Origin of the sequence: Pseudomonas avellanae BPIC 631 (assembly GCF_000444135.1) — a bacterium.
In the GTDB taxonomy this organism is placed as follows: Bacteria; Pseudomonadota; Gammaproteobacteria; order Pseudomonadales; family Pseudomonadaceae; genus Aquipseudomonas; species Aquipseudomonas avellanae.
In genome coordinates this window covers 1-88114 of the sequence record NZ_ATDK01000048.1, presented here as the reverse complement: position 1 = coordinate 88114, position 88114 = coordinate 1, and the positions used below count along the sequence as shown (strand labels likewise).

At 60.6% G+C, this 88114-nt stretch carries 73 protein-coding genes, 2 pseudogenes and 1 riboswitch; of the genes and pseudogenes, 34 read left to right on the top strand and 41 right to left on the bottom strand.

From position 1 onward, the window contains the following. Positions 1-116, top strand: a pseudogene (locus tag DW49_RS1000000131630) (IS5/IS1182 family transposase); the annotation flags it as partial. Here DW49_RS1000000131630 and phaC (DW49_RS0103015) read toward each other — a convergent pair. From phaC (DW49_RS0103015) to DW49_RS0102975, 9 genes and pseudogenes are all read right to left on the bottom strand, one after another. Beyond that, positions 110-1648 (bottom strand): annotated as a pseudogene (phaC, locus tag DW49_RS0103015) (class II poly(R)-hydroxyalkanoic acid synthase); the annotation flags it as partial. The pseudogenes DW49_RS1000000131630 and phaC (DW49_RS0103015) overlap by 7 nt on opposite strands. Positions 1649-1798: 150 nt before the next feature. After that, on the bottom strand, positions 1799-2656 hold the full coding sequence (phaZ, locus tag DW49_RS0103010; RefSeq protein WP_005621227.1) for a poly(3-hydroxyalkanoate) depolymerase: 858 nt from the start codon (positions 2654-2656) through the stop codon (positions 1799-1801). A gap of 53 nt (positions 2657-2709) precedes the next feature. Next, positions 2710-4395, bottom strand: a complete 1686-nt coding sequence (gene phaC / locus DW49_RS0103005; protein WP_005621225.1) for a class II poly(R)-hydroxyalkanoic acid synthase — start codon at positions 4393-4395, stop codon at positions 2710-2712. Positions 4396-4702: 307 nt separating this feature from the next. Next, a complete protein-coding gene (locus DW49_RS0103000; RefSeq protein WP_005621223.1) occupies positions 4703-5074 on the bottom strand; it encodes a gamma-butyrobetaine hydroxylase family protein in 372 nt (123 codons plus the stop codon). Positions 5075-5173: 99 nt separating this feature from the next. Next, entirely contained in the window at positions 5174-6511 is a 1338-nt protein-coding gene (gene hslU, locus DW49_RS0102995; protein WP_005621221.1) for an ATP-dependent protease ATPase subunit HslU, read from the bottom strand. Positions 6512-6576: 65 nt separating this feature from the next. Continuing rightward, positions 6577-7107, bottom strand: coding sequence for an ATP-dependent protease subunit HslV (gene hslV, locus DW49_RS0102990; RefSeq protein WP_005621219.1), 531 nt, complete (start codon positions 7105-7107; stop codon positions 6577-6579). A 206-nt stretch (positions 7108-7313) separates the two neighbouring features. Then, positions 7314-8009: an SPOR domain-containing protein gene (locus DW49_RS0102985; RefSeq protein WP_005621218.1), complete on the bottom strand. Its 696-nt coding sequence runs from the start codon at positions 8007-8009 to the stop codon at positions 7314-7316. A 1-nt stretch (position 8010) separates the two neighbouring features. Further along, the gene (argS, locus tag DW49_RS0102980; RefSeq protein WP_005621216.1) at positions 8011-9747 is read right to left on the bottom strand and encodes an arginine--tRNA ligase; all 1737 of its coding nucleotides are present in this window, start codon (positions 9745-9747) and stop codon (positions 8011-8013) included. Between the two features lie 97 nt (positions 9748-9844). Then, positions 9845-12064: a primosomal protein N' gene (locus DW49_RS0102975; RefSeq protein ID WP_005621214.1), complete on the bottom strand. Its 2220-nt coding sequence runs from the start codon at positions 12062-12064 to the stop codon at positions 9845-9847. Positions 12065-12232: 168 nt separating this feature from the next. Here DW49_RS0102975 and rpmE point away from each other — a divergent pair, with 168 nt between their 5' ends. From rpmE to DW49_RS0102960, 3 genes are all read left to right on the top strand, one after another. Then, positions 12233-12460, top strand: coding sequence for a 50S ribosomal protein L31 (gene rpmE / locus DW49_RS0102970; RefSeq protein WP_003378857.1), 228 nt, complete (start codon positions 12233-12235; stop codon positions 12458-12460). A gap of 19 nt (positions 12461-12479) precedes the next feature. Then, on the top strand, positions 12480-13274 hold the full coding sequence (locus tag DW49_RS0102965; RefSeq protein ID WP_024419926.1) for a thermonuclease family protein: 795 nt from the start codon (positions 12480-12482) through the stop codon (positions 13272-13274). Positions 13275-13442: 168 nt separating this feature from the next. Continuing rightward, positions 13443-14711 (top strand): malic enzyme-like NAD(P)-binding protein, encoded by a 1269-nt coding sequence (locus DW49_RS0102960; RefSeq protein ID WP_003378855.1) that lies wholly within the window; start codon positions 13443-13445, stop codon positions 14709-14711. Positions 14712-15053: 342 nt separating this feature from the next. Here DW49_RS0102960 and DW49_RS0102955 read toward each other — a convergent pair whose 3' ends face one another. Continuing rightward, positions 15054-17495 (bottom strand): penicillin-binding protein 1A, encoded by a 2442-nt coding sequence (locus DW49_RS0102955; protein WP_370464041.1) that lies wholly within the window; start codon positions 17493-17495, stop codon positions 15054-15056. 209 nt (positions 17496-17704) lie between these two features. On the opposite strand from DW49_RS0102955, the gene DW49_RS0102950 reads away from it, so the two are divergent. The 14 genes from DW49_RS0102950 to DW49_RS0102885 all read left to right on the top strand — a co-directional run bounded on the left by DW49_RS0102950 (position 17705) and on the right by DW49_RS0102885 (position 40086). Beyond that, entirely contained in the window at positions 17705-18769 is a 1065-nt protein-coding gene (locus DW49_RS0102950; RefSeq protein ID WP_003378852.1) for a pilus assembly protein PilM, read from the top strand. Then, the gene (locus DW49_RS0102945) at positions 18769-19395 is read left to right on the top strand and encodes a PilN domain-containing protein (protein WP_005621206.1); all 627 of its coding nucleotides are present in this window, start codon (positions 18769-18771) and stop codon (positions 19393-19395) included. The genes DW49_RS0102950 and DW49_RS0102945 overlap by 1 nt, the downstream gene beginning before the upstream one ends. Continuing rightward, on the top strand, positions 19392-20015 hold the full coding sequence (gene pilO, locus DW49_RS0102940; protein ID WP_003378850.1) for a type 4a pilus biogenesis protein PilO: 624 nt from the start codon (positions 19392-19394) through the stop codon (positions 20013-20015). The genes DW49_RS0102945 and pilO overlap by 4 nt, the downstream gene beginning before the upstream one ends. Further along, a complete protein-coding gene (gene pilP, locus DW49_RS0102935; protein ID WP_003378849.1) occupies positions 20012-20539 on the top strand; it encodes a type 4a pilus biogenesis lipoprotein PilP in 528 nt (175 codons plus the stop codon). The genes pilO and pilP overlap by 4 nt, the downstream gene beginning before the upstream one ends. A gap of 47 nt (positions 20540-20586) precedes the next feature. Next, positions 20587-22692, top strand: a complete 2106-nt coding sequence (locus DW49_RS0102930; RefSeq protein WP_005621204.1) for a type IV pilus secretin PilQ — start codon at positions 20587-20589, stop codon at positions 22690-22692. A 4-nt stretch (positions 22693-22696) separates the two neighbouring features. Then, positions 22697-23215 (top strand): shikimate kinase AroK, encoded by a 519-nt coding sequence (gene aroK, locus DW49_RS0102925; RefSeq protein WP_003378847.1) that lies wholly within the window; start codon positions 22697-22699, stop codon positions 23213-23215. Positions 23216-23333: 118 nt separating this feature from the next. Further along, complete coding sequence (gene aroB, locus DW49_RS0102920; RefSeq protein ID WP_005621200.1) at positions 23334-24437, top strand: 3-dehydroquinate synthase; 1104 nt, start codon at positions 23334-23336, stop codon at positions 24435-24437. Positions 24438-24447: 10 nt separating this feature from the next. Next, complete coding sequence (locus DW49_RS0102915; RefSeq protein WP_003378845.1) at positions 24448-26067, top strand: SPOR domain-containing protein; 1620 nt, start codon at positions 24448-24450, stop codon at positions 26065-26067. A 359-nt stretch (positions 26068-26426) separates the two neighbouring features. After that, positions 26427-30872: a glutamate synthase large subunit gene (gltB, locus tag DW49_RS0102910; RefSeq protein WP_005621197.1), complete on the top strand. Its 4446-nt coding sequence runs from the start codon at positions 26427-26429 to the stop codon at positions 30870-30872. Between the two features lie 118 nt (positions 30873-30990). Next, a complete protein-coding gene (locus tag DW49_RS0102905; RefSeq protein WP_005621194.1) occupies positions 30991-32409 on the top strand; it encodes an FAD-dependent oxidoreductase in 1419 nt (472 codons plus the stop codon). 158 nt (positions 32410-32567) lie between these two features. After that, positions 32568-34088 (top strand): amidase family protein, encoded by a 1521-nt coding sequence (locus DW49_RS0102900; RefSeq protein WP_005621193.1) that lies wholly within the window; start codon positions 32568-32570, stop codon positions 34086-34088. A gap of 148 nt (positions 34089-34236) precedes the next feature. Beyond that, the gene (locus DW49_RS0102895; protein WP_005621191.1) at positions 34237-37485 is read left to right on the top strand and encodes a dermonecrotic toxin domain-containing protein; all 3249 of its coding nucleotides are present in this window, start codon (positions 34237-34239) and stop codon (positions 37483-37485) included. A 130-nt stretch (positions 37486-37615) separates the two neighbouring features. Then, positions 37616-38680, top strand: coding sequence for a uroporphyrinogen decarboxylase (hemE, locus tag DW49_RS0102890; protein ID WP_005621189.1), 1065 nt, complete (start codon positions 37616-37618; stop codon positions 38678-38680). Positions 38681-38904: 224 nt separating this feature from the next. After that, entirely contained in the window at positions 38905-40086 is a 1182-nt protein-coding gene (locus DW49_RS0102885) for a Fic family protein (protein ID WP_024419925.1), read from the top strand. A gap of 45 nt (positions 40087-40131) precedes the next feature. Here the strand turns inward: DW49_RS0102885 and DW49_RS0102880 are convergent, their stop codons facing one another. The 4 genes from DW49_RS0102880 to DW49_RS0102865 all read right to left on the bottom strand — a co-directional run bounded on the left by DW49_RS0102880 (position 40132) and on the right by DW49_RS0102865 (position 45547). Further along, positions 40132-41607, bottom strand: a complete 1476-nt coding sequence (locus DW49_RS0102880; protein ID WP_024419924.1) for a D-aminoacylase — start codon at positions 41605-41607, stop codon at positions 40132-40134. Between the two features lie 3 nt (positions 41608-41610). After that, entirely contained in the window at positions 41611-42471 is an 861-nt protein-coding gene (locus DW49_RS0102875; protein WP_005621182.1) for a MurR/RpiR family transcriptional regulator, read from the bottom strand. Then, positions 42472-43821 carry a GntP family permease gene (locus DW49_RS0102870; protein WP_017700267.1) on the bottom strand — a complete coding sequence of 450 codons (1350 nt, stop codon included), beginning with the start codon at positions 43819-43821 and terminating at the stop codon, positions 42472-42474. Positions 43822-44290: 469 nt separating this feature from the next. After that, positions 44291-45547: an MFS transporter gene (locus tag DW49_RS0102865; protein ID WP_024421090.1), complete on the bottom strand. Its 1257-nt coding sequence runs from the start codon at positions 45545-45547 to the stop codon at positions 44291-44293. A gap of 117 nt (positions 45548-45664) precedes the next feature. Here DW49_RS0102865 and DW49_RS0102860 point away from each other — a divergent pair, with 117 nt between their 5' ends. After that, positions 45665-46555: a LysR family transcriptional regulator gene (locus DW49_RS0102860; RefSeq protein ID WP_005621175.1), complete on the top strand. Its 891-nt coding sequence runs from the start codon at positions 45665-45667 to the stop codon at positions 46553-46555. A gap of 450 nt (positions 46556-47005) precedes the next feature. Here DW49_RS0102860 and DW49_RS0102855 read toward each other — a convergent pair whose 3' ends face one another. The 20 genes from DW49_RS0102855 to DW49_RS0102760 are packed head-to-tail and all read right to left on the bottom strand — an operon-like array spanning position 47006 to position 65037. Further along, complete coding sequence (locus tag DW49_RS0102855) at positions 47006-48232, bottom strand: beta-ketoacyl-ACP synthase (protein WP_005621173.1); 1227 nt, start codon at positions 48230-48232, stop codon at positions 47006-47008. Further along, complete coding sequence (gene fabG, locus DW49_RS0102850; RefSeq protein WP_003378813.1) at positions 48232-48960, bottom strand: 3-oxoacyl-ACP reductase FabG; 729 nt, start codon at positions 48958-48960, stop codon at positions 48232-48234. The genes DW49_RS0102855 and fabG overlap by 1 nt, the downstream gene beginning before the upstream one ends. Beyond that, positions 48957-49412, bottom strand: a complete 456-nt coding sequence (locus DW49_RS0102845) for a hotdog family protein (RefSeq protein WP_003378811.1) — start codon at positions 49410-49412, stop codon at positions 48957-48959. Before DW49_RS0102845 ends, fabG begins: the two co-directional genes overlap by 4 nt. Next, complete coding sequence (locus DW49_RS0102840) at positions 49409-50605, bottom strand: beta-ketoacyl-[acyl-carrier-protein] synthase family protein (RefSeq protein ID WP_005621169.1); 1197 nt, start codon at positions 50603-50605, stop codon at positions 49409-49411. The genes DW49_RS0102845 and DW49_RS0102840 overlap by 4 nt, the downstream gene beginning before the upstream one ends. Then, complete coding sequence (locus DW49_RS0102835) at positions 50602-51084, bottom strand: hypothetical protein (RefSeq protein WP_005621167.1); 483 nt, start codon at positions 51082-51084, stop codon at positions 50602-50604. Before DW49_RS0102835 ends, DW49_RS0102840 begins: the two co-directional genes overlap by 4 nt. Then, complete coding sequence (locus tag DW49_RS0102830) at positions 51081-51815, bottom strand: class I SAM-dependent methyltransferase (protein ID WP_005621164.1); 735 nt, start codon at positions 51813-51815, stop codon at positions 51081-51083. Before DW49_RS0102830 ends, DW49_RS0102835 begins: the two co-directional genes overlap by 4 nt. Continuing rightward, positions 51812-53059 carry an NAD(P)/FAD-dependent oxidoreductase gene (locus DW49_RS0102825; RefSeq protein WP_005621162.1) on the bottom strand — a complete coding sequence of 416 codons (1248 nt, stop codon included), beginning with the start codon at positions 53057-53059 and terminating at the stop codon, positions 51812-51814. The genes DW49_RS0102830 and DW49_RS0102825 overlap by 4 nt, the downstream gene beginning before the upstream one ends. Further along, positions 53046-54230 (bottom strand): hypothetical protein, encoded by a 1185-nt coding sequence (locus DW49_RS0102820; protein ID WP_005621160.1) that lies wholly within the window; start codon positions 54228-54230, stop codon positions 53046-53048. The genes DW49_RS0102825 and DW49_RS0102820 overlap by 14 nt, the downstream gene beginning before the upstream one ends. After that, entirely contained in the window at positions 54227-56599 is a 2373-nt protein-coding gene (locus tag DW49_RS0102815) for an MMPL family transporter (protein WP_081591702.1), read from the bottom strand. The genes DW49_RS0102820 and DW49_RS0102815 overlap by 4 nt, the downstream gene beginning before the upstream one ends. Continuing rightward, positions 56574-57185 carry an outer membrane lipoprotein carrier protein LolA gene (locus tag DW49_RS0102810; RefSeq protein ID WP_005621156.1) on the bottom strand — a complete coding sequence of 204 codons (612 nt, stop codon included), beginning with the start codon at positions 57183-57185 and terminating at the stop codon, positions 56574-56576. The genes DW49_RS0102815 and DW49_RS0102810 overlap by 26 nt, the downstream gene beginning before the upstream one ends. Continuing rightward, positions 57182-57607, bottom strand: a complete 426-nt coding sequence (locus DW49_RS0102805; protein ID WP_003378801.1) for an acyl-CoA thioesterase — start codon at positions 57605-57607, stop codon at positions 57182-57184. The genes DW49_RS0102810 and DW49_RS0102805 overlap by 4 nt, the downstream gene beginning before the upstream one ends. After that, on the bottom strand, positions 57597-59144 hold the full coding sequence (locus DW49_RS0102800; RefSeq protein ID WP_024419718.1) for an HAL/PAL/TAL family ammonia-lyase: 1548 nt from the start codon (positions 59142-59144) through the stop codon (positions 57597-57599). Before DW49_RS0102800 ends, DW49_RS0102805 begins: the two co-directional genes overlap by 11 nt. Further along, positions 59125-60072 carry an LpxL/LpxP family acyltransferase gene (locus tag DW49_RS0102795; RefSeq protein ID WP_024419717.1) on the bottom strand — a complete coding sequence of 316 codons (948 nt, stop codon included), beginning with the start codon at positions 60070-60072 and terminating at the stop codon, positions 59125-59127. Before DW49_RS0102795 ends, DW49_RS0102800 begins: the two co-directional genes overlap by 20 nt. Then, positions 60069-60803: a glycosyltransferase family 2 protein gene (locus DW49_RS0102790; protein ID WP_005621149.1), complete on the bottom strand. Its 735-nt coding sequence runs from the start codon at positions 60801-60803 to the stop codon at positions 60069-60071. The genes DW49_RS0102795 and DW49_RS0102790 overlap by 4 nt, the downstream gene beginning before the upstream one ends. Further along, positions 60796-62478 carry an acyl-CoA synthetase family protein gene (locus DW49_RS0102785; RefSeq protein WP_005621147.1) on the bottom strand — a complete coding sequence of 561 codons (1683 nt, stop codon included), beginning with the start codon at positions 62476-62478 and terminating at the stop codon, positions 60796-60798. Before DW49_RS0102785 ends, DW49_RS0102790 begins: the two co-directional genes overlap by 8 nt. A gap of 10 nt (positions 62479-62488) precedes the next feature. Then, entirely contained in the window at positions 62489-63034 is a 546-nt protein-coding gene (locus tag DW49_RS0102780; RefSeq protein WP_005621145.1) for a COG4648 family protein, read from the bottom strand. Further along, the gene (locus DW49_RS0102775) at positions 63031-63285 is read right to left on the bottom strand and encodes an acyl carrier protein (RefSeq protein WP_005621143.1); all 255 of its coding nucleotides are present in this window, start codon (positions 63283-63285) and stop codon (positions 63031-63033) included. The genes DW49_RS0102780 and DW49_RS0102775 overlap by 4 nt, the downstream gene beginning before the upstream one ends. 9 nt (positions 63286-63294) lie before the next feature. After that, complete coding sequence (locus DW49_RS0102770; protein WP_002551687.1) at positions 63295-63555, bottom strand: phosphopantetheine-binding protein; 261 nt, start codon at positions 63553-63555, stop codon at positions 63295-63297. Next, the gene (locus tag DW49_RS0102765) at positions 63530-64342 is read right to left on the bottom strand and encodes a lysophospholipid acyltransferase family protein (protein ID WP_005621140.1); all 813 of its coding nucleotides are present in this window, start codon (positions 64340-64342) and stop codon (positions 63530-63532) included. Before DW49_RS0102765 ends, DW49_RS0102770 begins: the two co-directional genes overlap by 26 nt. Further along, positions 64318-65037, bottom strand: coding sequence for a beta-ketoacyl synthase chain length factor (locus tag DW49_RS0102760; RefSeq protein WP_005621138.1), 720 nt, complete (start codon positions 65035-65037; stop codon positions 64318-64320). Before DW49_RS0102760 ends, DW49_RS0102765 begins: the two co-directional genes overlap by 25 nt. 305 nt (positions 65038-65342) lie before the next feature. On the opposite strand from DW49_RS0102760, the gene DW49_RS0102755 reads away from it, so the two are divergent. Next, entirely contained in the window at positions 65343-66122 is a 780-nt protein-coding gene (locus DW49_RS0102755; RefSeq protein WP_005621136.1) for a ParA family protein, read from the top strand. 220 nt (positions 66123-66342) lie between these two features. Here DW49_RS0102755 and DW49_RS0102750 read toward each other — a convergent pair whose 3' ends face one another. Beyond that, positions 66343-66735, bottom strand: coding sequence for a PAAR domain-containing protein (locus DW49_RS0102750; protein ID WP_003378789.1), 393 nt, complete (start codon positions 66733-66735; stop codon positions 66343-66345). Positions 66736-66985: 250 nt separating this feature from the next. Here DW49_RS0102750 and mdcA point away from each other — a divergent pair, with 250 nt between their 5' ends. The 9 genes from mdcA (at position 66986) to madM (ending at position 74304) form a co-directional block, all read left to right on the top strand. Further along, on the top strand, positions 66986-68662 hold the full coding sequence (mdcA, locus tag DW49_RS0102745; RefSeq protein ID WP_005621134.1) for a malonate decarboxylase subunit alpha: 1677 nt from the start codon (positions 66986-66988) through the stop codon (positions 68660-68662). Beyond that, positions 68662-69537: a triphosphoribosyl-dephospho-CoA synthase gene (locus tag DW49_RS0102740; RefSeq protein WP_005621132.1), complete on the top strand. Its 876-nt coding sequence runs from the start codon at positions 68662-68664 to the stop codon at positions 69535-69537. Before mdcA ends, DW49_RS0102740 begins: the two co-directional genes overlap by 1 nt. 1 nt (position 69538) lies before the next feature. Next, positions 69539-69838, top strand: coding sequence for a malonate decarboxylase subunit delta (locus tag DW49_RS0102735; RefSeq protein WP_003378783.1), 300 nt, complete (start codon positions 69539-69541; stop codon positions 69836-69838). Further along, positions 69831-70682, top strand: coding sequence for a biotin-independent malonate decarboxylase subunit beta (locus DW49_RS0102730; protein ID WP_005621129.1), 852 nt, complete (start codon positions 69831-69833; stop codon positions 70680-70682). Before DW49_RS0102735 ends, DW49_RS0102730 begins: the two co-directional genes overlap by 8 nt. Further along, a complete protein-coding gene (gene mdcE, locus DW49_RS0102725; protein WP_005621127.1) occupies positions 70679-71479 on the top strand; it encodes a biotin-independent malonate decarboxylase subunit gamma in 801 nt (266 codons plus the stop codon). Before DW49_RS0102730 ends, mdcE begins: the two co-directional genes overlap by 4 nt. After that, a complete protein-coding gene (locus tag DW49_RS0102720) occupies positions 71473-72111 on the top strand; it encodes a malonate decarboxylase holo-ACP synthase (RefSeq protein ID WP_024419716.1) in 639 nt (212 codons plus the stop codon). The genes mdcE and DW49_RS0102720 overlap by 7 nt, the downstream gene beginning before the upstream one ends. After that, on the top strand, positions 72108-73043 hold the full coding sequence (gene mdcH / locus DW49_RS0102715; RefSeq protein ID WP_005621123.1) for a malonate decarboxylase subunit epsilon: 936 nt from the start codon (positions 72108-72110) through the stop codon (positions 73041-73043). The genes DW49_RS0102720 and mdcH overlap by 4 nt, the downstream gene beginning before the upstream one ends. Before the next feature lie 69 nt (positions 73044-73112). Continuing rightward, positions 73113-73538 (top strand): malonate transporter subunit MadL, encoded by a 426-nt coding sequence (gene madL / locus DW49_RS0102710; protein ID WP_005621121.1) that lies wholly within the window; start codon positions 73113-73115, stop codon positions 73536-73538. A 1-nt stretch (position 73539) separates the two neighbouring features. After that, a complete protein-coding gene (madM, locus tag DW49_RS0102705; protein WP_003378771.1) occupies positions 73540-74304 on the top strand; it encodes a malonate transporter subunit MadM in 765 nt (254 codons plus the stop codon). 10 nt (positions 74305-74314) lie between these two features. Here madM and DW49_RS0102700 read toward each other — a convergent pair whose 3' ends face one another. Beyond that, entirely contained in the window at positions 74315-75241 is a 927-nt protein-coding gene (locus DW49_RS0102700; protein ID WP_005621116.1) for a LysR family transcriptional regulator, read from the bottom strand. Positions 75242-75363: 122 nt separating this feature from the next. Between DW49_RS0102700 and trhA the strand changes: the two genes are divergently transcribed. After that, entirely contained in the window at positions 75364-75978 is a 615-nt protein-coding gene (trhA, locus tag DW49_RS0102695) for a PAQR family membrane homeostasis protein TrhA (protein ID WP_005621113.1), read from the top strand. Positions 75979-76180: 202 nt separating this feature from the next. Here the strand turns inward: trhA and DW49_RS0102690 are convergent, their stop codons facing one another. Both DW49_RS0102690 and DW49_RS0102685 read right to left on the bottom strand, forming a co-directional pair. Continuing rightward, the gene (locus DW49_RS0102690) at positions 76181-76900 is read right to left on the bottom strand and encodes a 16S rRNA (uracil(1498)-N(3))-methyltransferase (protein WP_005621110.1); all 720 of its coding nucleotides are present in this window, start codon (positions 76898-76900) and stop codon (positions 76181-76183) included. Positions 76901-77069: 169 nt separating this feature from the next. Next, the gene (locus tag DW49_RS0102685; RefSeq protein ID WP_003378763.1) at positions 77070-78476 is read right to left on the bottom strand and encodes an adenosylmethionine--8-amino-7-oxononanoate transaminase; all 1407 of its coding nucleotides are present in this window, start codon (positions 78474-78476) and stop codon (positions 77070-77072) included. 211 nt (positions 78477-78687) lie between these two features. Between DW49_RS0102685 and DW49_RS0102680 the strand changes: the two genes are divergently transcribed. The 3 genes from DW49_RS0102680 (at position 78688) to DW49_RS0102670 (ending at position 82042) form a co-directional block, all read left to right on the top strand. Continuing rightward, positions 78688-80550: a flavin monoamine oxidase family protein gene (locus DW49_RS0102680; protein WP_005621106.1), complete on the top strand. Its 1863-nt coding sequence runs from the start codon at positions 78688-78690 to the stop codon at positions 80548-80550. A gap of 337 nt (positions 80551-80887) precedes the next feature. Further along, positions 80888-81436, top strand: coding sequence for a cytochrome b (locus tag DW49_RS0102675; protein WP_003378760.1), 549 nt, complete (start codon positions 80888-80890; stop codon positions 81434-81436). Between the two features lie 27 nt (positions 81437-81463). Continuing rightward, positions 81464-82042, top strand: coding sequence for a YceI family protein (locus tag DW49_RS0102670; RefSeq protein ID WP_003378759.1), 579 nt, complete (start codon positions 81464-81466; stop codon positions 82040-82042). 546 nt (positions 82043-82588) lie between these two features. Here DW49_RS0102670 and DW49_RS0102665 read toward each other — a convergent pair. From DW49_RS0102665 to ahcY, 3 genes are all read right to left on the bottom strand, one after another. Then, positions 82589-84445: an RNA helicase RhlE2 gene (locus DW49_RS0102665; protein WP_024420933.1), complete on the bottom strand. Its 1857-nt coding sequence runs from the start codon at positions 84443-84445 to the stop codon at positions 82589-82591. 310 nt (positions 84446-84755) lie between these two features. Next, the gene (metF, locus tag DW49_RS0102660; RefSeq protein WP_005621101.1) at positions 84756-85601 is read right to left on the bottom strand and encodes a methylenetetrahydrofolate reductase [NAD(P)H]; all 846 of its coding nucleotides are present in this window, start codon (positions 85599-85601) and stop codon (positions 84756-84758) included. 207 nt (positions 85602-85808) lie between these two features. Then, positions 85809-87218 carry an adenosylhomocysteinase gene (gene ahcY, locus DW49_RS0102650; RefSeq protein ID WP_005621099.1) on the bottom strand — a complete coding sequence of 470 codons (1410 nt, stop codon included), beginning with the start codon at positions 87216-87218 and terminating at the stop codon, positions 85809-85811. Positions 87219-87241: 23 nt separating this feature from the next. Beyond that, a riboswitch (S-adenosyl-L-homocysteine riboswitch) is annotated at positions 87242-87351 on the bottom strand. A 220-nt stretch (positions 87352-87571) separates the two neighbouring features. Here ahcY and DW49_RS0102645 point away from each other — a divergent pair. Then, complete coding sequence (locus DW49_RS0102645) at positions 87572-87967, top strand: acyl-CoA thioesterase (protein ID WP_002551711.1); 396 nt, start codon at positions 87572-87574, stop codon at positions 87965-87967. The last annotated feature ends 147 nt before the right edge of the window (positions 87968-88114 follow it).

Genomic DNA, 88114 nt, shown 5'->3' with positions numbered 1-88114 from the left:
CACGAAAGCGCAATTCTCTGAAAGGGAACGCAGATCTGGACAAAGGGTTATATCGCAATCGACATCTCGTAGAAAACGCCTTCGCCCGGTTGAAGCATTTTCGGGCGGTGGCTTCGTAGTACCAGGCACGCGGATCGCTGCTCAGCCTGTCGTTCTCGACATAGTTGGCTTTGGGGTTGCCGGGCGGGTTGAGAATGCTCTGCACATGGCCGCTGTTGGCCAGCACGAAACGTCGGTCGCCGCCCAGCAGCAGGGTCGAGCGGTACACCGAGTCCCATGGCGTGATGTGATCGTTGATGCCGGCGACGCTGAAGCTGTCGACCGTGACTTTCTGCAGGTCGATTGGCGTACCGCAGACTTCCAGCCCACCGGCATGACTCAGTGGGTTGTGCTTGAAGAAGTCCAGCAGGTCACCGTGCAGTGCCGCCGGGAGGCGCGTGGTGTCGTTGTTCCAGTAAAGAATGTCGAACGGCGGCGGCGATTTGCCCAGCAGGTAATTGTTGATCCAGTACGTCCAGATCAGGTCATTGGGGCGCATCCAGGAAAATATCCGGCTCATCTGACTGCCCTCCAGCACGCCTCGCTGATAGGAGCGGCGCTTGGCGTCTTCCAGTGCCTGCTCATCGATGAACAGCGTGGCAGGGCTATCGATCTGGCTGTCCAGCAGGCTGACCATGTAGGTCGCGCTGGCAACACGGCGTGTCTGGCGTTTGACCTGCAAGTGGCCCAACAGCGCGGCGATGGTCAGACCGCCTGCGCATGCGCCCACCAGATTGACCTCACGCGCACCGCTGATCGCCCGGCAGATATTCATCGCCTGCTCGGTCGCCTCGACATAACTGGACAGCCCCCATTCGCGATGACGAATATCCGGGTTGCGCCAACTGATGATGAATGTCGACAGGCCGTTCTTGAGGGCGTATTGCACAAAGCTGTTGGCCGGGCTGAGATCGAAGATGTAGTACTTGTTGATCTGCGGCGGCACGATCAGAACCGGTCGACTGAACTGCTTTTCGCTCATCGGCCGGTACTGGATCAATTCGAACATTTCGTTACGGAACACCACCGCGCCGGGTGTGGCCGCCACGGTCCGTCCTACCTCGAAAGCGTCCTTGGTGGTCTGGCTGGGCAGGCCGTTGTTGTGCAACAGGTCATCGGCCATGTGGCTCAGGCCTTTGAGCAGGCTGGCACCGCCGGAGTTGAACAGCTCTTTGATGGCTTGCGGGTTGAGCAGGGTATTGGACGGGGCCAGCGCGTCGTTGATCAGCGTGAACAGAAAATGCGCGCGGGCCCGGTCCTCTGTGGACAGGTCGCAGTCATCAATCCACTGCCTGACTTGATGCTGGCAACTGAGATAAACCTGCAGCCCCCGGCGATAAAGCGGGTTCAGGCTCCAGGTCGGGTCGGCGAAGCGGCTGTCCTTTGGGTTGTGCGGGTGAGGGGTTTCGCCCAGCAGCACCACACGACCCAACTGGCTGCCCAGTGCCAGAGCGTGGCGGGCGCTGCGAATCGGATGCCGCCAGCCTTGCGTAGCCACATTACGCAGGGTCGAAAGCAGGTCTCGCCCGCGCACACCGGCTATGGCGCTTTGCGCGTTGATAAAGTTCGCGGGCGCGATCGCGGCAGCTTTCGCTGGTTTTTCTTGCATGAGGGCAACACTCCGTCGTCAGGCAACTCATGGGATGGCGCTGGCCTTTCTGCTGCGAAGGGCTTGCGTCGTTTTGCGCGCTCAAAAGCTCCTGTGTAGTGCGTAATGGTTGGAACTGTTCTGTTCAGCGTCGAGGGCCTGCTGGCGCTGTCAGCGCGTTCGGGCTGGTGTGGGCTGAGGGTGCATGACCGCGCGTTGTCGCTCCTGCTGCAGAAACCCCATGATGATCGGCGCGACAGCTTCGGCGCGGGTAATCAGGAACAAATGCCCGTCATCGATTATGTGTAGCTGGGCATTGGGTATTCGCCAGGCCAGCAGGCGCATATTGACCAGGGGGATCAGCGGATCGTCATCGCCTGCCAGCACCAGCGTTGGCTGGTGAATCTTGTGCAGCCAGTGAATGCTGGTCCAGCCCATGCCGGCAAACAGCTGCCAGTAGTAGCCCAGCTTGCCGGACGAGCGCACCTTGGCAGCGTGATTGGCCGCAAGGTTGTGATCGCGCCGAAACGCACCGCCGTAGATTTCCGGTGCGATGCGAATGACATGGGACGGTTGAATATAGCGGCGCGGGCTGGCCATCAACCACAGCACCCTTGGCTTGCCCGGCACCATCGCCATGCCCGCTGACGTGGCCGCCAGTACCAGTTTCTTGCAGCGCTCGGGGTAGTCATGGGCAAACTGCTGCGCCAGCGCACCGCCCCAGGAAACACCGATGGCATTGACCTGCCCGTAGTTCAGGTAATCGAGCATGCGCGCCGCGAGTTTGGCCAGCCCCGGAAAGCGATAGGGACGTTTGGGTGTCGACGACCCACCGACCCCCGGCACGTCGAAGGCGATGACTTCCAGGTCCGGGTCCAGCGCCTCGACAAACGGAAACACCAGCTCCAGGTTGGCGCCGATGCCGTTGAATATCAGCAGCGGCGTCAGGTGACTCTTGCCTGGGCGCACGGCGGTACGAATGGTGTGTCCGTTCAGGTCTATGGAGCGAAAAACAAACGGTTCCGGCATGCGCGAAGCCCTGTTGATTGAACCGCCGGGGGATTTCTCCGGACTGAGCGAGCCTAACGTTCGTGAACGTAGGTCCCGGGCGCTGCCTCGGCTGATGGATAGGCTTTGTTGCCGAGCCCGGCCGGTGCCTTTTTCAATTTGCCCGAGCGGCTGGTCTGCCATTCCTGCCAGTGTAGCCACCAGGAATCAGTGTGTTTGGTGCCGTTTTCCTGCCAGACGGCCGGGTCCGCAGGCAATTCATCGTGCGTCATGTAACGCGACTTAGGGTTGCCCGGCGGGTTGAGAATGCTCTGGATGTGGCCGCTGCTGGAGAGCACGAACTCGGTCTTGCCGCCAAACAGCCGCGCTGACTTGTAGCAGGAGGCCCACGGCGTAATGTGGTCGTTGGTGCCGGCCAGGCAGAACACATCGGCCGTGACCTGCTTGAGGTCGATCGGCGTGCCGCAGACTTCCAGCGCGTTGGGGCGGATCAGCGGGTTGTTCTTGAACATCTCGATCAGATCGCCGTGAAACGCGGCGGGCAGGCGCGTGGTGTCGTTGTTCCAGAACAGAATATCGAAGACCGGCGGCTCGTTGCCGAGCAGGTAATTGTTGACCCAGTAATTCCAGATCAGGTCATTGGGGCGCATCCAGGCGAATACCTTGGCCATGTCGCGGCCTTCCAGCACGCCTGCCTGATAGGAGTGGCGCTTTGCAGTTTCGAGCGTCTGCTCGTCGACGAACAGCGCGACTTCGTTGTCCAGCGTGGTATCCAGAACGCTGACCAGCAGGGTCATGGCGTTGACTTTCTTTTCGCCCAGCGCCGCGTAATGCCCCAGCAGCGGCAGCGCGGTACAGGTTATCCCGCCCGAGCAGGCCCCGAGCATATTGATGTCTTTGCTGCCGGTGATCGCCAGCACCACATCGACCGCTTCCTTGAGTGCTTCGATGTAGGTCGACAGGCCCCATTCGCGCTGGGCCTTGGTCGGGTTGCGCCAACTGATGATGAAGGTCTGCACGTTACTGCGCAGGCAAAACCGCGCGAGGCTTTTTTCCGGGCTCAGGTCGAAGACGTAGAATTTGTTGATCTGCGGCGGGATCACCAGCAGTGGACGCTCGTGAACCTGCTCGGTGATCGGCTTGTACTGGATCAGCTCCAGCACATCGTTGCGAAACACCACGGCACCTTCGCTGGTAGCCAGGTTCTTGCCGACCTCGAAAGCATCCATGTTGACCTGGCTCGGCATACCGCCGTTGTTCACCAGATCCTTGGCCAGGTGTGACAGACCATCGAGCAGGCTTTTGCCGCCGGTCTCGAAGAAGCGCTTAACGGCTGCCGGGTTGGCGGCGGAGTTGGTGGGCGACATGGCTTCGGTCATCAGGTTGATCACAAAGTGAGCACGGCTGATGTCTTGCGGGGTGAGGTTGCTGCCGCCGATCCACTCGTGCAGCTCTTTGCGCCAGGCCAGGTAGGTCTGCAGATAGCGGCGGTAAAGCGGGTTCTGGCTCCAGGCCGGATCAGCGAAGCGTCGGTCCTCGGGCGTCGGCTGCAAGGCGGACTTGCCGAGCATCACGTTCCTGAGTTCGACGCCCAGGTGCGCGACGTGCTTGATGCTGTGGATCGGTTGCTTGAGCGCCTGGCGCAGTACAAGGCGTGCGGTGCTCAGCAAGTCCTTGCGGCGCAGGCCTACTACCGGGTTCAGGCCTAGCGTGTGCTCAGAGGCCTGGCGCTGCAGTTCATCGTCTTTCGGGTTACTCATCTACGACGCTCCATTGTCCTGAGACGAACACTGACATTCCTTGCCTGTGAACCAGTGATACAGGCGGATAGCCAGTTCTACTGTCAATTTACGGTGTGACTTTCTTCTGGACAATCCGACGCAGGAAACTTGCCAAAGTGACTGGTTACCCGAGATTTAAAAAAATCGCAAGCAGCGTCGGTCATCGACCGCTGCGCGGAACATTGAAACAAAATTGATTAGAAAGCGCTTTCTAAAACGGCAAGCGGCAGGTCAGAGCGGCTTAGCTTGATTGTGAGGACAGGTCAGGCAGGCGGGACTGGACAGGTCAGAGCATCAGCTTGATGACTTGTTCGGAAGGGTCGCGGGATTTGCCGGCTTTTTTCAACTCCTGCAAATAGTCTTCCCACAGCGACTCCTGGCGTGTGGCCAGTTGGTACAGGTAGTCCCAGGTGAACAGTCCTGAGTCATGACCATCGTTGAAGGTCAGTTTCAGTGCGTATTGCCCCGCAGGTTCAACCTTGCTCAGACCCACGCCCAGCTTGCCGAACTGCAGGATCGGCCTGCCATGCCCCTGGACTTCAGCAGACGGCGAATGCACGCGCAGAAACTCGGCAGGAAGGTGATATTCCTCATCCGCCGCGTATTTCAGCGTCAGGGTTTTAGAGGCTTTGTGCAGCTGGATAGCGGTGGGGAGCATTAAGAGCAGCCTCAAGTTTTAAGCTACAAGCTACAAGCTACAAGCAGAAAAGCTGCAGGAGTGAACGACCTCTTACAGCTTGAAGCTTGCAGCTCATGTTTAAAGAATATAGCGCGACAGGTCTTCGTTTTCCGCCAGCTCGCCAAGGTGGCTGTTGACGTAGTCGGCATCGATTTCGATAGGCGCTGCGTCCGGGCTGATCGCCAGGTCGCCTGCGCTGAACGAAACTTCTTCCAACAGACGCTCAAGCAGAGTGTGCAGGCGTCGGGCGCCGATGTTCTCGGTCTTCTCGTTGACCTGCCAGGCAATCTCGGCCAGACGTTTGATGCCGTCGGGCTTGAATTCGATTTTCAGGCCTTCGGTCTTGAGCAGTTCGCGGTATTGCTCGGTCAGCGAGGCGTGTGGCTCGGTGAGGATGCGCTCGAAGTCCTGCGGCGACAGCGCCTTGAGCTCGACGCGGATGGGCAGACGGCCTTGCAGCTCGGGCACCAGATCACTCGGCTTGCTCAGGTGGAACGCACCCGAGGCGATGAACAGGATGTGGTCGGTCTTGACCATGCCCAGCTTGGTGTTCACCGTGCAGCCCTCGATCAGCGGTAGCAGGTCGCGCTGTACGCCCTCACGGGACACATCGACACCGCCCGAGTTACCGCGCTTGGCCACTTTGTCGATCTCGTCGATGAACACGATGCCGTGTTGCTCGACCGCTTCCAGTGCCTTGACCTTCAACTCTTCGTCGTTGACCAGACGCCCGGCTTCTTCTTCGCGTACCAGCTTGAGCGCTTCCTTGACCTTGAGCTTGCGGCTCTTGGTCTTGCCTTTGCCCATGTTGGCAAACAGGCTCTGCAACTGATTGGTCATTTCTTCCATGCCGGGCGGCGCGGAGATATCGACACCAACGGCTTCGTTGATCTCGATTTCGATTTCCTTGTCGTCCAGCTGGCCTTCACGAAGGCGCTTGCGGAACAGCTGACGGGTGTTGGAATCGCTGCTTTGCGCCGGGTCTTCGTTGAAACCGACGCGGGCAGGCGGCAGCAGGGCGTCGAGGATGCGGTCTTCGGCAGCGTCTTCGGCGCGATGGCGAACCTTGACGATTTCCTGTTCACGCAGCAGCTTGATGGCAGCATCGGCCAGATCACGGATGATCGACTCTACATCACGGCCTACATAGCCCACTTCGGTGAACTTGGTCGCTTCGACCTTGATGAACGGCGCATTGGCGAGCTTGGCCAGGCGCCGGGCGATTTCGGTCTTGCCGACACCAGTCGGGCCGATCATCAGGATGTTCTTGGGGGTCACTTCAACACGCAGTTCTTCAGGCAACTGCATGCGCCGCCAGCGGTTGCGCAGGGCAATGGCAACGGCGCGCTTGGCATCGTCCTGGCCGATGATATGGCGATTGAGTTCGTGGACGATTTCGCGGGGAGTCATGGACATGGTTACTCACGGCCCTCTGGCGCGATCAAGCCAATGGGGCCGCAGCATGTGCGGCCCGCAGGGGCTTAATCGGCGAGGTCCTGCTCCTCAATGGTGATGTTGTGGTTGGTGAACACGCAGATATCGCCAGCGATGTGCAAGGAAGTCTCGGCGATTTCGCGTGCTGAAAGATCAGTCTTGAGCATCAGGGCGCGGGCAGCGGCCTGAGCGAATGCACCGCCGGAGCCCATGGCGATCAGGCCGTCCTCGGGCTCTACCACGTCGCCGTTGCCGGTGATGATCAAGGACGCGTCCTTGTTGGCGACTGCCAGCATGGCTTCAAGACGGCTCAGCGAGCGGTCGGTACGCCAGTCCTTGGCCAGCTCGACGGCTGCGCGAACCAGATGCCCCTGGTGTTTTTCCAGTTGGGCTTCAAAACGCTCGAACAGCGTGAATGCGTCGGCGGTCGCGCCAGCAAATCCGGCGATCACTTCACCGTGGTACAGGCGGCGCACCTTCTTGGCGTTGCCTTTCATGACGGTGTTGCCCAGGGAAACCTGGCCGTCGCCGGCCATGACGACTTTACCGTGGCGGCGCACTGAAACGATGGTGGTCAAGGGAGAGTCTCCACACTGCGGGGCGAAAATGCCCTGATGCAAACTCATATGGGGGTGTGGGTGAGTATTTCAACCTTGGGGATGAAGAGCGGGGATAACTGGCAGTTGACTGCCGGAGGCATAAACCTCCGGCGGTTATAAGGGCCTCTTCGTGAGCAAGCTCACTCCCACATGTAGCGCAGAGCGCTTTGCGCGCTCTGTTTCAGCTATCGGCTCTGGCGCTGTTGCAACAACAGGTTACTAAAACCGCCGCCTGCCAGTTGTTTCTGGGCGGTGGTAAGTTGTTCGCGGTTGCTGAACGGGCCGACCAGTACGCGGTACCAGGTTTCATCCTTGACCGTGCCGGACTCCACTGTCGAGGTCTGGCCGAGCAGGATGATCTGTGCGCGGACTTTCTCGGCGTCCGCCTGCTTGCGGAACGAGCCCGCCTGCAGGAAGAACGTCGTGACGGCCGCTGGCTTGGTCGTGGCAACTGGCGGAGCCGGTGGCGGCGTCAGGCCGCTGAGGGCTGCCTGGGCGCGTGCCGTGTCGATCTTGGCGGCCTGCTCGGGCGAAACCGGGGCGGTCGGTGCCACAGGCGGTGGAGTCTTCTCCGGGACCGCTTCGTTGGGCACGATCACTTCCGATTCCGGCAGCAGCGTGTAGAAGTCGTACTTCGGTTTGACCGGCGCAGTGGGGCTCGGTGGCGTCTTGTTCGCCTCGGCGATCTTGGCGGCCTTGGCGTCCGCCTTGACCCGCTTGACGTCTTCGCCGCCCGGTTCGAGCTTCATCAGAAAGACCACGAATGCGCCCACGGTCAAGCCAATCGCCAGCCACAACCATCCTGGAATCGGCTTCTTCGCGGGTGCCTGATAACGGCTGGCGCCCCGCTTGGGTGCCGGTTTTTTCTTCGCAACTGCCAACTTACATACGCTCCAGAGTTTCCAGACCCAACAGATCCAGGCCTTGCTTGAGGGTGCGGCCGGTCAGGGCAGCCAGACGCAGACGGCTCTGCTGCTGATCGGGATTTTCCGCACCAAGGATCGGGCAGTTTTCGTAAAAGCTCGAAAACAGGCCCGCAAGGTCATACAGGTAAGCACAAAGTACGTGCGGTGTGCCTTTTTCTGCGACGTTATTCAGTGTTTCATTGAACTGCGCCAAGCGTGCAGCCAGTTCCTGCTCCTGCGGCGCCTCAAGGACGATGTGCCCCTTGCCGGCGTCGAACGGCGTGCCCAGCTTGCGGAATACGCCGGCGACACGGGTGTAGGCGTACAACAGATAAGGCGCAGTATTGCCTTCAAAGCTCAGCATCTGATCGAAGTTGAAGCTGTAATCGCTGGCGCGGTGCTTGGACAGGTCGGCGTATTTCACCGCGCTGATGCCCACGGCCTTGGCAATGCTGCGCAGCTCGGCCTCGGCGACTTCCGGGTTTTTTTCCTTGACCAGCGAGTAGGCGCGCTCTTCGGCCTCATCGAGCAGGTCGATGAGCTTGACCGTGCCGCCGTCGCGGGTCTTGAACGGACGGCCGTCGGCCCCGTTCATGGTGCCAAAACCCATGTGTTCCAGTTGCATGCCTTCGTGGACGAAACCTGCGCGGCGAGCCACTTCAAACACCTGCTGGAAGTGCAGGGCCTGGCGCTGGTCGACGAAATACAGCGCGCGGTCGGCCTTGAGCACTTTGCTGCGGTAGCGGATGGCGGCCAGGTCGGTGGTGGCGTAAAGATAACCGCCACCGGCCTTTTGCACGATCACCGGCAGCGGCGTGTCATCGGCGGTGCGGAATTCTTCGAGAAACACGCACTGCGCGCCATTGCTTTCAACCAGCAGGCCAGTGGCTTTCAGGTCGTTGACGACATTGGCCAGGTCATCGTTATAGGCACTTTCGCCCATGACATCGGCCGGGGTCAGTTTGACGTTGAGACGCTCGTAGGTTTGCTGGCAGTGCGACAGCGAAATATCCTTGAAGCGCGTCCACAGCGTCAGGCATTCGGCATCGCCGGCTTGCAGCTTGACCACCAGCCCGCGAGCCCGCTCGGCGAACTCTTCAGACTCGTCAAAGCGTTGTTTGGCGGCGCGGTAGAAGTTTTCCAGGTCCGACAGCTCGTCGCTGGTCGCCGGTTTTTCCTGCAGATAGGCCAACAGCATGCCGAACTGGGTGCCCCAGTCGCCGACATGGTTCTGGCGAATGACCGTGTCACCGAGAAACTCGAGAACGTTGGCCACGCCGTCACCAATAATGGTCGAGCGCAGGTGCCCTACGTGCATTTCCTTGGCCAGATTGGGTGCCGACAGATCGACCACCACACGCTGGGCTGTGCCAGCCTTGCGGACCGACAGTTGCGGGTCGGCCAGGGCGGCGTCGAGGCGCGCAGCCAGCGCGGCCGTGTTCTGGAAAAAATTCAGAAAGCCCGGCCCGGCAATTTCGACCTTGCTGACCTGCTCGTCGGCAGGCAGCGCGGCGATCAGCTTTTCAGCCAGGTCGCGGGGCTTCATGCCGGCAGGCTTGGCGAGCATCATCGCGATATTGCTGGCGAAGTCGCCGTGGGTCTTGTCACGGGCGTTTTCCACCTGGATCGCCGGCGTCAGCCCTTCTGGCAAGACGCCCTCGGTGACGAGACGGGTCAGGGCTTGTTGAATCAGCTGGCGAATGGTGTCTTTCATGAGGCTCTCTTCGACCGCGAGCGCGGTGGCGCTTCAATGCGCGGGTGGAAAAACTCCGCATTATCCGTTGCCGGAGCCTGCTTGCCAACGGCGTGCCTTAATAAAGATCGACCGGGTCCACATCCAGCGACCATCGGACCTGTCGCCCGCTGGGCATTTGCTCCAGTGCCAGCAGCCAGCTGCCGAGCAATTTGTGCAGCGGCGCGCGCGCGCTGGACTGCACCAGCAACTGCGCCCGATAACGCCCGGCGCGGCGCTCCATCGGTGCCGGAATAGGCCCCAGCAGCTCGATGCCGCCCAGCTGCATCTGCGCCACCAACTGCTCGGCATCGCTGCAGGCCTGATCGAGAAAGGCTTCGGCCTGCCCCGGTTTGTGTGCTTCGGCGCGCAGCAGCGCAAGGTGTGAAAACGGTGGCAGGCCCGCCGAGCGGCGTTCGCTCAGGGCTTGCTCGGCGAAGGCGAAATAGCCTTGTTCGGTGAGCTGGATCAACAGCGGATGGTCGGCCAGATGAGTCTGGATGATCACCTTGCCCGGCTCTTCGGCACGCCCGGCACGCCCGGCCACCTGCACAATCAGCTGCGCCATGCGCTCGCTGGCGCGGAAGTCACCGGAAAACAGCCCGCCGTCGGCATCCAGAATCGACACCAGCGTCACCCGGGGAAAGTGATGCCCTTTGGCGAGCATTTGCGTGCCGACCAGAATGCACGGCTGACCGCGCTGGATGGTCGCGAACAACTGGTTCATGGCGTCCTTGCGCGAGGTGCTGTCGCGGTCGACGCGCAACACGGGAAAGTCCGGGAACAGAATCGCCAGCCGCTCTTCGGCGCGTTCGGTGCCTGCGCCTACCGGGCGTAAATCCACCTTGCCGCAGGACGGACACTGGCGTGGCACACGCTCGACATAGCCGCAATGGTGGCAACGCAACTCGCCCGAGCGCTGGTGCACGGTCATGCGTGCATCGCAGCGCTGGCAGCCGGACATCCAGCCGCAGTCATGGCACAGCAGGGTCGGCGCAAAGCCGCGGCGGTTGAGAAACACCAGCACTTGCTGACCTGCTGCCAGGGTCTGGCCGATGGCCTGTTGCATCGGACCGGAAATGCCGCTGTCCAGCGGCCTGCTCTTGACGTCCAGGCGCATGAAGCGCGGCTGCTGCGCGCCACCTGCGCGCTGATTCAGGCGCAGCAGACCGTAGCGTCCGGTGTAGGCGTTGTGCAGGCTTTCCAGAGACGGCGTGGCCGAGCCGAGCACAATCGGGATGTTTTCCTGGCGGGCTCGCACCAGCGCCAGGTCGCGGGCGTGGTAGCGCAGGCCTTCCTGCTGTTTATAGGAGCCGTCGTGTTCTTCGTCGATGATGATCAGGCCGGGGTTTTTCATCGGCGTGAACAGCGCCGAGCGCGTGCCGATAATAATGTCGGCTTCGCCATCGCGGGCGGCCAGCCAGGCATCCAGCCGTTCGCGGTCGTTGACGGCCGAGTGCACCAGCGCGATGCGAGCATTGAAACGTTGTTCAAAGCGCGCCAGGGTTTGTGGCCCCAGGTTGATCTCCGGGATCAGCACCAGCGCCTGTTTGCCGGCTTCAAGGGTTTCGCGAATCAGCTGCAGATAGACTTCGGTCTTGCCGCTGCCCGTGACGCCCGCCAATAAAAACGCATGAAAGCTGTCGAAGCCGGCACGAATGGCTTCGTAAGCGGCGCGTTGCTCGGTGTTGAGGGGTAATTCCGGCTGAGCCAGCCAGTGTTCATGGCGTGCGCTGGGCGCATGACTGCGCACCTCAACGTATACCAGCTCTTTGGCCAGCAGCAGGTTAAGGCTGTCCTTGTTAAGCAGCAGTTTGCCGAGCAGTTGATGCGCCACGCCATGCGGGTGCTGGGCGAGTGTGGTAAGCGCTTCACGCTGCTTGGGCGCACGGGCGATACGCGGGTCATCGACACTGGCATTGGCGGCCACGTGCCAGAAGCGTTCCTGGCGGCTCTCGGCCAGCTCGCCCTGACGCAGCAGCACGGGCAACGCCCAGCTCAGCGTGTCACCCAGGCTGTGCTGATAATACTGCGCCGTCCACAGGCACAGCTTGAACAGCGCGGGCGGCAGCGGCGCTTCGCTGTCGAGCAGGGCGATGGCGGGCTTGAGCTTGTCGGCGGGCACTTCGCTGTGATCGACCACCTCCACCAGAATCCCGATCATTTCTCGCCGTCCGAACGGCACCCGCAGACGCATGCCCGGCTGCAAAGCGCTGCGCAGCACGCCCGCCGGGGCACGGTAGTCGAACAGGCGGCGAAGCGGCGAGGGCAGGGCAAGGCGCAGGATGGCGTCGGGCACGCGATGTTTCCCTGTGGTGGTCTGTAATAAGAAGGCGCGATCTTAGCAGACGACCGGTGAGAAGGTTCGCTTGCGTCGTTGCAATTGTCTGGTACTATCCGCAGCCTATTTCCGTGCGGTATTCAACAATAGTGTTGGGTGGCGGCACGTTAGACTGAGGAAGTACCGATGAAAGCTGATATCCATCCAGTTTACGAAGCCATTGACGCGACCTGCAGCTGCGGCAATGTCATCAAAACCCGTTCCACCCTGACCGGCCCTTTGAGCCTGGACGTGTGCAACGAATGTCACCCGTTCTACACCGGCAAGCAAAAAACGCTTGATATCGGCGGCCGTGTTGACAAGTTCAAGTCCCGTTTCGGTGCGTTCGGCGCAACCAAAGCGAAGCAGGACTGATAGCAAGACTGGTTGCCCCTTGGGCATTTCCAGACTGCTTGAAAAGGCGCCCCTTGTGGGCGTCTTTTTTATGTCCGCGATTTGGCTGTCTGGTGCCCAGGCCTTCTGCCCGGCACCCGCTTCGTTGCCGGTTGCGCACGTGCAGCGCGTGGTTGATGGCGACACGCTGCGCCTGACCGACGGCCGCAATGTGCGCATGATCGGCCTCAATACCCCTGAAACCGGCAAGAAAGGCCGGTCTGCCGAGCCATTCGCCGAAGCCGCCAAAAAGCGTTTGCAAGCACTGGTGGACAAAAGCGGCGGGCAGGTCAGCCTGCGTGTCGGTCAGCAGGGCAAGGACCATTACGGCCGCACGTTGGCCAACGTTTATGGCCGCGATGGCGACAATCTTGAAGCGCAGTTGCTCAGCGAAGGGCTGGGCTATCTGGTCGCTGTCGCGCCCAACGTGGCACTGGTCGATTGCCAGCAAAGCGCCGAGCGTGAGGCGCGTCAGGCTAAGCGTGGCGTGTGGCGCAATTCGCCGGTGCAGCCTTCCGACAAACTACGCAAAAGCGGCTTTGCCGTGGTGTCCGGCAAGGTCAGGAGCGTGCAGCGCAATCGCGGTGGTATCTGGATCGAACTGCATGGTTCGCTGGTGCTGCGCGTTGCCCCTGATCAGGCGTCCAGGTTCGATATGGCGGCGCTTGAGCGTCTAAAGGGCCGGCAAATCGAAACGCGCGGCTGGGTGGTCGATCGTTCTAGTCGGGGTGGCTTGAAGGCCGGGCAGTCGCGCTGGATGATCGCGTTGAGCCATCCAGCAATGCTGAGCCTTTAGAGGCTGGCAGTAGAAATCAGCAGGCAGGCGACCAGCGGTCAGGCATCTAAGCGTAAAGTCTAATCCGGTACCTATTGACAGCAGTGACTGGCCAGTCTTGTTAGGACTATGCATCTTGCGTATCCTCGGCGGTCCGTCTGTCCCACAGTAAAAAGCGGAATCCAATACATGTCAGATTTGAAAACTGCCGCGCTCGAATACCATGCCAATCCTCGTCCGGGGAAGCTGAGCGTCGAACTCACCAAGCCGACCGCAACCGCTCGTGACCTGGCTCTGGCCTACAGCCCTGGCGTTGCTGAACCCGTGCGTGAAATTGCCCGTGACCCCGAGCTGGCTTACAAGTACACCGGCAAAGGCAACCTGGTAGCAGTTATTTCCGATGGCACCGCGATTCTCGGCCTCGGCGATCTGGGCCCATTGGCCTCCAAGCCGGTCATGGAAGGTAAAGGGGTTCTGTTCAAGCGTTTCGCCGGTATCGACGTTTTCGATATCGAAGTCGATTCCGAAAGCCCGCAAGCGTTCATCGACACCGTCAAGCGTATCTCCATCACCTTCGGTGGCATCAACCTGGAAGACATCAAGGCACCTGAGTGCTTTGAGATCGAGAAAGCGCTGATCGAACAGTGCGACATCCCGGTTTTCCACGATGACCAGCACGGCACCGCCATCGTGACCGCAGCCGGCATGATCAACGCGCTGGAAATCGTCGGCAAAAGCCTTGAGTCCGCGAAGATCGTCTGCCTGGGCGCTGGTGCTGCTGCCATCTCGTGCATGAAGCTGCTGGTGAGCATGGGCGCGAAGATCGAAAACATCTTCATGGTTGACCGTACCGGCGTTATCCACTCCGGCCGTACCGACCTGAACCAGTACAAGGCTGTGTTCGCTCACGCCACCGAGAAGCGCTCGCTGACCGATGCACTGGATGGCGCTGATGTATTCGTAGGCTTGTCCGGTCCTAACCTGCTGAGCGCTGAAAACCTCAAGCTGATGGCCAAGGACCCGATCGTGTTCGCCTGCTCGAACCCGGACCCGGAAATCTCCCCGGAGCTGGCTCACGCCACCCGCAGCGACGTGATCATGGCTACCGGCCGTTCGGACTACCCGAACCAGGTCAACAACGTGCTGGGCTTCCCGTTCATCTTCCGTGGTGCACTGGACGTTCGCGCCAAGCGCATCAACGAAGAGATGAAAATCGCCGCAGCCAACGCCCTGCGTGAACTGGCCAAGCTGCCTGTTCCTCAGGAAGTCTGCGACGCTTACGGCGGTATCAAACTGGAATTCGGTCGTGAGTACATCATCCCGAAACCAATGGATACCCGCCTGCTGGGCCTGATCGCCGACGCGGTTGCCAAAGCTGCCATCGAAAGCGGCGTTGCGACCCTGCCGTATCCGAAGCACTACCCGCTGACCAGCGTGGACGACGTGTTCAACGGCTGATCCCGCCGCAATAAAAAACCCCTGCAGCGATGCAGGGGTTTTTTTATGCCTGGTAACGGCTCAAAGCCGACGCAGAGCGCAAGTCCGCTTTTGATTCTGGCCGAAGGCCGTGGGGGCGACCGGGGCGGCGATCCGCATTGTTCGCGAAAGGGCCGGTACATGCACTGAAGATTTATCGTCAGGAATAAAGCCTTCGCGAACAAGGAAGGCGTACATCCGCTGAAGATGTACCGCCTGAAATAAAGCCCTCGCGTACAAGGAAGGAGATCGCCTTGCCCCGAAATGGTCTGACACTCCGCGGAGGAATGCCCTTCGTGACGCTCCGCGTCACGCCTCTTCGCGTCAGAACAAGTCGATTGGCGCTGACTCGTCTGCTGGCAACGGGCTGCCGGGTGCGCTGCTGCCGCCCAGTTCGTTGACGCTTGGCGGTGTGTCTTCGCTTTTGAACAGCTCGAAGAACGCGTTTGGCGTGCTCGGTGTGGCAGCGCGGCCGCTCAGTGGGTCGACGCGCAGGCTGAGGATGCCTGACGGTTCGGCCTGCTGATGGGGCGGCTTGTCCTTGAGCGCGGCGCTCATGTAGTCCATCCAGATCGGCAGCGAGACCGTGCCGCCAAATTCATGACGGCCAAGGCTCTCAGGCTGATCGAAGCCGCTCCACACCGTCGTGACGTAATCTGCGTTATAGCCGGAGAACCATGCGTCCTTGGAATCGTTGGTCGTACCTGTCTTGCCTGCAATGTCCGGCCGGTTCATCGACAAGGCGCGACGCCCGGTGCCGCGCTTGATCACGTCCTGCAGCATGCTGTTCAGAATGTACGTGGTGCGCCCATCCACAATGCGCTCGGCAACGGCTGGCGCTTGCGGCTGAGCCGGTGAGCCCGGAGGGCCCGCGACGACGCTCGGGCTGTCATGCACGGCAAATGTCGACGTATTAGGCGCCGTATTCACGTCATTGACCGGAACGCTAGGCGGGTTGGCGACAAACAGTGTCTGGCCGTCACGGTTCTCGATGGTCTGGATCAGGTAAGGGCTGACCTTGTAACCGCCGTTTGCAAAAGTCGCCCAGCCGGTAGCGATTTCCATCGGGGTCAGTGTGGCCGTACCGAGTGCCAGCGACAGGTTGCGTGGCAGGTCCTGTTTGGCAAAACCGAAGCGGGTGATGTAGTCGATGGTGCTGTCGACGCCCAGCGCCTGAAGCAGGCGGATAGAAACCAGGTTGCGTGACTTGTACAGTGCTTCGCGCAGGCGGATCGGGCCGAGGAAGGTGTTGGTGTCATTTTTCGGACGCCATACCTTGTCCAGGTACTCGTCGACGAACACGATCGGCGCGTCGTTCACCAGGCTGGAAGCGGTGTAGCCGTTATCCAGCGCGGCGCTGTAGATGAATGGTTTGAAGCTGGAGCCCGGCTGACGCTTGGCCTGCATGGCCCGGTTGTAGTTGCTCTGCTCGAAAGCAAAGCCGCCGACCAGGGCGCGAATCGCGCCATTTTGCGGATCAAGGGAAACCAGTGCGCTCTGTGCGACGGGAATTTGACTGAATTTCAGCGAGCCGTCGGTCTGACGCAGCAGGCGAACCAGATCACCCACCTTCGCAACATCGCCAGGCTGCTTGGGATTGGCGCCCAGACTGTTGGTGTTCAGATAAGGACGCGCCCACTTCATGCTGGCCCAATCGACGGTTTCTTCCTTCTCGCCATTGCGGGTCAGAACGCGCAGACTGGTCTTGTCGATCTGGGTGACGATGGCCGGTTCCAGGCCGTTGATCGTGCGTTGTTTGGTCAGCTCCTGCGTCCGGCCAGCGCGGGTCATGCCCGGAAAGCGGCTTTCAGGCCCGCGATAGCCGTGGCGCTGATCGTAGTCGATCAAGCCCTGCTGGATAGACTTGTTTGCGTGCTCCTGCAGGTCGCTCGGCACTGTGGTTGTGACACGGAAGCCCTCTGTATAGGCCTCGCTGCCATAACGGCCGACCATTTCGGCGCGGGCCATTTCAGCGATGTACGGCGCGTTCACTTCCGGTGTCGGCACGTGATAACTGGCGTTGAGCGGCTCGTTTAGCGCTGCCTGATACGCGGTCTGGTCGATTTTGCCCAGACGGAACATGCGCCCCAGAATCCAGTCGCGACGCTCTTTGGCACGGGTTGCATTGGCGAGTGGGTTGAAACGTGACGGCGCCTTGGGCAAACCGGCAATCATGGCCATTTGCGCAAGGCTTACATCGCGAATCGATTTGCCATAGTAGACTTGCGCCGCCGCCTCAATGCCGTAGGCGCGGTTACCCAGATAAATCTTGTTCACGTAAAGCTCGAGAATCTCGTCCTTGGTGAGTTGGCGCTCGATTTGCAAGGCGAGAAGGATCTCGGTGGTTTTGCGCGAAAAGCTTCGTTCGCTGGTCAGGAAAAAGTTTTTCGCGACCTGCATGGTGATGGTACTGCCGCCTGACTGAATATGGCCGCTTTTCACCAATTGGGTGGCGGCACGCATCAGGCTGCTGGGATCAACGCCATAGTGGTTGGCGAAGTTGTCGTCTTCGGCCGATAACAGCGCGTTGATGAAGTTGGGCGGGATTTCGGCAAAGCGAATCGGGGTCCGGCGCATCTCGCCGAACTCGGCAATCAGCTTGCCGTCGCTGCTGAACACGCGCAGGGGGATTTGCAGTTGAATGCTTCGCAGCGCTTCGACGGATGGCAGGGTCGGGCTCAGGTACAGAAACGCGCCGCTCAGGCCGAGTAACAGCGAGCAGAATACCGCGACGAGGGACCACCAGAAAAACTTCAGCAGGCGTATCAAGGCTTTTGGATTTCCAGAAAAAATAATGGGTTAAGCGCAGGCATTTACAAATGAACACGCCTTGAAGCTTTCTTAAATGAAAAAAACGCTGCGCATTATAAGCATTTTTCGTCCCCGAGCGTGATTTGCGCTACTGTCAAGGCTGTCGACAGTGACGTTGACCCGAAATAACTCCGTAAGTGACGGAAACTCATAGGAATCAGGTTGTGTTCGAACTCTTTGGCAAGAAGGCCAATACCCTTCTAGGGATCGATATTAGCTCCACCTCGGTAAAACTCCTGGAATTGAGTCGTTCCGGCACTCGTTACAAGGTCGAGTCTTACGCAGTAGAGCCGTTACCGGCCAACGCTGTCGTCGAAAAGAATATTGCCGAACTCGAAGGGGTTGGTCAGGCGTTGTCTCGCGTACTGGTCAAGGCCAAGACCAACGTCAAGATTGTGGCGGTTGCCGTGGCGGGTTCCGCTGTGATCACCAAAACCATCGAGATGGACGCCGGTCTCTCCGACGACGACATGGAAAATCAGCTTAAGCTTGAAGCTGATCAGTACATCCCTTATCCGCTCGAAGAAGTTGCCATCGATTTTGAAGTGCAGGGCTACTCGGTCCGCAACCCGGAACGTGTCGAAGTCCTGTTGGCGGCCTGCCGCAAGGAAAACGTCGAGGTGCGCGAGGCTGCGCTGGCTCTCGCCGGGCTGACGGCGCGTGTCGTGGACGTCGAGGCCTACGCGCTGGAGCGTTCATTCGGGCTTCTGGCTGCGCAACTGGGCAACGGTCATGACGAACTGACCGTTGCCGTGGTGGACATCGGCGCGACCATGACCACCCTCAGCGTGCTGCACCACGGCCGAATCATCTATACCCGCGAGCAATTGTTCGGCGGCCGCCAGCTGACTGACGAAATTCAGCGCCGCTACGGGCTTTCCATGGAAGAGGCCGGGCTGGCCAAGAAGCAGGGCGGGCTGCCTGACGATTATGTCAGCGAAGTGCTGGACCCCTTCAAGGACGCGCTCGTGCAACAGGTTTCCCGATCCCTGCAGTTCTTCTTTGCGGCCGGTCAGTACAACTCCGTGGATCACATCATGCTGGCAGGCGGTACGGCTTCGATTTCAGGGCTGGAGCATTTGATTCAGCGACGTATCGGCACGCCGACCATGGTTGCCAACCCGTTTGCCGACATGGCCTTGAGCTCCAAGGTCAATGCCGGTGCGCTGGCCAGCGATGCGCCTGCCCTGATGATCGCGTGCGGTCTGGCGTTGAGGAGCTTTGACTGATGGCGCGGATCAACTTATTACCGTGGCGTGAAGAGCTTCGCGAAGCACGCAAAAAACGCTTTCTGACCGCATTGGTCGGCGTGCTGGTGGTGTCGGTCGGCATTCTCTTTCTGATCGATCGCTACGTCAGCAGCGCCATCGAACATCAGATGGCCCGCAACGCATTTCTGCAAACCCAGATCGCCCAGCTCGATATCCGCATCAAGGAGATCAGCGACCTGAAGGCGCGTCGCAAACAATTGCTTGAGCGCATGAAGATCATCCAGGACCTGCAAGGCAACCGGCCTATCACCGGGCGCGTGTTTGACCAGCTGGCGCGTACTCTGCCGGATGGCGTTTATTTCTCGCAGGTCAAAATGACCAGCAAACTGATTGCCATCAGTGGCGCTGCCGAATCGAACAACCGGGTTTCCGACCTCATGCGTAACCTTGAAGCCTCCGACTGGCTGGAAGCGCCAAGCCTCACCGAGGTCAAGGCCACGACGGCGGGTGCTGTCGATCAGGCCAACGTCTTTCAGTTGACCGTGCGCCAGACCCAGCCACCGGTTGCCGCAGTTGCTCCAGCCGGCGCTACATCGGTCGCCCCGGCCCCCGCACCCGCACCCGCTGCAGGAGCCAAGCCATGAATATGTCCGAATGGCTGGAAGGGTTGCGCAAGGTTGATCTGAGCGAGCTGGACCTGAACAACATGGGCTCCTGGCCCGCCGCGATCAAGGCGATTGCCGGTGTGCTGGTCGCGGTACTGATTTTCGCGCTGGGCTATTTCTTCTTTATTCAGGATCTGGAAACCCAACTGGAGAGCACGCAGGCCAGCGAAGTGGCGCTTAAAGAGCAGTTTTCCAACAAGGCGTTCCAGGCTGCGAACCTTGAGCCCTACAGAAAGCAGATGGAAGAAATGGAAAACACCTTCGGGGCGCTGCTGCGGCAGTTGCCGAGCGACACCGAAGTGCCAGGCCTGCTTGAAGACATCACCCGCACCGGGCTTGGAAGCGGGCTTGAGTTCGAGGAAATCAAGCTGTTGCCCGAAGCGGTCCAGCAGTTCTATATCGAGCTGCCGATACAGATCACAGTGGTGGGTGGCTATCACGACCTGGCGACCTTTGTCAGCGGCGTTGCCAGCCTGCCGCGTATCGTCACGCTGCATGATTTCGAGATCAAGCCGGTCGATCCGAAGGTGCCGACCAAGTTGCGCATGAGCATTCTGGCCAAGACCTACCGCTACAACGATGAAGGGCTGAAGAAATGAGGGCGGCGCGATTGTTGTGCGTCAGTGTGGTTCTGGCAGGGCTGGCCGGTTGCGGCAATGACAATGATTTTGCCGACCTGAGCGAGTTCATGGATCAGGCCAGGGCGCGCCCGAGCGGTACGATCGAGCCCTTGCCGAAGTTTCGCCCGTATGAGGCTTTCACCTATAACGCAGCAGCCCTGCGCAGCCCGTTTCAGCCGCCGATCAAGATTGACCTGCTCAATCGTCAGAAAGGCACGCGGCTGGTGGCACCGGATGAGCATCGGGTCAGACAGTTTCTCGAAGGGTTCAATATCGAGGCCTTCGAGATGGTCGGTACGATCGGCAACGAGTCAGGGACGTTTGCCCTGTTGCGCGGGGCCGGAGGTGTTCATCGCGTCAAAGTGGGCGATTACCTGGGGCGCAACAATGGCCGGGTAGTGTCAATCGGCGATGCGCAGGTTGATGTCATTGAAATAGTTCCTGATGGAGAGGGGGCCTGGCTGGAAAGGCCGCGCAGTATTTCCCTCAAAGAACGCTCATGAAGTGGGCAAGGCCAAGTATGCACAGTAGCGCTCAACGGAAATTGATCATGACCCGGATTCTCTCGATTATCGGCGTGTCGTTATGCATAGCGATGCTGTCGCCGGTTCTCCAGGCTGCCAACCTCAAGACCCTGGATGTCGCCGCCCTGCCAGGCGATCGCATCGAGCTCAAGCTCGCCTTTGACGCACCGGTGCCCGCGCCGCGCGGCTACACCACCGAGCAGCCGGCGCGCATCGCTCTGGACCTGCCGGGCGTGACCAGCCAGTTGGAGACCAAAAGCCGTGAGCTGGGCACCGGCAATGCACGCAGCGTAGTGGTGGTGCAGGCTCAGGATCGCACGCGAGTGATCATCAACCTGACGACGCTTGCGCCTTACAGCTCCCGCGTCGACGGCAACAATCTGTTCGTGGTCATTGGCCAGGGTGCCGCCGCAGCGCAGGCTTCCCAGCCAACCACTGCGATGGGCGCGCAACGGGTAGCGGTGCCGCCGCCTGTCCCGGCGTCTGCCAAGCCCTTTATACCGGCGGGCGTCAAAGCCATCCGCAATGTCGATTTTCAGCGCGGTGAGCTGGGTGAAGGCAATGTGGTCATCGACCTGAGTAACCCGAGCATCGCGCCTGATATTCAGGAGCAGGGCGGCAAGATCCGTGTCGACTTCGCCAAGACCCAGTTGCCCGAGCCTCTGCGTGTGCGGCTGGACGTCAAGGATTTCGCGACCCCTGTGCAGTTCGTCAGTGCGTCGGCCACGGGCGACAAGGCCAGTATTCTGATCGAGCCGTCGGGTGCCTTCGATTACTCTGCGTTCCAGACCGAAAACAAGCTGACCATCAGCGTACGTCCGTTGACCAACGAAGATCTGGACCGCCGCGCCGCCGACAAGCCGGTGTACACCGGTGAAAAGCTCTCGCTTAACTTCCAGGACATCGACGTGCGTTCGGTGCTGCAACTGATCGCCGACTTCACCAACCTCAATCTGGTGGCCAGCGACACGGTTCAGGGCGGCATCACCCTGCGCCTGCAGAACGTGCCGTGGGATCAGGCGCTGGACCTGGTGCTGAAAACCAAAGGCCTGGACAAGCGCAAGGTCGGCAGTGTTCTGCTGGTTGCGCCAGCGGATGAAATTGCCGCCCGCGAACGCCAGGAGCTGGAATCGCTCAAGCAGATCGCCGAACTGGCACCGCTGCGCCGCGAACTGCTGCAGGTCAATTACGCCAAGGCCGCCGACATCGCCAAGCTGTTCCAGTCGGTGACCAGTGCCGAGTCCAAGGCTGAAGAGCGTGGCTCGATCACCGTGGACGACCGCACCAACAACATCATTGCCTACCAGACCCAGGACCGTCTCGACGAACTGCGTCGCATCGTTTCACAACTGGACATTCCGGTGCGCCAGGTGATGATCGAAGCACGCATCGTCGAGGCCAACGTCGATTACAACAAGCAGTTGGGCGTGCGCTGGGGCGGTTCGACCAACACCAGCGGCAGCGGGAAATGGACGACTTACGGGCTGGATGACAATGGCGATGAGGCCGGTAACACGAGCGGCAATCTGACTTCCAACGTTCCGTTCGTGGACCTGGGGGCCGCCGGGGCGACGTCCGGCATCGGCCTGGGCTTTGTGACCAATAACACCTTGCTGGACCTTGAGCTGAGCGCGATGGAGAAGACCGGCAACGGCGAAATCGTCTCCCAGCCCAAAGTGGTCACGTCCGACAAGGAAACCGCCAAGATCCTCAAGGGCACGGAGATTCCGTATCAGGAATCCAGCTCCAGCGGCGCCACCACCGTAAGCTTCAAGGAGGCTTCGCTGTCGCTTGAAGTCACGCCGCAGATCACGCCGGACAACCGCATCATCATGGAGGTCAAGGTCACCAAGGATGAGCCGGACTACCTGAATGCGGTGCTTGGCGTACCGCCGATCAAGAAAAACGAGGTCAACGCCAAAGTGCTGATTTCCGATGGCGAAACCATCGTGATCGGTGGTGTGTTCTCCAATACGCAAAGTAAAGTTGTCGATAAAGTGCCATTTCTTGGCGATGTACCGTATCTTGGCCGGCTTTTCAGGCGCGATGTGGTATCCGAGTCCAAATCCGAGCTGTTGGTATTTTTGACTCCGCGTATCATGAACAACCAGGCGATTTCTGTGAGTCGTTGATTTTGTGCGAAATTTAATACTTGTGGGGCCGATGGGTGCTGGCAAAAGCACTATCGGCCGTTTGCTTGCCAAAGAGTTGCGACTGCCGTTCAAGGATTCCGACAAGGAAATCGAGCTGCGCACGGGCGCCAATATCCCCTGGATCTTCGACAAGGAAGGCGAACCGGGTTTCCGTGAGCGCGAGCAGGCCATGATTGCCGAGCTGTGCGAAGCCGATGGCGTGGTTCTGGCCACTGGCGGCGGCGCAGTAATGCGCAGTGAAAACCGTCAGGCGCTGCGTGCCGGTGGGCGTGTGGTGTATCTGCATGCCTCTATCGAACAGCAGGTCGGGCGCACCGCGCGTGACCGAAATCGTCCTTTGTTGCGTACTGCCGATCCGGCCCGGGTGCTGAGCGAATTGCTGGCCATCCGCGACCCGCTGTATCGGGAAATCGCCGACGTGGTGATCGAAACCGATGAGCGGCCACCCCGAATGGTGGTTCTCGAGATACTGGCGCGCCTTGCAGAGCTTCCTCCCCGTTAAAGCGCAGGCGAAAATGCGCTATCCTCGGCGACCATAAAAACAGCGACAGTGCATGGCCTTGCGTCATGACATCCTGAAAACCGTGCAGCGGTCCAATCGGTAATCAATGTGGGGACACATGCAGACACTTAAGGTCGAGCTGGGCGAGCGCAGCTACCCGATCCATATAGGCGAAGGCCTGCTGGATCAGCCAGAGCTCCTTGCCCCGCACATTGTCGGGCGTCAGGTGGCTATCGTCTCCAACACGACGGTCGCGCCGCTGTATCTGGAGCGCCTGACACAGACGCTGGCCGGTTACAACGTCCTGCCGATTGTTCTGCCTGATGGCGAGGCGTTCAAGAACTGGGAAACCCTGCAGACCATTTTCGATGGCCTGCTCACCGCCCGTCACGACCGCCGTACCACGGTCATTGCGCTGGGTGGCGGAGTGATTGGCGACATGGCCGGTTTCGCTGCGGCGTGTTATCAGCGCGGCGTGAATTTCATTCAGATCCCGACCACGCTGTTGTCTCAGGTGGACTCCTCGGTCGGCGGCAAGACCGGCATCAACCATCCATTGGGCAAGAACATGGTCGGTGCGTTCTATCAGCCAAGCGTCGTGCTGATCGACACCACCTCGCTCAATACCCTGCCCGAGCGTGAGTTGTCCGCCGGGCTGGCCGAAGTTATCAAGTACGGTCTGATCTGCGACGAGCCGTTTCTGACCTGGCTCGAAGAACATGTCGACGCCCTGCGCGGGCTTGATCAGGCCGCGCTGACCGTGGCCATTCAGCGTTCCTGCGCCGCCAAGGCGCTGGTGGTCGGTGCCGATGAGCGTGAGTCCGGTGTGCGCGCCACATTGAACCTGGGGCACACATTCGGCCACGCCATCGAGACGCATATGGGCTATGGTGTCTGGCTGCATGGCGAAGCGGTAGCTGCCGGTACGGTCATGGCGCTGGAAATGTCCTCGCGCCTGGGCTGGATCAGCACGCAGGAACGGGATCGCGGCATTCGCCTGTTTCAGCGTGCCGGGCTGCCGGTGGTGCCGCCGCAAGAAATGACGGAAGACAATTTTCTCGAACACATGGCGATCGACAAGAAAGTCATCGACGGTCGCCTGCGTCTGGTGCTGTTGCGCCAGATAGGTGAAGCGGTTATCACGGACGATTATCCACAAGAAGTATTACAGGCCACCCTGGTTGCGGACTATCGCGCCCTGGTGGATCAGCTTAGAGGTTAACGGAAAACCCATGACTAGTTTGCATGCCGACGAGGCCTTCCTCGGCCATTATCAGTTGAGTCATGACCCCTTTGCAGCGCGGGTACCTGGCTTCAAATTCTTTCCTGCCCAGCGCAAGCCCGTGCTGGGTCAGCTTCATCATCTGGCGCGTTACAGTCAGTTGTTGCTGGCAGTCACCGGGCCACAGGGCAGCGGCAAGACCCTGCTACGCCAGGCGCTGGTGGCCAGCACCAACAAGCAGTCGGTGCAAAGCGTCGTGGTTTCTGCGCGCGGTGCCGGTGATGCGGCGGGCGTATTGCAGCAGGTCGCCCAGGCGCTGAGCGTCGCTCAGGCCGAAATGCAGGCGATCCTGTCGCAGGTCGTTCAGCTCGGGCTGACCGGTCAGGAAGTCTACTTGCTGGTCGACGATGCGGAACAACTGGGCGATTCGGCGCTCGAAGCGTTGCTGGGTCTTGCTGCGGGCACGCCGGAAGGGCGTCCGCATGTATTCCTGTTCGGAGAGCCATCGCTGCTCGATCGTCTCGATCAGATGTGTGCCGACCTGCAGGGCGATGTCGAAGGCGAACGCTTTCACGTCATCGAGCTGCAACCCTATACGCAAGAGGAAACCCGGGAGTATCTGGCTCAGCGTCTGGAGGGTGCAGGGCAGGGAATCGCATTGTTTACTGCCGACCAGATCACCGATATTCATGAACAATCCGATGGCTGGCCTGGGGCAATCAACCAGGTGGCCCGCGATTCAATGATCGAGGCGATGATCGCGAGTCGTTCCGCGGTCAAGCGTCCAAGTGTGGGGTTCAACATGCCGAAAAAACACGTATTGGCCTTGGGTGCCGTCGTCATAGTGGCCGTGGCAGCAGCAGTGCTGATCCCGGGTCGCGGTGACAAGACGGGCGCACCTGCCAATGCCCCTGCTTCCGCTCAGGCGCAACTGCCGCTGGGTGAGGGCAAGCCAACTGCTCAACAATCGAACAACGGTAGCCCGGCCATCGAATTTGCGGGCAACTCGCAACCGATGCCGCTGCCGATGAACGGTAATTCGCAGCCGGTAATGCGCGGTCCGCTGGCTGAGGCAGCCGGTTCCAGCGATGTCGACGAAGACGCCGTGCCGACGGGTTCGCCTGCCCAGCCGCCGACCGTGACCACCACCGCGCCGCCAGCAGGCGTGCCTGCCGGTCAGGCCGCCGCTCAAACGCCACGTTCGTCGATTCCTGCGCCAACGCCTGCCGCCAAACCGGCGCCAGCGCCGACTCAGGTTGCGGTCGCCAAGCCTGCTCCAGCGCCTGCACCGGCCGCCAAGCCTGCTGAAAAACCGGCAGCTGCGGCCGCCAAGCCAGCGGCCGGTGGTAACTGGTACAGCAGTCAGGCACCAGGCCACTACGTGGTGCAGATTCTCGGCACCAGCTCCGAAGCGACGGCTCAGGCCTATATCGCAGAGCAAGGTGGCGAGTACCGTTATTTCAAGAAAACCCTGCAGGGCAAGCCGCTGTACGTCATCACATACGGCAACTTTCCTGACCGTGCTGCCGCTCTGGCAGCCATCAAGGTATTGCCAGCCAAGGTTCAGGCTGGTAAACCTTGGCCTCGCACTGTCGCCAGCGTCCAACAAGAGCTCGGCGCCACCCGCTGAAGTCGCAGCGGCTCTATCCGGGCCGCTTCACCCAGCCAGCCTGACTTAACCCGCATGAGCGCCACCTTATGGGTGCGCGCCTTGCGGCGTCTGCGTTACAAGCGCTCTGCAGTCTCCCGTCGCGTCAGTCAGATTCATGAAGAAATGCTTTGACTAGCACAGCGACCCGCTTTAAAACTTTCATAATTGCGACATTGATTATCAACCAGTCGTCGTTAAATTTGTGAGCCCCTGTGTCGCTGTGTACAATGACCTCCGTTTTGCCTGTCCGAAGCTGGCGTACGTTCGGCGTGACAGGTAATTGGTTGAATTAAAAGGAAATTTGCCTCGCATAGAGGCAGCCTGGTGAGAAAGTGTCTATGAAAGCAGGTCTGTACCAACCAGATGAATTCAAGGATAACTGCGGCTTCGGCCTGATCGCTCATATGCAGGGCGAGCCCAGTCATCACCTGTTGCAGACGGCCGTTCAGGCCCTGACCTGCATGACCCACCGTGGCGGTATCAACGCCGACGGCAAGACCGGCGACGGTTGTGGTCTGTTGATTCAGAAGCCCGACGGCTTCCTGCGCGCGATGGCCAGCGAGCACTTCGGTGTCGATCTGCCCCGCCAATATGCCGTGGGCATGGTGTTCCTCAATCAGGACGACGCCAAAGCCGAAGCCGCGCGTGAAAACATGAACCGCGAGATCCTGGCCGAGGGCCTGGAGCTGGTGGGCTGGCGCCAGGTGCCGATCGATACCAGCGTGCTGGGTCAACTGGCGCTGGAGCGTCTGCCGAAAATCGAGCAGGTGTACATCGGCGGTGAGGGCCTGAGCGATCAGGAATTCGCCATCAAACTGTTCAGTGCACGTCGCCGCTCATCGGTTGCCAACGCTGCAGATTCCGATCACTACATCTGCAGCTTTTCGCACAAGACCATCATTTATAAAGGCCTGATGATGCCGGCCGACCTCACGGCCTTTTTCCCGGACCTGAGCGACGAGCGTCTGCAGACCGCAATTTGCGTGTTCCACCAGCGCTTTTCGACCAACACCCTGCCGAAATGGCCGCTGGCCCAGCCTTTCCGCTTTCTTGCCCACAATGGCGAGATCAACACCATCACCGGTAACCGTAACTGGGCACAGGCGCGTCGCACCAAGTTCACCAACGACCTGATGGATCTGGACGAACTCGGCCCGCTGGTCAACCGCGTGGGCTCCGACTCGTCGAGCATGGACAACATGCTTGAGCTGATGGTGACCGGCGGCATCGACCTGTTCCGTGGCGTGCGCATGATCATTCCGCCTGCGTGGCAAAACGTCGAGACCATGGACCCGGACCTGCGCGCCTTCTATGAATACAACTCCATGCACATGGAGCCGTGGGACGGCCCGGCCGGCATCGTGATGACCGAAGGTCGTCATGCGGTCTGCCTGCTCGACCGCAACGGCCTGCGCCCGGCGCGCTGGGTCACCACCAAGAATGGCTATATCACCCTCGCGTCGGAAATCGGCGTGTGGGACTACAAGCCCGAAGACGTCATCGCCAAGGGCCGTGTCGGTCCTGGGCAGATTTTTGCCGTGGACACCGAAACCGGCCAGATCCTCGACACCGATGCCATCGACAACCGCCTCAAGTCACGTCATCCGTACAAGCAATGGCTGCGCAAGAATGCCCTGCGCATTCAGGCCACCATGGAAGACAACGACCACGGCTCGGCTTTCTATGACAGCGAGCAGCTCAAGCAATACATGAAGATGTATCAGGTCACATTCGAAGAGCGTGATCAGGTGCTGCGCCCGCTCGGCGAGCAGGGCCAGGAAGCCGTGGGCTCGATGGGTGACGACACGCCGATGGCAGTGCTGTCGCGTCGCGTGCGTTCGCCTTACGATTACTTCCGCCAGCAGTTCGCGCAGGTTACCAACCCGCCGATCGACCCGCTGCGTGAAGCCATCGTCATGTCGCTGGAGATCTGCCTCGGTGCCGAGCGCAACATCTTCCAGGAATCGCCAGAGCACGCCTCACGCGTGATCCTCAGCTCGCCAGTCATTTCGCCGGCCAAATGGCGCTCGCTGATGAACCTGGAACGTCCGGGTTTTGAGCGCCACATCATCGACCTGAACTACGACGAAAGCCTGGGCCTTGAAGCCGCTGTGCGCAACGTCGCCGATCAGGCCGAAGAAGCGGTGCGTTCCGGGCATACCCTGATTGTGCTGAGCGACCGCCACATTGCACCGGGCAAACTGCCGGTGCACGCCTCGCTGGCCGTTGGCGCGGTTCACCACCGCCTGACCGAGCAGGGCCTGCGTTGCGACAGTAACATTCTGGTCGAGACCGCCACGGCGCGTGACCCGCATCATTTCGCTGTGCTGATCGGTTTTGGCGCTTCGGCGGTCTATCCGTTCCTGGCCTACGAAGTGCTGGGTGACCTGATCCGTACCGGCGAAGTGCTGGGCGACCTGTACGAAGTCTTCAAGAACTACCGCAAAGGCATCACCAAGGGCCTGCTCAAGATTCTGTCGAAGATGGGCATTTCGACCGTTGCGTCCTACCGGGGTGCGCAACTGTTCGAAGCCATCGGCCTGTCCGAAGAAGTCTGCAACACCAGCTTCCGTGGTGTGCCGAGCCGCTTGAAAGGCGCGCGCTTCGTCGATATCGAAGCCGAGCAGAAGGCCCTGGCCGCCGAAGCCTGGAGCCCGCGCAAGCCGATCCAGCAGGGCGGTCTGCTCAAGTTCGTCTACGGTGGCGAATACCACGCCTACAACCCGGATGTGGTCAGCACCCTGCAAGCCGCTGTACAGCAGGGTGACTACAGCAAGTTCAAGGAGTACACCGCGCTGGTGGACCAGCGTCCGGTGTCGATGATTCGTGACCTGTTGCAGGTCAAGACCCTCGACCAGCCGCTGAACATCGACGAAATCGAGCCGCTGAGCGAGATTCTCAAGCGCTTCGATTCGGCCGGTATCTCGCTGGGTGCCTTGTCACCCGAGGCTCACGAAGCGCTGGCCGAGGCAATGAACCGCCTGGGTGCGCGCTCCAACTCCGGTGAAGGCGGTGAAGACCCGGCGCGCTACGGCACCATCCGCAGCTCGAAAATCAAGCAGATCGCCACGGGCCGCTTTGGTGTAACGCCTGAGTATCTGGTCAACGCCGATGTGCTGCAAATCAAGGTTGCGCAGGGTGCCAAACCGGGTGAGGGCGGGCAACTGCCGGGCGGCAAGGTCAACGGCCTGATCGCCAAACTGCGCTATGCCGTGCCGGGTGTGACGCTGATTTCGCCGCCGCCGCACCATGACATCTATTCCATCGAAGACTTGTCGCAGCTGATTTTCGACCTCAAACAGGTCAACCCGGCAGCGCTGGTCTCGGTCAAGCTGGTGGCAGAAGCGGGCGTGGGTACCATTGCCGCAGGCGTGGCCAAGGCCTATGCCGACCTGATCACCATTTCCGGCTATGACGGCGGCACCGGCGCATCGCCACTGACCTCCATCAAATACGCTGGCGCGCCGTGGGAGCTGGGCCTGGCCGAAACGCACCAGACCCTTCGCGGCAACGACCTGCGCGGCAAGGTCCGGGTGCAGACTGACGGTGGTCTGAAAACCGGTCTCGACGTGATCAAGGCAGCCATTCTCGGTGCCGAAAGCTTCGGCTTCGGTACTGCACCAATGATCGCGCTGGGCTGCAAATACCTGCGCATCTGTCACCTGAACAACTGCGCCACCGGCGTAGCGACGCAGAACGAAAAGCTGCGCAAAGACCACTACATCGGCACCGTCGATATGGTGATCAACTTCTTCACCTACGTGGCAGAAGAAACCCGCGAGTGGCTGGCCAAACTGGGCGTTCGCACGCTGGAAGAGCTGATCGGTCGTACCGACCTGCTGGACATCCTGCCGGGCGAAACCGAAAAGCAACGGCACCTGGACCTCACGCCTTTGCTGGGCAGCGATCACATCCCGGCTGACAAGCCTCAGTTCAGCCTGGTGGACCGCAACCCGCCGTTCGACAAGGGTTTGCTGGCCGAGAAAATGGTCGAGCTGGCCAAACCCGCCATCGAATCCCTCAGCGGCGGCGAGTTTGAGCTGGACATCTGTAACTGCGACCGTTCCATCGGCGCGCGGATCTCCGGCGAAATCGCCAAACTGCACGGCAATCAGGGCATGAACAAGGCGCCGATCACGTTCCGTTTCAAAGGCACTGCCGGTCAGAGCTTCGGGGTATGGAACGCCGGTGGCCTGAACATGTACCTGGAAGGCGATGCCAACGACTACGTCGGCAAGGGCATGACCGCTGGCAAGCTGGTGATCGTGCCGCCCAAGGGCAGCCCGTTCAAGACCAACGAGAGCGCCATCATCGGCAACACCTGCCTGTATGGCGCAACCGGCGGCAAGCTGTTTGCGGCGGGCACGGCGGGCGAGCGTTTTGCGGTGCGTAACTCGGGTGCCCACACGGTTGTGGAAGGCACGGGCGACCACTGCTGCGAGTACATGACCGGTGGTTTCGTCTGCGTTCTGGGCAAGACCGGTTACAACTTCGGCTCCGGCATGACCGGCGGTTTCGCTTACGTGCTCGATCAGGACAACACCTTCGTTGACCTGGTCAACCATGAACTGGTCGAGATTCAACGCATCAGCGGCGAGTCGATGGAAGCTTATCGCACTCACCTGCAGAGCGTTCTGAACGAGTACGTGGCTGAAACCGACAGCGAATGGGGCCGTAACCTGGCGGAAAACCTGGACGATTACCTGCGTCGTTTCTGGCTGGTCAAGCCCAAGGCAGCCAACCTGAAATCGCTGCTCTCCAGCACTCGGGCGAATCCGCAATAGAGGCAGCTGCTAGCGGTGAGCTTCATGCCGCAAGTGTGCCACCCTGTGAATTGAACTGAATTGATTTCTTGCAGCTTCAAGCGTGTAGCTTGAAGCTGCTGTAAAGAGGCTCCAGAGAATGGCTGAACGTCTCAGTAACGACTTCCAGTTCATCGACGTCGGGCGTAAAGACCCGAAGAAGAAACTGCTGCGTCAACGCAAGAAAGAGTTCGTGGAAATCTACGAACCCTTCAAACCCCAGCAGTCCGCCGATCAGGCGCACCGTTGTCTGGGTTGCGGCAATCCGTATTGCGAGTGGAAGTGCCCGGTGCACAACTTCATTCCCAACTGGCTCAAGCTGGTTGCCGAGGGCAATATTCTTGCTGCGGCCGAGTTGTCCCACCAGACCAACACCCTGCCGGAAGTCTGCGGCCGCGTGTGCCCCCAGGATCGCCTGTGTGAAGGTGCCTGCACGCTGAACGACGGCTTTGGTGCGGTCACCATCGGCTCGGTCGAGAAGTACATCACCGACACCGCGTTCGCCATGGGCTGGCGTCCGGACATGTCCAGGGTCATACCGACCGGCAAGCGTGTCGCCATCATTGGCGCAGGGCCTGCGGGCCTGGGCTGTGCCGACGTGCTTGTGCGTGGCGGCGTGACCCCGGTGGTGTTCGACAAGAACCCTGAAATCGGCGGTCTGCTGACCTTCGGTATCCCCGAGTTCAAGCTGGAAAAATCCGTGCTCAGCCATCGTCGTGAAGTGTTCACCGGCATGGGGATCGAGTTCCGGCTCAACACCGAAGTCGGCAAGGACGTCACCATCGACCAGTTGCTCGAAGAGTACGATGCCGTATTCATGGGCATGGGCACCTACACCTACATGAAAGGCGGTTTTGCCGGTGAAGACCTGCCGGGCGTGCACGATGCGCTCGACTTCCTGATTGCCAACGTCAACCGCAACCTGGGCTTTGAAAAGGCGCCGGAAGACTTTGTCGACATGAAAGGCAAGCGCGTTGTCGTGCTGGGCGGCGGCGACACGGCGATGGACTGCAACCGGACTTCGATCCGTCAGGGCGCCAAATCGGTCACCTGCGCCTACCGTCGCGACGAAGAAAACATGCCGGGTTCGCGCAAGGAAGTGAAGAACGCCAAGGAAGAAGGCGTACGTTTCCTCTACAACCGCCAACCCATCGCCATAGTCGGCGAAGGCAAGGTCGAAGGCGTGAAGGTCGTCGAAACGCGTCTTGGCGAACCCGACGCCCGTGGCCGTCGCAGCCCGGAGCCGATTCCGGGTTCCGAAGAGATCATCCCGGCAGACGCCGTGGTCATCGCCTTCGGCTTCCGCCCAAGCCCGGCGCCGTGGTTCGAGCAGTTCACGATCAGCACCGACAGCCAGGGCCGCGTCGTCGCTCCGGAACAGGCGCAGTACAAGCACCAGACCAGCAACCCGAAAATCTTTGCCGGTGGCGACATGGTTCGCGGCTCCGACCTGGTGGTCACTGCGATTTTCGAAGGCCGCAATGCGGCTGAAGGGATCATGGATTACCTCGGCGTCTGATCCTTGGGAGTGCGCCTTTGCTGGGGCGCACTCCTACAACAAGCGTCTGCCCTTCACCTGCAACCTGCCTATCTGTCTGACATCCCCGCTGCCACTCCCTCCCTAGACTTGGTGAACTCGCTCACGAGGAGCGTTTTATCAAGCCAGGGAAGGACGTCATGAACAATCAGTTTGGTTTGGATCTTGCAGTCTCGATTGCGCAGTTAGCATCTGCTGATCAGGTGCACGCAAGCTTTGACGGACCCGTTTTCGGTTCGATCATCGAAAACAAAGCCGTTTATTTTGAATCCAGTGTTGAGCTTCAGCAACGCATGAGCGCAGGCAGCCTGACTTCTGTCGAGCTGGTTCAAGACCTGCTCCAGCGTATTGAAGCACTGAACAAGAATGGCCCACAGCTTAATGCTGTTATTGAGGTCAACCCCGACGCTCTGCAGATCGCCGCGCAAATGGATGCGGAGCGTTCCCGCGGCGAAAAACGTGGGCCGCTGCACGGCATTCCCGTACTGGTGAAAGATAACATCAATACGGGCGATAAGATGCAGACGACTGCGGGCGCTCTCGCGATGGTCGGGTCGCCTGCTCCGCACGATGCTTTTGTGATGCAGCGGCTTCGCGAGGCCGGCGCGATCATTATCGGCAAGACCAATCTCAGCGAATGGTCTAATTTTCGTGGGAGTAACGTCCCGAACGGTTGGAGCAGCCGAGGCGGGCAGACGCTTCATCCCTATAACCTGAGCGAGACTCCACGTGGCTCCAGTACCGGTTCGGCAGTGGGTCTTGCCGCTGGTTTTTCGCCTCTGGCATTGGGCACCGAGACTAACGGTTCGATCATTCAACCTGCGCAAACGAATGGCGTCGTAGGGCTAAGGCCTACGCTGGGTCTGCTCAGCCGCACCGGTATGATTCCGCTCACCCGTCGTCAGGACACCCCCGGTCCCATGGCGCGAACCGTCACTGATACCGCCATCATGCTGACGGCCATGAGCGGCACAGACCCTCTCGACGACGCCACCGGCCAAGCTTCCACCTACACCGTGAACTACTTCGATCACCTCAGCACGGACGCGTTAAGAGGCAAACGCCTGGGCTATCCGAGGTTGACGTGGGACGACAAGTCAATGGACGATGATCCTGATTTCCAAAAGGCAAAGACCAGTTTGCAGTCTGCCGGGGCGATAGTGGTCCCCATCGACGTTCCGGATATTGATAACAGTCCAGAGTTTGACGTGATGCTGCAGGATTTCAAGCGTGAGCTAAATGCTTACTTGAGCACGCGCCCTGGGCTTGAGGTGAGCACGCTGGATGACATCATTGCGTTCAACACCGCATCTCCTTCGGCAGAAGGCTATGACCAGAACCTATTGATTCAGTCTTCTAACACGCCTGTCGATCCGGATACCCTGTCCAAGGCAACCGATTTGCGCAATGCTAATCAGCAGCTGATAGATGGGCTTGTGCAACAACACTCGCTTGACGCACTCGTTGACTTGTCATACGTCTCCTTCAAAGGGGTTGGCGCTGTCGCGGGTTACCCGGGAATAACCGTGCCTTTCATGCGCCATGATGATGGCATGCCAGAAGGGCTGTATTTTCTTTCCACGGCCTGGGATGAAGCTAATTTGCTGAGCTATGCCTACGCACTTGAACAGGCTCTTGTGGCTGCACCTCAGGAAGATTGATGCGAGAAGTCTTCAGCGGCGTCAGTGCGGCTGAAAGTTCCGCTTGCCCTTCGCGCTCTCCGAAAAACATTACGCTATTACACGTTCCTCGGGAGATCGATCTCTGGATCGACGCTCCCGCCTTCCATGTCGCTATAAGGAAATAGCCATGATGAAAGCAGCACCCATGGGCAAGCTTGCCCGATCCAACGAACAGAAAGCGCTCGGACCTGACCGCTTCAGCCCCAGCACGGTTGCGGTGCGTGAACACCGGGCACGTGAGCGCGCAGACCGAATGATCGACCAGTTCGTCGAGCGCTTCACAGAAAAGAATTTTTTCCCTGACGATGGCGAGAGTGCCTTGTTCGCCTTGCTGGTTCAGTTGCCGGAATGGCCTGCTGAACTGATGATCAGTGTTCAAAACGAAAACGGTGAAGACCTTGCGCTGTACCTGAAAGGCAACGACCAAAGCGTTGTCGAAAACACCGTCGTGCTTATGCATGACGGTGACGATGCTTATGTCGCACCCGCCGGTGTTTCCATCTCCGATGACGAGCCCCTGTTGAATCTTGTCTTCAGCCAATTGCCTGTCAGCTCGACGCTCGGCATGGGCGGAAACTTTCCGGGCAGCAACAGTGCAGTTGGCCGAATCGTCAACCTGCGCGAACAGATAGCAGGATTGGCCAGGGAACAGCGGCCGCAGTTGTTCACGGCCTTGCTGGCTGACGAGGGGACTTCCAAAAGCCTACTGAATGTTCGTCTGCCCAATCCCTTCCTGCCACTTTGGGATCGTAGGGACATAGAAATCTCGCCGGTTCTGGGCTGGTTGGGTGCCTTGAATCCGCAGGTTCCTGTCAGCCGTCTCGAAGAGCTGCTGGGGCGGATGCCACTGACCGAAGAACAGCAAATCGACTTTTTGAAAAATGATGTTCTCCCGGATGAATTCGTTGAAGCGATGGAGATTTCGCTGGATGAATGGGCGCGCAGCACGGCGATTGATGGCCTGTCGCGCACCCGGATTTTCAATCAGTACACCGATGAACTGGCTCGCACTGGAGCTCGGGCGCTGCTGGCTGCTTCAGAGAAGAATCTGGTGATCCTTGACCCCGGCATGAGCAAGTACGAGCCTTCGGGACCTGACGATACCAGTATCGTGTTGTTGCACGATGGCTCCGGTAATTACAGTGCTCAGGATACAAGCAATGGTGAGATAACTGAGTTCAAGGACGGCACCGACAGTTTTTATCTGGCAATCAGTTCGCAATTGAAGGCTGAGGATCGTTTGTCGCTGGGCATGCAGTTCGAGCAGGATGTAGCGGGGCTTCGCAAGGCTTTGACCCAGCACGCAATCGAAGAAAACCGAGGCTGGTTCGATCCCGAAAAACCGACCGGAATTGAAAAGGGATTTTTGCCCGAGTGGTTCGCGAGCGCGTCCGATGACGACAAGTACGCGTGGAAGATCGCCGTTCAGGATTACAGTCAGGCGGTGCTCGAAGCCCAGGCTCCTGACCTGCTTGAACCCTCCAGATACGGAGAGCCTGATCAGCTTCGCAACTATGCTCGCGAGAAGCTGCAGGAGCGAATCCTGCTGGATCATGGTGTAGAGGTTAATCCTGACGAGATCAGCATCCTTACCGTAAGTATTGAAATCGATCCTGGCTTTATCCTGGATCTGGATTATGAGTTTGCAGGCCCTTCGGAGGTCGAGGCTTACTACGAAACGCAGCAACGCAGCCTCACGGACTTGTCCCTGGAAAATATCGCTGTTACCGATCTCAACTTTTTGCTGACCAGTCGCGCGTTAGATGCTCAGGGGCAATTGATCGGTTTTCTCAAGGCTGGTTATCTGTTCAGTCTGATCCGTGATCTGAACATTGGTGAAAATTACCCCAGGTTCCTGAGAAATGTATTGTCGACCTCGTCTACCGGCGCATGGCACCGCCAACGCTACGCACGCGTGATGCATACGCAGATGCGCCTCGACGGGATCGAGGCAAAGATGGCAGGCGACTTTCTGGGCGACGGAAGTCTTCCTCCCGAGCTGGCGAACCGAGGTCACAAGTGGCTGACAGCCGTCCTGGACCACCCTGTCGACGATGATGACCGTGCAACTGTCGAGGGGCATCGCATTCAGGTCAGTCAGTTGTCCATTAGCGGTGTGCCCTTGAGCGGCGTACTGGCAATTGGGGTTGCGGCACGTTCCAGCGTCGGTGCCCTGGTGATGTTTACTCCGCAGGCACCTGACGGTCAATGTTTTCGGGAAATGAGCAGCCTGACCGAGTTTCAGCAACTGCTGCTTGAACCCGAATTACTGGACTATCTGGTGGGCAGGGCAGCGCTCCCCTCTCAGGCCGACGTGCGGCGGGCATTGACCGCTGGCCGGGATGCGCTGTTCATGGAGTTGCTGCCCCGCAGCGAAAACTTTCTTGAAGCGGTGTATGACTCCGAAGTCGAACGGGTGATATCGGCTGTCGATGAGCGGACCACCAGCACTTGGGAAACCAACTGGCGAAGTGCTTGGGAGATCACCCAAACCGTGGGCGACATCATCCTCACCTTCGTGCCCTTTAAAGTGCAGCTCCCGATCGCCGCTCTTCGCAGTTTCTACGCCATCTGGCAGGGCGTCGCCAAGGCTGCCAGCGAACAAGGCACGGCTCCGTTGTATTTCGTGCAGGCGGCGCTGTTGTTGGCCGATGGGCTGACGCTTCCAAAAGGGCGGCGGGTTAAACCGTATTCTCCGGCGGCGGCTGGTCGCTCTGTTCTCAATCCGAAAACAGCCTTATCAAAAACGCCCGGCGGTTTGACGTTGCGCGGCGACGGTATTTACCGGGGCATCCATGAGAAAGCTCAGGAGGGTGTGCCGAGTCGCTTCTACGCCATACAACAGGAAAAAGCCTATGCCGTCAGGTATGACGCTGATTCCGCTGTATGGCGAGTGATTGATTCGCGGCGACCGGATGCCTATTACCAACTACCGATCCAACTGGACGGTCAAGGCGTCTGGGTGCATGCCTCGACCGGTTTGCGTGGTGGCGGCAAACATACGGTGCCGAAACTCCCACGCGAGGAGGCTCAGGTCAATAGAGCTCACACGTCCGGGTACAAGATATTCATGGATGAGTTTTTCACCAAAAGCAGGTTTACAAAGGCGCAGGGTAAAATACAGGTCGATATCGAAGGCGGCCTTGAAAGCGCAGTCAATCGTGCAGTTGCCAAGTACGTCGACGATGGTGCTGGTAGCCTGCATGCGTGGAAACACAATGGAAAATTCAATATACCCAAGGACGTACAGATGTTTACCCTGGATCTGACTACCGTTGGTAACAGTACCGGGAGAGGAGACTGGCGTCTGGTACTCCAACAGGGGAAGGGCTTGCTTAAGCCTTGGAACATCATGAATCATAAGGACCTGAAATAGACGTCATTGGGTTCCGAAGGCGCAACGTTTTGTATAACAAATCGCCTCGATAGACAAAAGGCACGGCTCTCGCCGTGCCTTTTGCGTCGCGCTCTGAGAAAATGCCGGCACTTTTATTGCGGATGCCGACATGACTGCCCTGAAGAACGACCGTTTCCTTCGCGCTTTGCTCAAGCAACCCGTAGACGTCACACCAGTATGGATGATGCGTCAGGCCGGCCGTTACCTGCCGGAATACCGTGCCAGCCGTGCCAGCGCCGGGGACTTCATGAGCTTGTGCAAGAACCCGCAGTTCGCCTGTGAAGTCACGTTGCAGCCGCTGGATCGCTATCCGCTGGATGCGGCGATCCTGTTTTCCGACATCCTGACTATTCCCGACGCGATGGGTCTGGGCCTTTACTTCGAGACTGGCGAAGGGCCGCGTTTCAAGAAAACCGTCAGCACGCTGGCCGACATCGAAGCCCTGCCGATCCCGGACGCGCAGAAAGACCTGGGTTACGTGATGGACGCAGTCAGCACCATCCGCCGCGAACTCAATGGTCGTGTTCCACTGATCGGTTTCGCCGGCAGCCCGTGGACCCTGGCCACCTACATGGTCGAAGGCGGCTCGTCCAAGGACTTCCGTAAATCCAAGGCCATGCTCTACGACAACCCGCAAGCCATGCACCTGCTGCTCGACAAGCTGGCGCAGTCGGTGACGTCGTACCTGAACGGCCAGATTCTGGCCGGTGCCCAGGCGGTGCAGATCTTCGACAGTTGGGGCGGCAGCCTGTCTTCGGCGGCCTATCAGGAGTTTTCGCTGGCCTACATGCGCAAGATCGTCAACGGCCTGATCCGCGAGCACGACGGGCGCAAGGTGCCGGTTATTGTCTTCACCAAAGGCGGCGGATTGTGGCTGGAAAGCATCGCCGACATCGGTGCCGACACCCTCGGCCTTGACTGGACCTGCGACATCGGCGAAGCGCGTCAGCGTGTCGGCAGCAAGGTTTCGCTGCAGGGCAACATGGACCCGACCGTGCTCTACGCACGCCCGGAAGCCATCCGCCAGGAAGTCGCACGCATCCTTGCCAGCTACGGCAGCGGCACCGGCCACGTCTTCAACCTCGGCCACGGCATCACCCCCGAAGTCGACCCGGCCAATGCCGGTGCCTTCATCGAAGCGGTGCATGAGTTGTCGGCGCAGTATCACCTGTAATTTCCGGTTCGCGATGCCGGTTTTGAGAGTGAAACCGGTGACAGAGGAATAGGGAAAGCTATTCCTCTTGTTCATCCTCATGCCTGGAAAGCTGGCAATTCAACGGCAGTGTCCGTTTGTAAGAAGAATGGTAAATTGTCGGCAAACAAACCGGCAAAAATAGCCGGTGAAAAATTACTTTGTCCTCGTAAATAAAGGGATAAAGCAAGAAAGGTAGCCGGCAAATGGCATTCACACCGTACATTCCCCAAGACAAAGCTCCCGATGAGTTGCAGGATCAGGTCGTTCAGATTACTCGGCTTGACGCGGCCCTCCATGCGAAGATCCCGGGGCCGCTGCGCTTGCCAATGATGAAACTGCTGCGGGTGGTGAACTCTTACTACAGCAACAAGATCGAAGGCAACTCCACGACGCCGGCCGACATTCTGCGTGCTGAGGATGCTCCTCAGGAGGTCAAGGGCGTCAAGGATCTGCAGGATATCAAACGCCACATCGAAGCCCAGCGTCGGCTCAACGACGACCCTATCGACCCGGTTGATGTATGCACGAAAAGTGCTGTCTCACGTCTGCACCGCGAGTTTTACGGTGGTATGCCCGAGGAGATGCTGGATATTGAGTTGCGCGAGAAAGGCGATACGGTGCGCATGGTCCCCGGTGAATTCAGACACTTGGGGGTTCGCGTCGGCCAGCACATCCCGCCAACCGTCGAGCAGATGCACACGTACCTCAACGACTTCGAGCGTATGTACCGCCTGGACCGAATCCATGGCCTCTCACGCTTTTTTGCAGCGGCAGCGTCGCACCACCGGCTGATGTGGATTCACCCGTTCATGGATGGCAACGGCCGTACTGGCCGCCTTTTCACGGACCAGTACCTCAAGGCCGCAGGCTTTGGGGGGTATGGCCTGTGGTCCATGAGCCGTGGATTTGCCCGCAACGTCAGTGCCTACTACGAGATGCTTGGCGCCGCCGACCACCCCCGCAAGGGCGAGCTGGATGGCCGTGGTGAGCTTTCGGATAGCGGCCTGCTGCGCTGGACCCGTTTCTTCGCGGAGACGGCCCTGGATCAGTTGCAATACTTCAGTGCTCAGCTCGAACCAGAAAGACTCAGCGAGCGTATAGACATATATTTCGAGATGCGCAGCCGTCGGGCGCTTTCGGACAGCGAAGGCCAGACTCTGCCTGAGCTTCGAATCGAGGCCCGGGATGTCTACAAGACATTACTCTATCAGGGCGACCAGCAGCGCGCCGATATTCAGGCTCGCCTGGGTGTCGGCGAGCGTACTACGCGCAGTTTGCTGAGCCAGATGGCTAAAGAAGGCTTGATCACTCTGGACGGCCGCAAGCCGGTATCCCTGAACCTCTCCCGGCACTCGATCGAGTTCCTGTTTCCCTACCTCTGGTAATTCTGAAGGCCCTTGGGTGTCATCTGTTCTTGTCAGCGCCGACGACTATGTCGGCGTTTTTGTATCCGCAAAACCCTCCACCAGTGAGCCGCTGCGTGGCAGAAATCTGCCCTGACGCTGGCCTTGCGGTTTGCCGTCGGCGTAGCTCAACTGGCCGTTTACCCACACGCCGTCAATGCCTTCTGCTGCTCGCTGGGGGTCTTTGAAGTCGGCTACGTCGCGCACGGTATGCGGGTTGAACAACACCAGATCCGCCCAATAGCCCCCGCGGATCAAACCGCGTTCGTGCAGGGCAAAGCGTGCTGCCGAAAGCCCGGTCATTTTGTGCACGGCGGTGTGCAACGCAAACAGTCCTTTGTCGCGGCTGAAATGGCCGAGCACCCTGGGGAACGCTCCCCACAAGCGCGGGTGGGGGAACGGGTCTTCCGGGAGACCATCGGAACCGATCATCGACAGCGGGTGGGACATGATGCGTTCGACATCGCCTTCATCCATGCCGTAATACACCGCGCCCGCAGGCTGCAACTTGCGGGCGGTGTCCTGCAATGACAGCCCCCAGCCAGCGGCAATGTCCTGCAGGTCCCGGCCGCCCTGATCCGGGTGCGGCGTTGACCAGGTGATGGTAATGCGGAACGCGTCGGTAACCTGTTTAAGATCCAGCGTCGAGGAACTGGCTGCATAGGGATAACAGTCGCAGCCGACCGGATGATCCTGCGCGGCTTTCTCCAGTGCAGCCAGCAGTTGCGGGCTGCGGCCCCAGTTACCTGCGCCAGCGCATTTCAGGTGGGAAATGATCACTGGCGAGCGCGCATGGCGGCCGATGTCGAATGCCTCCGCCATCGCCTCCAGCACCGGCTCGAACTCGCTGCGCAAGTGGGTGGTGTAGACCGCACCGAACGCCGTCAGCTCTTCGGCCAGTTGTTTGACTTCGCCGGTGGCGGCCGAGAAGGCCGAGGCGTAGGCAAGGCCGGTCGATAAACCCAGCGCGCCGGCTTCGAGGCTGTCGCGCAATTGCTCGCGCATGGCGGCAATTTCCGCCGGGCTGGCGCTGCGAAACAAGTCGTCCATGTGGTTGCTGCGCAAGGCAGTATGGCCAATCAAAGCGGCCACGTTCACGGCGGGCCGTGCGTTATCTACGGCTGCGCGATAGTCGGCGAAGCGTGGATAGACAAACGCCGCTGCGTCGCCCAGCAGGTTCATGGGGTCTGGCGGATTGCCGCGTAGCGACACCGGTGATGCGCTGATCCCGCAATTGCCGACGATCACCGTCGTCACGCCCTGGCTGATCTTGGGCAGCATGTCGGGTTTGCGAATGACCACCGTGTCGTCGTGGGTGTGAACGTCGATAAACCCAGGGGCCAGCACGCGCCCGGCTGCGTTGACCTCTTCCCGCGCACGGGCCTCGGTCAGGCTGCCGATGCGCTGAATACGCCCGTCGCCGATAGCTACATCGGTACGCACTCCAGGCGTATTGCTGCCATCGATCACCAGTGCGTCGCGAATGATCAAGTCGTAAAGCATGGTTCAGTCTCCCAGTGGCAGGCCGTCTTCGCCGCCACGGTATTCATCCAGCGCAAGCTTGATCCGGCGCAGCCGCTCCTGATTGTCTTCAGGGCTCTGCAATGCCAGTTCAGTGGCCAGCACATCAATGGTCAGCAACATGCCGTAACGCGCTGCCGTGGGTTTATAGATGAAATTGGTTTCAGCAATTTGCAGCGGCAGCACCACCTCGGCCAGTTGCGCCAGCGGTGAGTCAGGCAAGGTGATGGCCAGCACGCGAGCGCCATAGCTGCGTGCCAAGGCCACCGCGTCGAGCAGTTCTGGCGTACGCCCGCTGAGCGAGCAGACAATCAGGCTGTGTTGCGGGCCGAGCGTGGCGGCAATCATGCGCATCATCACCGGGTCGCGGCAGGCGGCCACCGGATAGCCGAGGCGCACCAGGCGGGTTTGCAGTTCCTCGCTGCACAGGCTGGAGCAACCGCCCATGCCGAACGTATGGATCATGCTCGCATCGGCGACACACGCCACGGCTGCGGTGAAGCGCGAGGCATCAAAACCTGCAAGGTGCTGACGCAGCGTGGCTTCGATGTCACCGACAATCCGGGTGAAAAAAGCCGATTGCTCCGGAGCCTGTTCCGGGTGCAGAAAACGACTGCCCACCGCGCTTGCCTGGGCGAGTTGCAGACGCAAGTCGCGCAGGTCACGGCAGCCGATGTTGCGGGCGAAGCGCGACAGTGTGGCACTGCTGACCTCGGCGCGACTGGCCAGCTCGTCCAGGCTGGCACTTGCCGCAAAGGCAATATCGCTGAGCAGCAGCTTGGCGATCCGGCCTTCGCCCGCGCTGAATGAAGCCTGGCGGGCACGTATCTGGTACAGAATGTCCACTCAGAGCACCTGTGCCAAGCCAAGCGTCAGTGCAAAGGCGACGATGGAAATCAGCGTCTCCAGTACTGTCCAGGTCTTGAATGTTTGCGCTACGGTCATGTTGAAGTATTCCTTGATAAGCCAGAAACCACCGTCGTTGACGTGGGAAAAGATCACCGAGCCTGCGCCCGTCGCCAGCACCAGTAACTCTGGATGCGGATAACCCAAACCCATCGCCACAGGCGCAACGATTCCCGATGCGGTGGTCATCGCCACTGTCGCCGAGCCTGTTGCCACACGCATCAGGGCTGCGAACAGCCAGCCCATCAGCAAGGGCGACAGATGAAAGTCCTGCGCCAGGCCGACGATCTGGTTGGTGACGCCGCTGTCGACCAGAATACGGTTCAAACCGCCCCCCGCACCGACCAGCAAAGTGATACTTGCGGTAGGTGCCAGGCACTCATTGGTGAATTTCAGGATCGAGTCGCGATTGAATCCCTGAGCGATGCCCAGCGTCCAGAAGCTCAGCAGGGTCGCCAGCAGCAGAGCGATCACCGAGTTGCCGATGAACAACAGAAAGCCATTGAACGCGCTGCCCGGTGTGCTGATCAGGTTGGCCCAACCGCCCAGTAACATGAGCACCACCGGCAACAGAATGGTCGCCATGGTCAGGCCGAAGCTGGGCAGCTTTGCGCGGGGTTCACGGTCGAGAAACTGCTTCGCCAGCGGGTTTTCAGCTGGTAAATGGATGCGCGGCACGATGAATTTGGCATACACCGGCCCGGCGATGATGGCCGTGGGTATGCCGATCAGAATGGCGTAAAACAGGGTTTGCCCTACCGACGCCTGATAAGCCTGAACGGCCAGCATCGCCGCAGGGTGTGGCGGCACCAGTGCGTGTACCACCGACAGACCGGCCACCATCGGCAGGCCGACCATCAGAATCGACACCCCGACACGGCGCGCTACGGTAAAGGCAATCGGCACCAGCAGCACAAAACCCACTTCAAAAAATAGCGGCAAGCCCACCAGAAACGCAATGCAGACCATGGCCCAGTGCGCATTACGCTCACCAAAGCGGTCAATCAAAGTGCGCGCCACCTGCTCTGCACCACCGGACTCGGCCATCATCTTGCCAAGCATGGTGCCCAGCGCCACAACCAGCGCGATATGCCCCAGTGTTTTGCCAACCCCGGCCTCATAAGAGGCAACCACGCCACTGGCCGGCATCCCGGCAACCAGCGCCAAGCCGACCGAAACAAGCGTAATGACAATAAACGGATTGAGGCGATAGCGCGCGATCAGCACGATCAAGGCAATGATTGCGACAGCGGCGTAGACCAACAACGAAATACCGGGTGACGGCGACATAGCGACGGTTCCTTGCAGAGACGATAGGCGAGGGCGCAACACCAAAGGCTGAAGTCGTTAGCCAGGAGGCGACCCGGGAGTACTCGGCAGGGATGACGCAAGGAGATATTGCAGGGAGGTTTCAGGGCGATCACAGGCATTCATTGTTTTTATCTCTGTTTTCGCGATGAAAATAAATTACACGAAAATAGGAAATAAACAAATATATGAAAATAATTTCGATTTATGGCGTGTACGCTGAGTCGGGAAGGCGCGTGTCACGTCTTCCCGAGCGAGTTTTTTCGGATGGCTGGTGTCAGGACGCTAGCAACTGCTCCGCATAGCGGGCAACAACGTGGCTAAAGGCGATCTGCTTGCCGGCATCTCCTGAGCGCAGACTCTGCACAAGATGCGTCAATTCCGCTTCACTGGCGCTCGATATGAACTGTTCATCAAAAATGCCAGTGATAGTTTCCTGACGTCTTCTTGTCTAAACTCTGGCCCCCAACGGTTGCAACCTCGCCAACCTCAACGCCACGCCCAGCGCCATCAGCAACAGCACCCCGATAAACAGCCCGATGCCGTTCCAGCCTGCGTAATGCCAGAACACGCCACCGCCGGTTCCGGCCACGCTTGAGCCTGCGTAATAGCAGAACAAGTACAGCGACGCGGCCTGACCTCTGGCGGTGGTGGCCCTGCGGCCTACCCAGCTGCTGGCCACTGAATGCGCGCCGAAGAAGCCGAAGGTGAAGATCAATACACCGGGGATAACCAGCGCCAGGGGGGTGAACAGCGTCATGATCAAACCCGCCAGCATCATCACGATCACAGCCCATAGGACCTTCCGACGACCCAGCCGGTCGGCCAGCGAACCGATTTTTGCCGAGCTGTAGATGCCTGACAGATACACCACGGAAAACACGCCGACCACGGCTTGGCTGAGGTTGTAGGGCTCGCTCAGCAAGCGGTAGGCGATGTAGTTGAACAGCGTGACGAAAGCGCCCATCAGCAGAAAACCAATCAGAAACAGCAGCGGCAACCCTGCGTCTTTGAATTGCACCACAAAGCCGTCCAGCAGGCTGCGCGGGTGCAGCGAGCGGGGGCGGAAGTTGCGCGATTCCGGGAGGATCCTCCAGAACACCACGGCAGCGATCAGTGCCAGCCCGCCGACCACCAGCATCGCCGCGTGCCAGCTTACGTAATCGATCATGACCCCGACAATCAGCCGCCCGCTCATGCCGCCGACCGCGCTGCCACCGATATACAGCCCCATTGCCAGGCCCAGATGAGTGGGGTGTATTTCCTCGCTCAGGTACGTCATCGCCACTGCCGCCAGCCCGCTCAGCGACAGGCCCACCAGTGCCCGCGTGATGAGCACTCCTTCCCAGCTGGGCATCAACGCGCTGGCGATGGTGAACAGCGAGGCGCAGAACAGCGCCATGACCATCACCGACTTGCGCCCGAGCCGGTCGGATATCGGCCCGGTAATCAGCAGGCCGATGGCGAGCATCGCTGTGGCAACTGACAGAATCAGGCTGCTCTGGGCGGCCGAGAGCGAGAACCCGCTGGACAGCGTCGGCATCATCGGCTGGACGCAATACAGCAGGGTGAACGTCGAGAACCCACCCGCGAACAGCGCCAGCGCGGTGCGTTTGAACAGCGGCGTGTTCTTTTCGATGTAGCTGTCGCCAGACGGTTTAGCGGACGTGTTCAGGTCTTTGGTGGGCGGGGCGACGGCAGGATTCAAGGGAGACCTCGGAGCACGATTGGGCAGGCGATGAAAAAAATCATATAGCCCGCCAATCATTCCATCCAATATATTGTTCGACCTGTTTGATAGGTAAAACGTCTTAATGGAGGCCGCATGGAATTGCGCCATCTGCGTTACTTCATCGCGGTTGCCGAAGAGCTGCATTTCGGCCGTGCAGCACTGGCGCTGGGCATTTCTCAGCCGCCACTCAGCCAGCAGATTCAGGCGCTGGAGCAGGAACTGGGTACGCGTCTGTTCGAGCGCACCAATCGTCGCGTTGAATTGAGTGAGTCCGGGCGGCTGTTTCTTGATGAGGCGCGTCTGGTATTGGCCCAGGTTGATAAAGCCACTGATGTGGCCCGGCGCGCGCAACTGGGTGAAATCGGTGAACTGAAGATCGGCTTTACATCGTCCGCGCCGTTCACTTCCAGTATTCCGCAGGCGATCTTTGCGTTTCGTCAGGCTTACCCTGACGTGCACCTGACCCTGACCGAAATCACCAGCCAGGAAGTGGCCGCAGGGCTTGAAGACAAGACCATACAGGTCGGCATCATGCGCCCGCTGGCGTTACCCGATTCGTTGGCGGTGTTTGAGCTGCTGAACGAGCCGCTGGTGGCGATCATGCGTGCCGACCATCCGCTGGCGGCCAGCACCGAGGATGGAATCTACATGGCAGCGCTGGCCGCCGAGCCCTTTGTGTTCTTTCCACGCACCTATGGCAGTGGTATCTACGCACAGGTCCTGAGCCTGGCCCGCGCCGCAGGGTTCAGCCCATTGATCACTCAGGAAGCAGGGGAAGTGATGACCATCATCGGCCTGGTCGCAGCCGGCTTGGGCGTGACGGTGTTGCCTGCATCCTACCGCCGGATGCGCATCGACAGCGTGGTCTACCGCAACGTCCTCGACCCCGGCGCGACCAGCGCGGTGTGGCTGGTGCAACGCAAGGACGAACAGTCACCGATGGCCAAGGCGTTTACCGAGCTTTTAACGCGCAATGTCGGGTGATTTGATAAGCGGAGCCGGTAGACCTATCGTTTCTCACGCTCCAGCGTGGGAATGCCTGGCGTGACGCTCTGCGTCACAAATCTGCGCCGTGCCGCAGAATCAGGATGGGACGCAGAGCGTCCAGAACGGCATGCGACGCGGAGCGCCGCACGATAGTTGAGGTTATCGTTCCGCACGCTCCGCGTGGGAATGCCTGGCGTGATGTTCTGCGTCACAAATCTGCGCTGCGCCGCAGACTCAAGACCGGACGCAGAGCGTCCAGAACGGCATGCGATGCGGAGCGCCGCACGATAGTTGAGGTTATCGTTCCGCACGCGCCAGCGTGGGAATGCCTGGCGTGACGCTCTGCGTCACAAATCTGCGCTGCGCCGCAGACTCAAGACCGGACGCAGAGCGTCCAGAACGGCATGCGACGCAGAGCGCCGCACGATAGTTGAGACGTCCGTGGTCTCACCCCCAACGCTTGAAGATCAGCGACGTATTCACCCCGCCGAACGCGAAGTTGTTGTTCATCACGTATTCATTGCTCATCTGCCGGGGTTCGCCGAGGATGTAGTCCAGTTCGCCGCAATTTTGGTCCACGTCGACCAGGTTCAGCGTGTGGATGTAGCGATCACTGTTGAGCATTTCGATGCTGAACCACGATTCCAGTGCGCCGCAGGCACCCAGTGTGTGACCAAGGAAACTTTTTTGTGAGCTGAGCGGCATGCGTGGGCCGAACAGGCTGCTGGTGGCCAGGGTTTCGGCGATGTCGCCTTGTTCCGTCGCCGTGCCGTGGCCGTTGACGTAGCCGATGGCTTCGGGTGGCAAACCGGCGTCTTCCAGCGCCAGTTCCATCGCGCGGCGCATGGTGGCCTGTTCCGGACGAGTGCTGTGCGCGCCGTCGGCGTTGCTGCCAAAACCGACGATCTCGGCATAGATGTGCGCGCCACGCGCCTGGGCGTGTTCAAGTTCTTCGAGCACCAGCATGCCGCCGCCTTCGCCGATCACAAGCCCGTCGCGTCCGCTGTCGTAGGGCCGCGGCGTGGTGTGCGGTGCGTCGTTTTTCAGGCTGGTTGCATACAGAGCATCAAAGACCATCGCTTCGGTCGGGCACAGTTCTTCGGCGCCGCCCGCGAGCATCAGCGGCAGACGCCCGAACTTGATCGCCTCGTAGGCGTACCCGATACCCTGACTGCCACTGGTGCAAGCGCTGGACGTCGGGATCAAGCGTCCGGTCAGGCCGAAGAAGATGCTGAGGTTGGCCGCCGTCGTGTGCGGCATCATCCGCACGTACGAGTTGGCGTTGAGGTTCAGCGCCACCGAGTTGATCAGCATGTTGCCGAACGCCTTGATCTCGTCGGTACTGCCGGTGGACGAGCCGCAGGCAGTGCCCATGCGGCCGTCACGAATGATCGGATCATTCAGCAGCCCGGCGTCGATCAGCGCCTGTTCTCCAGCCCCCACCGCCAGCCGCGATACCCGGCCCATGCTGCGCAATTGTTTGCGCGTCCAGTGCGCGGGCACAGCGAAATCATCGATGGGACCTGCCAGCCGGGTGTTCAGCTCGATGAAACGGTCCCACTCGTCCATCCGCCGAATACCGCTGCGATTGGCCGTGAAGCTCGCATTGATGGTGGCCCAGTCGCTGCCCACCGAGGTAATGCCGGACATGCCGGTAACCACCACACGCTTCATCAGCACAACCCTCCATTGACGGCCAGCACCTGACGGGTGATGTAGCTGGCTTCCGCCGACATCAGGAAATTCACCGCGCCTGCGACTTCTTCGGGGGTGCCCATGCGCTGCGCCGGGATCATTTTCATCAGTTCATCCACGGGAACGTTCTCGTCGAGCATCGCGGTGTCGATCAGCCCTGGCGCGACGCAATTGACGGTGATCTTGCGTTTGCCCAGTTCGATGGCCAGCGCTTTGGCGGCACCGATCAGGCCCGCCTTGGACGCGCTGTAATTGACCTGGCCGCGATTGCCGATCAGGCCCGAAACCGAGGTGATACAGACGATACGGCCCGCCGCACGACGGCGAATCATCGGCATGGTCAGCGGGTGCAGCACGTTGTAGAAGCCATCGAGGTTGGTGCGCAGCACCTGATCCCAGTCGTCGTCGCTGAGTGCCGGAAATGCGCCGTCGCGGGTCAGACCGGCATTGAGCACCACGCCGTAATACGCGCCGTGGGTTTCCACGTCATCTTCCAGAATCGCCTTGCAGGCAGCGCGGTCCGAGACGTCGAATTGCAGCACCCGCGCCTGACGGCCCAGCGCGATGATTTCGGCTTGCACCGCTTCTGCTTCGCTACGGCCGGTGCGGCAGTGCAGGATCAGGTCGTAGCCAGCGCGGGCCAGGCGCAAGGCAATGGCGCGGCCGATGCCACGGCTGGAGCCGGTGACCAGTATCGATTCAGTCATGCCGGGGCTCCTTCAGCCAGGTAGTCAGCAGTGTTGGGTGGGCAATATACATTGAGGCGGGCAAACGCCGTGATGTCCGGGCCGGTCAGGGTGCATTCGAACACACCCATGCCGCTGTCGTCCTGCAGGGAGCGTACGGCATGAATGTGCAGTTCGCTTCCAGCCGGGAAGCGCGCCACGTTGCAGTCGAACTTGCGGCTGCCGAGCAGAAAGCCCAGCTTGACCGCCTCGCCCTTGCTGCGCGCCTGACAGCCTGCGTAGGCCGCCACGCTTTGCGCCATCAGCTCTATGCCAAGCCAGGCGGGCAGGCTGCCGTCCGGCTGGTTGAACAGGCCATCGGCGCGCACGGTCAGGCGGGTATTGATCTGCTCTTCGTCGAAATCCAGCACCTGGTCGATGAGGATCATGTCGCCAGCATGGGGTATGAGTTCGGCGAGCTGCCACTCGATCATGGGGCATCTCCGATAATCAGGCTGATGTTGTTGCCACCGAAAGCAAAGGAATTGCTCATCATGTAGCGTGTGTCGGCAGCGGCCAGGCGTGTGCCCGGCACGGTCCAGTGCAGCGCGGGTAACAGCGGGTCGGCCGCGCCATCCCACACTTGCGGGGGCAGGGCGTGTTCAGTGTTGTGTGGCACCAGACTCAGCCAGCAAAAGGCGATTTCCAGCGCCCCTGCCGCGCCCAACGTATGGCCGCTGAGCGATTTGGTCGAGGAGCAGGGCACGCCCTCCGGGAACACGGCCTGTACCGCAAGGCTTTCCATGGCATCGTTGAGTTGCGTCGCGGTGCCGTGCAGGTTCAGGTAGCTGATCTGCGCCGCTTCAAGTCGGGCGTTGCTCAAGGCTTGCAGCATGGCATCCCGCGCACCGCGTCCGCTGGGTTCTGGGGCGGAGATATGGTGAGCGTCGCAATTGGCACCTGCGCCCAACAGCGCAATCGAGTGCGTGCTGCCAGCCTCGCGGGTCATGAGAAACAGCGCCGCCGCCTCGCCAATGTTGATCCCGTTGCGGTTGAGGGAAAACGGGTTGCACAGCTGGGGCGACATGGCTTCAAGTGCCGAGAAACCGTTTAGGGTCAGTTTGCACAGACTGTCGACGCCGCCACACAGCACCGCGTCGCACAGGCCCATGTCCAGCGCCCGGCGCGCGCTGAGCAGTGCCCGCGCGCTGGAGGTGCAGGCAGTCGAAATCACATAGGCTGGGCCGCTCAATTGCAGCCAGGTGGCCAGAAAGTTAGCGGGTGCACCGAGTTCCTGCTGCCGATAGTCGTAATCGGCGGGGAAGGTCTGGTCGCGCAGCCAACTGGCCATGCTGCTGCTCGCTTCATCGATGCCCGACGTACTGGTGCCGATGATCACGCCAATGCGCCCGGCACCGTATTGCTCGATAGCCTGACCGATCTCGTCTTCGATTTGCAGGGCAGCGGCCAGCAGCAATTGATTATTGCGGCTGTGCTGCGAACGCATGGCCGGTGGTATGGCGGGCAGTGCGCCTTTGACCGCGCCCACCGGCAACGCCCGCTCCGGCACCCAGCCGCTTTCGACCACCATGCCCGAACTGTCGCCTGCGAACAGCCTGCGCGCGACCTCTTCACGGCTGTCACCCAGCGAGCAGATCACTCCCAGCGCGTTGAGGTAGGCGGTCATTGCGCGCGCTCGTCGTTCAGCGGTGTGACCTGGTAGCTCAGCCCATCCTTGAGACGAATGGTGAACGCATTGGCCGATTGATACTCAACCAGCCAGCGATCATCCAGGCGGCGTTGCATACCCTGGCGGTAAGCGCTGGGATAGCGGCCATGCATTTCCATGTCCGGGGTCATGGCGAACATCAGCGCCGCAAACAGCTCGCGGGCTTCGGGGTTGGGCGGCAGCAGGCCGTCGGCTTGCCATTGCCCGTTGATCAGCAACTGGCGAGCCTGAGGAATGCCCAGCGGGTCCATCATCGACCACCGCAGCCCGGCGTTTTCATGCTGGATGACCAGCATCCAGTCCTGACGCTGATCGGTTTGCCGACGCTCGATGTGCAGTTGCATCGGCAAGTTCAGGGTCGGTGCAGTGGTCGGTAGTGGTGCCTGCGCAGCGCAACCGCCGAGCAGCAGAAAAGCCACGAACACTAGGCGAATCATAAGGCGTCACCTCGCAGCGGCTTGCGGGCCACCACGTTGACCAGGGTTTCTTCGCGCTGGCCGAATGGCTTGGGTTTTTGCAGTTTCAAGGTTTCAAGCAGGCCGAAGTCTTTGGCGCGGCTCCACCACAGATAAGGGTAGGAAACATTGCCGGCATCGAACTCGAAACCCTGCTCGCGGATCATCTGCAGATAGTCGGCGGCGCTCTTCTGCACGTGCATCGGGTGGCGAAACAGCCAGCGGATCACCCACGTGTCGATGTAGGCCTCGGTGGACTCGGCAAACAGCAGATAGCCGCCCGGTTTGAGCACCCGATAAAATTCGGCCAGCGCCTGCTCCTGCTCGACCAGATGATGGAAGGTCTGGTGACAGAACAGCACATCGACGCTGGCGTCCGGCAGTTGCAGGGCTGCGCAATCGCTGCCGATCAACTCGACGTCAATGCCGCGGGCCTGCGCTTCCTGGCGACTCATTTCCAGGCTGTCGGGGTCTGCATCGACGCCGATCAGTTTCGACGGGGCAAAAACCTTGCTCAGGTGCTGGAATGACTTGCCCTGCCCACAGCCCGCATCAAGCAACACGGGTGCAGTCGGTGGCGGGCTGGCAAACAGGCTGCGTAAATCGTCTATAGCAACGCGCAACACCCGGTATTGCCAGGTGTGGCTGCGCAGAAACCACAAGCCAAAGCGGGTTTCCTCGACATAGCTGGCACTCAGGAACGGGCGACTCATGAGCCGCCGTCCGCACAGATTTCCGAGAGCATGCGCAGGCGACGTTTTGGCTCGCTGACAAACGGGTTGCGCTCGTCCCAGGCATAACCGGCCAGAATCGCGCTGATCATACGGCGAATATCCGGGGTGCTTTCGGGGTAGAAAATCACGCTCTGGAACGTGCCGTTGTACCAGCCTTCGACGTAGGCCCGAAAGGTATCGACGCCGCGTTTCAGAGGGATGGCGAACTCGGTTTCCCAGTCCACGCTTTCGCCCTGCAACTGTCGGTTCAGCACGCCAGCGGCCATGCTCGCCGAGCGCATGGCGATGGTCACGCCCGAGGAAAATACCGGGTCGAGAAATTCTGCCGCATTGCCCAGCAGCGCAAAGCCATTGCCGTGCAGGGTTTTGACGTTCGCGGAGTAGCCACCGATGGTTCGCGCAGGCGTGTCCCAGACGGCATTTTTCAGCACGTTGGCCAACTGCGGCGTTTCATCGATAAAGGCGCGCAGGCAGGCGTCCAGATCGGCAGGCTTATCCTTGAACCGCTCGGCCGAGGCCACGACGCCCACCGAGCAGCGGCCCTCGCTGAACGGGATCGACCAGAACCACACGTCGCTTTGCTGCGGATGGATGCTGACGAGGATCTTCTGGCGGTCGAAAGGCGGGCTTTCGATGCGGTCTTCAACGTGGGTGAACACCGCCTGGCGCAGCGGAAAGCCCGAGGGCGCTTCCAGGTCCAGCAAACGCGGCAGCACACGGCCGTAACCGCTGGCGTCCAGCACAAAAGTCGCCTGCACGCTGTATTCGCTGCCGTCTTCGCGCCTTACCTGCAAAACCGGCTGTGGGCCGTCGAAGTCGGCGCTGATGATTTCCTGCTGATAGCGGATCTCCACGCCCTGCAACTCGGCCTGATCGGCCAGCAGTTTGTCGAACTCGCTGCGCTGCACCTGAAACGTGGTGGGTTTGCCGTTGCTGAACGTGTCGCCAAAGTCGAAATCGCTGTACTGCTCGCCGCGTGCAAACGCTGCACCGTTCTTGCGCTGAAAGCCGGCGGCGTTCACCGCATCGAGCATCCCCGCTTCTTCGACGAAGTCCAGGCAATGGCAGAGCAGGCTTTCGCCGATCGAAAAGCGCGGAAACAGCTGACGCTCGATGATCAGCACGTCGTGGCCCTGGCGTTTGAGCAAGGCGGCAGCGATTGACCCGGCAGGGCCGGCACCGATGACGACGACCTTACGAATTTCCCTATCAGTGATGGGCACAGGTATTCCTTTCCGGTTTGGCGGTTGCAAGGGAGGGCTGCACGGTAACGCGACCCATGCCGGTGAGTGCCGGCAGCAGCGTCGCGAGCAGGCCCATCAGCATCAGGGCGAAATACAGCGCCGGGCTGATGAGTTGCTGTTGCAGCAGCAGATTGAGGAAAACGATTTCGCTCAAGCCACGAATGTTCACACGAATGTTCAGCAGCACGCTTTCACGCCAGCGGCTGGCCCCGGCGAACGACGGCGGTGCCCAGCGCAGGCCAATCCAGTTGCCGAGCAGCTTGCTGCCAATCGGCAGCACGATCAGCGCGGCCAATTGCAGTGCGCTCAATTCGCCGAGGGCGCTGTGCACGTTGATCTGCACGATGCCGAAGGTCAGCAGCAGCGGGATGGCCAGACGGTTTTGCAGAAAGCCCAACTGTGCGGCGCTCAGCGGCGGCACCCAGGCCTGGCCGAGGCGCGCCATGCACAGCAGATAGCCAATACCGAAAATCAGCGCGTTGAGCCGGTAATGCTCGGCGACCATTAGCAGAATGAAAAACGTCAGGCTGTAGAGCAGCGGCTGGCGCAAACGCAGCAAGCAGAACAGCAGCGGCACGCAGGCTCCCAGCAGCGGCAACAACAGGCTACTCAGGTGCAGGCTGCCTTGGGCGATGGCGAACAGGCTCCAGCAGGTCAGGTCGATAAGAATCGCGGTCTGCACCAGGCGGCGAGTGGCGGCAGGCGGGTAATCGATGTGGTGCAGATACAGGTAAAGCACCGGGATCGCAGTGATGGCAAACACCAGCCCGATGGCCAGCGAACTGATCCAGGCCTGCTCCGGCAGCAGCCATGCGGCACAGGCCAGCCCGCTCAGAAACGGGACCAGAAAGCTCGGCACGGCGATTTTCAGGCTTTGGCGGTCAAGCCGCAGGTCGATCACATCGCTGAGAATCTGCCCCAGCACGATGGCAAATGCCAAGCCATACAGGCTTTTCAGCCAGACGGGAGACACCAGTTGCGCGCCGCTGAGTTGCCAGTGGGGTTCTATCCAGAACAGCATCAGCAGCGGCAAACCGAAGGTTGCCAGCAGCAGTTGGCTGACGATAGGGATCAGGCCCAATTGCCGACCTGCCCAAGTGGCCAGCGCGAACAAGGCCAGCGCCATCAGCCAGAACGCCACGACCATCATGCGTGCGGTGCCCCTGAGTTGACCTGCGTGCGAGCGGTTTTTCGCGGGCTGGCCCACGGTGCCAGTAGAAAACTGAAGGCCAGGCCCAGGCTGACCGACAGACCGAAATTGCTGATAGCTGGCGTGCCGGAAATGGCCAGCAACCCGAACGACAGCCAGGTGGTGACCGCCGCCAGCAGGGTGCCCAGCAGGCTGACCGCCGCGCCGCCGATCTGCTCGCGCATCAGAATCGCGTAATCGACACTGATCGCCGTGACCAGCAGCAGGCCGAACAGGCTGAACAGGGTCAGCGGCTGGCCGAGCCAACCCAGGCTGGCAAGGCTGCACAAGGCGGCGAGCAAGGGCAGGGCGACGATGCGCAACGCGCCATTGAAGCCGAACGGGGCGATCAGCAGCAGGACGATCAGCACACACGAGGCCAGCTTCAATTCGGCTGCGCTGATTTGCGTGTGGGCGAACACATCGCTGAGTTCACCCAGGCGGTCCACCAGTTGCACACCTTCCAGGCCGATGGCTTGCACGCGCAGCAACGCCATGCTGTTCAGGCCGCGCAGGCTGACGATGCTGGCTACCTGTGGATCGCCTTCGGCGTCTTCGCTAGCGCCCAGCCAGAGCGTGCGCCACGGTTCGCTGAGCGGGCCTTGAAGCGCCTGATCGATGTCTTGCGTCGGCAGTGCCAGCAATTGAGCGAGTTCGGTTTTCAAGGCATTGGCCGGAACGCCGAGCTGCACCAGTGACGTCCAGTGTTGCGGCAATTTGCCCAGCGCGTCGCGGGTCGCCTGTTGTTCGGCTGGCGAATCGAGCAACTGATTGATCGCCATGTAGCCTTGCAGCTTGTCCAGGCTGATCAGTTGATCGAGGCGCTGGGTCAGCGCCGACTGGCGGTCGAGCAACTGCTGTTGGTCCTTGCCGCGCACCAGAAAGAACTGGCTGGTGGGCTGATAACCGGTAATCCGCGCGATGGCTTGCGCTTCGTCGGTCAGCGCCTGAGGTGCCGAGACCCATTGGCGAATATCGTTCTTGGTGGTCAGGTGCCAGAGCCCGCCGCCACAGAAGGCCAGCAGCAGCGCCAACAGGATCGGCGTGCTGATGCGTTGCAACAATGCCGCGCGGCAATCGAGCATCTGTTGCGCCAGTTTCAGCGGCCATTGCGCGGGGCGAATCTCTACCCTGGCGAGCAATGCCGGCAACAGGCAGACGGCTGTCAGGTAGGCACCGATCAGCCCGGCCGCCGAGAACACGGCAATTTGTGTCAGCGCCGGGAACGGCGTCCAGGCCAGGGCAAGGTAGCCGATGCAACTGGTGATCAGGCTCAGGCTCAGCCCCGGCAGGGTCAGGCGCAGGGCGGGCCAGCTGCGCCAACGCTTCATGCTCCAGCTTTTCGACAGGTAATGCAGCGGGTAGTCCACCGCCACGCCGATCAGGCTGGAACCCAGCACCAGCGTCATGACGTGCATGCTGCCAAACAGCGCCACGCAGGCCACCGCACCAAACAGCATGCCGACCATAACCGGAACAAAGGCCAGCAGCACGCTCCAGCGTCGGAAGGCCAGCAACAGCAGCAACAGGATGCCAACCGTTGCGCCACCGCCCACCCAGGTGATCTCGCGGCTGGCTTGCTTCTGACCGTCTGCGGCGTACAACAGGCCGCTGGCGGCCAGCAACTGACCGCCTGCCTGACCGGCCTGCACCCGCGCTTTTGCCAGCAGGTCGGCGACCTGGCCGGGCAAGTGCATGTCGAACGCATCGCTGCGGGTTCGCGAGCGTAGCAGCACCCAGCTTTTATCTTCGGCGGTCGCAATCAGCGCGCCGCTGGCCAGGTCCGCCTCGACCGAGCCCTGTTTCGGCAGCCCGTTCTGAATACGTCCGGTCAGGCCCAGCCAGTCATCCTGGCCCGGCACCAGGCTGAAACCGGCAAACGGGTCGAACAGGGTTTGCACGCGCTGCTCGATGAAGGCCTTCGGGTCGTCGATCAGCAGTGTGCGGTCCACGGCTGGCAACATGGCGATTCGGCCTTGCAGCAACTGGGTGCGCAGCGCGGGCAGATCGGCTTGCAACGTCCACTGGACCTTCTCGAACAAGCCGCTGGCTTGCCATTGTTCGGCCAGCGTGCGCGCCAGCTCCACGGCTTGCTGGCGATCAGCATGGCCGACCAGCACCAGCATTTCGCGATTGAGCGGCGCCTGCATGCGCTTTTCGGCGCTCGTTACCAGTGCGTCATTGTCAGTGCCGGGCACCAGCTCCATGAGGTTGGCCGACAACGGCGAGCGGTCGTGCCACTGCCAGCCTGCCAGCGCCAGTACGCCCGCCAGAATCAGCAGGAACAGCCTCGGCAGCAGCCGCTCAGTTGAAGTCATTACGCTGCGCATCGGTCAGGGTGGGGGCGCTGTTGCTGTCGATCATTTTCAGGACTGTGCTGTCGCCTTGGGTTTCCAGCAGTTCAATGCGCTGGACCAGCTCGCCGCCATCAATGTTGATCTGCCTGAACACCTGTTGCAGCAACAGCGAGCGCGGTGTCAGCGTGAGGTGCCAGGCGTTCGCTTCGCCCTTGAGCTGCAAGTCGAAATCCCGTTGCAGGCCGCTGCTGTCGCCTTGCAGCACGGCCAGAAACAAGCGGTTTTGCTCGGCGCCGGCATTTTTGTTTGGCACCGGTTTCCAGGTACTGACATCACCGACGGTTTCGCGCCGGGCAATGCCGGTGGCGTTGATGCGGTAATCCTGTTTCAGCGGTGTTTCCAGCAGCCAGAGCAGGCCGAAATCCCTGGCGAGCACAAAACGGCCCTTGCTGAGCAGCGGCTGCGGCAGGGCGCGCAGGTGTTTTTCCTGAATGAAACGGCCTTGCACCACCGCAGGTTTGGCCAGTTGGTCGCTCAGTTGTTGCAGGTCGAAAGCCTGCGCCACTGAAGATAGGCACAGCAAACCCAGCAGTATCAAGGCACGTAACGGACGCTTCATGGCAAGGCTCTCTTTACGGCATCGATAAAGACCTGCGGCGAGGCCAGTTGCATTTCGTGGCTGTCGCGGTCAACTGCGACCTGCACGGTGCTGGCACGGGTCAGGCGCTCGCCGGTGTCGGCGTCGGTGATCAGATAGTTGATTTTCAAGCGGTTCTCCCACTCCACCAGACTGGCGCGCACGTTAAGCTTCTGGCCGAACACGGCACTGCGCACATAGCGCAATTGCAGGTCGATCACCGGCCAACCATAACCGGATTCGAGCATGTGCATGTAGTTATGGCCAATGTGGTCGAGCAGTGCGCAGCGCGCCACTTCCAAGTATTTGACGTAATGCCCGTGCCAGACGATGTTCATCATGTCGACGTCGAAAAACGGCACCACGATTTCAGTGTCCAGGTGCAGAAAACCCTTACTGCGCATGCAACCTCCAGCGGCGGTTGGCGATGTGTTTCAGGCACAGGCGCAGTTCGCTTTCCAGTGCACGGTCTTCGATGACCGGAGCAAAGTCTTCGCTCAGTTCTGCGTGCATGCTGGCCAGCGCCGGTGGCAGCGGGCGCGCATCGGCGGCCTTGCTGCGCAGCCACACGCCCTGATTGGCGGCTATCAACGTGGCGGCGGCAACCTGTTCGGTCAGCTCCAGTACACGGATGGCGTCACGCGCAGCGATTGTGCCCATGCTCACCTTGTCCTGATTGTGGCATTCGGTGGAACGCGAGAACACACTGGCCGGCATGGTATTTTTCAGCGCTTCGGCGGTCCACGCGCTGGTGCCGATCTGCACTGCCTTGAAGCCATGATTGAGCATCGCCCGCTCGGCGCTGGCCCCCGACAGGTTGCTCGGCAAGCCGTGGTTGTAGCGCTCGTCCACCAGCAGCGCCAGTTGCCGGTCGAGCAAGTCCGCGACGTTGGCCACCAGGGTTTTCAGGCTGTCCATCGCAAAGGCGATATGCCCGCCGTAAAAATGCCCGCCGTGCAGCACGCGCTCGGCTTCGGCATCGATAATAGGGTTGTCATTGGCACTGTTCAGTTCGATTTCGATGAACGAACGCAGCCAGTTCAGGCTGTCGGCCAGCACGCCCAGCACATGGGGTGCGCAGCGCAGCGAATAGCGATCCTGCAAGCGATGCAGCGGGGCGGTTGGCGCGTCGATGGCCAGGTCCTGACGCAGCCACGCCGCCACCTGCATCTGGCCCGGATGCGGCTTGGCGGCGAACAGGCGCTCGTCGAAGTGCTCCGGATTGCCTTGCAGCGCCACCACATTCATCGCGGTGATGCGGGTGGCCAGTTGCAGCAGGTAATCGGCGCGGGCGAAGGCCAGGCAGGCAATGCCGGTCATCAGCGCCGTGCCGTTCATCAGCGCCAGTGCTTCCTTGGGGCGCAGCACCAGCGGCGTCCAGCCCAGTTCGCGATGCACGTCGCTGGCCAAAAGGCGCTCGCCACGGAACATCACCTCGCGCTCACCGGACAGGGTCGCGGCCACGTACGACAGCGGCGTCAGATCACCGCTGGCACCCACCGAGCCTTCTTCCGGGATCAACGGCAGCACGTCCTGATCGATAAACGCCTGCAAACGCTCGAGCAGTTCGATCCGCACCCCGGAAACGCCCTGACACAACGACTGCAAGCGCGCCGCCAGCAACGCGCGGGTGGCCTGGGCGTCGAGCAGTTTACCCAGCCCGCAACCGTGAAACGTATACAGATGACGCGGCAGCGCCTCGACATGCTCCAGCGGCACAGCTACCACGCAGGAATCGCCGTAACCGGTGGTGACGCCGTAGATCACGCCTTCCTTGTCCAACAACGAATCGAGAAACTGCGCGCCCCTGGCGATGCGTGCGCGAAATTCATCGTCGCCTTGCAGCGCGCTCGGTGCCAGACGATTGGCCAGGGCCAGCACGTCTTCAATACACAGGGCGCGTTTGCCGAACATGATCGGGTCAGGAGCTTGATTCGTCATCGGACTTCCAGAATGGGTAGAAATTGAACCACTGCTGTGGCGCTTCCAGGCAGTAGTGACCCAGGCGCTCGGCATAGCGCGTGGCCCAGTGGGCGATCACCTGAGCGCGGTCGCTGCGACGCCATTCGATGGCGTCGGCGAACGGTTCGAGAATCACCCGATAGCCCTTCGGGCCTTTCAGGCAGAAAAACAGATTGACCGGGCACTTGAGCAGACCGGCCAGCAGCCACGGGCCCTGCGGGAACGTCGCGGGCTGGCCGAGAAAGTCGACCCGCACGTTGCGCCCGCCGTGTAGCGCAACGCGGTCACCGGCGATGGCCAGCCACTCGCCTTCGTCCAGACGCTGGCTGAGTTGCAGCATGATCGCCGGGTCCAGCTCGCTGACCTGAATCAACCGCAGGTTGGTTGCCCCGGCTTCACCGAGCAGACGATTGAAGCGTTCGGCGTGCTTGGTGTGCACCAGCACGTTCATGGTGATTTTTTCGCCGAGTTCGGCCAGCGCGCGGCACACCTCAAGGTTGCCCAGGTGCGCGCCCACCAGCATCTGGCCGCTTGCGCCACGCAGGCTCTGGCGCAGCAATGCCGGGTCGATGATCTCGATCTGCTCGATACCCAGCTTGCCGTTCCACACGTCGAGCTTGTCGAGCAGCGCTTCGGCGAATGCCATGAACTGGCCGAACACCCGCCGTTGGCTTGGGCGCAGTTCAGGCCGGGCGCTCCAGCCCGCCAGGCGCTGTTGGTATTCCCAAATGCTGTGCCGGGCACGACGGCCGAACACGAAGAAATACAGCACGATGCCATACAGCACCGGGGTGAGCAGGCGACGGCCGAGCACGCGCATGCCCCAGGCAGTGAGCTTCATGAGCATGAAGCTGCCGCGCTCCTGGTGACTGGCCCAATGCTCCTTGGGCGATTTGTCGATGCTCATGAGCGCCACCGTCGCCAGAGGATTGCAGGCAGGCGCATCAGCATGCCGAAGAACAGTTTGGTGTGCATCTTCGAGATCAGCGCGTTGTCGTGAAACAAACGGAAATGCGACAGGCCGTCCTGTGGATAGTGAACGCGGGTTGGCAGCCAGCGCATCGCCTGACCGCGCCACGCCAGGCGCACGAGGATCTCCGAATCGAAATCCATGCGCTTGCCGATCCGCACCGCGTCGATCAGCGTGAGCACCGGCGCCAGCGGGTACAGGCGAAAACCGCACATCGAGTCGCGAATCTGCAACGACAGCGTGTTGATCCATACCCAGACGTGGGTGAGATAGCGGGCGTACAGACGACCTTTCGGCACGCTTGCGTCGTATTGCGGATAACCGCAAATCAGTGCTTCGGGGTACTGACGCGACTGCTCCAGAAACACCGGAATATCGCTCAGGTCATGCTGGCCGTCGGCATCGACCTGCAAAGCGTGGCTGAAACCCAGCCGCGCCGCTTCTCTGAAACCGGCCATGACCGCGCCGCCCTTGCCTTGGTTGACCGGCAAGCGCACCAGATAAATGTCCTCGGCTTGCGCCAGTTGCTGCAACACGGCGGCGCAGGCCGGGCTGCTGGCGTCGTCCACCAACACGCAGGGCAGCCCGGCTGCGCGCACGGCCTTGACGACGTCGGGCACGGCCAGCTCGTGGTCGAACACCGGAATGATCACGCAAGGCTTATGCATGGGCACCTTCCAGCACAATCCGGCCGCTGGAGCACGGTGCGTTTTCGCTGTTGTGAAAGGCGAAATGCAGCTTGGCGCGTGCGGCATCGAAGCGCAGGGTCAGTTTCAGGCGGTCGCCGGGGCGCACCAGTTGCTGAAACTTGAGCACTTCCATGCCGGCAAAATCGGGTGGCAGGTCGAGCAACTGTTGGCCCAAAGTGATTGCCCATTGCACCTGAACCACCCCGGGCAAGACCGGTGCCTTGGGGAAATGGCCGCTGAAAAAAGCCAGGTCGGGCGGGACCATCAGGTTCAGGTGCAATTCACCGTCGATCGTCTGTTGGTCGAGTACTTCCGCCTGTTTGGGCCGTGGCGCCATGAGCAGGGCCTGAACGTCCGTCTGCGCCAGTTTGCCTTGGGTATTGAGGGGCATTTGCGGCAATAGACGCCAGCGGCGCGGCAGGGCGATGGTTTCGCAATGCGGTCGCAGATGCTCGCGCAAGGCTTCGGTGAGTGCGCGACGGCCCTGATTACGCAGGGCCAGCAAGCCGCTGTCGCTCAGCACCAGCAGTGCGCCGAGTGACGCACGATTTTCCTGCACCACACCCAGGCGCGCTTCGCTGACCCAGGCATGGCTGGCCAGCGCTTGCTCGATCAGCGGCAATGACACGCGCTTTTCTTCGAGTTTGACGATGCGGTCCAGCCTGCCCAGCAGCTCGAATCGCCCATCATCGCCAATCAGCACGGCATCGGCGGTTTGCTCGACGTGGCAGGATGGCAGGTAAGGCGAACTGATGCGCAGCGCACCTTCGCTGTCCTGACTCAGTTCGATGCCGTCGAAAGCCTGCCAGCGCGGTTCGCCCTGACGCCAGGCGATACCGCCGGTTTCCGAGCTGCCGAGAATTTCCGTTGGCCACTGTCCCAGACGCTGATGCAGGCTTTGCGCGGCCTCGGCAGGCAGTGCGCCACCGGATGAAAACACCCGGCGCACGCTGCTCAGGCTGTTCCAGTCAAGGTTATCGCCCATGCGCTTGAGCAGCGCCGGGCTGGCGACCCAGGCAAAGGACGGATATTGGCGGCTGGCCCGTTGCAGGTCTTCGGCAAATGGCAACTGGCGACGCATGAACGGTCGCGCCGCGCACAGCGGCCAAAGCAGGCGGAATAGCAGGCCATAAATGTGTTGGGTTGCGACGCTGCCGATCATGCACGCCGAGCCAAGCTGCGCGCCCCACAGCTGCTCCAGCCCGCAGACTTCGTTGGCCAACTGACGCAGACGCTTTTCAATCAGCTTGGGTTCGCCGCTGGAGCCCGAGGTGCACAGGCTCAGCCGACACAGGTCGAGGTCCAGCGAGGCCGCTGAGAGAGGCGCCGCGTGCAGATCGCTCAGCCGCGCATCACCCGGCAGGTCGGTCAGCCACAGATCGACCTGATTCGCCCAGCGTTCGCGGGTCTGGCCCTGCAAATCGGCGGGCAACAACACATGCACACCCGCGCGCCAGGCACCGAACAGTGCGACCGCCAGCTCGGCGGCATCTTCAAGGTGCACAGCAAGGTTTTTGATACCACGGGCTTGCAGCCCTGCCGCCACGCTTAACGACTGCTCGCGAAACTGCGCGTGATCCAGCGCCGGGGCTTGGGTCAGCAGCCGGTCGGGCAGGGCGTCGCGCAGCAGATGTTCCAGGTTCAACCAGTTCATGCGGTCCATTTCATTTGCCGTCCGTAGCGGGTGGGCGAGCTATCCATTCAGCGGCGAACAGCAGCCCCATCAATCCATAGGAAATCAGGCCGGTGTACAGCGCCCACCACGACAACGGTGCCCACAGCGTGAGCATCGCTGCAGTCAGGCCATTGGCCAGAAAGAACAGGCACCAGATCTGCGTGACTTTGCGGGTGTAGCGGATGCCGGATTCGGGCAGTTGCGGGCGGGTGATGCGCGCCATTCTTTCCACAATTGGCGGGCCGTAGATCAGACTCGAGCCAAACAGACCGAGCATGAATGTGCTGACCAGCACCGGGTACCAGCGCAGCATCAAATGGCTGTCGAGCACACCGAGCACCACGCAAAAGGCCAGGGCCCCACTCGCCATCGCCAGGCTGCCGGGTTTGCGTTCGCCGGTCAGCGCCCGCGCCAGCCACAGGCTGCCCAGCAGCAGCGCGAACTGCCACGGGGCGAAGTGTTCGGTTCCCCAGTAGACGGCAAACGGATACAGCACACCGGCCAGTACCAGAATCAGGCCAATCAGCCGCTTCATTCGGCTGCGTTGACCAGGCGGTAGACGGCCTCGACTACGTCGTCGACGGTTTTGACCGACTTGAATTCTTCCGCAGCAATCTTTTTGCCGGTTTTGCGTTTGATGTGGTCGATCAGGTCCACGGCATCGATGCTGTCGATTTCCAGGTCCTGATACAGGTTGGCGTCCAGCGTGACCCTTTCAGGCTCCAGTTCGAACAGTTCCGCCATCGCGGCGCGGAGGATTTCGAAGATGTCTTCACGGGTTTGCATGTTCAATTCTCAGGCCGGTTGTCTGGCGCTGACGAAGGCCGCAAGGCTGTCGACGCTGGCGAAATGGTTACGGGTGTCCTTTGCATCGGCGTCTATCTTGATGCCGTAGCGTTTCTGGATGGCCAGGCCCAGTTCCAGTGCATCGACCGAATCCAGGCCCAGGCCTTCGCCGAACAGGGTCATGTCGTTGCCGATGTCTTCGGGGGTGATGTCTTCGAGGCCCAGGGCATCGATGATCAGCAATTTAATGTCCTGGTGCAGATCGCTCATCTGAGGCGAGCTCCTTGGTGAAATAGTCATGCAGGTAATCGTTGAGCTTGCGGGACGCTACGGGCGGTGGGCCGAGCGCACTGAAGGCGTTGGGGTCTATATCGGCACCGACGCACAAACTGAAGTGCACGCGGCGCTGCGGAATGCGATACCAGGGCTCGGCCTTGGTCAGGGTGGTCGGGTGGACCTTGATGGTCACCGGCGTGATCATGCTCGCGCCGCGCAGCGCAATGGCCGCCGCGCCACGGTGAAAGACCGGCGGCTGGCCGGGCTGGGTGCGCGTGCCCTCGGGGAAGATGATCAGCGTCTGGCCGCTTTGCAGGCGCTCCACGGCGGCGTCGAGCATATCCATGCTGCCGTCGTTGCTGATGTAGCCGGTCGAGCGCACCGGGCCGCGGGTAAACGGGTTTTCCCAGAGGCTGCGCTTGACCACGCAGTTGGCGTCACGCACCAGGCCGATCAGGAACACCACGTCGATCAGCGACGGGTGATTGGCGATGATCATCTGGCCGGGACGTCCCAGCTTTTCTGCGCCCTGAACCTCGTAGGTCAGCACGCCCATGCGCGCCATGATGCGGATGAAGCGCCAGAACAACCGGCTGATGGTGCGCCGGGCACGGCACTGATGATTGGCGACACTGCCGGGCAGGCAATCGAGTACCGGAAAAACGAACAGTCGCAGGCACAGGCCGCTCACCCCGAACAGGGCAAAGCTGATGCCGGTTGCCAGCAGACGCCAATAGTATGCGTCACGGCCTTTCTTCAGAGGTTGCGTTGCCAGTTCCATAACCGGTTATTCCAGGGGTGCAGGCAGGCGGATTGATCAGTGTGCAAGGCTTGCAGCAGGTTCAGCGCATGGGGCCACTGAGTCCGCTCTGTGCCTTGCGTATCGGTGTTTAAAGACAATTGCCATTCATTGCCGGGCGTCAGCAGCAAGCCGACGGCGTAGGGGAACGGCACGTCATCAATCCATTGGGCATAGGCTTGCGGTGGCTGTTCTTCTGTCACCACCAGCAGCACGGCTTCGGCTCCTTCAGCCAGCAGCGCCGCTGCCTCGAATGCTCCATATTCCAGGCCATCGCCTGCGGCTGCCAACGCCGTCATTTCACTGGTTTCGCCACGCATGATCGACCACAGACCAATCACTGCGTTATGTACCGACAAACTGAACTGGGTGGGTGAAAGCGGTTCATCTGCGGCCAGGTCACGCAGAATTTCGAATGTTCTCGGGGTTTCGCCGTGGCGCGAGACGAACACCAGCGGCACGCGCCCGTAGCCTTCGGTCAATGGCCAGCCCACCGCAAACGCCATGCGCGCCATGCGGCCAAGCCGTCGTCGTTGCATGGCAGGAAGAAAAGACACATCTGGCGCTGCGTCACTGGTTTCCAGCAGCGTCGGGTTCAGGCTCCATTGTCGCCAGTCGTCCGCGCTCGCCAGGCCCGGTGCCCAGGCTTGCCATCGTGCAATATTGAAGGTGATCAAGACTTCTCTTCCCGCCCCTGCGGGCATGTTTCTCGCTACATCGATATCAGGTCGATATCAGCCTGGGTGCGGTAATTGACCGAGTACGCGCATTATCCCGATGGGGCTCGTTACTAGCAAATTTGTTACATGAAAACCGTTTATAAGCATGTATTTTAGGGTTCAAGTCGCATTTTTGATGGCAAACAGGCAGAGGTGCTTTGCTGTAACCTCACGGTTGTCATCTGTAGTGTCTAGACTCGACCGATCCTGAGGTCTTTATCGGCCACTCCTGCTGTTTCTTCATCTTTCAAGGAATCCAAAGCATGCGTCGCGTGGTATTCAATCAGAAGGGCGGTGTCGGCAAATCGAGCATCGCCTGCAATCTGGCTGCAGTCAGCGCTCACGAAGGCTATCGGACGCTGTTGATCGACCTTGATGCCCAGGCCAACTCGACTCAGTACCTCACGGGCCTCACGGGCGACGACATTCCGATGGGCATCGCCGAGTTCTTCAAGAACACGCTGTCGGCGGCGCCGTTTGCCAAGAAAAACCATGTCGATATCTATGAAACACCGTTCGACAACCTGCACGTGGTGACAGCCACCGCCGAGCTGGCTGATTTGCAGCCCAAGCTTGAGGCCAAGCACAAGATCAACAAACTGCGCAAATTGCTGGACGAGCTGAGCGAAGATTACGAGCGAATTTACCTGGATACGCCGCCAGCGCTTAACTTCTATGCGGTTTCGGCATTGATTGCTTCAGATCGCGTCCTGATCCCGTTTGACTGCGACAGCTTCTCCCGGCAGGCGCTGTACGGGCTGATGCGCGAGATCGAAGAGCTGAAAGAGGATCACAACGAGGATCTTCAGGTTGAAGGCATCATCGTCAACCAGTTCCAGCCCAGGGCCAGCCTGCCGCAGCAGATGCTCGACGAACTGATCGCCGAGGGCCTGCCGGTGCTGCCGGTCTACCTCAACGCCTCGGTGAAAATGCGCGAGTCGCACCAGGCCAACCTGCCCCTGATCCACCTCGACCCACGGCACAAGCTGACCCAGCAGTTCGTTGACCTGCACCACCTGCTGGAGACCAATGCACATCCGTGATGGGTATGCACCGCGCGTAGCACTCAGCGTTAGACACAAGCCCGCTTTTGATTCTGGCCGAAGGCTGTGGGAGCGGACTTGTCCGCGAATGCGGTAGTTCAGACGATACATGTTCGGTGACTTTGCCGGCCCTTTCGTGAACAAGTTCACTCCCACGCCCTTCGGGCAGAAGCCCAATCTACGGGGCTCTCAGGATTTATATAACGCTGGAGCGCGGGAATCATCGCGGCCTGAGCACCTCGGGCGTATAGCTGCCGTCTCTCAATGAGCAGGCCAGATGCTCGGCATGCAGCCGCGCGGCCGAGGCCAGTTCGGTGGAGATGGTGACAGCAGCGTCCATGTCGGCCTGGACGTGTTCCTGCGAGGCGCTCAGGCGGTTGCTGCCGGGTTTGCAGCCGCACTCCACTGCATGTCCCTGCGTGGCAACCGCCACCAGATCGTCGACATACGTCGGGTTGCCCTGGGCGATAAAACCGATGCGGGTGCACGCCGGGCACCACACGGGGTCGCCCATGCGGGCCACGCGGCGCAGGTCGATGACTTCGCTGGCCGATGCGCTCAGCACAAAGCCGCCGGTGGTGGTTGGATCGCCTTCCCTGACTATGAACGACATGGCAGTGCTTCCTGTGGGTTCTGGAAGCCTCAGGCTAGGCGTAAATCGGCTGCCTGATTGCGCAAAAGCCCTGTTAAAGACCGGTCCTACGCAAACATCAGCAGGGCGTTTCGCAAATGTTACGCCCCCGGCAAAAAATGATCACATTCCCCATCGTTACTCCAGCCGTAACGATCCGTCTCGCTGCTTGATTGATGCCTGCCGCTATCGCTCCTAAGGTGGCCCACGACAGCAAAATCGTGGAGCGATCATGACAACAACACCTTCCCCCGACGCACGCTGGACACGTCGTCGCACCGAGAAACAGAGGCGTCTGGAGCAAGTGCGGGCGTTGACCGATGGCGTGGTGCTGCCGACCGACAAGATCGTCGCGGCGCTGGAGGCCTTGCTGGTTTCCGGCGACCGGGTGGTGCTTGAGGGCAATAACCAGAAACAGGCGGATTTTTTGTCCCGCGCGCTGGCCAAGGTCGATCCGGGCAAGGTGCATGACCTGCACATGATCATGCCCAGCGTGGGCCGCGCCGAGCACCTGGACCTTTTCGAGCAAGGCATCGCACGCAAACTGGACTTCTCGTTTGCCGGCACGCAAAGCCTGCGCATCAGCCAGTTGCTGGAAGACGGTCTGCTGGAAATCGGTGCAATTCACACCTACATCGAACTGTATTCGCGGCTGGTGGTGGACCTGATCCCCAATGTGGTGCTGGCCGCAGGCTTCATGGCCGACCGGGCCGGCAACATCTACACCGGCCCGAGCACCGAAGACACCCCCGCGCTGATCGAACCCGCTGCCTTCAGCGACGGTATTGTCATCGTCCAGGTCAATCAACTGGTGGATGACGTCAGCGAGCTGCCACGCGTGGATATCCCGGCCTCGTGGGTCGATTTTGTGGTGGTCGCCGACAAGCCCTTCTACATAGAGCCGCTGTTCACCCGCGACCCGCGCCACATCAAGCCGGTGCACGTACTGATGGCGATGATGGCGATTCGCGGCATCTACGAGAAACACAACGTCCAGTCGCTGAACCACGGCATCGGTTTCAACACCGCCGCCATCGAACTGATTTTGCCGACCTACGGCGAGTCGCTGGGGCTCAAAGGCAAAATCTGTCGCAACTGGACGCTCAACCCGCACCCGACCCTGATCCCGGCCATCGAAAGCGGCTGGGTCGAGAGCGTGCACTGTTTCGGCACCGAACTGGGCATGGAAAATTACATTGCCGCCCGCCCGGACGTGTTCTTCACCGGGCGCGACGGCTCGCTGCGTTCCAACCGGCAACTCTGCCAGTTGGCCGGCCAGTACGCCGTGGACCTGTTCATTGGCGCGACCCTGCAGGTGGATGGCGACGGGCATTCCTCGACCGTCACCCGTGGGCGTCTGGCAGGTTTCGGTGGCGCGCCAAACATGGGCCATGACCCGCGCGGCCGACGTCATGCCACCCCGGCCTGGCTGGACATGCGCCAACAGAACGAAGACGGCCCGGCCGCCTTCCTGGAGCGCGGCAAAAAACTCGTGGTGCAGATGGTCGAGACGTTTCAGGAGGGCGGCAAACCGACCTTCGTCGAAACGCTGGATGCGGTCGAAGTGGCGAAGAAAAGCGGCATGCCGTTGGCACCGATCATGATCTACGGCGACGACGTCACCCATTTGTTGACCGAAGAAGGCATCGCCTACCTCTACAAGGCACGCAGCCTGGAAGAGCGTCAGGCGATGATCGCTGCCGTGGCGGGCGTGACCGTGATCGGCTTGCGCCATAACCCGAAAGACACTGCCCGCATGCGCCGCGAGGGGCTGATCGCACTGCCCGAAGACCTCGGTATCCGGCGCACCGACGCCAGCCGCGAACTGTTGGCCGCCAAGAGCATTGCCGATCTGGTTCAGTGGTCCGGCGGCCTCTACAACCCGCCTGCCAAATTCAGGAGCTGGTGATGAGCGCACTCCAACGGACACCGCAACCCGCTTCGCTGGCCGAACGACTGGCCGATCTGGCCGTCGATGCGTTGATCGACGAAGCCGATCTGTCGCCCAAACCCGCGCTGGTGGACCGCTGCAGCAATGGCGCGCACAGCGATTTGCACTTGGGGCTGATGCATTCTTCGGCGCTGTCGCTGTGGCCGACCTTCAAGTTGATGGCCGACGCCGCTGTGCAATTCCAGGCAGTGGGCGAGCCATTGCGGGAGGCGCTGGGGCTTCTCGGTCGCGAAGGTGAAGCCACGATGCTGCGCACCACATCAGGCGTGAATACCCACCGCGGTGCGATCTGGGCGCTGGGCCTGCTGGTGACCGCCGCAGCGCTGAACTCGCAAGACTGCGGGCCTGAAGCCGTCTGCCAGCGGGCTGCCAGCCTGGCGTTGATCCCGGATCGGCAGGTGCTTGCGCAAAACAGCCACGGCAGTGAAGTGGTGCGTCGCTACGGTGTCATGGGCGCCCGCGAGCAGGCCCAGCAGGGCTTTCCTGCCGTCACTCTGTTTGCCTTGCCGCAATTGCAACGCAGCCGCGCAGCTGGCAGCGGTGAGCAGAATGCCCGGCTGGATGCGCTGTTGGCGATCATGACCACTCTGGCCGACACCTGCGTGCTGCATCGCGCCGGTCTTGAAGGGCTGCAGACCATGCAGACCGGCGCACAGCGCGTGCTGGACGCTGGCGGCAGTGCCAGCCTGGCCGGGCGGCGCGCGCTGAACCAGCTGGATCAGCAACTGCTGGCCCTCAACGCCTCGCCTGGCGGAGCGGCTGATCTGCTCGCCGCCTGCCTGTTTATCGATGGCCTGGAGCCTGCGCTCGGCCCTGTTTCGAGGAGTGCCTGAAATGGAAACCCTGTCTTTTGAATTCCCCGCCGGACAGCCGCCCAAAGGCCGTGCGCTGGTGGGCGTGGTCGGTTCCGGTGATCTGGAGGTACTGCTGGAGCCCGGTCAGCCAGGCAAATTGTCGATTCAGGTGGTGACCTCGGTCAATGGTGCCTCGCTGCGCTGGAAACATCTTTTCGAGCGCATGTTCGATGGCCAGACCCCGCCCGCGCTGAGCATCGACATTCATGACTTCGGCGCAACGCCTGGTGTGGTGCGCCTGCGTCTGGAGCAGGGTTTCGAGGAGATCGGTCATGACTGATAACGCACGTTTGCTAAGCCAGCACAGCTTTATCGAGCTCGGTGCCCGCCAGCGCGCCCGCGCCTTGCTGGATGCCGGCAGCTTTCGGGAATTGCTCGGCCCGTTTGATCGCGTCATGTCGCCCTGGCTGGCTATGCAAGGTGTCGTGCCGCAGGCGGATGACGGCGTGGTGATCGCCAAGGGCACCGTTGACGGCCTGCCGGTAGTGATCGCCGCCATCGAAGGCTCGTTTCAGGGCGGCAGCATGGGCGAAGTGGGCGGCGCGAAAATGGCCGGTGCGCTGGAACTGGCCGCCGAAGACAACCGCAACGGCATCCCCACTGCCGCCATCGTGCTGCTGGAGACTGGTGGCGTGCGTTTGCAGGAAGCCAATCTGGGCCTGGCGGCGATCGCCGAGATTCATGCCGCGATGGTCGATCTGCGTCAGTACCAGCCAGTCATCGGCGTGGTGGCAGGCAGTGTCGGCTGTTTCGGCGGGATGTCCATTGCCGCCGGCTTGTGCAGCTATTTATTGGTGACTCAGGAAGCCCGGCTGGGCCTGAACGGCCCGCAGGTGATCGAGCAGGAAGCGGGCATTGAAGAATACGACTCACGCGACCGGCCCTTTATCTGGAGCCTGACCGGTGGCGAGCAGCGTTTCGCCAGCGATCTGGTCGACGGCTTTGCTGCCGACGATGTGGCCGACATCCGCCAACAGGTCAGCGGCTGGCTCAAGCAGGGTGTGCCGGCAACGCATCGCAGCGGTCAGTACGAGCTGTTCCTGCAACGCCTGGCCAGTCTCGACACCGAGCCACAAATCGATCCGCACAGCGTGCGCACTCTCTATCAAGGAGCCCGGTCATGAGCCATTCACAACGGGGTTTGAACTGGTTCAACGCGTTGAGCGCAGACGCGAGCGAAGTTACCGGTCTACCTGCTTCGCTCAAGGTTGCCGACGGCTTGCTGGGTGAACAGCGGGTGCGTTTTGTGGCGGTGATTGCCGACACCAACAATCGCTTTCCTCGGGCGCGTCAGGGTGAAGTGGGCTTGCTGGAAGGCTGGGGCCTGGCCAAGGCGGTGGACGATGCTATCGAACAGGATCGCGACCGCGCTGAAAAACGTGCGCTGATTGCGATTGTCGATGTGCCGAGCCAGGCGTATGGCCGTCGCGAGGAAGCGCTCGGCATCCATCAGGCGCTGGCCGGCGCGGTGGACAGCTATGCGCGAGCGCGGCTGGCCGGGCATCCGGTGATTGGCCTGTTGGTTGGCAAGGCGATGTCCGGCGCATTCCTGGCTCACGGCTATCAAGCCAACCGGTTGATTGCGCTGCGCGACCCTGGCGTGATGGTGCACGCGATGGGCAAGGCCTCGGCCGCCCGCGTTACCCAGCGCAGTGTCGATGACCTGGAAAAGCTCGCCGCCAGCATTGCGCCAATGGCGTACGACATCGACAGCTACGCCAGCCTCGGCCTGCTGTGGGAAACCCTGTCGGTCAGCCAGATCGAACAGCCCGCTACGGACGACCTGACCCAGGTTCGCCATGTATTAAGCAGCGCGATCAAGGACGTGCAAGCCAACGGTGTCGACCTGAGCAGTCGTCTGGGTGCCAGCAACCGTAAAGCCTCGGCACACGTGCGCCAGTTGTTGCGGGCGCAGTGGTGATCGACAGCGCTTTCGCAGTGCTGCCCCATGATTTGTTGTGGGGCATGCGGCTGTCTGCCTTGCCGGACGATGCGCCGCAATGGGCGGTCGATACGGTGCTGGCCGGGCAGCCGGTGGTGGTGCGTCGCCAGGTTATGCCGGCCGGGCAGGTCGCCGTGGGGTTACGCGGCCGGGGGCGTGAGCAGCGCTATGCCGCGAGGATGTGGCTGACGGATGCCTATCGCCGGGTGACTCCCGAGCAACTGATCGATTGCCCGAGCGAGCACATTCAGGACTGGCCAGCGCTGCGCGCCTTGCGCCAGGTCCGCCCGGTGATGGATGCGCTGGAGCGGGTTTGGGGTGTTGGCGGCAGTGCTGGCTTAGAATTGGCCAGCGGCATTGCCGCGCTGAATCAGGACAGCGATCTGGACCTGATTCTGCGCACGCCGACGCCGTTCAGTCGCCGCTGTGCCGCCGAGTTGGTCGAAGCGCTGGCAACATCGGTCTGCCGGGTCGATGTCCAGTTACAGCTCGATCAAGGCGCCGTCGCGCTGCGCGAATGGGCGCGGCCAGTGGGAAGGGTGCTGCTCAAGACCGCCAGCGGTGCGCGACTGGTGAGTGACCCGTGGCATCTGGCCGAGGTGTGCGCATGAGCAGCCTGTGGGTGTTTCCCGGCCAGGGCGCGCAGCAGGCGGGCATGCTGCATCAGTTGCCGGATGACCCAGTGGTTCGCGATTGCCTGCAAGAAGCCGCTGACGCGCTGGGTGAAGACATCCTGGCGCTGGACACCCCTCAGGCGCTGCACGCGACCCGTGCCGTTCAGCTGTGCCTGCTGATCGCCGGTGTCGCCTGCGCCCGGCTGTTGCAGGCGCGCGGCTGTGTGCCGGATTACGTTGCAGGGCTGTCCATCGGTGCCTATCCGGCAGCTGTCATCTGTGACGCGCTGGCCTTCGACGATGCCGTGCGGCTGGTCGCGCTGCGCGGCGAACTGATGCAGAGCGCCTGGCCCCAAGGTTATGGCATGACCGCTGTCATCGGTCTGGACCAGACCCAGATCGAGGCACTGATCGGCCAGGTACACGGCCCGAGTTCGCCGGTGTTTCTCGCCAATATCAACGCCGATAACCAGATGGTGATTTCGGGTAGCAGCGAGGCCATGCGGCAGGTCGGGCAACTGGCCAAAGCGGCGGGCGCTGCCGCCATCAAGCGCCTCGCAGTCAGCGTGCCCTCGCATTGCGCCTTGCTGCAAGCGCCTGCGCAGCAACTGGCCGAGGCTTTTTCCAGGGTCGAGCTGAAGGCGCCAACGGTGCGCTACCTCAGCGGCAGCACGGCGCGTCCGCTGCTCAGCGCCGAAAAGCTGCGTGACGACCTGGCGTTCAACATGTGCCGGGTCATCGACTGGCGCAGCACCGTGGAAACCGCTTATGAGCGCGGTGTGCGCCTGCACATCGAGCTACCACCCGGCGACGTATTGACCGGCCTGGCGCGCAAGGTGTTTCAGCAAGGAACGGCGCTGGCCTTTCAGGCCGCGCGTCTGGACAGCCTGGTCGCGCTGTCGCGTGAGGAGGGTCGCCGCAGCCCATAGAACCGCCGTGCAGCTGCTACGAAGGACAAAAACAACAACTTCAGCAATGCAAACAGAGGAATAACAACAATGATTATCTACGGTGTTGCACTACTGGCTATCTGCACGCTTGCGGGCGTGATTCTCGGTGACATGCTCGGCGTTCTGCTGGGCGTCAAATCCAATGTGGGCGGGGTCGGGATCGCCATGATCCTGTTGATCTGCGCACGCCTGTGGATGGAGAAAAACGGCGGCATGAGCAAAGACTGTGAAATGGGCGTCGGTTTCTGGGGTGCGCTGTATATCCCGGTGGTGGTCGCGATGGCTGCGCAACAGAATGTCGTCACCGCACTGAAAGGCGGGCCTGTTGCCGTGCTGGCCGCCGTCGGTTCGGTGGTGTTATGTGCCTGCACCATTGCTTTGATAAGCCGTACCAACCGGGGCGAGCCGTTGCCCAAGGAAGAGCCGCTGCCAAGCCCGGTGATCCCTGAAATCACCCCGGCTGGAGGTCGCTGATATGTGGGATCTCATCGAGAAGGGACTGGAACACAACGGCCTGATCACCGCCTTCGCCTTCGTCGGCATCATCATGTGGGTGTCGGTGGTGTTGTCAAAACGGCTGACGTTTGGCCGCGTGCACGGCTCGGCCATCGCGATTGTCATCGGGCTGATTCTGGCCTGGGTCGGCGGCACCTTGACCGGTGGCCAGAAGGGGCTGGCCGATATCACGCTGTTCTCCGGCATCGGCCTGATGGGTGGGGCGATGCTGCGTGACTTCGCCATCGTGGCGACGGCCTTTGAAGTGCAGGCCACCGAAGCCCGCAAGGCCGGGCTGATCGGTGTGATCGCCTTGCTGTTGGGCACGATTCTGCCATTCATCGTCGGTGCGAGCATTGCCTGGATGTTTGGCTATCGCGATGCAATCAGCATGACCACCATCGGCGCAGGCGCGGTGACCTATATCGTCGGCCCGGTGACGGGTGCTGCCTTGGGCGCGACCTCGGACGTCATGGCGCTGTCGATTGCCACCGGCCTGATCAAGGCGATTCTGGTTATGGTCGGCACACCAATGGCTGCGCGCTGGATGGGGCTGGACAACCCGCGCTCGGCGATGGTCTTCGGCGGTCTGGCCGGCACCGTCAGCGGCGTGACTGCCGGGCTGGCGGCGACGGATCGGCGTCTGGTGCCTTATGGCGCGCTGACTGCCACGTTCCACACCGGGCTGGGCTGCTTGCTTGGCCCTTCGGTGTTGTATTTCATCGTGCGCGCTATCGTGGGGTAGACGCTGACGATCAGGTCGCTTGCTCCAGCAGGCGATTTGCATACATCCGGCACTCGGCCAGCAGCGCCAGCAGGTTGGGATCGCGCTCTTTGGATTTGAGAAAGACCACGCCAATGTGCTGCTGCATCCGGTAGCGGCTTTGCAGCGGAATCAAGCGCACGCGGTTTTCATAGACCGCTGCGATGCGCCCTGGCAGCAGCGCATAGCCGACGCCGGAGCTGACCATGCTCAACAGGGTGAAGATGTCATTCACCTGCATCGCCACTTTGGGTTCGAACCCGGCCTGCTGAAAAACCCGTATGCCGTCGCGATGGGTCGCAAAGCCCTGGGTGAGGGTGATAAACGTCGCCTCGCGCAGGTCGCCCAAGTCCACTTCAGCGTGCTCGGCAAAGGGTGAGTCGGTGGGCACGGCGAGGAAGATATCGTCGGAAAACAGCGCCAGATGCTCGCAATCGGGGTCATTGGTGCTCTCGTCCAGCGACACCAGCATGGCATCGACTTCCATGTTCTTGAGCTTGTAGAGCAGGTCGATGTTCGAACCCAGAATCAGGTCGATATTCAGCTCGCTGCGGCGGATCTTCAGGCCCATGATCAACTGCGGCACGGTCTTGACCGTCAGTGAGTACAAGGCCCCGAGCCGGAATCGCGCCGCCGAGAAGCCCGCTGCCTGACGGGTCAGCTCAACCGTTGCGAGCACATCCTGCACCAGCTTCTGCGCACGTTCTTCCAGCACGTAAGCGCTTTCCAGCGGCGTCAGATTACGCCCTTCGTGCTTGAACAGCGGGCAGCGCAGGGCGCTTTCCAGTGAATGAATGGCGCGGTGCACGCTGACGTTGCTGGTCTGCAACTCTTCTGCTGCGCGGGCCAGATTGCCGGTGCGCATGAAGGCCAGGAAGATTTCGAGTTTCTTGAGCGTAAGTTCGTCATCGATCTGCATGTCGTGGCGCTTGTTGTTGGTGTGAACTGATTGTGCCCTGTAATGACAGATACGTTGCTCTTTGTTTCAATAAGCCGGAGCCTCTGCAATCAGGGTTTTCTCTAGACGAGGGCAATAAGCGGATGTATTACGGAGAAAAATTCAACGCCTGGTCGCATTTGGTGGGCACAGTGCTCGCCACCGTCGGCGCGATCTGGTTATTGGTGATGGCCAGCCTGCAGGGTGATGTCTGGAAAGTGGTCAGCATGGCCATTTATGGCGCGTGCCTGGTGACGCTGTACAGCGTCTCGACGGTGTACCACAGCGTCAAAGGCCGCTCGAAATCGATCATGCAGAAGGTCGATCACTTTTCGATCTATCTGATGATTGCTGGCAGCTACACGCCGTTCTGCCTCGTGACACTGCGCGGCGCGTGGGGCTGGACGTTGTTCGGTATCGTCTGGGGGCTGGCGCTGATCGGCATTTTGCAGGAGATAAAACCCCGTTCTGAAGCGCGCATCATGTCCATCGTGATTTATGCGGTGATGGGCTGGATCGTGCTGGTGGCCGTCAAACCGCTGATCGCTGCGCTCGGCCTGGCGGGCTTCATCTGGCTGGCAGGCGGCGGCGTGCTGTACACCGTCGGCATCCTGTTCTTCGCCTACGACCATATCCGCCACTTTCACGGCATCTGGCACCTGTTCGTGATCGGCGGCAGTTTGATGCACTTTGTGGCGATTTGTTTTTATGTGCTGTGAAAGTGGCCAGGTTCAGGCCTCAATGGCTGGGTAAATGCAAATCCTTGTGGGAGCGAGCCGGGCGACGCTTCGCTTGCTCGCGAAGACGATGGTACAAACGCTGTATTTTCATGTTCTGTATCGACCCTTTCGCGAGCAAGCTCGCCCACCCCGCCGGTGTCTGACTCTGAGCGTGCAGCGCGTTTGAGGACGCATCAAACGATCAAAAATCGCCCCACAACTGCTGCGCCACGCTGAGCGCAACCACCGGGGCCGTCTCGGTGCGCAGGACTCTCGGGCCTAAGCGGGCGGCGTGGAAGCCGGCGGTTTGTGCCTGATGGACTTCTGCATCGTTCAAGCCGCCTTCCGGGCCGATCAGAAAGGCCAGACTGGCGGGTTTGGCATGGCTGGTCAGCGGCTCGGCCACCGGGTGCAGCACCAGTTTCAGGTCGGCTTCGGTGAGCTTGATCCAGTCGGCCAGCGGCATCGGTGGGTGAATGACCGGCACCACCGAGCGACCGCATTGCTCGCACGCGCTGATTGCGATCTGCTGCCAATGCGCCTGACGCTTCTCGGCGCGTTCGTCCTTGAGGCGCACTTCGCAGCGCTCGCTGACAATCGGCGTTATCTCGCTGACGCCTAGCTCGGTCGCCTTCTGAATCGCCCAATCCATGCGCTCGCCACGCGACAAGCCCTGACCCAGATGAATGCGCAAGCCTGATTCAACCTGCCCGGCAAAGCATTCAGTCAGTTGCACACGCACGCGTTTCTTGCCGACTTCCAGCAGCGTGCCACGAAACTCCTGGCCTGAGCCATCGAACAGTTGCAGGGCATCGCCCTCGGTCATGCGCAGCACACGGCTGATGTAATGCGCCTGGGCTTCAGGCAGTTCGTGCTCGCCCAGGCTCAGCGGCGTTTCAGTGAAAAAGCGGGACAGTCTCATGGTGTGTCTCGGTTCCGGTGTTTGTTCTGTGATGGCCCTTTCGCGAACAAGCGAAGCGTCGCCCGGTCCGCTCCCACATTAATGCGGCGTTAATGCGGCGTTGCCCGGTCCGCTCGTGGGAGCGGACTTGTCCGCGAAGGCGTCAGTCGCGCCGCCGCAAATTCCAGCCCTAGCCCGGATCCCTGAAATCCGGATGAAAATTCTCCCGCACCGCCACACTGATGCTGCTGCGCGTCGCGATATCAATGCCCTCGGTAGCCACCTCGGCCAGAAAGTCGATCTGCTCCGGCGTAATAACGTAAGGCGGCAGGAAATACACCACGCTGCCCAGCGGCCGCAGCAATGCGCCACGCTCCAGCGCATGCTGAAAGACCTTCATGCCACGGCGTTCCTGCCACGGGTAGGCCGTCTTGGTGGCCTTGTCCTGAACCATCTCGATAGCGATGGCCATGCCGGTCTGGCGCACTTCCGCCACATGCGGGTGATCCACCAGGTGCGCCGTCGCCGTTGCCATGCGTTGCGCCAGCGCCTTGTTGTTCTCGATGACGTTGTCCTGCTCGAAAATATCCAGCGTCGCCAGCGCCGCAGCACAGGCCAGCGGGTTGCCGGTATAGCTGTGCGAATGCAGGAAGGCGCGCAGCGTCGGGTAGTCGTCGTAAAACGCGTCGTACACGTCGTCTGTGGTCACGCAGGCCGCCAGCGGCAGGTAGCCACCGGTCAGCGCCTTGGACAGGCACAGGAAATCCGGACGGATGCCCGCCTGTTCGCAGGCAAACATGGTCCCGGTACGGCCGAAGCCCACGGCGATTTCATCGTGGATCAGGTGCACGCCGTAGCGGTCACAGGCCTCGCGCAGCAGCTTGAGGTAGATCGGGTGATACATGCGCATGCCACCCGCGCCCTGAATCAGCGGCTCCACGATCACTGCCGCAACGCTGGCATGATGCTCGGCCAGAGTCTGTTCCATGGCAGCAAACATGTTGCGCGAATGCTCTTCCCAACTCATGCCGTCGGGGCGGTGATAGCAGTCGGGGCTTGGCACCTTGATGGTGTCGAGCAGCAGCGCCTTGTAGGTTTCAGTGAACAGCGGCACGTCACCGACCGACATCGCCGCCATGGTTTCGCCGTGGTAGCTGTTGGTCAGGGTGACGAAGCGCTTCTTGGCCGGCTGGCCGCGATTGAGCCAATAGTGAAAGCTCATCTTCAACGCGACTTCGATGCACGAAGAACCGTTGTCGGCGTAAAAGCAGCGCGTCAGGCCCTCGGGGGTCAGCTTGACCAGCCGCTCGGACAGTTCGATCACCGGCTGATGGCTGAAACCGGCGAGAATCACATGCTCCAGCTGGTCGACCTGGTCCTTGATGCGCTGGTTAATGCGCGGATTGGCATGGCCGAACACGTTGACCCACCAGGAACTGACAGCGTCCAGATAACGCTTGCCCTCGAAGTCTTCAAGCCATACGCCTTCGCCACGCTTGATCGGTATCAACGGCAGATTTTCGTGGTCTTTCATCTGGGTGCAGGGGTGCCACAGGACCTTGAGGTCACGCTGCATCCACTGGTCATTAAGGCCCATTTGCAATCTCCGGGTAGCGACTCGCTTGATGCGAGGACGAACAATCGCGCAAGCCTATGCAATGCCCGGCTGCGGGACAACCTCTGATGCAGTTTTAACGGCTGATGGACATTGCTGGCGGCTATTTGATGGCTCGCGTATCCTGCGCAGCGAGTCGATCCTTCTGGCTGACTTGCCCAATCTTTCCTACGTTTTTTTCGGAGTTCGCCGAATGCTTTCTGGGTGGCTGCGCGCGTGTGCGCTGATAGTTGCAGGGCTGGTCAGCGTTTCTACGCTCGCCGATGAAAAACAACGCACGGCGATCGTCGTCGGCGGTGGCCTGGCGGGCCTGACCGCTGCCTATGAGCTGCAAGCCAAGGGTTGGCAGGTCACGCTGCTGGAGGCCAAACCTGCGCTGGGTGGTCGCTCCGGTCTGGCCACCAGCGAGTGGATCGGCAATACCAAGGCCCAGCCGGTGCTGAACCGCTACCTGGACAGTTTCAAGCTGGCGACCGTGCCCGCGCCTGAGTTTGTGCGCACGCCCAGCTACCTGATCGACGGCGTTTACTTCACCCAGGCTGATCTGGCGATCAAACAGCCCGCAACCGCTGAAGCCATCAAGCGCTACAACGAGACGTTGGACAATCTGGCGCGCTCCATTGATGACCCGGAAAACCCGGCGGCCAACAGCACATTGTTCGCCCTGGACCAGATCAACGTCGCCAACTGGCTTGACCGCCTGAGCCTGCCGACCACTGCACGTCAGTTGATCAATCAGCAGATTCGTACACGCTACGACGAGCCTTCGCGCCTGTCGCTGCTGTATTTCGCTCAGCAATCGCGGGTTTACCGTTCGGTTGACGAGCGTGATTTGCGCGCCTCGCGCCTGCCCGGTGGCAGCGCGGTGTTGACCCAAGCGTTTGTTAAACAGCTCAAGACCGTCAAGACCAGCTCGCCGGTGACGGCCGTTGTCCAGGAGAAGGACAAGGTCACCGTTCAGGCTGGCGCAACAAGCTACACCGCTGATTACGTGGTCATGGCCGTGCCGCTGCGTTCTCTGGGCAAAATCCAGATGACGCCAGCGCTGGATGCCCAGCACATCGGTGCGATCAAGAGCACCAACTACGGCTGGCGCGACCAGATCATGCTCAAGTTCAAGACCCCGGTCTGGGACAGCAAAGCGCGCATGTCCGGTGAAGTGTTCAGTAACACCGGCCTGGGCATGCTGTGGGTAGAACCGGCCCTCAAGGGTGGTGCCAATGTGGTAATCAACCTGTCTGGCGACAACGCACGCATCATGCAGGCCTTTGGTGACAAGCAGATCGTCGATCAGGTGCTGATCCGCCTGCACGCGTTCTATCCCGAGGCGCGCGGGGCCTACACCGGCTACGAAATCCGCCGTTACAGCGTTGACCCGTCCACGGGCGGTTCCTATCTGGCATTCGGCCCTGGCCAGATCAGCAAGTACTGGCGCTTGTGGGAAAGGCCGATTCTGCGCGTAGCCTTTGCTGGTGAGCACACCGACACCTTGTACCCCGGCACGCTGGAAGGTGCGTTGCGCAGTGGTCAGCGTGCCGCCAGCCAGGTGCAGGATCTGGCGGCTGGCAAATCGTTCGAGCCTGTCAAGGTTGCTCCTCCGAAAGCGCCGGCACCGGCGTCGCAGAAATCCGAAGGCAATTTCTTCAGCAACCTGTTTGGTGGCGGTTCTGCCGACAAACCGGCTGAGCCGACCACGCCGCAGGCCAGCAAGCCAGGCTTCTTCTCGCGCCTGTTTGGCGGTGCCGAAGAGCCAGCTCCAGCACCTGCTCCGGTAGAGAAGGCCCCGGAACCTGCTCCGGCCCCCGCGCCTGTTGCAGCCCCGGTGCCAGTGGTTGCGCCGGTGGTCCAGCCAGCCAAACCGCCGGTAAAAGCAGAGCCGGCGAAAAAGCCTGCAGCCAAGGCTGACGCGGCGAAAAAACCGCAGACCCCGGAAGCCGCGAAGAAAGAAGCGGCCAGGAAGGAAGCGGCAAAGAAAGAAGCCGCGAAAAAAGAAGCCGCAAAAAAAGCTCAGGCCAAACCGGCTCCGGCCAAGGCACCCGCAGACGTCAGCAACTGACCGAGCGCGAGCTGACTGAAAAAGGGACGCGGTTGATACCGCGTCCCTTTTTTTGTGCCTGCCCAATTCGTTCTGGGTATGAGGGGCGACCACATCGAGACGGATCATGCCGTTCATCGGCATCGGGCGGCCGATGGTCATTGCAAAGTGTTACTGACTTTGATTTATCGGGATGCTGTTGTTGCACGGATGGACAGGCGCTGGCTTTGTCGGCGCAATCGGGGCACTGATCGTTGAAATAACCGATCGTATTGTTCGATACATCCGAGCGAAAATTTGCTCTTTCATTCGATAGATAAAAAGCTAGTCTGGTAACACTTCTGACAAGGTATTGGGAATGCAGCTACGTAATTCATCCTCTCGCTACGGTCTGGTCAGCATGGTGCTGCACTGGGGTGTGGCTGCTGTCGTGTTTGGAATGTTCGCGCTGGGGCTGTGGATGGTCGGGCTGGATTACTACGATACGTGGCGCAAGGCCGGCCCTGATCTGCACAAGAGCATCGGCATCACCCTGTTTGCGGTCATGTTGATCCGTGTGGTCTGGCGCTTGCTCAGCCCGCCACCGCCGCCGTTGACCAGCTACAGTAAGTTGACGCGCATCGGTGCTGCGTTCGGCCACTTGTTTCTGTACGTGGCGTTGTTTGCCGTGATGTTCGCCGGTTACCTGATTTCCACTGCCGATGGCGTGGGCATCCCGATATTCGGCTTGTTTGATGTGCCTGCGCTGGTTTCGGGCCTTCCTGAACAAGCGGAAACGGCTGGCTGGATTCACCTTTACCTGGCCTGGGTCATCGTGATTTTTGCGGGGCTTCATGGTCTGGCAGCATTGAAACACCACTTCATCGATCGCGATGTGACCCTCAAGCGTATGCTGGGTCGTCATTGATTGTTCAACCAAAACGGGAATAAAAGCATGTTGAAGAAGTCTCTCGCCGCTCTGGCTCTGGGTACCGCACTGTTGTCTGCTGGCCAGGCCATGGCTGCCGACTACGTTATCGACAAGGAAGGCCAACACGCATTCGTTGACTTCAAGATCAGCCACCTGGGCTACAGCTTCATCCACGGTACATTCAAGGACTGGGACGGCACGTTCAGCTTTGACGCTGCCAAGCCTGAAGCCAGCAAAATCAATGTCGAGCTGAAAACCGCCAGCCTGTTCACCAACCACGCTGAACGCGACAAGCACATCTCCAGCAAAGACTTCCTGGACGTTGCCAAATACCCTGAAGCCAAGTTCGTCTCCACCGCTGTCAAATCGACCGGCGAGAAAACTGCTGATGTGACCGGCGACCTGACCCTGCACGGCGTGACCAAGCCAATCGTGATCAAGGCAACCTTCAACGGCGAAGGCAAGGACCCGTGGGGCGGCTACCGTGCCGGCTTCAACGGTACTTCGACGCTGAACCTGAACGACTTCGGCATCAAAGGCCCTGGCCCGACGTCGCAGACGCTGGACCTGGACATCACCTTCGAAGGCGTACAGAAGAAGTAAGTGCACGCCTGATCGACAAAACGCCGACCTTAGGGTCGGCGTTTTTGTTGGTGCGATGAAACTTCCTGAGATGACTATCGTGCCAATGCTCCGCGTTAGCATGCATTTCGTGACGCTCTGCGTCACAGATCGGCGCTGCGCTACCGTCTCAAGATCGGACGCAGAGCGTCCAAGGCTGCGCTACCACGCGGAGCGTGGGAGCGATGAATAAAGCGCTTTTTTATCACTATGGCACTGACGACGCAGAGTGCGACCTTAGTGACAGGGCGAAGGAACCCGACGAAGTCGGGCCGGAAACAGGAGCGAGGGGGGTTGCCTATTTTGGCCCCATCAAAGTAGGTCGCCGAGGGGCGAAAAAGGGGCTTGAGTCTGGAATATATTTAACTGATATCGCAGAGCCCTTGTGTGACGCAGAGCGCCACAAAGAGGACGCAGAGCGTCCAGAACTGCGCTACCACGCGGAGCGTGGGAGCGATGATCAACATCCTCCAGGCCCACAAATAAAAACGCCCCGAACAGGTCGGGGCGTTTTTTGTTGCCGGGCTATCAGCTGTCGCGGTTGCGGGTCAGCAGGGCCGGTTTTTCACCGCGTGGGCGTGCTGGCAACTGGTCCAGTTGCTCGGCAGACGGGAAGCGGTCGATCTTTGACTCTTTGTGCACGATCTTTGGCTGAGGCTGGCCGTCGCGCGGCAAGGGTTGATCTTCGCGTGCCGGACGACGACCGCGCGGCTGGCTGTCGCGCGAGCGCGGCGCCGAAGAACCCGAACCATTGCGCTTCGGTGCACCCGTACCAGAACCGGTACGTGGCGCGCCACCCGCAGGGCGGCCCGGATTGGCCGGACGTGCAGCGCCGCCAGCAGCCGGTGCAGCGCCAGGCGCAGCAGCAGGGCGACGGCCACGGTTCTGGCCTTTGCCCTGATAAGGGCTTACATAGTCAGCACGATTGCCGAAGTTATCGACTTCGTCATCGCGAAACTCGTCCGGGGCACGATCTGATGCCTGACGCGGTGTGGAAGGCTGCACTGCACGCTGTTCGCTACGAGGCGTGCCCTCACGGGGCTTTTTTTCGCGTGGCGGTCGGGCAGGGCGTTCGCCTGTGGCAGCTGCAGCGGCAGGTTTGTCCTTGCCTTTATCCTTGCCCTTGTCGCGACGACCGCCGTTGTTCTTGTCGCCATCGGCACGCGCAGGGCGTGCGCCGCGCGAGTTGCGAACATCGGGACGCTCACGCACTTCAGGCTTCTCGGCCTCGACTGCAGTGATGTCGAAGCCCATCAGATCGCCGTCGGCAATCTTCTGTTTGGTCATGCGCTCGATACTTTTGAGCAGCTTCTCTTCGTCCGGTGCAACCAGCGAGATCGCTTCGCCGGAACGACCTGCACGGCCGGTACGACCGATACGGTGCACGTAGTCTTCATCAACGTTAGGCAGCTCGAAGTTGACGACATGCGGCAACTGATCGATATCCAGACCGCGCGCAGCGATATCGGTAGCCACCATAATGCGCACATCACCGGCCTTGAAGTCGGCCAGCGCCTTGGTACGTGCGTTCTGGCTCTTGTTGCCGTGGATCGCCACCGCCGCAAGGCCGTGTTTGTCCAGGTACTCGGCCAGACGGTTGGCACCGTGCTTGGTACGCGTGAACACCAGCACCTGTTCCCAGGCGCCCACGGTAATCAGATGCGCCAGCAGCGAACGCTTGTGGTTGGCAGCCAGGCGGAAAACCCGTTGCTCGATACGCTCGACCGTGGTGTTCGGCGGCGTGACTTCGATGCGCTCCGGGTTGTGCAGCAGCTTGCCAGCCAAGGACGTGATGTCATTGGAGAAGGTCGCCGAGAACAGCAGGTTCTGACGTTTGGCTGGCAAACGCGCCAGGACCTTTTTGACGTCATGGACGAAGCCCATATCGAGCATCCGGTCTGCTTCATCGAGCACCAGGATTTCGACGTGGGACAGATCGACGCTGCCTTGACCGGCCAGATCGAGCAGGCGGCCAGGGCAGGCCACCAGTACGTCTACACCACGGGACATGGCCTGAACCTGTGGGTTCATGCCGACGCCGCCGAAGATGCAGGCGCTGACGAACTTGAGGTCGCGGGCATAGAGCTTGAAGCTCTCGTGCACTTGCGCGGCCAGTTCGCGAGTCGGGGTCAGGACCAGTACGCGGGGTTGGCGCGGGCCGTGACGCTGGGATTTGTCCGGAACACCATTGGGAAACAGCCGCTCCAGAATAGGGAGGGCGAAACCACCGGTTTTACCCGTACCGGTCTGTGCCGCAACCATCAGGTCGCGACCTTGCAACACGGCGGGGATGGCCCGCTGTTGCACTGGGGTAGGCTGGGTGTAGCCCGCTGCCTCGATGGCGCGGACTAAAGCCTCGGAGAGACCGAGGGAAGCAAAGGACATGAGTAATCCTGTTCTGTTGGAGCTTAAGCTCAAGGGATGTCTTGCCTGGCGCGAATGGCGTGTAAAGACAACGCGATCCCGTCCGGTCCTGCCGGGTCTTCAGTGCATCTCGTGACGTCTGCGCTTGATGAAAAGTGCGCTGATGGCGTGAACGAGTGACGATTGCAAGACCGAGCGTCCGGGCGTAAGCCTGGCGGGAAGGCTGGAGTATAACAGAGCGAGCGCAATACGCTGCTTTCATGCTGCCCAACGGTGTATCAGGCCGCGATCTGCGACGAAGTGCCCGACAGATCGCGGCTTTACAGCGTTGTCAGCGTGGCAATTGCAGGTTGTTCCACACCGCCAGGCTCGGTTCTGCCTGGTTCAGCGTGTAGAAGTGCAAGCCCGGGGCGCCACCTTCCAGCAGGCGTTCACACATCTGCGTGATGACGTCTTCGCCAAACGCCTGAATGCTCTGCACATCATCGCCATAGGCTTCCAGCTGCTTGCGGATCCAGCGCGGGATTTCCGCACCGCAGGCATCGGAGAAGCGCGCCAGCTTGCTGTAGTTGGTGATCGGCATGATGCCCGGCACGATCGGAATGCTCACGCCCATCTTCTCGACGCGCTCGACAAAGTTGAAGTAGCTGTCGGCGTTGAAGAAGTACTGGGTGATCGCGCTGTCGGCACCGGCGTTGGCCTTGGTGACGAAGTGCTTGAGGTCATCCTCGAAATTGCGCGCCTGTGGGTGCATTTCCGGGTAGGCGGCGACTTCGATGTGGAAGTGGCTGCCGGTTTCTTCACGGATGAATGCCACCAGGTCATTGGCGTGACGCAGCTCACCGCTGGCCATGCCCATGCCGGAAGGCAGGTCGCCGCGCAGGGCCACGATGCGTTTGATACCCGCATCCTTGTACTGGGCCAGCAGGCTGCGCAAGTCTTCCTTGCTGTCGCCAACGCACGACAAATGCGGCGCGGCGGGCACTTTTACTTCGTTCTCCAACTGCAGCACGGTATTAAGCGTGCGGTCGCGGGTAGAACCACCGGCACCGTAAGTGCAGGAGAAAAAATCGGGGTTGTACGTAGCGAGCTGACGAGCAACGGTCAGCAGCTTTTCATGTCCAGCGTCGGTCTTGGTAGGAAAGAACTCGAAGCTGAAGCGGCGTTCTTGGCTCATGGAGGCCGATCTCGATATAGAAACGAACACATACTTTGTGGGAGCGGACCGGGCGACGTTTCGTTTGTCCGCGAAGGCTTTGCTTTAGACGCTACATCTCGGTTGAATCTACAGGGCCCTTCGCGGACAAGTCCGCTCCCACAAGTGACTGCCAACTGGGAGAGTGAGAGGCGTCAGGAACGCCGCGCACTCTTCACAGAGGATCAATCAATAGCGATAAGCGTGCGGCTTGAACGGACCTTCGACAGTCACGCCGATGTAGTCGGCCTGGGTCTTGGTCAGTTTGGTCACAACACCGCCGAAACCGCGGACCATTTCCAGGGCCACTTCTTCGTCGAGTTTCTTCGGCAGTACTTCAACGGTCAGACGCTCGGCTTTCTTGGCAGGTGCCAGGTCAGCGTACTTCTGATCGAACAGGAAGATCTGCGCCAGAACCTGGTTGGCGAACGAGCCGTCCATGATGCGGCTTGGGTGGCCAGTGGCGTTGCCCAGGTTGACCAGACGGCCTTCGGCCAGCAGGATCAGGTAGTCGTCATTCTGTGCGTCGAACGCGCCAGCACCGGTGCGGTGAATCTTGTGCACTTGTGGCTTCACTTCTTCCCATGCCCAGTTCTTGCGCATGAAAGCGGTGTCGATTTCGTTGTCGAAGTGACCGATGTTGCACACGACAGCGCGTTTTTTCAGCGCTTTGAGCATGTTCGAATCACAGACATTGACGTTACCGGTGGTGGTCACGATCAGGTCGATCTTGCCCAACAGCGCTTTGTCGATGCTCGCTTCGGTGCCGTCGTTTTCGCCGTCGATGAACGGGGAAACCAGCTCGAAACCGTCCATGCAGGCCTGCATGGCGCAGATCGGGTCGACTTCGGTCACTTTGACGATCATGCCTTCCTGACGCAGCGACTGGGCCGAGCCCTTGCCCACGTCACCGTAGCCGATCACCAGTGCCTGCTTGCCGGACAGCAAGTGGTCGGTGCCGCGCTTGATGGCGTCGTTCAGGCTGTGACGGCAGCCGTACTTGTTGTCGTTCTTGCTCTTGGTCACCGAGTCATTGACGTTGATGGCCGGGATTTTCAGCTCGCCTTTGGCCAGCATGTCCAGCAGGCGGTGAACGCCGGTGGTGGTTTCTTCGGTAACGCCGTGGATCTTGTCCAGCATCGCCGGGTATTTCTTGTGGATGATCTCGGTCAGGTCGCCGCCGTCGTCGAGGATCATGTTGGCGTCCCACGGCTGGCCATCCTTGAGGATGGTCTGCTCGATGCACCACTCGTATTCTTCTTCGGTTTCGCCTTTCCAGGCATACACGGCAATACCGGCAGCGGCGATGGCAGCAGCGGCCTGGTCCTGCGTGGAGAAGATGTTGCACGACGACCAGCGTACTTCGGCACCCAGGGCAACCAGGGTTTCGATCAGCACGGCGGTCTGAATGGTCATGTGGATGCAGCCGAGGATTTTCGCGCCTTTGAGCGGCTGCTCACCGGCGTACTTGCGGCGCAGACCCATCAGGGCAGGCATTTCGGATTCGGCGATGATGGTTTCGCGACGACCCCAGGCAGCCAGGGAAATGTCGGCAACCTTGAAGTCAATAAAATCGGCAGGCGTGATTACAGCACTCATTGAGAGTCTCCATTCCATAAATATGCGAATGGGCGCCGTTGTGCGTTTAAGGCTTGCCGGTTGTGATCAACCTGACAAACAACGCCCCATCCGAGCCTGACAGGGTAAACCTGCTGCAGCGCCCCTCGGACAGGTGGCGGGAACGGTATCAAGCGTAGATGACCGTTTTGAAACGTTGGGCAGTATAGCTGCGCTCGCGATTCTTCCCAAGGCTTTCTGTCGGGTAACTGGCCACTCTATTGCCATCCGGTTGTAATCGGGTGCATGCACAATTGCAATGACGCAGGCATGGGCGTTGGCCGCCGGCTCTGCCATCATGCTGTTCTCTATCGGCCAGACGCTCAGGAGTGCACATGAATTTCCACACCCGCAAATGGGTCAAGCCCGAAGACCTCAACCCCAACGGCACGTTGTTCGGCGGCAGCCTGCTGCGCTGGATCGATGAAGAGGCGGCGATCTACGCGATTGTCCAGTTGGGCAATCAGCGCGTGGTGACCAAGTACATTTCCGAGATCAACTTCGTCAGCGCTTCGCGCCAGGGTGACATCATCGAGTTGGGGATTACCGCCACCGAGTTCGGTCGCACCTCGATCACCCTCAAATGCCAGGTGCGCAACAAGATCACCCGCAAGAGCATCCTGACGGTCGAGAAGATTGTCTTCGTCAACCTCGACGAAGACGGCCAGCCCGCCCCGCACGGCCGGACTGAAATCCGCTACATCAAGGACCAGTTCGACGTAGAGGACTGATGTTTCCAATCTCTTAAAGCCGGGCGCAGAGCATGGGTACGATAGTTGAGATTATCGTTCCTCACGCTCCAGCGTGGGAATGCCTTGGGTGACGCTCCGCGTCACAAATCTGCGCCGCACTACACAGTCAGGATCGGACGCAGAGCG

Coding starts and splice junctions, on each gene's coding strand:
- phaZ (WP_005621227.1), bottom strand. CDS start 2,656: ATGCCGGAACCGTTTGTTTTTCGCTCCATAGACCTGAACGGACACACC.
- phaC (WP_005621225.1), bottom strand. CDS start 4,395: ATGAGTAACCCGAAAGACGATGAACTGCAGCGCCAGGCCTCTGAGCAC.
- DW49_RS0103000 (WP_005621223.1), bottom strand. CDS start 5,074: ATGCTCCCCACCGCTATCCAGCTGCACAAAGCCTCTAAAACCCTGACG.
- hslU (WP_005621221.1), bottom strand. CDS start 6,511: ATGTCCATGACTCCCCGCGAAATCGTCCACGAACTCAATCGCCATATC.
- argS (WP_005621216.1), bottom strand. CDS start 9,747: ATGAAAGACACCATTCGCCAGCTGATTCAACAAGCCCTGACCCGTCTC.
- rpmE (WP_003378857.1), top strand. CDS start 12,233: ATGAAAGCTGATATCCATCCAGTTTACGAAGCCATTGACGCGACCTGC.
- DW49_RS0102960 (WP_003378855.1), top strand. CDS start 13,443: ATGTCAGATTTGAAAACTGCCGCGCTCGAATACCATGCCAATCCTCGT.
- DW49_RS0102945 (WP_005621206.1), top strand. CDS start 18,769: ATGGCGCGGATCAACTTATTACCGTGGCGTGAAGAGCTTCGCGAAGCA.
- pilO (WP_003378850.1), top strand. CDS start 19,392: ATGAATATGTCCGAATGGCTGGAAGGGTTGCGCAAGGTTGATCTGAGC.
- pilP (WP_003378849.1), top strand. CDS start 20,012: ATGAGGGCGGCGCGATTGTTGTGCGTCAGTGTGGTTCTGGCAGGGCTG.
- DW49_RS0102930 (WP_005621204.1), top strand. CDS start 20,587: ATGACCCGGATTCTCTCGATTATCGGCGTGTCGTTATGCATAGCGATG.
- aroB (WP_005621200.1), top strand. CDS start 23,334: ATGCAGACACTTAAGGTCGAGCTGGGCGAGCGCAGCTACCCGATCCAT.
- DW49_RS0102915 (WP_003378845.1), top strand. CDS start 24,448: ATGACTAGTTTGCATGCCGACGAGGCCTTCCTCGGCCATTATCAGTTG.
- gltB (WP_005621197.1), top strand. CDS start 26,427: ATGAAAGCAGGTCTGTACCAACCAGATGAATTCAAGGATAACTGCGGC.
- DW49_RS0102905 (WP_005621194.1), top strand. CDS start 30,991: ATGGCTGAACGTCTCAGTAACGACTTCCAGTTCATCGACGTCGGGCGT.
- DW49_RS0102900 (WP_005621193.1), top strand. CDS start 32,568: ATGAACAATCAGTTTGGTTTGGATCTTGCAGTCTCGATTGCGCAGTTA.
- DW49_RS0102895 (WP_005621191.1), top strand. CDS start 34,237: ATGATGAAAGCAGCACCCATGGGCAAGCTTGCCCGATCCAACGAACAG.
- hemE (WP_005621189.1), top strand. CDS start 37,616: ATGACTGCCCTGAAGAACGACCGTTTCCTTCGCGCTTTGCTCAAGCAA.
- DW49_RS0102885 (WP_024419925.1), top strand. CDS start 38,905: ATGGCATTCACACCGTACATTCCCCAAGACAAAGCTCCCGATGAGTTG.
- DW49_RS0102880 (WP_024419924.1), bottom strand. CDS start 41,607: ATGCTTTACGACTTGATCATTCGCGACGCACTGGTGATCGATGGCAGC.
- DW49_RS0102870 (WP_017700267.1), bottom strand. CDS start 43,821: ATGTCGCCGTCACCCGGTATTTCGTTGTTGGTCTACGCCGCTGTCGCA.
- DW49_RS0102860 (WP_005621175.1), top strand. CDS start 45,665: ATGGAATTGCGCCATCTGCGTTACTTCATCGCGGTTGCCGAAGAGCTG.
- DW49_RS0102855 (WP_005621173.1), bottom strand. CDS start 48,232: ATGAAGCGTGTGGTGGTTACCGGCATGTCCGGCATTACCTCGGTGGGC.
- fabG (WP_003378813.1), bottom strand. CDS start 48,960: ATGACTGAATCGATACTGGTCACCGGCTCCAGCCGTGGCATCGGCCGC.
- DW49_RS0102845 (WP_003378811.1), bottom strand. CDS start 49,412: ATGATCGAGTGGCAGCTCGCCGAACTCATACCCCATGCTGGCGACATG.
- DW49_RS0102840 (WP_005621169.1), bottom strand. CDS start 50,605: ATGACCGCCTACCTCAACGCGCTGGGAGTGATCTGCTCGCTGGGTGAC.
- DW49_RS0102835 (WP_005621167.1), bottom strand. CDS start 51,084: ATGATTCGCCTAGTGTTCGTGGCTTTTCTGCTGCTCGGCGGTTGCGCT.
- DW49_RS0102830 (WP_005621164.1), bottom strand. CDS start 51,815: ATGAGTCGCCCGTTCCTGAGTGCCAGCTATGTCGAGGAAACCCGCTTT.
- DW49_RS0102820 (WP_005621160.1), bottom strand. CDS start 54,230: ATGATGGTCGTGGCGTTCTGGCTGATGGCGCTGGCCTTGTTCGCGCTG.
- DW49_RS0102815 (WP_081591702.1), bottom strand. CDS start 56,599: ATGCGCAGCGTAATGACTTCAACTGAGCGGCTGCTGCCGAGGCTGTTC.
- DW49_RS0102810 (WP_005621156.1), bottom strand. CDS start 57,185: ATGAAGCGTCCGTTACGTGCCTTGATACTGCTGGGTTTGCTGTGCCTA.
- DW49_RS0102805 (WP_003378801.1), bottom strand. CDS start 57,607: ATGCGCAGTAAGGGTTTTCTGCACCTGGACACTGAAATCGTGGTGCCG.
- DW49_RS0102800 (WP_024419718.1), bottom strand. CDS start 59,144: ATGACGAATCAAGCTCCTGACCCGATCATGTTCGGCAAACGCGCCCTG.
- DW49_RS0102795 (WP_024419717.1), bottom strand. CDS start 60,072: ATGAGCATCGACAAATCGCCCAAGGAGCATTGGGCCAGTCACCAGGAG.
- DW49_RS0102790 (WP_005621149.1), bottom strand. CDS start 60,803: ATGCATAAGCCTTGCGTGATCATTCCGGTGTTCGACCACGAGCTGGCC.
- DW49_RS0102785 (WP_005621147.1), bottom strand. CDS start 62,478: ATGAACTGGTTGAACCTGGAACATCTGCTGCGCGACGCCCTGCCCGAC.
- DW49_RS0102780 (WP_005621145.1), bottom strand. CDS start 63,034: ATGAAGCGGCTGATTGGCCTGATTCTGGTACTGGCCGGTGTGCTGTAT.
- DW49_RS0102775 (WP_005621143.1), bottom strand. CDS start 63,285: ATGCAAACCCGTGAAGACATCTTCGAAATCCTCCGCGCCGCGATGGCG.
- DW49_RS0102770 (WP_002551687.1), bottom strand. CDS start 63,555: ATGAGCGATCTGCACCAGGACATTAAATTGCTGATCATCGATGCCCTG.
- DW49_RS0102765 (WP_005621140.1), bottom strand. CDS start 64,342: ATGGAACTGGCAACGCAACCTCTGAAGAAAGGCCGTGACGCATACTAT.
- DW49_RS0102755 (WP_005621136.1), top strand. CDS start 65,343: ATGCGTCGCGTGGTATTCAATCAGAAGGGCGGTGTCGGCAAATCGAGC.
- DW49_RS0102750 (WP_003378789.1), bottom strand. CDS start 66,735: ATGTCGTTCATAGTCAGGGAAGGCGATCCAACCACCACCGGCGGCTTT.
- mdcA (WP_005621134.1), top strand. CDS start 66,986: ATGACAACAACACCTTCCCCCGACGCACGCTGGACACGTCGTCGCACC.
- DW49_RS0102740 (WP_005621132.1), top strand. CDS start 68,662: ATGAGCGCACTCCAACGGACACCGCAACCCGCTTCGCTGGCCGAACGA.
- DW49_RS0102735 (WP_003378783.1), top strand. CDS start 69,539: ATGGAAACCCTGTCTTTTGAATTCCCCGCCGGACAGCCGCCCAAAGGC.
- DW49_RS0102730 (WP_005621129.1), top strand. CDS start 69,831: ATGACTGATAACGCACGTTTGCTAAGCCAGCACAGCTTTATCGAGCTC.
- mdcE (WP_005621127.1), top strand. CDS start 70,679: ATGAGCCATTCACAACGGGGTTTGAACTGGTTCAACGCGTTGAGCGCA.
- mdcH (WP_005621123.1), top strand. CDS start 72,108: ATGAGCAGCCTGTGGGTGTTTCCCGGCCAGGGCGCGCAGCAGGCGGGC.
- madL (WP_005621121.1), top strand. CDS start 73,113: ATGATTATCTACGGTGTTGCACTACTGGCTATCTGCACGCTTGCGGGC.
- madM (WP_003378771.1), top strand. CDS start 73,540: ATGTGGGATCTCATCGAGAAGGGACTGGAACACAACGGCCTGATCACC.
- DW49_RS0102700 (WP_005621116.1), bottom strand. CDS start 75,241: ATGCAGATCGATGACGAACTTACGCTCAAGAAACTCGAAATCTTCCTG.
- trhA (WP_005621113.1), top strand. CDS start 75,364: ATGTATTACGGAGAAAAATTCAACGCCTGGTCGCATTTGGTGGGCACA.
- DW49_RS0102690 (WP_005621110.1), bottom strand. CDS start 76,900: ATGAGACTGTCCCGCTTTTTCACTGAAACGCCGCTGAGCCTGGGCGAG.
- DW49_RS0102685 (WP_003378763.1), bottom strand. CDS start 78,476: ATGGGCCTTAATGACCAGTGGATGCAGCGTGACCTCAAGGTCCTGTGG.
- DW49_RS0102680 (WP_005621106.1), top strand. CDS start 78,688: ATGCTTTCTGGGTGGCTGCGCGCGTGTGCGCTGATAGTTGCAGGGCTG.
- DW49_RS0102675 (WP_003378760.1), top strand. CDS start 80,888: ATGCAGCTACGTAATTCATCCTCTCGCTACGGTCTGGTCAGCATGGTG.
- DW49_RS0102670 (WP_003378759.1), top strand. CDS start 81,464: ATGTTGAAGAAGTCTCTCGCCGCTCTGGCTCTGGGTACCGCACTGTTG.
- DW49_RS0102665 (WP_024420933.1), bottom strand. CDS start 84,445: ATGTCCTTTGCTTCCCTCGGTCTCTCCGAGGCTTTAGTCCGCGCCATC.
- metF (WP_005621101.1), bottom strand. CDS start 85,601: ATGAGCCAAGAACGCCGCTTCAGCTTCGAGTTCTTTCCTACCAAGACC.
- ahcY (WP_005621099.1), bottom strand. CDS start 87,218: ATGAGTGCTGTAATCACGCCTGCCGATTTTATTGACTTCAAGGTTGCC.
- DW49_RS0102645 (WP_002551711.1), top strand. CDS start 87,572: ATGAATTTCCACACCCGCAAATGGGTCAAGCCCGAAGACCTCAACCCC.